The 115,343-nt window shown below is 35.5% G+C and carries 111 protein-coding genes and 2 tRNA genes (2 of these 113 running past the window's edge); 46 read left to right on the plus strand and 67 right to left on the minus strand.

Annotated elements, in window-relative coordinates:
• Positions 1-2,091: the 5' portion of a TonB-dependent receptor gene (locus BUA89_RS15215; RefSeq protein WP_072959860.1), read on the minus strand. Its footprint begins 828 nt before the window's first position; the window shows 2,091 of its 2,919 coding nt (coding positions 1-2,091); its start codon is at positions 2,089-2,091; its stop codon lies off the left edge, out of view.
• A gap of 259 nt (positions 2,092-2,350) precedes the next feature.
• On the opposite strand from BUA89_RS15215, the gene BUA89_RS15220 reads away from it, so the two are divergent.
• Complete coding sequence (locus BUA89_RS15220) at positions 2,351-3,508, plus strand: helix-turn-helix domain-containing protein (protein WP_072959864.1); 1,158 nt, start codon at positions 2,351-2,353, stop codon at positions 3,506-3,508.
• A gap of 134 nt (positions 3,509-3,642) precedes the next feature.
• A complete protein-coding gene (locus BUA89_RS15225) occupies positions 3,643-4,152 on the plus strand; it encodes a pyridoxamine 5'-phosphate oxidase family protein (protein WP_072959867.1) in 510 nt (169 codons plus the stop codon).
• A gap of 172 nt (positions 4,153-4,324) precedes the next feature.
• Here the strand turns inward: BUA89_RS15225 and BUA89_RS15230 are convergent, their stop codons facing one another.
• The 6 genes from BUA89_RS15230 to BUA89_RS15255 all read right to left on the minus strand — a co-directional run bounded on the left by BUA89_RS15230 (position 4,325) and on the right by BUA89_RS15255 (position 8,439).
• Complete coding sequence (locus BUA89_RS15230) at positions 4,325-5,077, minus strand: SDR family oxidoreductase (protein WP_072959870.1); 753 nt, start codon at positions 5,075-5,077, stop codon at positions 4,325-4,327.
• Positions 5,078-5,114: 37 nt separating this feature from the next.
• The gene (locus BUA89_RS15235; RefSeq protein ID WP_072959874.1) at positions 5,115-5,615 is read right to left on the minus strand and encodes a CinA family protein; all 501 of its coding nucleotides are present in this window, start codon (positions 5,613-5,615) and stop codon (positions 5,115-5,117) included.
• Between the two features lie 39 nt (positions 5,616-5,654).
• Positions 5,655-6,269: a Crp/Fnr family transcriptional regulator gene (locus BUA89_RS15240; RefSeq protein WP_228420573.1), complete on the minus strand. Its 615-nt coding sequence runs from the start codon at positions 6,267-6,269 to the stop codon at positions 5,655-5,657.
• A 64-nt stretch (positions 6,270-6,333) separates the two neighbouring features.
• Complete coding sequence (locus BUA89_RS15245; protein WP_072959877.1) at positions 6,334-6,930, minus strand: Crp/Fnr family transcriptional regulator; 597 nt, start codon at positions 6,928-6,930, stop codon at positions 6,334-6,336.
• Positions 6,931-7,234: 304 nt separating this feature from the next.
• Positions 7,235-7,462: a hypothetical protein gene (locus tag BUA89_RS15250; protein ID WP_072959880.1), complete on the minus strand. Its 228-nt coding sequence runs from the start codon at positions 7,460-7,462 to the stop codon at positions 7,235-7,237.
• Between the two features lie 92 nt (positions 7,463-7,554).
• Positions 7,555-8,439: a DMT family transporter gene (locus tag BUA89_RS15255; protein ID WP_072959883.1), complete on the minus strand. Its 885-nt coding sequence runs from the start codon at positions 8,437-8,439 to the stop codon at positions 7,555-7,557.
• Between the two features lie 94 nt (positions 8,440-8,533).
• Here BUA89_RS15255 and BUA89_RS15260 point away from each other — a divergent pair, with 94 nt between their 5' ends.
• Positions 8,534-9,949, plus strand: coding sequence for an aminotransferase-like domain-containing protein (locus BUA89_RS15260; protein ID WP_072959887.1), 1,416 nt, complete (start codon positions 8,534-8,536; stop codon positions 9,947-9,949).
• A 137-nt stretch (positions 9,950-10,086) separates the two neighbouring features.
• On the opposite strand, the gene BUA89_RS15265 is transcribed toward BUA89_RS15260, so the two are convergent.
• Genes BUA89_RS15265 through BUA89_RS15280 form a run of 4 tightly spaced genes read right to left on the minus strand, consistent with a single transcriptional unit; the run spans position 10,087 to position 12,047 of the window.
• Positions 10,087-10,683: a Crp/Fnr family transcriptional regulator gene (locus BUA89_RS15265; protein WP_072959892.1), complete on the minus strand. Its 597-nt coding sequence runs from the start codon at positions 10,681-10,683 to the stop codon at positions 10,087-10,089.
• A gap of 1 nt (position 10,684) precedes the next feature.
• Complete coding sequence (ytxJ, locus tag BUA89_RS15270) at positions 10,685-11,059, minus strand: bacillithiol system redox-active protein YtxJ (protein WP_072959896.1); 375 nt, start codon at positions 11,057-11,059, stop codon at positions 10,685-10,687.
• A complete protein-coding gene (locus BUA89_RS15275; protein ID WP_228420575.1) occupies positions 11,056-11,517 on the minus strand; it encodes a hypothetical protein in 462 nt (153 codons plus the stop codon). The genes ytxJ and BUA89_RS15275 overlap by 4 nt, the downstream gene beginning before the upstream one ends.
• A complete protein-coding gene (locus tag BUA89_RS15280) occupies positions 11,511-12,047 on the minus strand; it encodes a YfiT family bacillithiol transferase (RefSeq protein WP_072959901.1) in 537 nt (178 codons plus the stop codon). Before BUA89_RS15280 ends, BUA89_RS15275 begins: the two co-directional genes overlap by 7 nt.
• A gap of 562 nt (positions 12,048-12,609) precedes the next feature.
• Between BUA89_RS15280 and BUA89_RS15285 the strand changes: the two genes are divergently transcribed.
• The 4 genes from BUA89_RS15285 (at position 12,610) to BUA89_RS15300 (ending at position 14,501) form a co-directional block, all read left to right on the plus strand.
• Entirely contained in the window at positions 12,610-13,077 is a 468-nt protein-coding gene (locus BUA89_RS15285) for a pyrophosphohydrolase domain-containing protein (protein ID WP_039368447.1), read from the plus strand.
• Position 13,078: 1 nt separating this feature from the next.
• Complete coding sequence (locus BUA89_RS15290; RefSeq protein WP_072959904.1) at positions 13,079-13,645, plus strand: TlpA family protein disulfide reductase; 567 nt, start codon at positions 13,079-13,081, stop codon at positions 13,643-13,645.
• Positions 13,646-13,793: 148 nt separating this feature from the next.
• Positions 13,794-14,255, plus strand: a complete 462-nt coding sequence (locus tag BUA89_RS15295; protein ID WP_317043397.1) for a DUF4230 domain-containing protein — start codon at positions 13,794-13,796, stop codon at positions 14,253-14,255.
• Between the two features lie 57 nt (positions 14,256-14,312).
• On the plus strand, positions 14,313-14,501 hold the full coding sequence (locus BUA89_RS15300; RefSeq protein ID WP_072959909.1) for a hypothetical protein: 189 nt from the start codon (positions 14,313-14,315) through the stop codon (positions 14,499-14,501).
• A gap of 168 nt (positions 14,502-14,669) precedes the next feature.
• On the opposite strand, the gene leuB is transcribed toward BUA89_RS15300, so the two are convergent.
• The 4 genes from leuB to BUA89_RS15320 form a co-directional block, all read right to left on the minus strand.
• The gene (gene leuB, locus BUA89_RS15305; RefSeq protein ID WP_072959911.1) at positions 14,670-15,791 is read right to left on the minus strand and encodes a 3-isopropylmalate dehydrogenase; all 1,122 of its coding nucleotides are present in this window, start codon (positions 15,789-15,791) and stop codon (positions 14,670-14,672) included.
• Positions 15,781-16,380, minus strand: coding sequence for a 3-isopropylmalate dehydratase small subunit (gene leuD, locus BUA89_RS15310; RefSeq protein ID WP_072959915.1), 600 nt, complete (start codon positions 16,378-16,380; stop codon positions 15,781-15,783). Before leuD ends, leuB begins: the two co-directional genes overlap by 11 nt.
• 114 nt (positions 16,381-16,494) lie before the next feature.
• Entirely contained in the window at positions 16,495-17,877 is a 1,383-nt protein-coding gene (gene leuC / locus BUA89_RS15315) for a 3-isopropylmalate dehydratase large subunit (RefSeq protein ID WP_072959918.1), read from the minus strand.
• Positions 17,878-17,906: 29 nt separating this feature from the next.
• Complete coding sequence (locus BUA89_RS15320) at positions 17,907-19,070, minus strand: 2-isopropylmalate synthase (RefSeq protein ID WP_072959923.1); 1,164 nt, start codon at positions 19,068-19,070, stop codon at positions 17,907-17,909.
• A gap of 148 nt (positions 19,071-19,218) precedes the next feature.
• On the opposite strand from BUA89_RS15320, the gene BUA89_RS15325 reads away from it, so the two are divergent.
• The 8 genes from BUA89_RS15325 to BUA89_RS15365 all read left to right on the plus strand — a co-directional run bounded on the left by BUA89_RS15325 (position 19,219) and on the right by BUA89_RS15365 (position 28,019).
• A complete protein-coding gene (locus BUA89_RS15325) occupies positions 19,219-20,763 on the plus strand; it encodes a hypothetical protein (RefSeq protein WP_072959926.1) in 1,545 nt (514 codons plus the stop codon).
• Positions 20,764-20,923: 160 nt separating this feature from the next.
• Positions 20,924-22,861: a threonine--tRNA ligase gene (gene thrS, locus BUA89_RS15330; protein WP_072959931.1), complete on the plus strand. Its 1,938-nt coding sequence runs from the start codon at positions 20,924-20,926 to the stop codon at positions 22,859-22,861.
• Between the two features lie 154 nt (positions 22,862-23,015).
• Positions 23,016-23,516, plus strand: a complete 501-nt coding sequence (gene infC / locus BUA89_RS15335; RefSeq protein WP_178362465.1) for a translation initiation factor IF-3 — start codon at positions 23,016-23,018, stop codon at positions 23,514-23,516.
• A 274-nt stretch (positions 23,517-23,790) separates the two neighbouring features.
• Complete coding sequence (locus tag BUA89_RS15340) at positions 23,791-24,612, plus strand: alpha/beta fold hydrolase (RefSeq protein ID WP_072959939.1); 822 nt, start codon at positions 23,791-23,793, stop codon at positions 24,610-24,612.
• A 457-nt stretch (positions 24,613-25,069) separates the two neighbouring features.
• Entirely contained in the window at positions 25,070-25,267 is a 198-nt protein-coding gene (rpmI, locus tag BUA89_RS15350) for a 50S ribosomal protein L35 (protein WP_002979658.1), read from the plus strand.
• A gap of 120 nt (positions 25,268-25,387) precedes the next feature.
• The gene (rplT, locus tag BUA89_RS15355; protein WP_029293267.1) at positions 25,388-25,732 is read left to right on the plus strand and encodes a 50S ribosomal protein L20; all 345 of its coding nucleotides are present in this window, start codon (positions 25,388-25,390) and stop codon (positions 25,730-25,732) included.
• 104 nt (positions 25,733-25,836) lie between these two features.
• The gene (locus BUA89_RS15360) at positions 25,837-27,015 is read left to right on the plus strand and encodes a M28 family peptidase (protein ID WP_072960313.1); all 1,179 of its coding nucleotides are present in this window, start codon (positions 25,837-25,839) and stop codon (positions 27,013-27,015) included.
• 137 nt (positions 27,016-27,152) lie between these two features.
• Entirely contained in the window at positions 27,153-28,019 is an 867-nt protein-coding gene (locus BUA89_RS15365) for a M28 family metallopeptidase (RefSeq protein WP_228420577.1), read from the plus strand.
• 26 nt (positions 28,020-28,045) lie between these two features.
• Here the strand turns inward: BUA89_RS15365 and hisIE are convergent, their stop codons facing one another.
• From hisIE to hisG, 8 genes are all read right to left on the minus strand, one after another.
• Positions 28,046-28,636 carry a bifunctional phosphoribosyl-AMP cyclohydrolase/phosphoribosyl-ATP diphosphatase HisIE gene (gene hisIE / locus BUA89_RS15370; protein ID WP_072959948.1) on the minus strand — a complete coding sequence of 197 codons (591 nt, stop codon included), beginning with the start codon at positions 28,634-28,636 and terminating at the stop codon, positions 28,046-28,048.
• Positions 28,633-29,385, minus strand: a complete 753-nt coding sequence (gene hisF / locus BUA89_RS15375; protein ID WP_072959952.1) for an imidazole glycerol phosphate synthase subunit HisF — start codon at positions 29,383-29,385, stop codon at positions 28,633-28,635. Before hisF ends, hisIE begins: the two co-directional genes overlap by 4 nt.
• A 162-nt stretch (positions 29,386-29,547) precedes the next feature.
• Positions 29,548-30,261 (minus strand): 1-(5-phosphoribosyl)-5-[(5-phosphoribosylamino)methylideneamino]imidazole-4-carboxamide isomerase, encoded by a 714-nt coding sequence (gene hisA / locus BUA89_RS15380; RefSeq protein ID WP_072959956.1) that lies wholly within the window; start codon positions 30,259-30,261, stop codon positions 29,548-29,550.
• 2 nt (positions 30,262-30,263) lie between these two features.
• Entirely contained in the window at positions 30,264-30,842 is a 579-nt protein-coding gene (gene hisH / locus BUA89_RS15385) for an imidazole glycerol phosphate synthase subunit HisH (protein ID WP_072959959.1), read from the minus strand.
• A gap of 1 nt (position 30,843) precedes the next feature.
• Positions 30,844-31,938, minus strand: a complete 1,095-nt coding sequence (hisB, locus tag BUA89_RS15390) for a bifunctional histidinol-phosphatase/imidazoleglycerol-phosphate dehydratase HisB (protein ID WP_072959963.1) — start codon at positions 31,936-31,938, stop codon at positions 30,844-30,846.
• Positions 31,939-31,988: 50 nt separating this feature from the next.
• Positions 31,989-33,023 carry a histidinol-phosphate transaminase gene (gene hisC / locus BUA89_RS15395; protein WP_072959966.1) on the minus strand — a complete coding sequence of 345 codons (1,035 nt, stop codon included), beginning with the start codon at positions 33,021-33,023 and terminating at the stop codon, positions 31,989-31,991.
• On the minus strand, positions 33,010-34,302 hold the full coding sequence (hisD, locus tag BUA89_RS15400; protein ID WP_072959969.1) for a histidinol dehydrogenase: 1,293 nt from the start codon (positions 34,300-34,302) through the stop codon (positions 33,010-33,012). Before hisD ends, hisC begins: the two co-directional genes overlap by 14 nt.
• A gap of 1 nt (position 34,303) precedes the next feature.
• Complete coding sequence (gene hisG, locus BUA89_RS15405) at positions 34,304-35,161, minus strand: ATP phosphoribosyltransferase (RefSeq protein ID WP_072959973.1); 858 nt, start codon at positions 35,159-35,161, stop codon at positions 34,304-34,306.
• Between the two features lie 552 nt (positions 35,162-35,713).
• On the opposite strand from hisG, the gene BUA89_RS15410 reads away from it, so the two are divergent.
• Entirely contained in the window at positions 35,714-36,544 is an 831-nt protein-coding gene (locus BUA89_RS15410; RefSeq protein WP_072959975.1) for a hypothetical protein, read from the plus strand.
• 43 nt (positions 36,545-36,587) lie between these two features.
• Here the strand turns inward: BUA89_RS15410 and BUA89_RS15415 are convergent, their stop codons facing one another.
• The 16 genes from BUA89_RS15415 to amaB form a co-directional block, all read right to left on the minus strand.
• A complete protein-coding gene (locus BUA89_RS15415) occupies positions 36,588-37,697 on the minus strand; it encodes a glycosyltransferase family 4 protein (protein WP_072959978.1) in 1,110 nt (369 codons plus the stop codon).
• Entirely contained in the window at positions 37,681-38,355 is a 675-nt protein-coding gene (locus tag BUA89_RS15420; RefSeq protein WP_072959982.1) for a glycosyltransferase family 32 protein, read from the minus strand. Before BUA89_RS15420 ends, BUA89_RS15415 begins: the two co-directional genes overlap by 17 nt.
• An 11-nt stretch (positions 38,356-38,366) precedes the next feature.
• Positions 38,367-39,179: a 2,3,4,5-tetrahydropyridine-2,6-dicarboxylate N-succinyltransferase gene (locus BUA89_RS15425; protein WP_072959986.1), complete on the minus strand. Its 813-nt coding sequence runs from the start codon at positions 39,177-39,179 to the stop codon at positions 38,367-38,369.
• A 142-nt stretch (positions 39,180-39,321) separates the two neighbouring features.
• Positions 39,322-39,891: a C40 family peptidase gene (locus BUA89_RS15430; RefSeq protein ID WP_072959989.1), complete on the minus strand. Its 570-nt coding sequence runs from the start codon at positions 39,889-39,891 to the stop codon at positions 39,322-39,324.
• Positions 39,892-40,045: 154 nt separating this feature from the next.
• The gene (locus BUA89_RS15435; protein WP_072959992.1) at positions 40,046-40,423 is read right to left on the minus strand and encodes a hypothetical protein; all 378 of its coding nucleotides are present in this window, start codon (positions 40,421-40,423) and stop codon (positions 40,046-40,048) included.
• Between the two features lie 32 nt (positions 40,424-40,455).
• Positions 40,456-40,529 (minus strand) — tRNA-Ala (locus BUA89_RS15440).
• 180 nt (positions 40,530-40,709) lie between these two features.
• Positions 40,710-41,189 carry a MarR family winged helix-turn-helix transcriptional regulator gene (locus BUA89_RS15445; RefSeq protein ID WP_072959996.1) on the minus strand — a complete coding sequence of 160 codons (480 nt, stop codon included), beginning with the start codon at positions 41,187-41,189 and terminating at the stop codon, positions 40,710-40,712.
• Between the two features lie 2 nt (positions 41,190-41,191).
• On the minus strand, positions 41,192-41,680 hold the full coding sequence (locus BUA89_RS15450) for a GNAT family N-acetyltransferase (protein ID WP_072959999.1): 489 nt from the start codon (positions 41,678-41,680) through the stop codon (positions 41,192-41,194).
• Positions 41,681-41,842: 162 nt separating this feature from the next.
• On the minus strand, positions 41,843-43,258 hold the full coding sequence (locus BUA89_RS15455; RefSeq protein WP_072960002.1) for an efflux transporter outer membrane subunit: 1,416 nt from the start codon (positions 43,256-43,258) through the stop codon (positions 41,843-41,845).
• Positions 43,259-43,278: 20 nt separating this feature from the next.
• On the minus strand, positions 43,279-46,425 hold the full coding sequence (locus BUA89_RS15460) for an efflux RND transporter permease subunit (protein ID WP_072960005.1): 3,147 nt from the start codon (positions 46,423-46,425) through the stop codon (positions 43,279-43,281).
• A 1-nt stretch (position 46,426) separates the two neighbouring features.
• Positions 46,427-47,611 carry an efflux RND transporter periplasmic adaptor subunit gene (locus tag BUA89_RS15465; protein WP_072960010.1) on the minus strand — a complete coding sequence of 395 codons (1,185 nt, stop codon included), beginning with the start codon at positions 47,609-47,611 and terminating at the stop codon, positions 46,427-46,429.
• 1 nt (position 47,612) lies between these two features.
• Entirely contained in the window at positions 47,613-48,068 is a 456-nt protein-coding gene (locus BUA89_RS15470) for a transcriptional regulator (protein ID WP_072960014.1), read from the minus strand.
• A gap of 117 nt (positions 48,069-48,185) precedes the next feature.
• Positions 48,186-48,698, minus strand: coding sequence for a GNAT family N-acetyltransferase (locus BUA89_RS15475; RefSeq protein WP_072960017.1), 513 nt, complete (start codon positions 48,696-48,698; stop codon positions 48,186-48,188).
• 381 nt (positions 48,699-49,079) lie between these two features.
• On the minus strand, positions 49,080-49,307 hold the full coding sequence (locus BUA89_RS15480) for a DUF2007 domain-containing protein (RefSeq protein ID WP_072960020.1): 228 nt from the start codon (positions 49,305-49,307) through the stop codon (positions 49,080-49,082).
• A 63-nt stretch (positions 49,308-49,370) separates the two neighbouring features.
• Positions 49,371-50,699, minus strand: a complete 1,329-nt coding sequence (gene lat / locus BUA89_RS15485; RefSeq protein WP_072960024.1) for an L-lysine 6-transaminase — start codon at positions 50,697-50,699, stop codon at positions 49,371-49,373.
• Positions 50,700-50,796: 97 nt separating this feature from the next.
• Positions 50,797-52,347, minus strand: a complete 1,551-nt coding sequence (gene amaB / locus BUA89_RS15490) for an L-piperidine-6-carboxylate dehydrogenase (RefSeq protein ID WP_072960027.1) — start codon at positions 52,345-52,347, stop codon at positions 50,797-50,799.
• A gap of 137 nt (positions 52,348-52,484) precedes the next feature.
• On the opposite strand from amaB, the gene BUA89_RS15495 reads away from it, so the two are divergent.
• Positions 52,485-52,685 carry a hypothetical protein gene (locus tag BUA89_RS15495; protein WP_072960030.1) on the plus strand — a complete coding sequence of 67 codons (201 nt, stop codon included), beginning with the start codon at positions 52,485-52,487 and terminating at the stop codon, positions 52,683-52,685.
• Between the two features lie 65 nt (positions 52,686-52,750).
• On the opposite strand, the gene BUA89_RS15500 is transcribed toward BUA89_RS15495, so the two are convergent.
• The 3 genes from BUA89_RS15500 to ccsA form a co-directional block, all read right to left on the minus strand.
• Entirely contained in the window at positions 52,751-52,942 is a 192-nt protein-coding gene (locus tag BUA89_RS15500; RefSeq protein WP_072960034.1) for a type II toxin-antitoxin system antitoxin, read from the minus strand.
• A 300-nt stretch (positions 52,943-53,242) separates the two neighbouring features.
• Positions 53,243-54,112: an SPFH domain-containing protein gene (locus BUA89_RS15505; RefSeq protein ID WP_072960037.1), complete on the minus strand. Its 870-nt coding sequence runs from the start codon at positions 54,110-54,112 to the stop codon at positions 53,243-53,245.
• Between the two features lie 450 nt (positions 54,113-54,562).
• Entirely contained in the window at positions 54,563-57,808 is a 3,246-nt protein-coding gene (gene ccsA / locus BUA89_RS15515; RefSeq protein WP_072960043.1) for a cytochrome c biogenesis protein, read from the minus strand.
• Between the two features lie 424 nt (positions 57,809-58,232).
• Between ccsA and BUA89_RS15520 the strand changes: the two genes are divergently transcribed.
• The 5 genes from BUA89_RS15520 to BUA89_RS15540 all read left to right on the plus strand — a co-directional run bounded on the left by BUA89_RS15520 (position 58,233) and on the right by BUA89_RS15540 (position 64,741).
• A complete protein-coding gene (locus tag BUA89_RS15520) occupies positions 58,233-60,824 on the plus strand; it encodes an FtsK/SpoIIIE family DNA translocase (protein WP_072960046.1) in 2,592 nt (863 codons plus the stop codon).
• A 70-nt stretch (positions 60,825-60,894) separates the two neighbouring features.
• Complete coding sequence (locus BUA89_RS15525) at positions 60,895-61,542, plus strand: outer membrane lipoprotein periplasmic chaperone LolA1 (protein WP_072960049.1); 648 nt, start codon at positions 60,895-60,897, stop codon at positions 61,540-61,542.
• A gap of 89 nt (positions 61,543-61,631) precedes the next feature.
• Positions 61,632-63,092, plus strand: coding sequence for an LptF/LptG family permease (locus BUA89_RS15530; protein WP_072960053.1), 1,461 nt, complete (start codon positions 61,632-61,634; stop codon positions 63,090-63,092).
• 132 nt (positions 63,093-63,224) lie between these two features.
• Positions 63,225-64,013 (plus strand): hypothetical protein, encoded by a 789-nt coding sequence (locus BUA89_RS15535; protein ID WP_072960056.1) that lies wholly within the window; start codon positions 63,225-63,227, stop codon positions 64,011-64,013.
• A gap of 98 nt (positions 64,014-64,111) precedes the next feature.
• Positions 64,112-64,741 carry a hypothetical protein gene (locus tag BUA89_RS15540; protein WP_072960060.1) on the plus strand — a complete coding sequence of 210 codons (630 nt, stop codon included), beginning with the start codon at positions 64,112-64,114 and terminating at the stop codon, positions 64,739-64,741.
• 56 nt (positions 64,742-64,797) lie between these two features.
• Here BUA89_RS15540 and frr read toward each other — a convergent pair whose 3' ends face one another.
• Both frr and pyrH read right to left on the minus strand, forming a co-directional pair.
• Positions 64,798-65,352 carry a ribosome recycling factor gene (gene frr / locus BUA89_RS15545; protein ID WP_072960063.1) on the minus strand — a complete coding sequence of 185 codons (555 nt, stop codon included), beginning with the start codon at positions 65,350-65,352 and terminating at the stop codon, positions 64,798-64,800.
• A gap of 122 nt (positions 65,353-65,474) precedes the next feature.
• Complete coding sequence (gene pyrH, locus BUA89_RS15550) at positions 65,475-66,182, minus strand: UMP kinase (RefSeq protein ID WP_072960066.1); 708 nt, start codon at positions 66,180-66,182, stop codon at positions 65,475-65,477.
• Between the two features lie 500 nt (positions 66,183-66,682).
• Here pyrH and porQ point away from each other — a divergent pair, with 500 nt between their 5' ends.
• From porQ to BUA89_RS15575, 5 genes are all read left to right on the plus strand, one after another.
• Positions 66,683-67,675, plus strand: coding sequence for a type IX secretion system protein PorQ (gene porQ, locus BUA89_RS15555; protein ID WP_072960068.1), 993 nt, complete (start codon positions 66,683-66,685; stop codon positions 67,673-67,675).
• A 95-nt stretch (positions 67,676-67,770) separates the two neighbouring features.
• The gene (cmk, locus tag BUA89_RS15560; protein ID WP_072960070.1) at positions 67,771-68,445 is read left to right on the plus strand and encodes a (d)CMP kinase; all 675 of its coding nucleotides are present in this window, start codon (positions 67,771-67,773) and stop codon (positions 68,443-68,445) included.
• 96 nt (positions 68,446-68,541) lie between these two features.
• Positions 68,542-68,886 (plus strand): YtxH domain-containing protein, encoded by a 345-nt coding sequence (locus tag BUA89_RS15565; RefSeq protein WP_072960072.1) that lies wholly within the window; start codon positions 68,542-68,544, stop codon positions 68,884-68,886.
• An 84-nt stretch (positions 68,887-68,970) separates the two neighbouring features.
• Positions 68,971-69,279, plus strand: a complete 309-nt coding sequence (locus tag BUA89_RS15570; RefSeq protein ID WP_072960075.1) for a phage holin family protein — start codon at positions 68,971-68,973, stop codon at positions 69,277-69,279.
• A 3-nt stretch (positions 69,280-69,282) separates the two neighbouring features.
• Complete coding sequence (locus tag BUA89_RS15575; RefSeq protein WP_072960077.1) at positions 69,283-69,780, plus strand: phosphoribosyl-ATP pyrophosphatase; 498 nt, start codon at positions 69,283-69,285, stop codon at positions 69,778-69,780.
• A gap of 70 nt (positions 69,781-69,850) precedes the next feature.
• Here BUA89_RS15575 and BUA89_RS15580 read toward each other — a convergent pair whose 3' ends face one another.
• Positions 69,851-70,576, minus strand: a complete 726-nt coding sequence (locus BUA89_RS15580; protein WP_072960079.1) for a TrmH family RNA methyltransferase — start codon at positions 70,574-70,576, stop codon at positions 69,851-69,853.
• Between BUA89_RS15580 and tamL the strand changes: the two genes are divergently transcribed.
• Complete coding sequence (tamL, locus tag BUA89_RS15585) at positions 70,562-73,159, plus strand: translocation and assembly module lipoprotein TamL (RefSeq protein WP_072960083.1); 2,598 nt, start codon at positions 70,562-70,564, stop codon at positions 73,157-73,159. The genes BUA89_RS15580 and tamL overlap by 15 nt on opposite strands.
• Here tamL and BUA89_RS15590 read toward each other — a convergent pair.
• Together BUA89_RS15590 and BUA89_RS15595 are read right to left on the minus strand one after the other, a co-directional pair.
• Entirely contained in the window at positions 73,156-73,773 is a 618-nt protein-coding gene (locus BUA89_RS15590; protein WP_083531694.1) for a SanA/YdcF family protein, read from the minus strand. The two genes, tamL and BUA89_RS15590, sit on opposite strands and share 4 nt — an antisense overlap.
• Entirely contained in the window at positions 73,770-74,894 is a 1,125-nt protein-coding gene (locus BUA89_RS15595; RefSeq protein ID WP_072960086.1) for a ferredoxin--NADP reductase, read from the minus strand. The genes BUA89_RS15590 and BUA89_RS15595 overlap by 4 nt, the downstream gene beginning before the upstream one ends.
• A gap of 110 nt (positions 74,895-75,004) precedes the next feature.
• Between BUA89_RS15595 and BUA89_RS15600 the strand changes: the two genes are divergently transcribed.
• From BUA89_RS15600 to BUA89_RS15655, 12 genes are all read left to right on the plus strand, one after another.
• Positions 75,005-75,553 carry a TlpA family protein disulfide reductase gene (locus tag BUA89_RS15600; RefSeq protein WP_072960088.1) on the plus strand — a complete coding sequence of 183 codons (549 nt, stop codon included), beginning with the start codon at positions 75,005-75,007 and terminating at the stop codon, positions 75,551-75,553.
• Positions 75,554-75,569: 16 nt separating this feature from the next.
• Complete coding sequence (locus tag BUA89_RS15605; RefSeq protein WP_072960091.1) at positions 75,570-76,541, plus strand: FecCD family ABC transporter permease; 972 nt, start codon at positions 75,570-75,572, stop codon at positions 76,539-76,541.
• A gap of 90 nt (positions 76,542-76,631) precedes the next feature.
• On the plus strand, positions 76,632-76,919 hold the full coding sequence (locus BUA89_RS15610; protein WP_072960094.1) for a hypothetical protein: 288 nt from the start codon (positions 76,632-76,634) through the stop codon (positions 76,917-76,919).
• 1 nt (position 76,920) lies between these two features.
• Positions 76,921-77,844: an ABC transporter ATP-binding protein gene (locus BUA89_RS15615; protein WP_072960096.1), complete on the plus strand. Its 924-nt coding sequence runs from the start codon at positions 76,921-76,923 to the stop codon at positions 77,842-77,844.
• 167 nt (positions 77,845-78,011) lie between these two features.
• On the plus strand, positions 78,012-78,461 hold the full coding sequence (locus BUA89_RS15620) for a MarR family winged helix-turn-helix transcriptional regulator (RefSeq protein WP_072960322.1): 450 nt from the start codon (positions 78,012-78,014) through the stop codon (positions 78,459-78,461).
• Between the two features lie 124 nt (positions 78,462-78,585).
• Positions 78,586-80,979: a 3-hydroxyacyl-CoA dehydrogenase/enoyl-CoA hydratase family protein gene (locus BUA89_RS15625; RefSeq protein WP_072960116.1), complete on the plus strand. Its 2,394-nt coding sequence runs from the start codon at positions 78,586-78,588 to the stop codon at positions 80,977-80,979.
• Between the two features lie 84 nt (positions 80,980-81,063).
• On the plus strand, positions 81,064-81,528 hold the full coding sequence (gene tnpA, locus BUA89_RS15630; RefSeq protein WP_072960130.1) for an IS200/IS605 family transposase: 465 nt from the start codon (positions 81,064-81,066) through the stop codon (positions 81,526-81,528).
• A gap of 102 nt (positions 81,529-81,630) precedes the next feature.
• A complete protein-coding gene (locus tag BUA89_RS15635) occupies positions 81,631-82,809 on the plus strand; it encodes a thiolase family protein (RefSeq protein ID WP_072960134.1) in 1,179 nt (392 codons plus the stop codon).
• Between the two features lie 23 nt (positions 82,810-82,832).
• On the plus strand, positions 82,833-84,611 hold the full coding sequence (locus BUA89_RS15640; RefSeq protein WP_072960137.1) for an acyl-CoA dehydrogenase family protein: 1,779 nt from the start codon (positions 82,833-82,835) through the stop codon (positions 84,609-84,611).
• A gap of 195 nt (positions 84,612-84,806) precedes the next feature.
• On the plus strand, positions 84,807-85,274 hold the full coding sequence (locus tag BUA89_RS15645; RefSeq protein WP_143152360.1) for a hypothetical protein: 468 nt from the start codon (positions 84,807-84,809) through the stop codon (positions 85,272-85,274).
• 38 nt (positions 85,275-85,312) lie between these two features.
• Entirely contained in the window at positions 85,313-85,609 is a 297-nt protein-coding gene (locus BUA89_RS15650; protein WP_072960142.1) for a hypothetical protein, read from the plus strand.
• Positions 85,610-85,913: 304 nt separating this feature from the next.
• Positions 85,914-86,360: a phosphohydrolase gene (locus BUA89_RS15655; RefSeq protein ID WP_083531695.1), complete on the plus strand. Its 447-nt coding sequence runs from the start codon at positions 85,914-85,916 to the stop codon at positions 86,358-86,360.
• A gap of 69 nt (positions 86,361-86,429) precedes the next feature.
• Here BUA89_RS15655 and BUA89_RS15660 read toward each other — a convergent pair whose 3' ends face one another.
• Entirely contained in the window at positions 86,430-87,146 is a 717-nt protein-coding gene (locus BUA89_RS15660; RefSeq protein WP_072960145.1) for a DUF2490 domain-containing protein, read from the minus strand.
• Between the two features lie 74 nt (positions 87,147-87,220).
• A complete protein-coding gene (locus tag BUA89_RS15665) occupies positions 87,221-89,032 on the minus strand; it encodes a TonB-dependent receptor plug domain-containing protein (protein WP_072960149.1) in 1,812 nt (603 codons plus the stop codon).
• 650 nt (positions 89,033-89,682) lie between these two features.
• On the opposite strand from BUA89_RS15665, the gene uvrA reads away from it, so the two are divergent.
• Complete coding sequence (gene uvrA, locus BUA89_RS15670; RefSeq protein ID WP_072960153.1) at positions 89,683-92,475, plus strand: excinuclease ABC subunit UvrA; 2,793 nt, start codon at positions 89,683-89,685, stop codon at positions 92,473-92,475.
• 53 nt (positions 92,476-92,528) lie between these two features.
• On the opposite strand, the gene BUA89_RS15675 is transcribed toward uvrA, so the two are convergent.
• Positions 92,529-93,164: an NAD(P)-dependent oxidoreductase gene (locus BUA89_RS15675; protein WP_072960157.1), complete on the minus strand. Its 636-nt coding sequence runs from the start codon at positions 93,162-93,164 to the stop codon at positions 92,529-92,531.
• 525 nt (positions 93,165-93,689) lie between these two features.
• On the opposite strand from BUA89_RS15675, the gene BUA89_RS15680 reads away from it, so the two are divergent.
• Together BUA89_RS15680 and BUA89_RS15685 are read left to right on the plus strand one after the other, a co-directional pair.
• Positions 93,690-93,761: transfer RNA gene (locus tag BUA89_RS15680), tRNA-Arg, on the plus strand.
• 89 nt (positions 93,762-93,850) lie between these two features.
• The gene (locus BUA89_RS15685) at positions 93,851-95,428 is read left to right on the plus strand and encodes a helix-turn-helix domain-containing protein (RefSeq protein WP_072960161.1); all 1,578 of its coding nucleotides are present in this window, start codon (positions 93,851-93,853) and stop codon (positions 95,426-95,428) included.
• 43 nt (positions 95,429-95,471) lie between these two features.
• Here BUA89_RS15685 and BUA89_RS15690 read toward each other — a convergent pair whose 3' ends face one another.
• The 5 genes from BUA89_RS15690 to BUA89_RS15710 all read right to left on the minus strand — a co-directional run bounded on the left by BUA89_RS15690 (position 95,472) and on the right by BUA89_RS15710 (position 100,037).
• Positions 95,472-95,930: a hypothetical protein gene (locus BUA89_RS15690; protein ID WP_143152361.1), complete on the minus strand. Its 459-nt coding sequence runs from the start codon at positions 95,928-95,930 to the stop codon at positions 95,472-95,474.
• A gap of 31 nt (positions 95,931-95,961) precedes the next feature.
• Positions 95,962-96,780 (minus strand): GLPGLI family protein, encoded by an 819-nt coding sequence (locus BUA89_RS15695; protein ID WP_072960169.1) that lies wholly within the window; start codon positions 96,778-96,780, stop codon positions 95,962-95,964.
• Between the two features lies 1 nt (position 96,781).
• Positions 96,782-97,876 carry a hypothetical protein gene (locus BUA89_RS15700; protein ID WP_072960173.1) on the minus strand — a complete coding sequence of 365 codons (1,095 nt, stop codon included), beginning with the start codon at positions 97,874-97,876 and terminating at the stop codon, positions 96,782-96,784.
• A 319-nt stretch (positions 97,877-98,195) separates the two neighbouring features.
• Entirely contained in the window at positions 98,196-99,110 is a 915-nt protein-coding gene (locus BUA89_RS15705) for a helix-turn-helix domain-containing protein (protein WP_072960176.1), read from the minus strand.
• A 129-nt stretch (positions 99,111-99,239) separates the two neighbouring features.
• Positions 99,240-100,037 carry an SDR family oxidoreductase gene (locus tag BUA89_RS15710; protein ID WP_072960179.1) on the minus strand — a complete coding sequence of 266 codons (798 nt, stop codon included), beginning with the start codon at positions 100,035-100,037 and terminating at the stop codon, positions 99,240-99,242.
• Between the two features lie 159 nt (positions 100,038-100,196).
• Between BUA89_RS15710 and BUA89_RS15715 the strand changes: the two genes are divergently transcribed.
• Positions 100,197-100,595, plus strand: a complete 399-nt coding sequence (locus BUA89_RS15715) for a VOC family protein (RefSeq protein WP_072960329.1) — start codon at positions 100,197-100,199, stop codon at positions 100,593-100,595.
• Positions 100,596-100,661: 66 nt separating this feature from the next.
• Here BUA89_RS15715 and BUA89_RS15720 read toward each other — a convergent pair whose 3' ends face one another.
• The 3 genes from BUA89_RS15720 to BUA89_RS15730 all read right to left on the minus strand — a co-directional run bounded on the left by BUA89_RS15720 (position 100,662) and on the right by BUA89_RS15730 (position 103,599).
• The gene (locus BUA89_RS15720; RefSeq protein WP_072960183.1) at positions 100,662-101,867 is read right to left on the minus strand and encodes an MFS transporter; all 1,206 of its coding nucleotides are present in this window, start codon (positions 101,865-101,867) and stop codon (positions 100,662-100,664) included.
• A gap of 60 nt (positions 101,868-101,927) precedes the next feature.
• Positions 101,928-102,506, minus strand: a complete 579-nt coding sequence (locus tag BUA89_RS15725) for a TetR/AcrR family transcriptional regulator (protein WP_072960185.1) — start codon at positions 102,504-102,506, stop codon at positions 101,928-101,930.
• Between the two features lie 175 nt (positions 102,507-102,681).
• The gene (locus BUA89_RS15730) at positions 102,682-103,599 is read right to left on the minus strand and encodes a ClpXP adapter SpxH family protein (protein ID WP_072960188.1); all 918 of its coding nucleotides are present in this window, start codon (positions 103,597-103,599) and stop codon (positions 102,682-102,684) included.
• A gap of 250 nt (positions 103,600-103,849) precedes the next feature.
• On the opposite strand from BUA89_RS15730, the gene BUA89_RS15735 reads away from it, so the two are divergent.
• A complete protein-coding gene (locus BUA89_RS15735) occupies positions 103,850-104,209 on the plus strand; it encodes a winged helix-turn-helix transcriptional regulator (RefSeq protein WP_072960190.1) in 360 nt (119 codons plus the stop codon).
• 214 nt (positions 104,210-104,423) lie between these two features.
• Here the strand turns inward: BUA89_RS15735 and BUA89_RS15740 are convergent, their stop codons facing one another.
• The 3 genes from BUA89_RS15740 to BUA89_RS15750 form a co-directional block, all read right to left on the minus strand.
• Positions 104,424-104,930 carry an endonuclease V gene (locus tag BUA89_RS15740; protein WP_072960192.1) on the minus strand — a complete coding sequence of 169 codons (507 nt, stop codon included), beginning with the start codon at positions 104,928-104,930 and terminating at the stop codon, positions 104,424-104,426.
• Positions 104,931-105,182: 252 nt separating this feature from the next.
• A complete protein-coding gene (locus BUA89_RS15745) occupies positions 105,183-105,551 on the minus strand; it encodes a VOC family protein (RefSeq protein WP_072960195.1) in 369 nt (122 codons plus the stop codon).
• 281 nt (positions 105,552-105,832) lie between these two features.
• Positions 105,833-106,879 (minus strand): M28 family metallopeptidase, encoded by a 1,047-nt coding sequence (locus BUA89_RS15750; protein ID WP_072960198.1) that lies wholly within the window; start codon positions 106,877-106,879, stop codon positions 105,833-105,835.
• An 88-nt stretch (positions 106,880-106,967) separates the two neighbouring features.
• Here BUA89_RS15750 and BUA89_RS15755 point away from each other — a divergent pair, with 88 nt between their 5' ends.
• Complete coding sequence (locus BUA89_RS15755; RefSeq protein WP_072960202.1) at positions 106,968-108,107, plus strand: aminotransferase class I/II-fold pyridoxal phosphate-dependent enzyme; 1,140 nt, start codon at positions 106,968-106,970, stop codon at positions 108,105-108,107.
• 56 nt (positions 108,108-108,163) lie between these two features.
• Here the strand turns inward: BUA89_RS15755 and BUA89_RS15760 are convergent, their stop codons facing one another.
• The 6 genes from BUA89_RS15760 to radC form a co-directional block, all read right to left on the minus strand.
• Positions 108,164-110,899 carry a sodium-translocating pyrophosphatase gene (locus BUA89_RS15760; protein ID WP_072960205.1) on the minus strand — a complete coding sequence of 912 codons (2,736 nt, stop codon included), beginning with the start codon at positions 110,897-110,899 and terminating at the stop codon, positions 108,164-108,166.
• A 577-nt stretch (positions 110,900-111,476) separates the two neighbouring features.
• Entirely contained in the window at positions 111,477-112,088 is a 612-nt protein-coding gene (locus tag BUA89_RS15765; protein WP_072960208.1) for an inorganic pyrophosphatase, read from the minus strand.
• A gap of 21 nt (positions 112,089-112,109) precedes the next feature.
• Entirely contained in the window at positions 112,110-112,622 is a 513-nt protein-coding gene (locus tag BUA89_RS15770; protein WP_072960212.1) for a DUF7935 family protein, read from the minus strand.
• A gap of 38 nt (positions 112,623-112,660) precedes the next feature.
• Positions 112,661-113,815 (minus strand): glycosyltransferase family 39 protein, encoded by a 1,155-nt coding sequence (locus tag BUA89_RS15775; RefSeq protein ID WP_178362466.1) that lies wholly within the window; start codon positions 113,813-113,815, stop codon positions 112,661-112,663.
• Positions 113,816-113,862: 47 nt separating this feature from the next.
• Positions 113,863-114,765, minus strand: coding sequence for a hypothetical protein (locus BUA89_RS15780; RefSeq protein ID WP_083531697.1), 903 nt, complete (start codon positions 114,763-114,765; stop codon positions 113,863-113,865).
• On the minus strand, positions 114,762-115,343 hold the 3' portion of the coding sequence (gene radC / locus BUA89_RS15785) for a RadC family protein (RefSeq protein ID WP_072960222.1). The gene runs 96 nt beyond the window's last position; only the last 582 of its 678 coding nucleotides appear in the window; its start codon lies off the right edge, out of view; its stop codon occupies positions 114,762-114,764. The genes BUA89_RS15780 and radC overlap by 4 nt, the downstream gene beginning before the upstream one ends.

The following is a 115,343-nucleotide window of genomic DNA, read 5'->3' on the forward strand; positions in this document are numbered from 1 at the left end:
CATCGGCAGAAAAGCATTATAATTACTTTCCACCACTGATGGGCTGATGACAGTTGTTGCAGGCGTTCCTTCTTTTGTTGCTTTTGCTCCGTATAAACTTAATCTTGTTGTTTCATTTCTAAAACCTCCTACGATTTTAAATTTATCACTTGCCTTGATTTCTGCCATTGCATAGGCCGCAAAAACATTTTCTTCCCCCGTGTAAACGCTCGTCGCATTGGTTTCTGCACTTGAAACATCCCTGAAACCGTTTTGCTGTAAAAAAGCTGGAGAATACATCTGGAAAAGCTGATCTTTCGTCGGCGGATTCATAATGTACGTACTGTAATTGCCGTTCATGCCATTCAGGAAAGTTGTTCCTTGTGGCGCCTCAGTGGTCGATAATTGAGACAAAGCCAGCAAAGCCGGAGAATTCGGGACACCTAAAGCAGCATTGGGAATATAAACTGCATTGTAACCGTAGGTACTGTTTCGGTCTTTTTCACGGTATTTTGCTCCGATTTTTAGGGTAATATTAGAATTGATATCATATTTTAGATTCAATCTTGCGATTTTATCTCTTTCATTATTGTCTAATTTTGCAATAACTAATTGGGAAAGCAATAATTTATCCGCACTCATAATTTCATTCGGATTGGCTGTATCAGAGCTGTAATCTAAATATTCACCTCCGACTCCGTTTGGTGAATCAAATCCCCAATACCGTTTTCCATCATTTGAAAGATTGGTAAATCCGCCCGTGATTTTTTGTCTGAAAGTGGCAATCGGAAGTCCTTTAATTTCGCTTGTAGGCGGAGTATCCAGGTAATATTTTGCCTGATAATCGCTTAACATCCAATCCAAACTCAGTTTTTTAGAAAGAGAATGTTCACCACCCAGTTCCATTCCGTACAATTCCGTCTGATAATGAGAATACCTGAAATTATACTGATAACGGCTGTTGTTATAATCCACATACGATTCGTAAACTGGGCGGATATCATCAAACTTATTGAACATTCCACGGAAATAAATTTTGTTGTTGGCATTAAATTTATATTCCAAGCCGCCATTCAGACCAATCGTACGTCTTGTTCCCATATACCTTTTCATCATGATGGTACTGATGGATCTTTTTTCAACATCACTGGCTGCAGCTGTATTGTACGTAACATCAAAAGAATCTGCTCCCCACTGTCTGTCCCAGATTGCTCCGGAAAGAATTACCCCTAATTTATTTTTGAAAAAGCGGCCTCCGTAAACAATTGATCCATTATAGGTTGCATTCTGAGAAAAAGTATTATACCCTCCTGCTCCGCTTAGACTCAAAGTTTTCTTGGCAGGAGCGGTTCTTGTAATAAAATTGATGCTTCCTCCGATGGCATCACCGTCCATATCAGGAGTTACCGCTTTTGAAACCTGCACAAACTGAATCAATTCTGAAGGTACAACGTCCAAAACGAAAGACCTGTTCCCTAAAACATTCGCACTGGGAAGACGGTTTCCGTTGAATAAAGCGGAAGTCCACGCAAAAGGAGTTCCTCGTACGGTTGCCTGGTCTGCTTCACCATGATATCTTGCAACAGCAACTCCCTGCACTCTCTGCACTGCTTCAGCAGCGTTTCTGTCCGGAAGCTTTCCAATTGCGTCGGCTGCGATAACTTCCATGATGGCGTTGTTGTTTTTCTTGATTTCATAAGCTTTTGCTTGGGTTAAAGCATTCGGTCTTGAAATCACAACCTGTTCAATATCTTTTGTTTTATCCTTACTTTGCTTTTCTTCAGGGGCAATTGTAATATAACCGATATCGTTGGTTCCTTCTTTAATAATGATCGGAAAAATTTTTGTTTCGTACCCTAAGTATTCAACTTTAATATTGATTTCTCCTAACCTTGGTGCAAGAATATTGAAATCTCCGTCCAATGTCGAAACGGCTTTCGCATCAGCATCTACAATCGAAATATTGGCTCCTGGAAGCGCGCCGTTTGTTTTACCCACTACCGTTCCTTTAATCGTCTGTGCATGAATGGTTCCCAAAGAAGCCATTAAAAAAAACGCAGATATCTGAATTATTCTTGACTTGTTTTTTGGAAAACCAATGGAATTGTTCATAGATTTATTTTTTCTGCAAATTTGGGAAGCAGGCAATTTCTATTCGTCCGACACAAAAAATCATCGTACAAAACGTATCACTCGTTGTTTTGACACTTTTAAATAATTGTCTTTCAGCTCTTTAAATCAATTAAACTATTTATTATTTATTTATGAACTCAATATTAAATCGCTGATATAATTTTTAATAGATATATAACAGCCCTAAGAATGATAAAATGCGAATTTTGCATTTATTTTGTGAAAACCTAAAGGAAGAATGCAATATATTGTTATACTCGGCGCTTTTCAGGCATTGGTAGCGCTCTGGCTTTTACAGTTTAAAGAGCAGAAATCACCCTCCAGCTATCTTTTTATCTGTCTTCTTTCGGCAATCGCGGTTCACCTGACGATTAAGTTTGTTATTTTTAATTTTATACCGGACGAAAGTATCAGGCATCAGATGAATACCTTTATTGGTGCTTCTTACGGACCTTTGATCTATTTATATACTTTAAGCAAGACCAAAAAAGAGTTTTCCATTGCAGGAAAATGGTATACTTTTATTCCGCTTTTTATTTTGATGATTGGCTATCTTACGGTGTCGTCTGTATTTTTCGTCTTAAACCGTGTTGACCAAAAACTGCTTGATCTGTATAATGATTTCAGTCTGGTTGTTTTATTTACCGTTAATCTCTATTATCCTTTGCGAAGTCTTTTCATTATTAGTAAAGCTCAATTCAAAATTTTTGAAAAGGTTGAATACGATATCATTACAAGAATTTCTTACTGCATTCTATTAATGGAATTAGGAGTTATTGCTTCTAAAGCTTTACTTTATCTGTATCCCGAAGAAAATTATCTGATTAATGTTTCCATAAGAACAGTCGCTTACTTTTTACTGTTGGTGATCTGCCTTTTAATTGTCCGAAAAAGTTTAAATACAGAGAATATTAAAATAACTGAAAATGAAACAGATGGCAACTTTAAAATATCGGTAAATCAAAATTTTAACGAAAAAGAATTGGCATTAAATACAATTGATTACGAAGTAAAATTCAGCGAGCTTTGGCAAAAAATGGATCAGTCGGTAAAGCAGAAACAACTTTTTCGGGACTGCGAACTGAATCTTGATCAGCTGGCTTTAAAAACAGAGATTAATAAATACCAGATCAGCGAAATGCTGAACGGCTACAAACACAAACCATTCTACCGCTACATCAATGAATACCGCATCGAATATTTCAAAAATATGGTAGAAAAAGCTATCGAAAAAAATGAAAACATTAATTTTTTATCGTTCGCTTATGAGGCAGGTTTTAAATCAAAATCCTCATTCAATCGTTATTTCAAGGAAATAATCGGTAAAACGCCTTCGGAATATTATAAAAGTCTGGTGAACGAACACAAACAAGAAAGACTGGAAATCAGTGCATAAAAATTTATCTTCTGAAAAACTATCCTTATTGAGGAGAAATTCGTCATCATATTTTAATTGTGGTCGGGTTTTTGAATGGTAAACAGTAATTAAATTCTATTTTAATTCAAAACCAATCACTAAAATATAATATTATGTCAACAGAAAATCTTACGCATTTAGAAGCGATCAAAAAAATCAAAGAACTGTCAGAAAGTGCAAAAATATGTATGTTTTGTACAGAATTGAATAAACTCCCGATCAATTCCCGACCAATGACATTGCAGGAAACGGATAATGAAGGAAATCTTTGGTTTATCAGCAGCGACACCAGCAACAAAAACTTTGAAATTAAAGAAGACCGTAAAGTTCAGTTGTTCTTTATGAATAATTCGGATTATCAATATCTTTCCATTTATGGAGAAGCTACCATTTACAAAGACAAAACTACAATTGAAGATAAATGGTCGCCGATGGCAAAAGCCTGGTTTGAGGACGGTAAAGATGACCCAACGGTATCAATTATCCGCGTAGAACCGAAGGAAACCTATTATTGGGATACAAAAGCAGGAAAGCTAGTAAGTCTCTTTAATTTTGTTGCAGCAGCAGTTACCGGAAATACTACAGACAATTCCGACGGTGTTGAAGGAACCGCAACCGTTTGATCTAAATGAATAACGAAAAAAGCAGTGAAAATTTTCACTGCTTTTTTTCGTTATCGGAGATTTTTTTAAACTAATATACTTTTATTGTATGAAATTTATAATTAAATAACCCATACAAAAACGTATGGGTTCGATAGTTTATAAATGAAGGAACTAAGGTGTCTGTTATTTATTAACCGTTGACGATCAAGCCACCGTTCGGATGAATGACCTGACCTGTAATTTGTGAGGCATCGTCACTGGCAAGGAATAGAAAGCTTGTGGCTATTTCTTCAGGAGATGCATTCCTTTCGAAAGGCGGTTTGCTTGTATCTTCTTCTTCCTCTCCGAATGTTTTCTCCGTTAGCGGTGTGGCTACAGGCCCCGGCGCCACTGCATTGATTCGGATTCCTTTGGGTTTTGCCTGTAATGCCAACGATCGTGTAAAAGATACAATTGCCCCTTTTGTTGCGGAATAATCCAACAATTCAGGATGTCCCTGATAGGCTGCTGCCGATGTAGTATTGATTACAGAATTACCTTCTTTTAGATAAGGAAAAACCACTTTCGTTAATAAGATCATTCCTACAATATTGGAGTCGAACGTCTTCCGGATATTCTCCTCTTTCAGATCTTCAATACTTTTGGCAGGAAACTGTACGCCGGCATTGTTGATGAGAACATCAATACCTCCGAATTCTGCAACTACCTTTTCAGTCACTTCTTCGCAAAATTCATAATCATTAATATCTCCCCTGAAAATAACAGATTTTCTGCCTAAGCTTTCGATCTCGGACTGTGTTTGTTCTGCATCTTCTTTATTTGAATGATAAATGATCGCAATATTGGCTCCGTGCTTTGCAAAAAGTAAGGCCACGGCTTTTCCAATACCGCTGTCGGCTCCTGTAATGAGTACAGATTTACCATTTAACTTTAATTCTCCCATATATCCCGTGATGTTGATATTTTCTTAAATATACGATTTATTTTAAGATCAGCATTTGATTAATTTCACTTTTAAAGCAGCCCAAAATAAATTCTGTATAATACAGCTGAGCATTCAGAGCCTGGGTTTTGGGATGAAGTTCTAATTTTTTGGTTAATACAATTTCCCCTTTATAAGAAAAAGAAAAATAGGCATAGATTTTATAAGACGAATTACGGATAGGCGTACAGTAACCTGTGGTAGCAATAGACCAGTCTGTTTCAAACAGTTTGGCAACATTCAGTGCCATGGTTTCGGCGATATTTTCAGAAACACAGTCGCAGTCTTCTGCTTCATGTCTTTTTACATTCAGTAATCTTACTTTTTCGGGCAGTGTATACGCTGTCATTCCGCCTTTATAAAAAAGTGATGCATTGGGCATCTGAGAAAAAGCAAGCTGCAAGCAACCGGAAGTTACACTCTCGACTACTGAAATCGTCTCATCAGTCGTTAAAAGAGACTGACTGATATATTCTAAAAGATTTTTTTGAAATTCCATAATTTTAATATTTTGTGATGTGGTGTGATAATTTATAATCTAATAAAGTATTTTTCTCTCTTTAATCATTAGATTTCCTTCCTTCTCCATTTTTTTCAACGTTCTGATGACGGTTTCTACGCGGAGGCCTGTAAGATTAGCAATCTGCTGTCTGGTAAGTTCTACATGAAAACACTGTTCACAATCTCCTTCATGATAACTTTTCAAGTAATCCAGCAAACCTTTTAATCTTAATACCGGATTGGGTGAAGACATATTTTGTAACATAATCGCCTTAAAATAAAGACGTTGTGACAGGCAGGCATTCATCGCCAAAGAAACCTTCGGATTTTTCTCCAGAAGATCCAGAAAATTATTTTTCGGAAGGCGGATAATTTCTACATCCGTTAAACAAATCGCGTTCATAATATAAAATTTTTCCAAAAAAAGCATCGGATCTCCAAAGCTTTGATTTTTACTTAAAATATTATGAATAAACTCTTTGCCTTCCTCGTTATAATTGTTCTGTTTCACCTTACCTTTTACAATCTGGTAATAGTAAAGTGCATGATCCCCTTCTTTGTATACGATTTCTTTGGCCTTATAAAATCTATCTTCTGCACCAAACGAATACAGGAGTTCGGGATCGATATTCATGCAGCTTATAGTTTTCATATGTAAGATTTTTAAAAAAAATCTTTACAAAAAGAAGACCATAAATCCTGTTTTCCAAAAAAAATTAATACAAAATTTTTCTGTCCTTAATTCTTACCAATTGATCCCTCTCCATCCCCTTTATTGTTCTGATGGTGGTTTCTACGCAAAGCCCAGTGAGGCTGGCCATTTGTTGTCTCGTTAAAGGCACTCTGAAGGAGTAAGGTGACTGTTCTTCCTGAAAACTTTTTAAATAATCCATAAGCGTTTTAAGCTTTGCCGCGGGATTTTGATTACCTAAATTCTGGGACATAATCAAACCATAATAAACTCTCTGTGAAAGGAATACATTAATATCTTGAGAAATCTCAGGACATTCTTTCAGCAGATTAAAGAAAACATGTTTTGGAAGCTTGAATATTTCGCAGTTTGTGATGGCTGTTGCATTCATCGGATAATGTTTATCCATAAAAAGCATCGACTCGCCTATACTTTCTCCGCTTTCCAACAGTGTTTGTATACTTTCTTTACCATCTTCATTATAATTATTAAGTTTTACTTCTCCGGTAATGATCTGATAGTAATAATTGGGGTAATCCCCTTCGTTGAATATATTTTCCGAAGCTTTATATTCTTTAATGTTTGCTCCTACTGAATGCAAAATATCTTCGTTAATAACCATTTTAGCTGTTTTTGATGTTTAGTACATAGCATCCTTAAGTAGAAATAAATTGGTACTGTTAATATTATATGCAAATACCAAACCCTTATTTTGATTTATTTCAAATAAGTAATTAATATTTTCAATGAAAATTTAATATTTACACTTTATTGTTTTTATTTTCGCAATAAATCAACTTTAAATTTTTAACTTTATCTTTCGTGAACCAATAGCTTTATCATTTTGGATCTAGCTCTATTTATACATGAAATCAACCCGCTTTTTCATGAGTAAAATGGGTTTATAAATTTAATGATGTGTAAATTTATTTCGTAATCTGTGTACTGTCACTATTCATTGTGTTAGTACGCGTTGCATTGTCGGCAGTAGTAGTGTCTGCAATTTGGGTGGTATCGTTAGGCATTGGAGCTGCAGTTGTTATACTGTCATCCGTAATAACTGTTGAATCTGATGTCGGAGTTGTAGAGTTTTCCGTTTTTTTACAGCTCAGGACCAGAAATCCTAAAATTGTGAGTGATAAGACAAATTTCATAATATTATATTTTAGTGGTGTGATAGTTCAAATCTAAATAAATATTATGTTAAGTTCTTATGATTTTGATCATAAATCTTATTTACCGGTAATTATTTAGCAAATTTCTTCGTTCCGGCTACACAAAGAATGACTCCGATTGTGACCCCCAACATTCCCATACTTACCTGCTCGTGAAGGAAATAAGCCGCCAAAGCCAATCCGAAAAAAGGCTGCAAAAGCTGGAGCTGCCCGACAGTTGTAATTCCACCCTGCGCCAAACCTTTATACCAGAAAATAAAACCAATAAACATACTGAACAGGGAAATATACCCCAATCCGAACCATCCCTGAAAACTTATTGCTTCAACATTTTCTGGAAAATAAATAAAAAATAAAGGCAACATTAAGGGTAATGCCAATACCAAAGCCCATGAAATAACCTGCCAGCCTCCTAAAGTCTTTGACAGTTTTGCTCCTTCGGCATATCCCAAACCGCATAAAATAACAGCCAACAGCATTAAAATATCGCCCATAGGAGATGCAGAAATCCCTTGTGAAAAAGCATAACCGACAACCAATAAGCTACCCACAATTGAGAACACCCAAAATATAGGATGAGGCTTCTCCCCACCACGAAATACACCGAATAAAGCAGTCATTAATGGCAACATGCCCAAAAACACAATAGAATGTGCCGAAGTTAAATATTGTAAAGCCATAGCAGACAGCAGTGGAAAGCCAATCACACAACCAAAAGAAACCAAGATCAAAGAGAATAGCTGATCTTTCGCAGGATGCTTTTCTTTAAATATCAGTAAAACAGAAAGTGCCAACACTCCGGCAATTCCGGCTCTTGCGATCGTTACAAAAAGCGGACTCATTTCCACTACAGCCAGTTTTGTTGCAGGCATCCCGCCACTGAACAGCAAAACTCCTATGAAACCGTTGATCCATCCCTGTAATGCCTGATTTTTAGATATTGAATGTGTTGTCATTGTTTTAAATCTTATTGGATGGTTCAAAATTATTAAGCTTAAATAAATAAACACAGTCTCAGTTTTATATATTTGCATGAGCACAGTTTAAAAAATGGACAAAAAATATCTATATACAGAAATAGCTAATGGGATCGCAGCCCAAATCAGAAACGGAATTCTGAAATCAGGAGACAAGCTCCCTTCTGTTCGGAAATTATGCAAAGATCACCAAATCAGTATGAATACCGCAAAACGTGTTTTTCTGGAATTAGAATCTCAGTCTCTTGTCGACTCCAAGCCGCAATCCGGGTATTTTGTCAGCAATATTCTTTCGGTAAAACTACCGCTTCCTGAGGTAAGTAAGCCTTCATTAATTGCCAATAATGATGAACCTGATGAACTGATTAATAAAGTCTACGAAAACATCGGCAAAAAAGATATCACTATTTTTTCGATCGGGATTCCGTCAGGAGATCTTTTACCACAGGCAAAACTGAAAAAAGAGATCATCAATGCTACCCGAACTTTGAAAGAAGGGGGAACAGAATATGAAGAAATTCAGGGAAATCTGAAATTGCGCCGTATGATTGCCATGAGATCTCTACAATGGGGTGGAAATTTTCATGAACATGATCTGGTTACCACAAACGGCGGAATGAATGCTCTGTCATTCTGTTTGATGGCTTTAGGAAAACCTGGTGACACAATTGCCATCGAAAGTCCGTGTTATCCGGGAATTTTACAATTGGCTAACGGTTTAGGCTTAAAAGTGCTGGAACTTCCTACCCACCCGACGACGGGAATTGAAATTGATGCTCTGAAAAAAGTAATTCCTAAGATCGATCTCTGCCTTTTGATTCCAAATTATAATGCGCCACTAGGAAGTTTAATGTCTGATGAACATAAAAAAGAAGTCGTAAAAATTTTATCTGAAAATAATATTCCTTTGATTGAAGATGACGTATATGGAGATCTTTATTTTGGCTCGATCCGTCCAAAATGCTGTAAATCTTTTGATAAAGAAGGAAATGTTTTGTATTGTAGTTCGATTTCGAAAACATTGGCTCCGGGTTACCGTGTCGGATGGATTGCTCCCGGAAAATACAAGGATAAAATTTTAAAATTAAAGCTTCTGCATTCCACTTCATCAATCTCAATTGTCAACGAAGCTGTTGCCAATTTCATGAAAAACGGCTACGAAAAACATCTTCAACAAATGAGAAAATCTTTACAGAATAATTACCAGAACTTCACCCAAACCATTGCTGAATCTTTTCCGGAAGGTACAAAAACCAGTCGTCCGCAAGGCGGATTATCACTTTGGGTAGAATTTGACAGGAAAATTAAAACAACAGAATTATATGATCTCGCAATCAAAGAAAATATCAGCATTGCCCCAGGAAGAATGTTTACACTTCAGGATCAATTTGAAAACTGCATGAGACTTTGTATCGGTTTGCCCTGGACGGAGGAAATCCAATTGAAATTGAGGCAGGTCGGGACTTTGGCAAAAAAGATTTACGGATAATCTTTTTGATTTATTTTTTCTATATTCTCACAGATTTAGCAAATTACGCAGATTTTTTTTAAATTCTTTGTAATTAATTTAACTCGGACATTTACGTAATCTGCCAAATCTGCGAGAATTATTTAACTATATTCATCCTATTTACTATCCGGAACGAAGTTTTTTCTGGCTAATTCTTTTCTTACACGGCTCAAACTTTCAGGAGTAATGCCTAAGTAAGACGCAATCATCCATTGAGGAACTCTCAACAGCAGATCCGGATACATTTTAATAAATTTCATATATCTTTCTTCTGCAGTTTCGCCTAATAAAGAATTAATCCTGTCCTGTAAACTTTTGATATGTTTTTGCAGCAAGATATCGCTTTTTTCCAGGCTGTCCGGGAACTCTCCTATCAATTTATTGATAAAGTCCGGATGCAGCAAAAGTACTTCAGAATCTTCCACGGCTTCAATATAATACACCGATTTTTCATTGAAATAGAGACTGCTGCGGTCTGAAGTCAGCCAGCTCTCCGGAGCAAACTGAATAATATGTTCCTTACCGTTTTTATCGATGGAATACATTTTTAAAAGACCTTTCTCAACAAAATAAATATACCTGCAGACTTCACCATATTGCAAAAGAAACTGATTTTTCTGCACTTTCTTCACTTCATAATGAACACTGCACATGTTTACCTTCTCCAAAGGAACATTTAAAACTTTTGCTAAATAATTATTAATATTTTTCATCCTATAATTGGTCTACCGATATATCCTGATGCGAAGCGTTATTAATAGCTTTTCCGTTCTCTATTACAATTAATTGCGGGCTTTGGTGGGTAACCTTTAGATCACTTGCAATTTTATTCGAAATGGGTCTGTGTGCCAGCAAATCCAGATAATACAACTCTACTTTTTGCTCTAAATTTTCTATTTCTTTTTCGAAATTCCTTAATACTGTCTTACTGATAAAGCAGCTTGTAGAATGCTTAAATATTGCTATTTTGTGGTGGAAAGATTGGTCGATAGCCTTTTTCAGGTCATTTTCAGATTCTATCTTCTTCCAGAAAGATTTTTGCTCCGAAGCCTCTTCTTTTCCACCAAATATTTTATCAAAAAAACTCATACATTAAACTGTTTTAGATGGTGATCAAGATGCTTGTACTCCAAAAATCCCCAGTCTTTTTCCTCCATTTTGCCGAAAAGCACATGCAGGTTGGATAAATTTTTATTATTAAAATTAATCCGATACTCTTCCAGTGTTTTCAGGAGGCTTTGTTTTTCTTCATCAAAATCACATTCAAAATTAACGATAAGTTTTTGAAAAGTCGGCATATTTTTGGGAATTCCGTTATTAAAAATTTGTATTTCTATTTTGGTGAGAATTCCGATCATCTGAAAAATTATATTGATATCCGGCAGCATGATCTTTTTCTGCGGAACCTGAAGCACATAATTACAGTGTCTCATCATTTGACAGACATTCATTTTACCCCATTTTCCGGGAGAATTTTCTGTTAAATTGGAAATTCTGTTGACAATTTCCTCAAAATAAATGCGATCGTGAAGACTCTTTTTTACCAACCTTTTTCTTTCTTCAGATTTTCGATGTGAGCGAAATGGTGATTGCAATGCCATGCATAGTGAGCAAGATAAGTACGGAGATCATAATTTCTGTTTTGCTCCGGATGATGAAAAGTTCTTTCAAACTGTTTATTGGTCATACTTTTTAACAAGGCAGTCCATCGTTGATGAGTTCCTTTAATCATACGCATCGCAGGCTTTATCGGCATATTTAAACTATCCTGAAGCTCTGCCCATTTTGACTCATCGTAAGGTCTTATCGTTGGATTTTCTTCCGTAAGTGCCAATTTAAGACGCATAAAACTATTAATATGGCTGTCCGCCAAATGATTCACAACCTGTCTTACCGTCCAGCCGCCTTCTCTGTATTGTGTGTCGAGCTGATCATCGCTGAAATTTTCAACTAAATTTTTCAGTCTTCCCGGAAAATCTTTAATCACTTTTATTAATTCATCTAATTTGATATCACAGATATTTTCCGGCTCTTCAAACGGACCTATCGGAAACTTCTTGTGTTCTAAGTTGCTCATTTTTAATTATATTTTTTTAATACTCTAAACGGAATATTTCCTTTTTATCGAATCTAATTCTATTCTCAGCAATATTTTCTTTATCAATAATAGTAAAAAGATCTTTGCTTTGATCTTTGTTTTCAAATTTTATAAAATTCTCGTCGATGATTAATGACTATCTTGTAAATCCAATGATCTGAAAAGATTGTAAATTCCTACATAAAATATTGATTTATATGATATTTTTTCCAGATAGCTTTGAACTATTAGTTTTGGTAAATTTATCAAAATTTCAAGAATTTTTAAAGATGGAAAAAAGTAATAATTGAAAAAAGTAAACTGCTACTGATAAATGTATCTCAAAGTGGGATAAGGTTTCTAATCAATTTGTTTTCACAAATCACACAATCATCTGTGAAAATCTGAAAAACCATTGTGAGAAAAAATAAAATACAATCAACAGTTAAGATTCTTCCTTCCTCATAATGACAAATTGCATGTACAATTTAACAAAAACCCAAGCCCCAATTCCTAAAATCTAAAACCCAATCATTATATTTGCCTTAAATAAAAAATATTCATGGATAAAATTGACAGCCTGAACCAAGTAGCAGAATTCCACACAACTTTTAAAGCCCCTATTTTAGATACACCACAAATTCCTTCTCCGGAAAGATGCAACCTGAGAGTTGAACTTTTGCAGGAAGAATTAAACGAATTGAAACAAGCCATTGCAGATAACAATATTGTAGAAATTGCTGACGCTCTTTGCGATCTTCAGTATGTATTGAGCGGTGCAGTACTAGAATTCGGACTTGGCAACAAATTTGTAGAGTTGTTCAACGAAGTTCAGCGTTCCAATATGTCGAAAGCTTGCGATAATGAAGAACAGGCACAGGAAACGGTTGAGTTTTATAAAGCAAAAGATGTAGAATCATTTTATGAAAAATCTGGTGAGAAATTTAACGTTTACAGACAGGCAGATCACAAAGTCCTGAAAAATAAATATTATTCTCCGGCAGATTTAAAGACCATTATCGAAAAATAGTATGAAAAAATTTATTACAAATTGTATTGCTGTTTCAGCTTTATTTCTGGCAAGCCAACAACTTAGCGCACAAAAAGTTGTTGTCGGCCGTGAGGTTGAAACAACAAACGATGGCAAAATGCTTTTGGGAAACCAGCTGAAAAGTAAATTTACTGAAGCTCCGTATGCAGACTGGTACGTGAAAGAACACAACGAATATGCGATGGATCAGAAAGCTATCAGCGAGCTTAAAAAAGATAAAATCGGCACTTACAACCTTATTGTTTTCATGGGAACGTGGTGCGAAGATTCCCATAGAGACTTTCCAAGATTAATGAAGATTTTGGAAGAAGTAAAGTATCCTGAAAGCAAATTAACGATTATTGCTGTAAACCGTAAAAAAGAATCTCCGACAGGCGATGAAGCACGTTACAATGTTCAGAAAGTCCCGACTATCATTGTTGAAAAATATGGTAAGGAAATAGGAAGAATTGTAGAAATGCCGACCACCGGATATATCGAAAGAGATTTGGTTGAAATTCTGAAGAAAGATGACAGCTCAGTAATTAAAGAAATTTTTGGCAAATAAAGATTTGAGAAATATCAAAATTTTAATTCCGTTTTTAGCGGGAGTTGTTTTAATGCTGATTCTGTTTTTTAGCTTTAAGTCTTGTTTTAGTCTTAGTAAAAAAACAGAAAATTCGGACTATTATATTCTGACCAACCAAATTTCCAAGATGAATAAAATGGTGGTGATTGAACAAAACACTTCCTCGATGCAGAAAACAAAGATGGGCTATGAGTTTTTAGGAAAAGAAATGACAAGCAACAGCATCATTACGTACACAAAAACAAATGCCCAGGTTTCTTACGACCTTAATAAAATGAAAATGGAAGTAGATTCCATCAATAAAAAGCTGATTATTACAGAACTTCCTGACGCAGACATCAGAATTACCCCAAGTGTTGAAATTCAGTCGATGGATGATTCTTTTTTCAATAGAATTTCTGAGAGTGATATTAAAAATGTAACTCAAAAGGCAAAAAATACAGCCATTAAATCTATTGATCAAAACAAGCTGAGAACGGAAGGGCGTGAGCAATTAATGGAGAACCTTAACAATATTTTTGTTTTGGCAAAAGCTCTAAATTATACGATAGAAGATAAAACAGGAAAAATTGGTGTATTAGGCCTTTAAACAAATCTGAATCCTTTTTGGCAAACACTTTGAAGGTTAATTATTAAATTTAAAGTTATGGACACCAAAGGAAAAGGCAAAAAAGAAGAATCTGCGAATTCTGCAGAAACAAAAAAGCAAAATCAGGATTTCCCGAATATCCCGGCTTCATCGAAGAAAACCAATCCGCCCGATGTGGATAAAGAAGATGTACAAAAATCTTCAAAGAATAACAAATCTGGTAAAACGGATAACACTAAAGAATAAAAAAAGGTTCTGTCTCAAACGAGGCGGAACCTTTTTAGAAAAAAATATACAAATAAAATCAAACAATCAAATTGATCGTAAATTGTAAATTTTGCCTCACGAACTAATTTCTATGGAATTTCAAAAAAGCTGACTATTGACTTTGTGAGACAAAATTTACCTTCTACTTTAAACAATCGTTGACTTTCCGATCTTTACATTCTCAAAATTGTAATATGATTTCTCGGAATATTTAATATAATCTGCGATAAAACTTCCCACTTCACTAGTAGAGTAAGGTTGTTGAGAATTTAAATCCACTGTAACATATTTATTTTCAATTGCATGCTCTACAGATTCTCTTAATTTTTCTGCAGCATGGTCTAATTTTAAATAATCAAGCATCATTGCCGTGCTTAAAATAGATGCAATAGGATTGGCAATCCCCCTTCCTTTTGCCTGAGGATAAGAACCATGAATAGGCTCAAACATCGCATTTTCATTTCCAATCGAAGCGGAAGGGAGCAACCCAATCGAACCTCCAATCACACTCGCTTCGTCGGAAATAATGTCTCCAAACATATTCTCTGTGACAATTACATCAAACTGTTTTGGATTAAGGATCAATTGCATCGCAGCGTTATCAACAAACATAAAATCAAGCTCTACGTCAGGATATTCTGCTGCAATTTCCTTGAAAATTTTTCGCCATAATCTGGAAGTATCCAAAACGTTGGCTTTATCTATTAAAGTTAATTTTTTCCTTCTTTTTTGCGCTTCCTGAAAAGCCATGTGAACAATTGGGGCAATATCATCTTTGCTGTATTTACAAATGTCGTAAGCATATCCCGCTTCTTCATCCGTAAATTTTTCACCAAAATAAATTCCGCTCACCAATTCTCTGAAGATCTGAATATCTGTGCCTTCAATAATTTCCTGCTTCAACGGACTTTTTTCAATTAAAGAAGAATACGTTTTCAAAGGTCGGATATTGGCGAAAAGCCCAAGTTCTTTACGAAGTTTCAATAATCCTTGTTCAGGACGAACTTTCGCATCAGGATTGTTATCAAACGCAGGATCTCCGATCGCACCGAAAAGTACGGCATCAGATTCTTTGCAGATCGCCAAAGTTTCATCCGGCAAAGGATTTCCTGTTTTGTAAATCGCTTCAGCTCCCGTTAATCCGAATTTAAAATCGAATTTATAGTGAAAAGCTTCCGCAATAGCATCCAAAATTTTAATGCTTTCTCCAACAACCTCCGGACCAATTCCGTCTCCGGCCAATACTGCAATTTTAAAATCAGTTTTCATATACTTTCTGTGTTTTTAGTTCAAATTCCTGGATCGCCTGTTTTTTGCTGATTAAAAAATCAATATCATCGTAACCGTTAATTAAACAAATCTTTTTATAAGAATCCAGTTCAAAGTTTTCGGTTTTATCTTTAAATGTGATCGTTTGTTTTTCTACATCAACAGTAATTTCATGTTCAGGATTTTCAGTAATATCATTTAAAATTTCCTTTAAAAATTCTTCAGAAACTTTTACAGGAAGCAATCCGTTATTCAGTGCGTTTCCTTTAAAAATGTCTGCAAAGAAACTTGAAACAACCACTTTAAAACCATAATCGGTAAGTGCCCAAGCCGCATGTTCGCGACTGCTTCCGCAACCGAAATTGTTTCCAGCCACTAAAATTTCACCTGAATATTTTTTGTTATTTAACACAAAATCAGGATTTTCTTCGTTCGTATGAACATTATATTTCCAATCACGGAACAGGTTATTTCCAAAACCGCTTTTATCAATACTCTTTAAAAAACGGGCCGGAATAATCTGGTCGGTGTCTATATTTTCAACCGGCAAAGGAATTGCACAGGATTTTAGGATAACTAATTTTTGCATTTTTATAAAATGTTAATGTGATTTGTCAATTTTATTTTCGTAACTCAATTGTGAATTTTCATACAGTTGAAAAATTGACGATTGATCATTTATTTACGAAGTAAAATTCACTTTTTAATTTTCAAGAACGGCAATTCTTCCTTCAATAGCCACTTTTGCAGCCGTTAACGGACTTGCGAGAATGGTTCTTGCGCCCTGTCCTTGTCTGCCCTCAAAATTCCTGTTGGAAGTTGAAACACAGTACTCTCCTTCCGGAATTTTATCGTCATTCATTGCTAAACACGCCGAACATCCCGGCTGACGAATCTGAAAACCGGCTTCATTGAAAATTTTGTCTAATCCTTCTTCAAATATCTGTTTTACCACCTGCTGAGAACCCGGAACAATCAAAGCCTGAACGTGTTCCGACTTACTTTTTCCTTTAATATAATTAGCCGCCGAACGGAAATCTTCAATTCTCGCATTGGTACAACTTCCTATAAAAACATAATTTACTTTAATATCTGAAACAGACTGTCCGGCCTTTAAACCCATGTATTTCAAGGCTTTTTCTTCAGATTCATTTTGTGGCGCCGGAATATTTTGTTTGATTGAAATTCCCATTCCCGGATTTGTTCCATAGGTAATCATCGGGTAAATATCGGAAGCATCGAAAGAAAATTCTGCATCAAAGACAGCTTCATCATCCGTCTTTAAAGTTTTCCAATATTCTAATTTTTCTTGCCATTCCTCACCTTTTGGAGCGAAAGTTCTGCCTTTTACATATTCAAAAGTTGTCTCATCAGGAGCGATCATTCCGCCACGGGCACCCATTTCGATGCTCATATTACAAACTGTCATTCTGCCTTCCATCGACATTTCTTCGAAAACATTTCCGGCATATTCGCAGAAATATCCTGTTCCGCCATCGGTTCCCACTTTGGAAATGATATACAAAATCACATCTTTGGGCTGAACATTTTTATTTAACTTACCATTTACGGTAATTCTCATCGATTTAGGCTTGTTCAACAATAAACACTGACTCGCAAAAACCTGAGCCACCTGACTTGTCCCGATTCCGAAAGCAATCGAGCCGAAAGCTCCATGTGTCGAAGTATGACTGTCTCCGCAAACGATGCTCATTCCCGGCTGGGTAATACCCAATTCGGGAGCTATGATGTGAACAATCCCCTGATATTGATGACCAAGGCCATATAATTCAATATTATTTTTACGGCAATTTTCCGTTAACTGTTCCACCTGATTTCTTGAAGATTCATCGCGAATCGGCTGATCCTGATCCAATGTAGGAACGTTGTGATCAGCAGTTGCAACGATTTGATCCGGTCTGAAAATCTCTAAATTCCTTGATTCCAATTCTGCAAAAGCCTGTGGACTTGTTACTTCATGAATCAAATGTTTGTCAATGTATATAATTTGAGGTCCGTCGGGAATCGCTTCTACAACGTGAGCATCCCAGACTTTATCAAAAAGTGTTTTTTTATCGTTATTCATTTTCGTTTAATCTTGATTGCAAGGAAATCCTACCCTATTTTTCTCGTCACATTTTCGATAATCCTGCTTAAATCATCATTGTTCACTTCTTTCTTACTGTCGGCAACCTTCAAAAATTCCTGATATAAGAAATCAAGTTCATTTTTAGTTACATCAAACCCGATATGTTTGAATCGGTAAGCCAACGCAGAACGTCCGCTTCTTGCTGTAAGAACGATTGAGGAAGCATTCACACCTACTTCGGCGGGATCAATAATTTCGTAAGTCTCCCTGTTTTTAATCACACCGTCCTGATGAATTCCTGAACTATGCGCAAAGGCATTCGCTCCTACAATTGCTTTGTTAGGCTGGACCGCCATCCCCATCAGATCAGAAACCAAAACGCTCATGGGGTTGAGCATTTTGGAGTTGATATCAGTATGTAATTTCAAGTCTGTATGCTGTTTAAGAATCATTACAACTTCTTCCAAAGCTGTATTTCCGGCTCTTTCTCCCAATCCGTTGATGGTACACTCGATCTGTCTCGCCCCGTTGATTGCTCCTGCAATAGAATTGGCTGTAGCCATCCCTAAATCGTTGTGACAGTGACAAGATAAAATTGCCTTGTCGATACCCTTCACATTTTCTCTCAAATATTTTATTTTTTCACCGTATTCTTCGGGCAGACAATAACCTGTGGTATCAGGAATATTCAGAACGGTTGCTCCTGCTTTGATGACAGCTTCACAAACTTTTGCCAGATAATCATTATCCGTTCTTCCAGCATCTTCTGCGTAAAACTCTACATCTTCTACATAAGTTTTAGCATATTTTACCGCCTGAACGGCTCTTTCAATAATATCTTCCCTGTTTGAATTGAACTTGTACTTAATATGAGAATCTGAAGTACCTATTCCCGTATGAATTCTTGGTCTTTTGGCAAACTTTAAAGCTTCGGCCGCAGTATCAATATCTTTCTGATTCGCCCTCGTCAGTCCGCAAACCTTTGCATTTCTGACTAATTTTGAAATTTCCGAAACAGAATGAAAATCTCCCGGACTTGAAATCGGAAAACCCGCTTCAATTACATCAACCCCAAGCTCATCCAGTTTTTCGGCAATAATTAATTTTTGTTCGGTATTTAATTTACAACCCGGGACTTGCTCTCCATCACGCAGCGTGGTATCAAAAATTTCAACTTTTTCGGAATTCATAATGAAGTTTTTTACTTAATTTTGATTCAAAACTAAAAAGTTGAAACGTTTATTCATTTTTAGTTTTTATAAAAATTACAATACTCAAAATATTGAATTTTAATTTTATTCAATTGATAATCAAAATTTTAAATCTCTAAAATTTACAATGGCAGAATTGCAGAAAGATTTTTTATTTGTACTCATAAAATCGTTAACGACATCCGAAAAACGCCAGTTTAAACTTTATGTGAATCGTCTAGGAATTAATGTTGATGCCAAATTTCTTCTTCTTTTTTCTGAAATAGATAAAATGACTGAGTATGATGAAAATGTGATTATCAATAAAAAAATTTCAACCAAACAGCAATTATCTAATCTGAAAGCCCATTTGTATAAACAGATTTTGGTGAGCTTACGAATGAATCCAAGTCATCAGAATTACAGAATACAATTACGCGAACAGCTTGATTTTGCGAATATTTTGTACCAAAAAGGGCTTTATAAACAGGCTTTAAAAATTTTAGACAAAACAAAACAGACGGCTTTAGAACTTGATGAAAAAAGTATTGCTTTAGAAATTATTGATTTAGAAAAAGTCATTGAATCACAATTCATTACACGAAGTGTCGAAGGCCGTGCTGATGAATTAATTAAACAGTCCAAGGAAATCAGCAAACAAAATCACTATGCCACAGAATTGTCAAATCTTTCGCTGAAATTATATAGTGAAATGCTGACGCACGGATATGTAAAAAATGATGAAGACCGGGCTGAAGTCATGGAAATTTTTAATGCTCAGATTCGAAAAATTGCTTTTGAGAAATTGAATTTTACAGAGAAATTATGGTATTTTAAGGCACATGTCTGGAAAAACCAACTGCTCCAGGAGTATAAATATACCTTAAAATATGCTTTTCAATGGGTGGATCTTTTTCATAAAAATCCGGATATGATCGTAAGCCATCCCGTTTGGTATATTAAGGGAAATACATACCTCTTAAAAATACTTTTCCTGTACGGAAATATTGACATTCTAGAAGAAAGTTTCAAACAGTTTAACACAATAGTTACTTCTTCAAGTTTCACTCAAAATGAAAATGTACAACTCCTTGTTTTTATGACTTATTACAACACTTTAATGAATATTCACTTCGTGAAAGGAGAATTCTTTTCGGGTTCAAAATTAATTCCTGAAATCGAGTTGAAAATGGAAAAATTCAGAGATAAAATTGATGAGCACCATTACATGATTTTGTATCTGAAAATGGCAGCGATGTTTTTCGGAAGTAAGAAGTTTGAAACTTCAATAAAGTATTCATTAAAAGTTATTGAATCTAAAGGAAATGTTCAGGAGGATCTTTTGTTTCATACACGAATTTTGATTTTGATGGCAAAACATGAATCCGGAAATGATGAAGATTATGATGAATTTATTAAAGCCACTTCGAAGTTTGCCAAAAAAATGAAAAAGCCGGATGAGTTTCATTTTGAGAGTATTCAGTTCTTTAAAAATCTAAATAATTTACTTCCGGACAAACAATTGGAAGCCTTTAAAACATTTGATAAAAAGCTGGAGATTTTCTCAGAAAATGAGTACTACAGAAGATCATTATTTTATATTGACATTCACGGATGGATAAAATCTAAAGTGAGGAATGTAGATGTAATTGAAATTATCAAGGAAAAAGTGAGATATAAAAGAAAGAATTAAAGGCATTTAACTCATTAACAATTAAAATATTAAAAATTGATTAATTATTAAAAACGATTTTTCTTAACTTTTCGTATTAAATCTTATCTATAAGTCGCATAGATATCGTTTTTTTAGTAAAAAATCCGTATTTTTGCATCTTAAAATTTCTTAGTAAACAATGATAAAAATTACACTTCCAGACAATAGTGTCAGAGAATTCGAGGCGGGAGTTACTCCGCTAGATGTGGCAAAATCTATAAGCGAGGGATTGGCTAGAAATACCATTTCCGCAGTTGTAAACGACAAACAAGTAGAGACGACCACACCTATAACCACGGATGCTACGGTACAATTGTTGACCTGGAATGACGATCTTGGAAAGAAAGCTTTCTGGCATTCTTCTGCCCACCTTTTGGCGCAGGCAATCCTTGAGTTTTATCCTAATGCTAAGTTGACGATTGGCCCTGCCATCGAAAAAGGATTCTATTATGATGTAGATTTTGGTGACGAAAGTTTATCTGATAAAGATTTTGAAAAGATCGAAAAGAAAGTTTTAGAAAATGCTAAAAAAGGTTCTACATTCTCTTTATATCCGGTTTCTAAAGAAGAAGCTTTAAAAGTGTATGCAGACAATCCATATAAAGTAGAATTAATTTCTAATCTTAATGATGGAGAAATCACTTTCGTTACACACGACAATTTCACAGATCTTTGTCGTGGAGGACACATTCCGAATACGAGTATTGTAAAGGCAATGAAGATTTTAAATGCTGCCGGAGCATACTGGAGAGGAAATGAAAAAAATCCTCAGTTAACAAGAGTTTATGGTATTTCTTTCCCAAAACAGAAAGATTTAACTGAATATCTTGAACTTTTAGAAGAAGCTAAAAAAAGAGATCACAGAAAACTAGGTAAAGAACTTGGTATTTTCGCATTCTCTGAAAAAGTTGGCCAGGGATTACCTTTATGGTTGCCAAAAGGAGCGGCTTTAAGAAAAAAATTAGAAAATTTCCTTTCTGAAGCTCAGAAAAAAGCAGGTTATGAATTTGTAATTTCTCCGCACATCGGAGCGAAGGAACTTTACGTAACTTCCGGTCACTGGGATAAATATGGAGCAGACAGCTTCCAGCCGATTAAAACTCCGAATGAAGGAGAAGAATTTATGCTGAAGCCAATGAACTGTCCGCATCACTGTGAGATTTACAAAACTTCACAATGGAGCTACAGAGATTTGCCGAAAAGATATGCAGAATTCGGAACTGTTTACAGATACGAGCAAAGTGGTGAGCTTCACGGCTTAACAAGAGTTCGCGGGTTTACTCAGGATGATGCGCATCTATTCTGTACTCCGGATCAGTTGATGGATGAATTTAAGAAAACGATTGATTTGGTTCTTTATGTTTTTGGTTCATTAGGTTTTGCTGATTTTACCGCTCAGATTTCTTTAAGAGATCCTGAAAATAAAGAAAAATACATCGGAACTGATGAAAACTGGGAAAAAGCAGAAAATGCAATTGTAACTGCTGCAACTGAAAAAGGTTTAAATACAGTTACTGAATATGGCGAAGCTGCATTCTACGGTCCTAAACTGGACTTCATGGTGAAAGATGCTTTGGGCAGAAAATGGCAGCTTGGAACGATTCAGGTTGATTATAACTTGCCGGAAAGATTTGATCTTTGGTACACAGGAAGTGACGGCGAAAAACACAGACCAGTAATGATTCACAGAGCACCGTTTGGTTCTATGGAAAGATTTATCGCAATTCTTATCGAGAATACTGCCGGAGATTTCCCATTGTGGCTGGCTCCGGATCAGTTTATCATCCTTCCGATCAGTGAGAAATATGTAGATTATGCTAAAAAAGTTTCTCAATTATTGGAAAATCACGATATTAGCGGTTTAATTGACGACAGAAACGAAAAAACGGGTAAAAAAATCCGTGATGCAGAATTGAAGAAGATTCCATTTATGATTGTAGTGGGAGAAAATGAAGAAAACGATGGCACAATTTCTGTAAGAAGACGTGGTGAAGGAGATTTAGGAGCAATGAGCATCGAAAATTTCGTTACATATTTTAAAGAGCAGTCAAAAACAGGATTTGAGTTTAATGCTTAAATCTGAAAAAAATATCATTCTGAATATTTTAAAAAATTATTTTATTCAGAGTGGTTTAATAAAAATAGAAGTTAACCAATAAAATTATAATACAATAGCACAAAGATTTAACAACAGGGGCCCACAAAGACGTCCGGTACAGGAGGACGCTCACTTGATCAACGAAAAAATTCGTGTGAGAGAGGTTCGTTTGGTGGGCGATAACGTAGAGCCGGGGATTTATCCAATCGACAAAGCAAGACAGATTGCTGCGGAACAGGAATTGGATCTAGTAGTAATTTCCGATAAGGCAGAACCGTTTATTGCAAGAGTATTAGAATACAAAAAATTCTTATACGAGCAAAAGAAAAAGCAAAAGGAACTGAAAGCAAAGCAGGTAAAAGTAGTTGTAAAAGAAATCCGTTTCGGTCCTCAGACCGATGAGCACGATTACGAATTCAAGAAGAAGCATGCTGAAAAATTCCTTGAAGAAGGTTCAAAATTAAAAACCTACGTATTTTTTAAAGGACGTTCGATTATCTTTAAAGACCAGGGAGAAATCCTGCTTCTTAAGCTTGCTCAGGAACTGGAGCACGTTGGGAAAGTAGACCAACTTCCTAAACTTGAAGGAAAAAGAATGATTATGATGATGAGTCCTAAAAAACCAGCTAAATAATCGCTGCCGGATCTCAGGATCCGACTTTACAATATTAAAACCTCAAATTATTTTGAGGTTTTTTTTATTTATAAATATCACGGTAAACAGTGAAATTTATATTTTTTATTAAGATAGTTTAAGTAACTATTAAAATTCATTCTATATTTTTTATAATTTTATACTACTTATTAATTATTTATTAAAAATTAACCTATACCAAAATTCCAATGATTATTTTACAATAAATTTGTTTTATAAATAAAAAATAGTAACACCAAAAAATCTAAAAACTATGAGTACATTACAATTAAAGGACGGAACAGAGATTTTCTACAAAGACCAAGGCGAAGGACCGGTATTGATGTTTCATCACGGATGGCCTTTATCTTCAGATGATTGGGATGCGCAGGTAATTTTCTTTCTGCAAAAAGGCTACAGAGTTATTGCACATGACAGAAGAGGTCATGGAAGATCCAGCCAGAATATTTATAATCATACGATTGAGCAGTATGCCTCTGATGCTGCAGAACTGGTTGAATTTCTGGATTTAAAAGACGTCATTCACATCGGCCACTCTACAGGAGGTGGAGAAGTGATCCGTTACGTCAACAAATATGCCAACGGAAGAGCTAAGAAAGCGGTTTTAATCAGTGCAGTTCCGCCAATTATGGTACAGAGTGAAAGCAATCCGGATGGTGTTCCCATTGAAGTTTTCGATGGTATAAGAGAGCAAACTTTGAACAACAGAAGCCAATTTTATATTGATCTTACGTTTCCTTTTTACGGATACAACCGAGAAGGCGCAACTGTGAAAGAAGGTGTTCAGAGAAATTGGTGGAGACAAGGAATGATGGGTGGAATTGTCGCTCATTATGATGGTGTTAAAGCTTTTTCAGAAACAGATTTTAGAGAAGATCTGCAATCGGTTGATATCCCCGTTCTTCTTCTTCATGGTGAAGATGACCAAATTGTTCCAATTGCCAATGCAGCATTAAAATCAATTAAATTATTGAAAAACGGAAAACTGATCACGTATCCTGGTTTCCCTCACGGAATGCCGACTACGGAGCATGAAACTATCAATAAAGATCTTTTGGAATTTATTGAATCATAAATTTTATCTATAATTGAAAGAAAAACTGCAATCAGAATTTTTTGATTGTAGTTTTTTGTTTTTAATCCATCGCAGGTTTTGTGGATAATACAGATATTTGTCTTATTTTGGCTTCTGATTTAAGACATACTTTAAAAATATTTTCCAAATATTTATACTGATAACTTTCATCCTAGCCCTGATTGCAATGGCATCCTTTTTGGGTGCGGCGAAGCGAAGCGGAGCCGTACCCAAAAAGATATAATGGAAAGCAGGAAATAGCTCAAAAAATAAAAGTTTGAGGCTAATCCAAAATTTTATGGCAAGATTTAATCTTCTGTCTCCAAACTTCCTGCTTCCAGCCAAAAAATCTCTTTCAAGTCTCAGTTTTTTTTCTTAATTTTGCAAACTATTATTCTCAGAATATCTGGGAGTAGCCAATACAGATATTGATAACAAAACAATAAAAAGCAAAACAATGCCAAAATTAAAAACGAAATCAGGTGCTAAGAAACGTTTTGCTCTTACTGGTTCTGGTAAGATCAAAAGAAAAAATGCTTACAAAAGCCACATCTTAACTAAGAAAGAAACTAAGCAGAAGAGAAATCTTACTACTACTTCTTACGTAGCTAAAGTGGACGAGAAAAGCGTTCAACGTCAATTAGCAATTAAGTAGTTTTTATAAATCTATATTCGGTTTATAAGAATTCAAACAAATTCAACATTTTAACCCTGAAATGGAGCCCCTAAGAGTAATGAAACAAGTGCCGCACATTTCAAAAAAACAATTTAAATTATGCCAAGATCAGTAAATTCGGTAGCTTCAAGAGCTAGAAGAAAGAAAATTTTTAAGCACGCTAAAGGTTATTTCGGAAGAAGAAAGAACGTTTGGACAGTTGCTAAAAACGCGGTAGAAAAAGCAATGCAATATGCTTACCGTGGTAGAAAAGAGAAGAAAAGAAACTTCAGAGCACTTTGGATCACTCGTATCAATGCGGGAACCAGAGAGCACGGAATGTCTTACTCTCAGTTTATGGGAGCTCTTAAAAAGAACAACATTGAGCTTAACAGAAAAGTTTTAGCAGATTTAGCAATGAATCACCCTGAAGCTTTCAAAGCAGTTGTAGATCAAGTAAAATAATGTAAAATTTTTGTTATCAATATAAGTCCCAAGTTTTTTGCTTGGGATTTTTTTATTATTTACATTTGCGTAATATTATAGAAAACGTAAAATTGTACCCAGAAGTGAAAAAATTAACCACTCTTCTATTGCTTTCATTAGCAACTTATAATCTACAGGCACAAAACTTTATACAGGCATATAAAACCAGAGCAGATCAGGTTTCCCAAACCAATATCACAACAATGCTGCAGGAATTTGAAGGCCTTGGTGTAAAAACTACTGGTTCTACGGCGAATAACAATGCCCTGAACTGGCTAAAAGCAAAATATCAATCTTACGGGTATACAGCCAGCCAGATCACGGAAGATCCGTTTACTTACGGAAGCACAACTTCTAAGAATTTAATTATTACTAAAACAGGAACTGTTTATCCCAATATTTACGTTATTATTTGCGGACATTATGATACTATTACCGGTCCTGGAGTAAGTGATAACGGTAGCGGAACGTCAATTATTTTGGAAGCTGCGAGAATCCTGAAGGATGTTCCTACGGAATATTCTGTGAAATTCATTCATTTTTCAGGTGAAGAACAAGGTTTGATTGGAAGTAATCATTATGTGAATAATGTTGTTTTCAATAATAATGTTAGACAATTGAATTTAAAAGTTGTTTTTAATATTGATCAGGTTGGTGGGAAACTGTCAAATCCAAGTAATACGATTGTTTGTGAAAGTGATCAAAGTTCAGCAGGCGGAACAGCCAATAATGCACCATCTTTAGCAATGACTCAGGAATTGGCTACTTGTACAACTTTATATTCTTCTTTGCAAACGACAATGTCAAATGCTTATTCATCAGATTATGTGCCTTTCGAAGCTAAGGGAGATATTATTACAGGATTTTACGAAACTCCAGTGAGCGGAAATCAGCATACTTCCAACGATACTTTTGCTAATGTAGATCCGACTTATGTATTCAATGTAGGAAAAGCTGCGGTAGGTGCATTACAACATTTCGCAACGGCTACAACGGCTTTATTAGCAACCGATGAAGTTGCTGCAAATTCTTTAGAATCAATAAAAGTCTATCCAAATCCTGCGAAAGATTATTTGAATATTGAACTTCCAAAAGATATCAAAAAATTCAACATTGAAATTACAGATCTGAATGGAAGATTGATCTTAAATAAAGAAAATGAAACGAAAATCAACGTTTCCAGTTTAATAAACGGGGCTTATCTTTGTACCATTAAAGCCAACGATAAAACAGCTGTAAGAAAAATAATTATCGGAAAATAAACCTTCTTTTATAAAATATTGAATCCTGAGTTTTTGCTTGGGATTTTTTTATTATTACATTTGCGGATCATTAAAACTATTAACCTCATCATACCGTGAAAAAAATCTCGACAATTCTACTTTTTTCTTTTTCAACTTTGAATTTGACTGCACAATCCTTTATCCAGGCCTATCAGGACAGAGTAAACTTATTAAAAAAGGAAGATATTATCTCAAACTTAAAAGAATTTGAAAAACTGGGAGTCAAAACAACAGGTTCTGTAGAAAATGATAATGCTTTAAAGTGGATTAAAGATAAATATCTGTCTTTCGGCTATTCTGAAGATCAAATCGAGGAAGATCCTTTTTCCATAGGGAGATTAAAATCAAAAAATCTGATTATCACCAAAAAAGGAACCGTTTATCCGGATAAATATGTAATTATCTGCGGACATTTTGACAGTATCAACGGCCCGGGAGTAAACGATAACGGCAGCGGAACTTCTATTATTCTTGAAACAGCAAAAATTTTAAAGGATATTCCTACGGAGTATTCCATTAAATTTATTCATTTTTCCGGTGAAGAACAGGGACTTTTGGGAAGCAGACATTATGTAAATGATGTGGTTTATAAAGATAAAACCCGCCAGTTTGATATAAAAATGGTCTTTAATCTCGACCAGGTAGGAGGAAAAAAAGGAATGTTCCACGATACCGTTTTTTGTGATGAAGACCAGGGCGGAACTTCGAAAAATAATGCCGCTTCAACACAAGTTACCAAGGAATTAATGACATGTACAACCCTTTATTCACCTTTACAGGCAAAAATTGATCCGGCTGAACACAGCGATTATATATCTTTTGAAAAGAAAGGCGAAGTTATTACCGGCTTTTTTGAATATTTGAGAAGTGATCTTCCGCATACAGAAGATGATACTTTTGCCAATACCGATACACAGTATATTTTCAATATTGGAAAGGCTACGATTGGTGCGCTTCAACATTTTGCGGTTGCGAATAAATAATTTAAAAAGCCTTGTAATTCAAGGCTTTATTTGTTTCTTTCCAAAAGTATTTTCTCAATTTCTTCCAATGAAAAGTTTTTGGCTTTTAGTAGAATTAAATAATGATAAAGCAAATCCGCTGCTTCATTTTTAAATAAATCATCATTATTATCTTTTGCCTCAATCACCAATTCTACGGCTTCCTCTCCTACTTTTTGAGCCATTTTATTGATTCCCTTCTGATATAAAGAATAGGTATAAGAATCTTCCACTTTTTCATCAATCCGTTGGTTGATTTTTTTCTCTAATTCATATAAAAATCCTTTAGAATCTTTATCTCCAAAACAGCTGAAACTTCCCGTGTGACAAACTACATTCTTTGGTATAACTTTAATTAAAATCGTATCCTGATCACAATCGATATCAATGCTTTTTACCGTTAAAAAATTACCGGATTCTTCACCTTTTGTCCAAAGCCTGTTTTTGGAACGACTGAAAAAGGTTACAATTCCTTCCTTTTTTGTTTTTTCAAAGGCTTCTTCATTCATATATCCCAGCATAAGAACCTGTAACGTCCTGTCATTCTGAATAATTACAGGAACTAAACCATCATTATTTTTATTAAAATTAATATTCATCGTATGGCTATATTTTTAGATTTTAATTCACTTTTCAAATCCTGAATTTTTACTTCTCCAAAATGAAAAATACTTGCCGCTAAAGCTCCGGTAGCCTTGGTTTCATTAAAAACACTTTCAAAATCTTTAATTTTTCCAGCTCCTCCAGAAGCAATAACCGGAATATTTACATTTTCGGCAATTAATTTCGTTATTCTTACATCAAATCCATTTTTTGTTCCGTCCCCGTCCATTGAGGTTAAAAGTATTTCTCCGGCTCCTGATTCTGCAGCTTTTTTTGCCCATTCTAGAGTTTTCAGACCAGTAATTTCCCGACCTCCTTTAATGTGAACCCAGTCATCATTATTGGTATATTTCGTATCAATTGCCACAACAATACACTGACTTCCAAATTCTTTTGCCAACTCAGAAATCAACTGAGGATTTTGTACCGCAGAAGAATTAATGCTTATTTTATCCGCTCCCACCTCCAATAATTTTCTGACATCTTCAACCGTAGAAATTCCGCCTCCGACAGTAAATGGAATACTCAGTTCTTTAGCAATCTTTTTCACGAGATCAGCGAAAGTTTTTCGCTCTTCAATGGTTGCGGTAATATCGAGAAAAACCAGTTCATCGGCTCCTTCCTCTTCGTATCTTTTTGCCAATTCTATCGGATCTCCGGCGTTTATCAAACCTTCAAAATTGATTCCTTTTACCGTTGTTCCATTCTTAATATCCAGACATGAGATGATCCTTTTTTTTAACATTTTTACTTTAATTAATGTGTTTTGATAGGATTTTATCCTATCCTTTGATAAATCGTCCCTTCGGGACTCAACAGAAAATCTTTGATTTTCTAAACTGATGTGCTCTTTTATAAAGAGAATTATTAAAACTCTTCTGTGACTTATGTGTTAAAACTTTTGTGGTTAAACAAAAGTCTGCAATTGTTTCAATGAAATCCGGCCTTCATAAATGGCTTTCCCAATAATTGTTCCCGCACATCCGATTTCCTTCATTTTATATACATCTTCAATCCCGGAAATTCCACCGCTTGCAACCAACTGAATGGAAGCTTGACTTAAAATATCCTGATATAAATCTGTGGAGGGCCCTTCCAACATTCCGTCTTTGGAAATGTCTGTGCAGATAACATGTTGTACGCCATTTTCCTGATATCGGAGAATAAAATCAATCACATCCTGATCACTTTCTTCCAGCCATCCTGAGGTTTTTATTTTTCTGTTGTCACAATCGGCTCCTAAAATGATGTTCTCTGCTCCAAATTTTTTAATTAATTCAAAACAAAACTCAGGATCCTGAACAGCAATACTTCCAATAGTAATCTGTTTAGCACCGGAATCAAAAGCGATCTGAATATCTTCCAGAGTTTTCAAACCACCGCCGAAATCAATCTGTAAAGAAGTTTCTTTTGCAATTTTCGCCAACACTTTGTGATTAACAATATGCTTTGATTTTGCACCATCAAGATCAACCAAATGAAGATGCTGTATTCCAAAACTTTCGAATTCTTTGGCAACTTCTACCGGGTTTTCGTTATAAATTTTTTTCGTGTTGTAATCTCCTTTCGATAGACGTACACATTTTCCGTCAATAATATCTATGGCAGGAATAATTCGCATCATTAAAGTTTTAAAAAATTTTCTAATAACCGGCTTCCAACTCTTCCTGATTTTTCTGGGTGAAACTGCATGGCATAAAAATTATCCTTCTGCAAAGACGCACTGAAAGGCAAAATATAATTACACACCGAAGTCGTATTTTTTGACAATTCACAATAAAAGCTATGTACAAAATAGACATCATTCTCCTCTTCAATTCCGGAAAAAATTGGCGATTGAAGCTCTGAAATCGTATTCCAGCCCATGTGCGGAACAATGTTTTGCGAAGGAAATTTATTTACATTAATATCGAAAATTCCCATTCCAATAGTATTTCCTTCTTCATTATTTTTACACATCAGCTGCATTCCCAAACAAATTCCCAAAACCGGTTGCTTTAAAGTCGGAATTAAACGATCCAGACCTTTTTCCTTTAAAATTTTCATCGTTGAAGAAGCTTCGCCAACACCCGGAAAAATTACTTTATCAGCTTTTTGGATCAGATCAAAATTATCCGTAACCATAGAGCTTACATTCAATCTGTCCAGTGCATTTTGTACGGAATTTACATTTCCTGCGTTGTATTTTATAATTGCAATCATCCTATAAACTTCCTTTGGTTGATGGTAGATTATAATTTGAATCTGATTGATTTACAGCCATTTTTATCGCTTTTGCGAAAGCTTTGAATATAGATTCAATTTTGTGGTGCTCATTTTCTCCTTTAGCTTTGATGTTGAGATTACTTTTTGAAGAATCTGTAAACGATTTAAAAAAGTGATAAAACATTTCCGTCGGAACATCACCAATTTTTTCTCTTTGAAAATCAGCTTTCCAAACCAGCCACGGTCTGCCGCCAAAATCTATGGCAGCCCACGCCAGACAATCATCCATAGGAAGCAAAAAACCATATCTTTCGATTCCTTTTTTCTTTCCTAAAGCTTTTACAACAGCTTCGCCCAAAACAATTCCCGTATCTTCGATCGTGTGATGCTCATCAACCTTTAAATCACCTTTTACTGCAATTTTTAAATCTAAATTTCCGTGCTTTGAAATCTGTTCAAGCATATGGTCAAAAAAATGAAGTCCAGTCGAGATTTCAGACTTACCGCTGCCATCGAGATTAACTTCAATTTCAATATCTGTTTCATTCGTTTTTCTTGAAACTTTGGCTTTTCGCGGGATTTGCTTTAAATAAGAATAAATTTCACTCCAGCTTTCTGTCGTTAAATCAGCTTCATTATTTTGAATTTTATTAATAAAAATAGATTTTGAACCTAAATTTTTTGCTAATTGAATATCCGTTAGTCTATCGCCGATAACAAAAGAATTTCCAAGATCATAATCTCCATAAATATATTTTCCAAACATTCCGGTTCCCGGTTTTCTTGTCGGTAGATTTTCGTGTTCAAAACTTTTATCAATTAAAATATCGTTGAAAACAACACCTTCATTCTCAAATGCTTTCAACATCTTTTCGTGAGGCTTTATAAAACTTTCAAACGGAAAACTTTCAGTTCCCAAACCATCCTGATTGGTCACCATGACTAATTCAAAATCAAGCTCTTTGGTAATTTTTGAAAGATTCTGAAAAACGCCGGGATAAAATTCCAATTCCTCTAAAGAATCAACCTGAAAATCAATCGGAGGTTCTATAATCAGGGTTCCGTCGCGGTCTATAAATAATGCTTTTTTCATTTTAAATTACTTTTAATTTTACTTTACTAAACCCTATAGGTTTTGAAAACCTATAGGGTTTCACACTGTTTTAAAACCTTAATTAGTTGAATATTTTCCTCTCTATTTCCAATATTAATTCGGATACAATTTTGAATTTGCGGACTTCTTTTGCTGGTCAGAATTTTGTTTTCGAGCAATTTTTTATAAACAGCTTCTACGTTTTCAAATTCAATCAGAAAAAAATTGGCATCGCTTGGATGTATTTTTTTAATACAATTAATCCTTTGAAATTCATCTTTTAGCCATGATTTTTCAATTAAAGTATTTTTTACATTATCATTCAATTGTTTTTGACTGTCAATTGATTTCAATATTAAATCTAAACTTAAAGAGTTTACATTATATGGCGCTTTCACCGTATTAATCCATTTAATGATTTCCTTAGACGAATAAGCAATTCCGACTCTCGCTCCGGCCATTCCCCAGGCTTTAGAAAATGTCTGGAGTACGATAAGATTCGGATAACGTCCCAGCAATTCTAAGCTCGATTTTTTTTCTGAAAATTCTATATAAGCTTCATCAACTACAACAATTCCGTTGAAATTTTTAACATAGAATTCAATGTCTTCAATACTGTTCCCTGTCGGATTATTGGGAGAACACAGGAAAAATATTTTTAATTGATCTTCTTTTGCCATGTTTAAAAATTGATCTTTTACAATTTCGAAATTCTCGTTCAGATCAAGCTTTAACACTTTATTCTCATTGACAGATGCATAAAAACTGTACATCGCAAACGACGGATTCATCATTAGAATAGAATCTTTCTTAGGTTCGCAAAAAACTTTAATGATCAGATCGATTAACTCATCGCTTCCGTTTCCAACAGCAATCTGATCCGCTGAAATATTTTTTATTTCAGATAGTTTTTGCTTAACAATTTTCTGTGTGGAATCGGGATAACGGTTGAATTCTCCAAACGGACTTTCATTGGCATCCAACAAAACCGGATTTTCAAATTCATTCTGATCTCTGAAACTTACGTAAGGCTGTAATTCCAGGATGTTTTTTCGCATTAATTTATTGATGTTAAATTCTTTCATTGTCTTGATTTAATCGGATGGATACGGCATTTTTATGAGCGAATAAACCTTCCGCTTCTGCCATGATTTCTATTGTTTTTGCTAAATTCTGAAGTCCTTCCTTCGACAGATGCTGAAATGTAATTTTCTTTACAAAACTGTCTAAAGAAACTCCGCTGTAATTCTTCGCAAAGCCGTTTGTAGGAAGTGTATGATTGGTTCCGCTCGCATAATCTCCCGCACTTTCACAAGAATAATTTCCTAAAAAAACGGAGCCAGCATTTTGAATTTTCGAAATAGAATTTTCAAAATCTTCAATGGCCAAAATTAAGTGTTCCGGAGCATACAAATTGCTGAATTCGACGGCTTCTTCAATGGTTTCTAATAAAATAAAATGACTGTTTTTCAATGATTCCTGAACATATTCATTTCTTGGAAGCTCTTTAATTTGTTTTTCTATTTCTTTGATCGTTTCATTAAAAATTTTCACATCGATAGAAATAAAAATAACCTGACTGTCACTTCCGTGTTCTGCCTGAGAAAGCAAATCTGCTGAACAGAATGCAGGAACTGCTTTTTCATCAGCAATCACCAACACTTCACTTGGTCCTGCAGGCATATCAATCGAGACTCCAAAATTTTGAGCATATTCTTTTGCTGCCACCACAAACTGATTTCCCGGTCCGAAAACTTTGTAAACGTTAGGAATGCTTTCAGTACCAAAAGTCATTGCCGCAACTGCTTGAGCACCACCGGTTTTAAATATTTTTGTCACTCCACAAAGTTTTGCCGTATAAAAAATTGCCGGGTTTATATTTCCATTTTTATCAGGCGGCGTACATAAGATAATTTCTTTGCAACCGGCTAATTTTGCAGGAATGGCAAGCATTAAAACTGTTGAAAATAAAGGAGCGGTTCCTCCCGGAATGTAGATCCCTACTTTGTCGATCGCTCGATTTTCTCTCCAGCAAATAACTCCTTTTGTAGTTTCAATCTTCTCAATTTCAACATTTTGAGAGACATGAAATTTTGTAATATTCTCTTTTGCTTTTTGAATCGCACTTTTTAATTCGTCACTGATTAGACTTTCCGCATTTTCTATTTCTTCCAGAGAAATATTAATATTTTTAACTTCAGCTCCATCAAACTTTTTGTTAAAATCAATTAATGCCTGATCTCCGTTTTCTTTAACCTTATTGAAGATTTCTTCAACTATTTCAGCAATCTCTTCTCTTTTTATAACAGGCCGTTTTATTAATTCTGACCACGTATTTTTTTCCGGATATTTACTAATCTGCATATTAAATTACCATTTTATCGATTGGAATTATTAAAATATCCTGAGCTCCTTTTTCTTTAAGTTCATCAATGACTTCCCAGAATCGCTCTTCATCAATTACCGAATGAATACTGCTCCAATTCTTTTCCGCTAAAGGAATTACAGTCGGGCTTTTTAGGACAGGAAGAACATTTGATATCTCGGAAATCTTTTCGTTCGGAACATTCATTAAAATGTATTTGGAGTTTTTTGCCCGTAAAACAGCCTGAATTCTGAACAGAAATTTTTCTAAAACAACCTTTTTTTCATTCGTCAATTCTGAGGTTTTTGCTAAAACAGCTTCCGATTTTAAAAGAGTCAAGGTTTCTCTCAAACCATTTTTAAATAATGTGCTCCCGGAGCTTACAATGTCACAGATTCCATCGGCAAGACCGATGTTTGGAGCAATTTCGACTGAGCCTGAGATAATGTGAATATCCGCAGAAACATTATTTTTTTGAAGGAAACTTTTAAGGGTATTTGGGTAAGAGGTAGCAATTTTTTTACCCTGAAAGTAATTGATATCATCTGTTTCAATTTCTTTCGGGATGGCTAAAGAAACGCGGCATTTCGAGAAGCCTAGCTTCTGAATAATTTCAATATTTTTCTGCTTTTCGACCAAAAGATTTTCGCCGACAATGGCAACATCTACCACTCCATCTTCCAGATATTGAGGAATGTCGGAATTTCGCAGATACATAATTTCCATAGGAAAATTTTCCACAGAAACTTTAAGCTGATCTTTCCCGTTGTTTACGAAAATACCGCAGTCTTTAAGGAGTTGAAGAGAATCTTCATAAAGCCGTCCGCTTTTTTGGATCGCAATTTTTAATTTACTCATTTCACTTTTTGTTATGTCTGAGCAAATAAAATGGTTGAATTGAAAAATTTCTCGGGATAAATTTAGAAACAAAAAAACCGTCTATTTACTCAGACGGTTTTTAATTATTTTGATTTTTAACATACTATATCTCAATCAATTCCGTCTAACAGATATGATGGTGATAATGATGTACTGTTAAAAAATTCGGTTTCATTGTTGAAATTTTATGTTGCAAAGGTATGATATAATTTTTTTAATGTGCAAATTTTAATTCAATATTTTTAATAATTTTAATTTTAAGCGTAAAATATCAACATTAAATACATTATAAATTAATTTTATTCAATATTTATTACAATTTAATTTATATTTTTCTAAAATCGATTTTGATTTAATATATTTGCAGCCGAAATGTTTTTTCAATTATAATCAAATGCCTTTGAATAGAGGTTTTTCTTAAACTTGACTGATTATAATTAATCCAAATTTATAATTTAAAAAACAACACTTGTCATTAATCTTATGATTTTCGACAGGATAATTTTTGCCTGAAATTTTAAAATAATATCAATGAAAAAACATTTAATCACTTTAGGATGTCTGTTTTCTGCATCTTTACTATTCGGACAAATCGGTGTAAATACTTCCAATCCGCAAGCAGTCTTTCATGTAGACGGAGCGAAGGATAATCCGTCTACAGGAACTCCTACAACAGCTCAACAGCTGAATGATGTTTCTATAAACGCCGACGGAAATATAGGAATTGGAACCACTGCTCCCACTGCAAAACTTGAAATTAATTCTACTAATGGTAATGCTTTAAAAATTTCCGATAACACACAAGGATTAGGAAAAGTTTTAACTTCAGATTCCAACGGAAATGCAAGATGGTCAGCTCCGGGAACAAGCTTTGCAAAACTGGCAGTTATACCAACAACGGAACAAACTTTCACAACGATTGATGACCCACAAATATCAGGAGATCAAAGAATTGGGTATTCAGGTGCTTACATAACCCTGACTCCCGGCAAATATCAGGTCAACTTTACCATGTGGTGTACTCCATCAGGAACCAATGCCTCTGTTACAAGCTCAAACGATGGTTTTGCATCAGTTTTTCTCTCGACTTCATCAACAGCGAATGTTTCTCCAAATTATCTTTCTCCTATAAAATCAATAATCATTCCACGTTTATATAACAGTGCTGCTGCCAGTCCGGATTACTACGGATCGGGGAATATCGCTGTAAACATAACAGAAAATACGACGTTATATCTTTGGGTCTATATGTCGAACGGAAACTGGACAAATACTGCAGCCCGAACAATGAGATTCCGATTTGATGCGGGGAGCTATGGACCGTACGTTCAGATGTATGCCGTTCCTTTTGAGGTCGAATAAAATTAAAAAAGTCTTCTGATCATTTCAATTCAGAAGACTTTTTTTAATTAATTATTTTTAAAACGGATTGATAAAGATTTATTAATTGATTAGCAATCGGTTCATCATTAAACTTCTGCACAAACTCCAAACCTTTTTCAGCTCGGCGTTTTCTTTCCGATTCGTTATCCCATAAAAATTTAATTTTGGCTTGAATATCCAAATAATTTTCAGGATCAATATAAACAGAATCGGGACCTCCAGCTTCAGGAAGACAGCTTGTGTTGCTTGTAATTGTGACTGTTTTTGAGAAAAGTGCTTCTATCACGGGAATTCCGAATCCTTCGAAAAAACTTGGGTAAACAAAAATATCAGCCAATTTGTAAATAACAGCCAACTCATCCATTGAAACTCCTTCCAAGAAATGAATCTGTTTTTCCATCTTATTTTTTTGAACAAAATTCGCTATTCTTTGAAAATACTTTGTTTTTTTTCCGACTACGACTAATGGGATTTCAGTATCTTGTATTGCCTTGACAACATTAAAAAGATTTTTACGATCTTCAATCGTTCCAACGTTTAGAATAAACCTTTCAGGAAGATTGAATTTTAATTTTGTTTGTTGAAAAAAAACATCAGATTGCTGTTCTTTAAAAGCTTTATGACAACCTTGATAAATCACTTCAATTTTGCTTTCAGGAACTTTTAAAAATTCAATAATATCCTTTTTCGTCTGCTCCGAAATAGCAATTATTTTATCCGCTGAATTAGCTGCTTTTTTAAATTTCCAAAGATGAATTTTCCGGTCAAAAAATGAGTAATATTGAGGGTAACGAACAAAAATCAAATCATGAATCGTAACAATTTTTTTGATGGTTTCTTTGCCCCATTTCAAAGGCAATTCACCTGATAATCCATGGAAAATGTCTGCGTTTTGTTTCTGAGCATCCTTCCCCATTTTGAACTGTCGGGATATTCTTCCTTTGGACGTTTCAACAAAATGAACGTTTGAATTTTTTAAAATGTCGGATCCTCGTTCGGATTTGTTTTTATTTAATAAAATATATTCGTTTTCAGGAAAATATTTCGCTAAAATTCGCACAAGATCTCTTGAATAGTTGCCCAAACCTGATGTATTGTGAAAAAAGCGTTTTGCGTCATAAGCTATCTTCATTCTCAGGTTTTATAATGTTTTGAGTGAGTTGTTTTTTCTTCCAGTGTTCTGATTTTTTGCCATATAAGAAAAGTCGCCCCAATTTATATTTAACTTTTAAGTGCCCCTCATAATCAATTTTTACAAAACGATGTGCCACTTCAGGATTTTCCCTTAGAACTTCATTAACAGCTTCAGTATAAGCTGTTGGTCCGGTTGTTTTATGAACATCATTTGGATATCGATGCGTTTGAATATTATCCAAAACTTTCTTTAAAGTTCTTTCAAGAAAAGGATGGCCTTTATCAAAAATTAAAGCCCATTGGCAATATAATCCTGGATTTCCTTCAGGGCTAATTATTGCAGAATCTGTATCTTTTATAAACCGATCTAAAGGTGTACTATCACATGAATCAATATCCAAATATACACCCCCAAATTTATATAATACAGCGTATCTAAAAAAATCTGCTTTTGCTGCACCAATAGTAAGACTCTTATATGCTTTAATATATTCAGAAGGAAATTCTTTCGTGAAAAACTCTAAAATCCTTTCATCATCATAAAATTGATAATTCCACCCCGGATTTTTCTTTTTCATTCTGTTAACATAAAACCTCGTAATCCAAGGAAGATTCGAGGTTTTAAATGTTTGAAAAATATTTTTAGGAATTGCCATGTACAAAAGCTTTAAACAGCAACATTATTATCTCTCAACGCATCATTTAAAGACGTTTTTTTGTCTGTAGATTCCTTTCTCTGACCGATGATCAAAGCGCACGGAACCTGATATTCTCCTGCAGGATATTGTTTTGTATAACTTCCGGGAATTACTACTGAACGGGCAGGAACTCTTCCTTTGATTTCGATTGGTTCAGAACCTGTAACATCGATAATTTTCGTAGATGCCGTCAAAACAACATTTGCTCCCAAAACAGCTTCTTTTTCTACATGAACACCTTCTACAACAATACATCTTGATCCGATGAAACAGTCGTCTTCGATGATTACCGGAGCAGCCTGAAGCGGTTCCAAAACACCACCGATACCAACACCACCACTCAAGTGAACGTTTTTACCAATCTGTGCACAGCTTCCCACTGTTGCCCAAGTATCAACCATAGTACCTGAGTCTACGTAAGCACCAATGTTTACATAAGAAGGCATCATGATAACTCCCGGAGCAATGTAAGCTCCTTCTCTAGCTACTGCATGTGGCACAACTCTTACCCCTTTTTCGGCATAATTTCTCTTCAAAGGCATTTTATCATGAAATTCAAATGGGCCAACCTCGATAGTTTCCATTTTCTGGATCGGGAAATACATTACGACAGCTTTTTTCACCCACTCATTTACCTGCCACCCGTTTTCTGTAGGCTCTGCTGTACGAAGTTCACCCTTATCTACCAAAGAAATAACCTCTCTGATCGCTTTTTGGCTGTCTTCATTCTGCAATAGATCTCTGTTGTCCCAGATATTTTCAATAGTTTGTTGTAACGACATTTTTGTAGTTTAAAATTATTCGCGCCAAAGATACAAAAGTTTAAGTTAAGGCTAATGTTTAGATTAATTTTAAGTAAGAAAATATTATGAAATTCTTTCATTTAAAATGCAAAAGAATCTATTATAGTGGTGAGATTTTTATTTACAGAACTCTCTGGGCATGCAAATAGGCTTTGTTCCAGTATTTTTCGTTTAAAGAAGAAATAATGACTCCTTTCGAAGTCGATGCGTGGATAAATTTCACTTCACCATCATTTCCGATGTCGTGAACAATTCCTACATGGGAAACCCTGCTTCCTCCTGCTGTTGCAAAGAATAAAAGATCTCCGGGCTTTACTTCCCTGATGTCAATTTTATTTCCTGTTCCGGCCTGATCTTCAGATCTTCTGGGAAGTTTGAAATCATTTTCTTCGAAAACTTTTACGGTAAATCCTGAACAGTCGAAACCTGATGATGTATTTCCGCCGAATTTGTAAGGAGTTCCGATATATTTTTCAGCATCTTTTAAAATATTATTGATAGATTTTGAAACTTTACCATCGAATTTTGAATCTAATTTGCGGAGATTTTCAGACTTGGCGATTGTTTTAGTCGTATTTTTCTTCGTAGAAACGTTTTTTGAGCTTCCGCAGGAAATAATAAACAGGGATGCAATCGACAACATAAATACACTGCTTCCTACTTGTTTTCTGCAAAACAATCTGTCCTTCATACCGTTTTAGATTTTACTATATTCACAAATATAAGTAAAATAATATCTTCCAGTTGCCCGAATATTGAAGATTTTGGGTATTTTCATCATCAATTCATTATAAAACAACAAAAGCCATCCAACGGACAGCTTTTGTTTATGATGTAAAAATCTTTTATTTTGAAGTTTTTTCGCCTATCCAGGTTCCAGATCTATCCGGAGTAGGCAGCGCATTTACCCAAGTTCCGTTTGCTTTTTTATCTTCTCTAGACAGTGTACCTTTGAACTCTCCGTCATCCGGTGTACCAATGGTAGCCGTAAGTTCACCCGATTCTGTAAGATGTCCTGAAATATAGTAATTTTCAGTGGTCTGGTCAGAATGCAGTGTACCGGTTACTTTTCCGTCTGTTGCCACCACGATATTCCAGTCCCCTTTTTCAGTTCCGTCATACCTTCCGGCCCAGGTTCCGATGAAGTCATAAATCGTATCGTCGTCTTTGCTACAGCCGATGAACAAAAAAGCCGTGAATAAAAGTAAAAATATTTTCTTCATAGTTTATAAGTCGTTTTATCACTTAAATTATGTGGAGAATACGGGGATCGAACCCGTCACCTCAACACTGCCAGTGTTGCGCTCTAGCCAGATGAGCTAATTCCCCTTTCTGCTGCTTCATTTCTGAAACCGTACAAAAGTAAGTATTTAAACTACATATACAAACATTTTATTAAATTTTCTTTAATAAGTGCCTTTATTATCTATATAATCATCACTTTTTGAAAACTTATTTGTGCGAAACAGCAAAAAGAAAATCATTTATCTATCGATTTATCAGCATTATTTATTGAGCGTTTTTCAATTGTAACGTTCTTTGCAAAAAAGATTGATTCGCAATTTTTTCTTCGGCTTCATTTATCGCTTTTAATAAATGATTTTCATTATCCGATATTTCTTCCAACACTTTTGATACGATTTCCCAAACGGGTTTCATTTTCTCGATTAACTCGATTCCTTTTGGAGCAAGCTCTATCAAACGTTTTCTTTCATCCGTTTTATCTTTTTTAGATACAATCATTTGTTCTTTTTCAAGTTCTTTCAAAAGACTGATAGTTGATGGATGGGTATACCCTATTTCATTGGCGATTTCTACAACGCTGAGTGTGGTTTTATGATGTAATGTAAAAATTACAGGAAACCATTTCGGCTCAAAATCGATTCCGAATTCTTTGTAAATTAAAGCTCCGTCTTTACGCAATTGCTCACTGAGACGCTGTAATCGCGTGGATAAAGCAAGGGTTCCGGATTCATTAATGACATTCATAGTTAAGATTTTAGATCAAGGAAACAAAATATGTTATCGGCACTCATCACAGGAAATTTTGCGGGTAAAGACTGCTTTTCAATGATTTTAAAATGATTTCTCTCATAAAAACGCAATGCAGCCTTGAGTATCGATACCGTTCCCAAATATACTTCATCTATTCCGTTTTCTTTACAGAAAGCAATTAAGATATCCAATAATTTCTGAGCAATATTGTGCTCCTTCCCCCTGAATTCTTTTTTTACAAACATTTTTCGGATGGCGGCAGCATTTTCATCAAATTTTACAAGGGCAATCGTTCCTAAAAGTTCACCATTAATAAAAGCTCCCCAAAAATTTCCGCCACTGGAAACATAAAATTCTTCGATTTGCATAAGATCTGGCTGATCTTCAATCGTAATAGGAACATTGAATTCTTTTTGCTGAATATTCAAAATCAAATCTATTGCTGATTTTGAATATGTGTTATTTATTGCTTTAATTTCTAACATTTTAATTTATTTATGTACAAAACTACGTAGTTGACTACATAAAAACAAATAAAATTTCAATAATCATATTTAAATCACTGAAAATTAAATATTTAAAATTATAAATAAAAAAGTGCATTGAAATAAATCAATACACTTTTCTTCGTTACTTTATATTAGAAATTACTTCCAACCGCCTCCAAGAGCCTGATAAAGCTCTACTCCTGCTTTCATTTTACTATATTCTGCATTTGCAATATTCAATTCTGCGTTTAAAGAATTTACACTTGCATTCAATACTTCAAGATAATTAGCCATCCCGTAGTTGACTAATTCTTGAGAATAATCTACCGAATTTTTATAGTTTAATAATTCTTTTTTCTTTAAATCTATATACTGATCCTGAACCGAATAAACTCTTATTGCATCTGAGACTTCTTTTCCGGCCGTAAGAACCGCCTTTCTGAAATTCAGATAAGCCGTCTCCTGATTAGCAAGACTTACTTCATAATTTGTTCTGATTGTTCTTTTATTCAGAATCGGCTGTGCCAAACCTCCTACAACGCTTGCAAATAAAGAATTTACACTGAACAAATGATCAATATCTAATGATTGTATACCTCCGCTTCCAGTAATTTTCAATGTTGGGTAAAACTGAGCTTTTGCAGAATTTGTTAATTCAAAAGCATTCATCAAATTATATTCTGCTCTCATTACATCCGGTCTGTTTGCCAGCAACTGAGCAGGATATCCAAGTTTAAGATCAATTGGAACATTCTGCGTTTCCAAAGTTGATCTTTCGATAGTATGGGAAGGCACTCCCATCAGTAAACTCATTGTATTTTCCAGTAACTGAATCTGTGTGTCGATATCAATTAACATCGATTTTGCATTATAAACCAACGCTTCACTTTGCTGAACCGCAACTTCTGTTAAAGTTCCTGCCGTTTTCAGTGCTTTTGTTGTTTCTAAATTCTGCTCACGAACTTTGATGGTTTCATTAATAATTCTCTTCTGTTCATCAAAGGTCAATAATTGATAATAGGCAGAAGCGACTGAAGCTACCAAATCACTTTTAACCGCCTTATGAGCCGCAACCGTTCCTAAATATGAGGCTAACTGAGCTTTTTCCTGAGCTTTTAATTTCCCCCAAAGATCTGCTTCAAAACCGATACTTGCCGTGATGTCAAGCTGATTAATATATCTTCTGTCACCAAATAAACGCCCCGTCTGCGTATTCAGCGACTGGGTCTGGAAAGTGTAACCAGGGCCAACCGTCACCGTTGGTTCATACGCCGCCTTACTCTGTTTTAAATAAGCTTCTGCAGAATTAATGCTCTGTAAAGCAATTCTTATATCCAGGTTGTTTTCCAAAGCCTTCGAAATATGGTTTTGAAGGATAGGATCCGTGAAAATCTCCTTCCATGAAACGTTGGCAATATTTGTAGTATCCGAAGGAAGCATATCTGTACGGAACAACTTCTCGTCTACCACGTTATCCGGCCTATGGTATTCTTTTCTTGCCATACATGATGCCAATACTGCAACCGTAAATACTGATAAAGCTGTTCCTTTTATTATTATTGATAAATTTTTCATTATTTAATCTTAAAGATTTCTTATTCAGCTAAGTTCATTTCTTCGTGCGTAATCGGCTTGATTTTTTCCTGAATCGTCTGGAAAATCACATATAAAACCGGAATGACAAACACCCCTAAAATAGTACCGATCAATAATCCAATTGCTGCTCCCGTTGCAATAGAACGGTTACCTACGGCACCAATTCCGTTTGCCAAAACCAGTGGTAACAAACCAAAGATAAATGCCAGTGACGTCATCAGAATCGGTCTTAATCTGGCTTTAGCCGCATTAACCGCAGATTCAACAATCGTTTCTCCGTGATGTCTACGCTGAACGGCAAATTCAATAATCAAAATCGCATTCTTCGCCAATAATCCCACCAACATAATCAATGCAATCTGGAAATAGATGTTGTTTTCCAAGCCCATGATTTTCTGTCCGAAATAAGCTCCCATTACCCCTAAAGGAAGTGAAATTACCACTGCTAAAGGAAGAATATAACTTTCATACTGTGCTGACAAAATGAAATACACAAACACTAAACTCAACGCAAAAATCAGGAAGGTCTGTGAACCTGAAGCAAGCTCTTCTCTTGATAATCCCGTGAATTCTACTGAATAATTCTGATCTAAAGTTTCACTTGCAACCTGCTGTACGGCAGCAATGGCATCACCTGTACTGTAACCTCCAGAGTTGGCTCCTGTAATTTTAACAGATGTAAACAGGTTGTATCGTCCTACAGACTGTGGTCCGTATGTTTTATTCAATGTTACAAACTGTGAAATGGGTGCCATTTCTCCACCGCCCGTTTTTACATATAATTTATTCAAACTTTCTGCATTTACACGGTCTTCCGGTAAAGCCTGAACCATTACTCTGAACTGCTTTCCGTATTTTGTAAAGTCAGCACTGTAAATACCACCGATGTATCCCTGCATGGTTTCAAGAATTAAATTTACAGAAACTCCTTTTTGTTTGGCTAAAGGAACATTGATCTGCATTTCATACTGTGGATATTTTGTATTGAATGAAGTCTGCGCAAATTCAATTTCAGGACGCTTCATCAGATTTCCGATAAATTCATTTGTTTTATCATCCAAAGCTGAAAATTCGCCACCTGCTTTATCTAATAGCACCATCTCAAAACCTGCAGAGTTACCAAATCCTGGTACACTAGGTGGCTGGAAGAATACTACTTTTGCATCAGGAACTGACCCTGAAAGTCCGAAAAGCTTTTTAGTAATCGTTTCGGATGATAAATCATCTCCTTTTCTTTCGTCAAAAGGCTTAAGCTTGATAAACGCAAGACCGTTATTACTACCGTTTCCGGAAAGTAGACCTCTACCCGTAGAAATCGTTACGTTTTGAATTCCGGGAATTTTCAATGCATTTGCCTGCAACGTTTTCAGAACATTATAGGTTCTTTCCATAGAAGCTCCGGGAGGCAACTGTACATCGGTAAAGATAATTCCACGGTCTTCTGTCGGTACGAAACCTTTTTTCATCGTTGAGCTCGTCCAGTAAATAATTCCACCCGTAATTGCAAAAATCAATAAGGTAACCCATTTATGTCTAATAAGGAATGTAAATCCTCTACCATAACGGTCTGTTGCTGTTTTGAAAGCAATATTAAATTTATAGAAGAACTTCTGAATGAAGTTTTTGTTTTTATATTCTTCATGATGTTCTTCGTGTGGTTTTAAGAATAAAGAACATAAAACCGGACTTAAAGTCAATGCATTAATCGCCGAAATAATAATCGCAATAATCAGGGTAATCCCAAACTGCTGATAAAATACTCCGGTTGGCCCAGTAATAAATGTTACCGGAATAAATACCGCTGCCATTACCAAAGTAATTGAAATAATCGCTCCTGTAATCTCATCCATAGCTTCAACGGTCGCCTTTTTAGCATTGGAAATTCCGTGCTCCATTTTGGCGTGAACGGCTTCTACGACGACAATCGCGTCATCCACCACAATACCAATTGCTAATACCAAAGCGAAAAGCGTCAGTAAGTTTAATGAATATCCGAATAAATTCAGGAAGAAAAATGCTCCCACAATCGAAACCGGAACTGCAATCGCCGGAATCAACGTCGATCTGAAATCCTGTAAGAAAATATAAACTACAATAAATACAAGGATGAAAGCTTCAATCAAAGTATGAATTACTTTTTCAATCGACGCATCCAGGAATTCGTTGGTATCAAAGTTAAAGGTATATTTTACACCTTCAGGGTAAGTGCTTTCGTTGGCTTTAAGCTGAGCTTTGATATTCTCAATAATCTCCTGCGCATTCGATCCCGGAGTCTGGAAAATCCCCATACTGATTGACGGGTTATCTCCGTTTTCTCCGACACCTGTGTAGGAAAGACCGCCTAATTCTACTTTAGCAACGTCTTTCAACATTAGGTTTTGTCCGTCCGGCAAAGATTTAATGATGATATTGTCATACTGTTCTTTATCGCTGAACTTCCCTACATATTTAATGATATATTCGAAAGAGCTTCCGCTGTTTTGTCCTAAAGAACCAGCCGCAGCTTCTCTACTCTGCTCATTGATCGCTGTTGTAACATCTGTCGGAGTAATTCCGTACGCTGCCAATTTTGCAGGATCCAGCCAAACTCTCATTGAGTAATTCTTTCCACCGAAAACGTTGGCTTCCCCAACTCCATTAATCCTCTGAAGGTTTGGAATAACGTTGATATTCAAAAAGTTCTGAAGATAAACGTCATCAATATTTTTGTTTTCTGAATAGAAAGAAAGATACATCAACGCACTCGTCTGCTGTTTCTGGGTCACAACCCCTGAACGCGTTACCTCACTTGGAAGTAAAGGGCTTGCTCTGGATACACGGTTCTGAACGTTTACGGCTGCAATATCAGGATCAATTCCTTGCTTAAAGAAGACCTGAATCTGTGCCGAACCGTCGTTCCCTGCAGTGGATGTGATATAATCCATCCCTTCCACACCATTGATCTGTTCCTCCAAAGGAACCACCACACTCTTCATCACCGTTTCTGCATTCGCTCCGGTATAATTTGCTCTTACACTCACGGTTGGCGGAGCAATATCAGGATACTGAGTAACAGGAAGGGCTATCAATCCCAGAACCCCGAGTATGACAATCAATATCGAGATTACAGTAGATAAAACCGGTCTGTTAATAAAGTTTTTTATCATGTTAGAATTTCGGTTTTACAGATTGAACTAAACTATCCATTTTTACTTTTTTAGGCTGAACGGCAGTTCCCGGTTTTACACTTCCCGTTCCTGCTGCAATTACCGTTTCTCCTGCTTTTACACCTGATTTAAGCAAAGCATAATTGTCGATACGGTCGATAACTTCAACCACAACGTTTCTTGCAGTATCTTTATCTAATTTGTAAACATAAACAATACCTTGCTGTTCGTAGGTTGCACTTTCCGGAACCACTAAGACATTATCAAAATGTTTAGGGAATCTGATGGTACCACTGTTCCCGTTGCTTAATAATTTCTGGGCATTTTTAAAAACCACTCTGAACTGAATAGTTCCTGTTGTAGGATCTAAAGAACCTGTAACCGCCTCAATTCTTCCCTTCTCAGGATAAATACTTCCGTTTGCAAGCTGAAGTTCAACCATCGGAAGGTTTTTTATTTTTTCAGGAACACTTGCTCCTACAGATTTTTCAAGGAAATCAAAATAGGCTTTTTCATTCATCGAAAAATAAGCGAAGATTTCTGAAGTATCTGAAATTGTTGTTAAAGCGGTTTGATCTGTCGGGCCAACTAAACTTCCCACTTTTAATGGAAGTTTACCAATAACTCCTGAGATAGGTGCACGAATAACCGAGTAATCGATATTGGCTTCAACCCCTTTGTAATTGGCAACCGCCTGTCTTTTAGCAGCATTTGCCTGCTGTAATCCCGCCTGAGCCTGCGCTAAATTTGCCTGAGCCGTCTGTAACTGAACATTGCTGATGATATTTTTCTGAACAAGTGGTTTTAATTTGTTCACTTCCACCTGCGCAGCATTTACCTGCGCCTGTGCAGCAGCAATATTGGATTCGGCGGCACCTATGCCTGCTTTGGACGCAGCGGCATTTTCAGTAAGAATATTGGTTTCAAGGCGGAATAGAGGCTGCCCTTTCGTAACATACTGCCCTTCATCCACCAAAACCTGAGTAATATACCCCTGAATTTTTGCTCTTACATCATTATTAACCCGCCCCTCAATACTCGCGGGGAAAGTATCGTACCCCACAATATTTTTGTTCTCTACCGAAACTACAGGAAACGGCTTTGCGCCATCCTGCTTCGGGGCTTCTTTTTTGCAGGCCACTAAAGAAAGTGCTGCAACAGAAAGTATAACTAGCTTATTATTCATTTTATAGTTTATTTAGAGATTCCTGAATATTAATTATGTTTTTGTTTAAAAGCGCTTTATAAGCTTCAATTTTTTCGTTGTATCCGTCATCATGATTTTTTTTAAACTGGTCTAAGTCATCCAGTAGTTTTAATTCGTCTTGCATCTTTTGAACTATTTTTTCAAATCTTATCTTTTTATAACCGTCATTGATGAAAAAATATCTTTTCCGCTCATCCATCTTGTTGTGGTCTACAATGAGTTCGGAATTCAGCAGTAATGAAATACTGGTAGAAACGGAGCTTTTACTTGCAGAAAAGATGTCCACAAACTCATCAAAAGTAATACCTACCTTATCATAATCGAATAATAGGTAGGCATATATTTTAGAGGCTAATGGTGGAAGGTTGAAAATGGCGCCGTAAAACTTTACAGCATCCTGAAAAATTTTCTCATCAATTTCTATACTCTTATGCATTGTATATAAATTTAGAGCAAATGTAAAAATTAGTTCAGAACTAAACGAACAAAGCTGATAGAGATTATAAATGTATAGTTTCTTAAAGAATCAATGATAACCCATTTAACTTTTGCCTTAAATTATAATCTTCTCATAAGCCTTTCTCATTCCTCCTGCCAAAAACACTTCTCCGCAATAGGTGTATCCCTTGCCTTCGAGGATCTTCAGCATTGCCACATTATCATAGTTAGTATCTACTTTAACACTTTGTATATCATGTGATTTTGTAAATTCTTCGATATGGTCAAAAAGAATTTTCACCATTCCTCTGCCGGCAAATTTTTCATCGACTGCCACCCTGTGAACAACAACAAATTCTCCATTACTCAGCCATGCTCCTTCAATTGTGCTGTAAGCAGGTTCGTCATTCAGAATCAAAGCAGTATACACTGCAATTTCCCCATCAACTGTCATTACATATCCGAACCCCTTGGCAATATCACTTTCTACCGTTTCCAGATTAGGATAACCCTGCTGCCATTGTGTGCTCCCGTCTTGTCTTCTCCTTTCGATTGCCTGCTGTAGAATACCCCAGATAATATCTCTGTCTTCCGTTTCTGCTTTTCTTAGTTTAATTTCTGAATTCATTGCTGTGAAAAAATTTTAATTAAAAGATTGAAAATTTAGAATTAAAAATTAATGTTGAGTTTGTACTATTAATTTAAATTTTTAAGTTTTGACTGAAGTCAATTTAAGTGGTTTTATTTTTGAAGACGGGCTAAAACCTGCCGTAATTAAGTAAATGCTTGAGATATTTCGAAAAGTTCAACATGAAATCTCTAATACTTACTGTTTTTATTAGCGATTCAATGTTAGCTTTGTCATATTAAGCCTGTCAAAGTATATTGATTTTCAATTCTTTAATTATTTAACAATAAAGTTTAAAATATTTGAACTAAAAAAAACCGAAAACTAATTGACATTAATTTTCGGTTCGAAGTAGTAAAATTTAAAATTATGAAATTGTTTTTAATTTTCATTTTGCTGAAGATAAGCATCAATAACCTCAAATGCTTTTTTCTCATCTTCAAGTTTTACCATTACTTTCAGAGACGTCGCTGTAGGCGTTGTAGTAAAAGTAAGGTAATTATTTTCTATTGCATTGGTGATTTGCGCATCATCCAATTTAGACTTAATCAATTGAATTTCTGCTTGTTTGTCACTTTCAAAAACTGATACTCTTGTACTTCTTTCCATATTTCTATACCGTTTGAGTATCTAAATATATGACGTTTTTTTGAAAATTACAAATTTTGAGTTTTAAATTTTATTAATATTATTTTCAATTTTGTCTAAAGCCAACTGAATTTCTTCCTTTGTAACATTCAGGTGAGGCCTGAAACGAAGCGACTGATCTCCACATGCCAGAATGATCATTCCGTCATTCCAAAGTTCGTCTCTTAAGTGATTTCTCTGTTCATTAGTTGGCAGATCAATGGCACACATTAATCCTCTTCCTCTTGCATTTGATAGTTTTTCAGGGTATTTTTCGGCTAACTTTATTAAACCTTCTAATAAGTAATCCCCAACCACTCTTGCATTTTCCACAAGATTTTCTTTCTCAATAATTTCCATTACCAATTGAAAACGAAGCATATCAATAAAGTTTCCTCCAAAGGTAGAATTGATTCTTGAACTCTCTCTGAAAACGTTATTCGGAACTTCGTCGAACTTTTCTTTATTTGCCAAAACCCCGCAGACCTGCGCTTTTTTACCAAAAGAAATAATATCCGGCCTAGCTGTAAAATGTTCAAAAGCCCACATTTTTCCGGTAATTCCGATACCTGTCTGTACTTCGTCGAAAATTAAAAGAATTTCATTTTGATCACAGATTTTTCTTAATCCTAATAGAAACTCATCCCTGAAATGATTGTCACCTCCTTCTGCCTGAATAGGCTCGATGATGATGCAAGCCACCTTATCGGGATTCATCAGGATAGCTTCTTCTATATTTAATAAAGCTAATCTTTCGTTTTTAATAGTCTCTTCCAAATTCTCTTCCGTAATCGGGAAAGTCAATTTCGGATTTAGAATTCTGGGCCAGTTAAACATTGGAAAATACTGATATTTTCTTGGATCCGACGTATTGGTTAAACTTAAAGTATAGCCGCTTCTTCCGTGAAAAGCCTGTCTGAAATGAATACATATCCCCGCTTCAATATCAAGACCTTTGTCGAAATTTTTACGTGTTTTCCAGTCGAAGCATGCTTTCATTGCATTTTCAACGCCTAATGTTCCGCCTTCAATAAAAAAAGCATACTGCAGTTCTTCAGGAATGACTACTCTTTCGAAAACTTCTAAAAAGTGGGCATATTCCTCAGAGTAAACGTCTGCCAAAGTAGGTTTATTAACGGCCATTTTCCCCAGCCAAGCCGATTTCTCGACGATATAGGGGTGGTTATAGCCAACTGACGCCGAAGCGAACATCGAAAACATATCCAGATATTCTCTGTTTGTAAGTTTATCATAAAGCCAAGAGCCGTGGGATTTTTCAATATCCATCACGAAGTCGAAACCATCTGCCAGAACGTGTCTGCCTACTGTTTCTTTAACTTTATTTGCTTGTATATCAATTGTTGTTTGTTCCATTTTTAATAAAATCTTAGAGGTGTTTTTTGAATTTAAAACTCAACAAAATCTGAAAATTACTTAGGGATATTTTCAAATACTGAATTTTTATCTGTTTTTAAAGATCAAACTTAATTCCCTGTGCTAAAGGAAGGTTTGCCGTATAATTAATGGTATTAGTCTGCCTTCTCATGTAATATTTCCAGACATCTGAACCGGATTCTCTTCCTCCGCCTGTTTCTTTTTCGCCACCGAAAGCGCCACCGATTTCCGCGCCGGAAGTTCCGATGTTTACGTTGGCTATACCACAGTCTGAGCCTGCATGAGAAAGGAATAATTCTGCTTCTCTTAGGTTCTGCGTCATAATTGCAGACGACAATCCCTGAGGAACATCATTCTGAATTTCAATAGCTTCTTCTAAAGCTGAATATTTAATTAAATATAAAATAGGTGCAAAAGTCTCATGCTGAACAATTTCGTAAGAGTTTTTCACTTCTGCGATAGCCGGTTTTACATAACATCCGGATTCATATCCTTTACCTTTTAACACTTCACCGTCAACAATGAATTTTGCGCCTTCTTTTTTACCTTTTTTAATAGCTTCCTCGTACATATTTACTGCATCGGTATCGATAAGCGGCCCAACATGGTTCGTTTCATCCAAAGGATTTCCGATCTTTAATTGCCCGTACGCTTTTACCAGTCTGTTTTTAACTTCATCATAAACACTTTCGTGAATGATTAACCTTCTTGTAGAAGTACACCTTTGCCCCGCCGTTCCGACAGCCCCGAAAACAGCCCCGATGATAGACATATCAATGTCTGCATCTTTAGAAATAATAATAGCATTGTTTCCACCTAACTCAAGGATAGACTTTCCGAATCTCTGAGCCACATTGGCAGAAACCATTCTTCCCACTCTTGTAGAACCTGTGAATGAAACCAGAGAAACTCTCTTATCATCTACTAATTTCTGTCCGATTTCGTGGTCTGCTACCAATACACTTGAAATTCCCTCAGGAAGATTGTTTTCCTTTAAAACTTCATTCATAATATTTTGGCAGGCAATCGCACAAAGCGGTGTTTTTTCTGATGGCTTCCAGATCGTAACATTACCACAGATCCACGCCAAAGCCGTATTCCAAGACCAAACCGCTACCGGAAAGTTAAATGCTGTAATGATTCCCACAATTCCAAGCGGGTGATACTGCTCGTACATTCTGTGACCAGGTCTTTCCGAATGCATGGTGTACCCGTGAAGCTGTCGCGAAACTCCTACTGCAAAATCGCAGATATCGATCATTTCCTGTACTTCTCCTAAACCTTCCTGCAGAGATTTTCCCATTTCATAAGAAACCAGTTTTCCCAGATCGTCTTTGTACTGTCTTAGTTTCTGACCCAACTGCCTTACGATTTCTCCTCTTTTTGGAGCCGGAATCTGCCTAAATTCCTTAAAAGCCTTTTCAGCAGTCTCAATTACCTTGTAATAATCAGATTCTCCGGAAGTTTTTATTTTAGCAATCATGTTACCGTCCACAGGAGAATAGCTTTCTATGGTCTTTCCTGATGCAAAATATTTTCCGCCTACTGAAGTTCCTTTGTTTTCATCTTTAATTCCTAGATTTTTGAGCGTCTTTTCGATTCCAAAATCCTTTACTTTTTTAGACATAAAAATTTTACTTTTCGTTCCCTCTAAAGATAGAAATATTACGCGAACTGCAAAATTTTAATTTTTTTAACGTGTTTTTTATTTGGACTAATTATAAACATGTTTATCTTTGCATAGTAATCATTTGAATTTCAGAAATGGAAAATAATAAAATGTTAAACGAACCGGCGGTGGAAGAAAAGAAAACATCCAGATGGAAAAAGCTGGTGAAGAAATTCGGGATTGGCGGGATTATCTTCTTTACGGTGAAAGGCATTATTTCATCCACTCTTATTTATTTTCTGGGAAAAAATGCGTGGACAGTGGTTGCTAATTATTTCTCTACAATATTTGATTAATTTAATTGATATATGGAACTAAAAAAAGCAGAGAAATTTTCTCTGCTTTTTCTTTTAATTAAAATTTATTGTTCTTTCTTTTTCCTTCCAGAATTCATTAAACTTTGATGAAGCAAATATTCAATCTGCCCATTTACACTTCGGAATTCATCATTCGCCCATTTTTCCAGAAGCTTATATGTAGACTCATCTATCCTCAGGACAAAAGATTTTTTGCCTTTGTTTTCGGAAGAGTTTTGAGCTTTTTCTGATTTCATTTTTTCTATTTTTCTTCTGCTTAATTTGTTTTTTTAACGCAAAGGACGCAAAGATTTTATTTAAATTATTGTGAATATTTTTCGTTCGCAAAGGCGTTTCACTCAGCAAAGATATCACGTCATACTTGTCATTCAGAACGAAACGCAGTGGAGTGAAGAATCTCTTTAAATATTTAAGAAAATCTTCGGATCCGCTCAAACTGACAACTTTAATACCATTTGATTCTCTCTCTAAAACTATTTAAAGGTTAATAAGAAACAGCAAACTTTGCGAAAAATATTAATCATTAAATCTTCATTTTAATTATAAAGCGTTCCTGCATTCAAAATCGGGGTTGCTGCTTTTTCACCGCAAAGAACTACCATTAGATTACTCACCATTGCTGCTTTTCTTTCATCATCCAGTTCGACAATATTATCTTCTGAAAGCTTTTTCAAGGCTAGATCTACCATTCCTACTGCCCCTTCCACAATCTTTGTTCGTGCCGCTACAATAGCTGTTGCCTGCTGTCTCTGAAGCATTGCACCAGCAATTTCAGATGCATACGCCAAATGTGAGATTCTCGCTTCCTGAATAATAATTCCTGCTTTTGAAAGCCGGTCCGTAAGCTCCTGCTCCAGAATAGAATTAATTTTATCCCCTCCTTCTCTTAAAGTAATCGGCGCGTGGTCGTCTTCCAGATTGTCGTAAGGGAAACTCATCGCCAAATGGCGAACTGCAGCCTCACTCTGCATCTTTACAAAATCTGCATATCTTTCAACATCAAAAGCTGCTTTATAAGTATCTCCTACTTTCCAGACCATTACGACTGCAATTTCTATGGGGTTCCCCATTTTATCATTTACTTTCAAAGTCTGCCCCTGAAGGTTTTCTGAACGCAGCGACATTTTCTGGGAAGAATATAAAGGATTAATAAAAAATAATCCATTGTCTTTTACAGTTCCCACATATTTCCCGAAGAAATTAAGCACTCTGGAATGATTCGGCTGAATGATCATCAACCCTTTAATAAAGAAGAAAAATGCAATAAAGCAGACTACACCCAGAACAATATTTGTAACATTTTCACTGTCTGCTCCTGTAATAAAAAGATAGACGGATCCCACAAACAAGACTAAACAAATAACTAAAGCCAGATAGCCGGACATTGGTTTTAAAACTTTTTCCATGATATTATTTTAATTTGATATTATTTTAATATCATAAAGATATAGATAAGTTTTGAATGATGAGTTATAATTTTTGAGTTTTTATTAATTGAGATACTTCGATGAGCTCAGCACGACATCTCTAATACTAACTGTTTATTAGTAATTCATTTGTAGCGTTGTTACCCACAGCATTCTTTTTGACTAATTTTTCTTTTGTCTTGAAACAAAAGAAGCAAAAATTCAAGACTTGGAAACTTACACTAAAAAAAGAAACCTGTTCTCTAAAAATTCTAAAACTCGCGCGAAAACTAAATTTGTCTTTTAATTTAACATTTGTCTCCCGCTCAAACAGTAGAATTTTCTTAACGTTCACAGATTTCTTTTTCTTAACGCTTCAGTTTCCTAAGTCAAATAAAAAATCCCTGAAATTAATGTTTCAGGGATTCTGTTTATGTATAAAACTTAAATTTATTTTTTGTTTAAAGCTTTAAATTTAACATAAGAAACTGCCGATAAAAGCACCATCGAAGCCAAGCCAATATACACCCAAGCCGGAACCGGAACCGGATCTCCTGCCGCGTACGAGTGAAGTCCGCTTAGGTAATAGTTTACTCCAAAATACGTCATTACCATCGAACAAAATGCAAACATGGTTGCAACATGGAACGCCCACTTGCTTCTTAACCCAGGAACCAATCTCATGTGTAATACGAATGCGTAAACCATGATCGAGATAAAGGCCCAAGTTTCTTTTGGATCCCAGCTCCAGTATCTTCCCCAAGATTCGTTTGCCCAGATTCCTCCTAAGAAGTTTCCTACTGTTAATGCAAATAAGCCTATTGTTAAAGACATTTCAGAAACAATGACCAATTCTTTTAAGGTTGTATCGTGGTGAATCTTATAGGTTTCTTTATTTGAAATAATGTAAAATACCATTGAAATTACCGCAATAATCATCGACAGGGCAAAGAAGCCATAACTTGAGGTAATAATCGCAACGTGAACAATTAACCAATATGATTTCAATACAGGCACAAGCGGTGTAATCTGCGGATCAAGCGCTGAGCCTCCGTGCGCAAATCCCATCATAATTACGGCAACCATAAATCCTGCTGCCGGAATCAATGCATTCGAATTTCTGTATAAGATTAAACCTGCTGTAATACCTACCCATGAAATGAAGATAATTGCTTCGTAACCGTTACTCCAAGGTGCGTGTCCTGAAATATACCATCTTGCAACCAATCCTAAGAAGTGGAAAAAATATCCTACAATTCCTAATACAATGATTCCTTTAATGATTTTATTTAAACTATTTTTAGACCTGAATAATTCAACAAAGCCTAAAATCAACAATAATCCCCCTACAATTGTATAAAAAATCAATAATTTGAAATTGATATTTACCTTGTTCATGAAGACCTCAAGATCAACTTTAGATTTTGAAGGAACAACAGCTTTTCCCCATTTTTGCTGATAATCTGATAGTTTTGATAATTCAACATCTGCTTTTGCCCAGTTTCCTGATTGCTGAGCCTGCAAAACTTCTGCGAAATAAGGTCCCATCACCTGCTGAGATTCCATGTCTGGTTCGAATTTTTGGTCTAACCAAGAATGCCAAGTATGATTCGCATCATTTTTCACAGGAACAATTCTCATAAACTGCCCACTGAAAAATTCATTGAATATCTGTACTCTTTCGTTTACGGCAATAACTTCTTTATCATAATTTGTCTGTTCAGACGGTTTTTTACGGAAAGCCGTGTTGTAATCAGATTCCAGAATATACGTTAAATTTCCGTTTTTATCTGCAGGAAAAAGGTTCATTAATGAGGTATAATCATCATCATTTGCCTTGGTTTTCTTCTTCAGTTCATCGCCTCCTTTAGACCCGATTTTGATCATCGGAACCATTGTCCAGCTTGGTGTATCCGTATTCACTGATAAAAACCACTGATCTGCAGTAAGCGATTTTCCGTCAGTTCCCTTGAACTCGTCTTTTTTATACAGTTTTCTTAAAACGTCCAAAGCCTCGGTGTTGATAGGAACAATTCTTCCTTCAAAATTCTGAACCAATAGATGTCCGAATTTTTCCGCATGCTCTGCACTGATTTTGTTTCTTGCAATAATTTCATCCGCCGAAACCACTTTCATATTACCAAAAGGCCGCGCCCCTTGAGGACGAATTGTTTCAGAATTTGTGGTATGAGCATGCCCGTCACCTTCCACATGAATATGCTCTCTGCTTCCGTCTGTAGTTCCGTGCGTTTCAATTTTCTGTGCATTTAAACCAAGGCTTAAAAGCAATAAAACTACCGCTGCCGCTCTTTTTTTGTTAACATCTTTCAGCATCTTATTCAGTTTCCAGAAGTGCGTTCCTTTCCAGAAGAACATAAAGAACATTCCTCCGAATAGCAATGCATACCCGATATAAGAAATTAAAGTTCCCCAATAATCGTGGTTTACAGAAAGTACGGTTCCCATTCTGTCCGGATCAAAGCTGGATTGGAAAAAACGGTACCCTTTGTGGTTCAAAACGTGGTTCATATAAATTTTAAAAGGAGTCTGTTTTCCTTCGTCAATAATTTTAATATGACTCTCATACGCACTTGGAGATGAACTTCCCGGATATGTTTCCATTACGAAATCATCCAACTTCAGTGAGAAAGGAGTGTTATAAATTTTAGGACCAAATCCTACCATCATGTTCAGACCGTCCATAGTTACCTGCTTATAAGCATTTGGATTACCTTTTTCAACAGAAAGATCAACCAATTGCTTTGTTTTTGGCCCCTGAATTTCAACAGTAAGCACATCGGGAACATTCTGATCTTTCTTTCTGTCTCCCTCAATTGCAAGCAGTTTACCTTTCTTAAGACCTTCGGGAACAACCAATTTCAGTTCATTAATGGTATATAAACTTCTTAATACCAAAGGCTGAAACTGATCTTTCACTGTATTACCGGTAGCCTGTGTTGCCATCGTCATATACGCTGCATCCACAGGTGTTTTGATGAATAACTGCCCGCCTTCTTTTTTGAATTCAACTGCACCTTCTATCGCTCTGTTGAATGTTACCAAAGTTCCGTTGATCGATTTTGTTTCCCCGGGTTTAATGAAAATATTCTGTCTTCCTGTATTTCCTGTAGACACCAAATGCAAATATTCAGCACCGCTAGGATCAGCTATAAGACTGTCTTTTTTTCTCTGAACATAATCTTTGGCTATTACTTTCACCTGCTTTCCGTGGAAATCATAGGTAGCCTCCAAATCTTTGTGTAATGGTGACATCAGGTAAGGAATATCCTGATAATTAAGAACATCACCCTTCTCCTCGATCTGGATTTTAAGGAAATTTTTATCGGTTACGATTTCGTTAGACGTTTCCCCTTCTCTGATGTGCATTGTACCTTCAAAACTGATGTATCGTGTGATGGCACCTCCGATAAAAATCAATATAAAGGCAAGGTGAAACACCAAAACCGGCCATTTTTCTCTTTTCCAAAGTCTGTATCTTCCGATATTTCCGATGAAATTAAGAATGAGCAGCAACATAATTAATTCAAACCATTTTGCTTCATAAATTAACGCTTTGGCTGTTGGAGTTCCGTAGTCGTTTTCTAAGAACGTTGCATAAGCCATTGCAAATGCGTACACCAGTAACAATACAGCCATTGTCCTGGTCGAGATTAAAATATCCTGGAGCTTCTTCATGATTTATATACTTGACATGCAAAAATAAGGATGATAAACTACAAAGAAGCCAAAAAAAACTGTTATTTATCACTTTCAAGCCTTACGGCGCTATTTTTAACCATTCTTAATAACACCAAATTCATTGAGGAAAATTCAATATTTAACAACCAATACACATAGATACAAATAAGCTATAATAGTGATCGAATTTGTCTATGTCTCAATATTTTAATCTATGGCTTAAAAGAACTCACCCATAATATTTGATAAAACTTTATGATATTTTTTAATGAAACTTTGTTTTATTTTGAATATTTTTAGTGTTTAAAAACCTTTCAAAAGCCAATAATTCCGATTAACAAACGATAATAAATAAAAGTTCTTTTAAGCAAAAAAGCATTTGTTTAATCTTTAAAAACACTAAATTTGCCTTCACTATATTATGGACAAAAAGACACAAAACAAACCAGCGGAAACGCCTGATAAGGGCAAAATATTATCAAAGCCACGTATATTTTTCGGGCTTACCTTCATTCTTTTTTCTGTTGTTCTCAGCTTTTCATTCATTTCCTATTTAATGAACTGGAAGGCAGATCAGAGCCAGGCAGGAACCATGCTTGATAAAAGTGTTAAATCTTCAAACCTTTTTGGTAAACTCGGAGACTGGCTTGGCAATATTTTTATTTTCGAAAGTGTAGGCGTTGCTTCCTTCATCATTGCATTCCTTTTCCTTGTTTTTGGGACGGTGATTCTTAAAAAAAGAACTTTTAAACCCTGGAAAACAGTTGGCCATTCCCTGTTTTTCATCTGCTGGCTGCCTATTTTCTTTGCGGCGGCAGTTACCAATACGCAAGGCGGTGTCTTAAGTGGTGTATACGGCTACCAGATTATGGATTCGCTAAACTCAATGATAGGAAGCTTTGGTCTTTGGCTGGTTTTGGCGGCAAGCATCCTTTTATATTTCATTTTAGAGTTCAATCTTCGTCCAAGCTCCATAAAATCTAAGCTTCAGGACATCAATGAAAATACCATCGGAAAAGTAAAATCGATGATGCCAAGTTCTGATGAAAATTTTGAGGCAGATGAAGAATTGCTGGAAGAAATTGAAACGCCAGAAGAACACAATGAGGTCCCTGTAAAAGTAACCGTGACAGAAGTGGTAGAAAAACCCCAGGTAAAGGTTACAGAGCCGGAGCCAATTTCAGTACCGAAAGGATTTCCCGAAGTTCAGGTTTCTTCAAATATAAATACGATTACCACACCTAATCAGACTTCATTTAACGATGATAAAGAAGATGATTTCTCACCATCGGTTAATCTCACACTAAATACAAAACCTTCCATTCCTGTTTCAACACCGGAACAGGCTTTTGATATGACTCCTACCCCTTCTATTCCAACACCTGTTGTGAGCCCTGCAACTTCGGCACAGGAAAATATCAAATTCAATGTAGAAGTAGCTCCGGTGATTGATATTTTGGACGATACAGAGAAACAATCTCAGGAACTGGTAGACAAACATGGTCTTTACGATCATAAATTGGATCTGGCTAAATTCCAGATGCCCCCCGTTGAGCTTTTAAAAGATTATGGAAACGAGGAAATCTCAATCAACAAGGAAGAATTAGAAGAAAATAAAAATAAAATTGTCGGATTGCTGAAAAACTTTAATGTCGGAATTTCTGAAATTAAAGCGACCATTGGCCCGACGGTAACTTTGTACGAAATCGTTCCGGAAGCAGGAATCAGGGTGGCAGCCATCAAGAAACTTCAGGATGATATTGCGCTGAATTTGTCGGCCTTAGGAATCAGAATTATAGCCCCAATGCCTGGAAAAGGAACGATCGGGATTGAAGTTCCGAGAAAAAATCCCACGATGGTTTCTATGCGTTCGGTAATTGCTTCCCAAAAATTCCAGAATACGGATATGGATCTTCCGGTTGTTTTCGGAAAGACAATTTCGAATGAAATCTTCATGGCAGATTTATCCAAAATGCCTCACTTGCTAATGGCCGGTGCAACAGGTCAGGGTAAATCCGTTGGTATTAATGCAATTTTAACATCTCTACTTTACAAAAAGCATCCGAGTGAATTGAAATTTGTGATGGTGGATCCTAAAAAAGTGGAACTTTCTTTATATTCAAAAATTGAAAGACATTATCTTGCGAAACTTCCGGATGCGGAAGAAGCAATCATTACAGATACAAATAAAGTAATCAATACGCTGAATTCGCTTTGTATCGAAATGGATACCAGATATGATCTACTTAAAAATGCTTTCTGTAAAAACTTAAAGGAATACAACAAAAAATTCGCAGAAAGAAAATTAAACCCTGAAAACGGTCACCGTTATTTGCCATACATCGTTTTGGTAGTGGATGAGTTTGCAGATTTGATTATGACAGCCGGAAAAGAAGTTGAATTGCCAATTGCCAGATTAGCACAGCTTGCCAGAGCAGTCGGAATCCACTTGATTGTTGCAACGCAAAGACCTTCTGTAAACGTAATCACGGGTATGATTAAGGCTAACTTCCCGGCGAGAGCTGCATTCAGAGTAATTTCAAGTGTGGATTCACGAACGATTCTGGATTCTCCGGGTGCAGATCAACTGATTGGTAAAGGAGACATGCTTTATTTTAACGGAAATGAAATTTTAAGACTTCAGTGTGCGTTTGTTGATACTCCGGAAGTGGAAAGACTGGCAGAATTTATTGGTGAGCAAAAAGGATACGCTTCTGCATTTATTCTTCCCGAATACGTTTCTGAAGATTCCACAAGCACAGTCGGAGCTTTTGACCCTAACGAAAAAGATGCTTTGTTTGAAGATGCAGCGAGAATTATTGTTTCCACACAGCAAGGTTCAACATCAATGCTTCAGAGACAATTAAAGCTGGGGTATAACAGAGCCGGAAGAATTATGGATCAGTTGGAAGCCAGCGGAATTGTGGGAGGATTTAACGGAGCTAAAGCCCGAGAGGTTCTCATCAGTGATCTTCATTCTTTGGAACAGTTTTTGGAAGATCTGCGCAGTTAAGGATTAAAGGAACAATAAAGTTTAACCTTTACCATTAAAGAAAGTCTAAAGATTAAAGATTTAAATAAAAATGAAAAATATTATTTCAAAGATTGTAATCAGCAGTTTGGTAGTTGGGGCAGTAGGATTTACAAATGCTCAGAAAATTGATGCAAAAGCAAAAAAAATATTAGACGAGATCACGGCAAACTATAACTCGAAAAAGAATTCTTATTTCAAGTTCTCTTTTGGAAGCGGCCCCAACGGACAGGTTGACAAAACAGAACCGGGAATTTATTATGCAGCCGGAGATAAATATAAACTGAAGATCATGGAAACAGAACAGATCTTCGACGGAAACAAAATCTACAATATCAATACGGAAGATATGGAGGTTACAGTGGCAAAACCCAATGGAAGCAGCTCTATGTTCTCCCCTATCAACTACCTTTCTACCTACAGAAATGATTATAATGTAACATATGCCGGTAAGAAAAGTGTGAACGGTGTCAATGCAGATTTCATTAAACTGACTCCTGTAAAATCCAACGGAATAAAATACGTTTATCTTTTCGTAGATAGTGCAAAAAAACAGATGGTAAAACTAGAACAGCATGGAAACAATAAAGATGTTGCCGTAATTGCCATTAAAGAATACAAAGAGAATCAGGATCTGGATCCGGGAATGTTTGTATTTGATAAGAATAAATTTAAAAACTACCTGATTACGGAACTGTAAGAATCCCTCTCAGTAACAATAATTATAAAATTTCATAAAATATAAGAGCTGCAAAGAAAACTTTGTGGCTTTTTGATTAATTTTGGCGAATGTTAAAAATACTAGACCGATATATCATAAAAACCTTCTTTGGACCGTTTTTCTTTATATTCAGCGTATTGTTTTTCATCTTTATCGTAAACATTATCTGGGTTCAGCTGGGGCAGTTTATGGGAAAGGGATTAAGCACGTGGCAAATCGTAAAATTACTTTTCTATCTGGGAGTTAGCGTTATCAGCATGGTTTTACCGCTTACGATTCTTTTGGCGAGCATCATGTCTTTTGGAGAATTTGGAGAACGGTACGAGCTTGCCGCCATGAAAGCTGCAGGAATTTCTTTAACCAGAGTGATGGTTCCGCTGTTGGGAGTTAGCACTATTATGGCTATTCTACTCTACTTCTTTTCCAATAATATTATCCCGGATTTTCAGAGGAAGGCCAAGAATATGCTTTTCAATATTGCCCAGACAAAACCGGCTCTGAATTTTACACCGGGGCAATTTATCGATCAGATTCCTGGAAATATGGTGAAGTTTGATAAAATTTACGGAGAAAATGCAGAAAATATTGAAGGGGTTTTCGTGCATAAAAAAGCAACAAGCTACGACAATCAGCAAACTATTATTGCTAAAAAAGGTAAATTTGAACCAGCTGCCAATAAAAATTATCTAAAGCTTGTTCTTTATGATGGATATGTTTATGAAGATAATTTCGCAGGGAAAGGAGAAAATGTCCGTTTAAAACAGCCGGATCAGGCTATTAAATTCGATTCCCTGACTTCACATTTCGACATCAGCGAAATCATTGATAAAGCTATTGAAGAGGAAAAAATTACAGATGATTATCGTTTTCAAACCTTCTCTGAGCTTAATAAAACAATCGATAAAACTAAAAGTGATAACGAAAGACTCTTTGGTACTATCGGTGCAGATGTATTAAGCCAGACCAATTCTGTGGTGGGATACATGGACACTACCCAAAATAAAGCCAAAGCAAAACCTAAACAACAGATAAAACTTGATACGGTAAAAGGGACTAAAAAATTAGACATCATTAATAATGCCTATGAAAGACTGAACAACCTGAAAAACACTTTGGAATCTAAAAAAACGGAGATTGATCCGGGGGTAAAATATTATAGCAAGGTGGTAATTTATCAGCAGAGAATCCTTACCTATTCTTTCACCTGTATTATTTTCTTTTTGATTGGAGCTAGTTTGGGATCAATTATCAGAAAAGGAGGAATGGGGCTTCCGGTAATTATTGCGATTGTCATTTTTATCATCTTTTACGTAATTAATGTAAGTGTTGAAAATATGTCATGGGCAGGAAAACTAAATCCTTATCTGGCTGCCTGGATTCCGAATATCATTTTGTTCCCGTTTGGAGTATGGATGACTTCCAAAGCGCTTACAGATTCACAGTTGTTTGATGCAGAAAAATACAAAGCATTTTTTAAACCTGTTATCCAACTGTTCGTTAAGAATAAGGAACATCAAAGATATCAATAGTTTAAACTCAATACAATTATATAAAGATTCGGAAAATATCCGGATCTTTTTTGTAGTGATATGTTAAAGTTTTGATTTCCGATTTAGTTTAACGATAAAAAATTATCTTTGCCAACATATAAATAAATTGATATGAAAAAATTATTACTTATTGGCTTTTTAAGCTTTGTTTCGTTGAATGTCCATGCTCAGGACGACAATACTGAATACGAGATGAGAGTTGGCGAAAAAACTGGCTATATCATAGACAAAAGCGGAAAGAAGATCGAAGGCATTGTAAGATTGGCGGGTGACGAAATGAATCCGTGGACCAATCAGAAAAAAGTAAAATTCATTGCGTCTTCGGATATCGACAGCTCTAAGAAAAAACAGAAATTCAAAACTTTTGATGCAGATGATCTGAAGGGTTATATGGCGAATGACAATGGTGCAGAAAGACATTTCGAATCCATAAAATACACCAATACCAAAGAAGCATACAACACTCAAAACGGAGGAATTAGCGGTGGATTAAAAGCATTTAACAACCTTACAAAAAGCAATCAGTTTGCTGAATTGGTTGCGGACGGCAAAATTAAAGTATACAAAGTATACGGTTATCCTACTACTTTCTCGGCAGGAAGCCAGATTGCTGTTGCAGATGCAGAAAATAAAAGAATGAGAGAAAATCCTTCTTATGTGTATTCTAAAAAAGGAGGAAAACCTGAAGAACTGACTTCTGCAAAAGCTAAAGTTATCGTAGCAGATTGCCCCGTTGTAAAAAGCAAAGTAACAAAAGGGGAATACGGTTCTTTAAAAAATGATACAAAACAAAGATCAGGCTTAGGAAAATTCATCAGAAATGAAATCGATAATGCGATGTCTGATAATCTTTCTATCGTCAATGAGGTGATCTACGATTATAACGAAAATTGTAAGTAATTAACTATCACATATAAAGGAAGCAGTTTCAAATTGAGACTGCTTTTTTATTTCAATACCAACAGTTTTTTGTATTATTGGACTACCAAATTTTAATTATGAAAATTTTACTTACAACACTTTGTCTTGCATTGGTTGTTTCTTGTAAAAAAGAAGACAATAAAACCCAAAGTGAACTACCTACAGACAGTTTAACATCTAAAAACGCTTCCGTTTCATCGGAGAAAATTCCGCAAAACGTCGACGAAATTAAAAAAGAATTTGCTATTCTTAATGATAAATTATTGTCAAAAAAATTAGATTCAACAGGGTATGATTACAGCTGTGAAGAGATAGAAGGCAATGTACATTTCTACTATGAAAGTCAACAATTGAAAATGGTAAAACATTTCTTTGCAGACAGTCACTTTTCTTCGGTAACAAAATATTATGTAAAAAACGATAAAGTATTTTTTATTTTTAAGGATGATACGCTATGGCAATTTGACGGCGGAACTCCGGAAAAGCCGATTACGAAAGACAGCATCAATCAGCAGAGAATTTACCTTCAAAACGGAAATCCTATCCAATGTCTGGAGAAAAACTTTACGATAAGATCTGTCGGTAAAAATACGGATCCTGAAACCATTCCGAACAAACAGGGAAAATGCGATGTGAAAGAATTAATGACAGCTTATCAGACAATTCTCAAGAATAAAGATAAGAAAGACAAAGTATTATGTCTGTAAAAAACAAAAAGCGGCTTCGAAGGGAAACCGCTTTTTTTATTTTCAAAAACTGAAAATTATACCTTCATAATTTCAGCATCTTTTACTTTAAGATGATCATCACAAGCTTTTACATATTTATCTGTAAGCTCCTGAATATCGGCCTCTATTCCTTTTACAAGGTCTTCAGAAACACCGTCAAGCTTTTTAAGCTCTTTCAAGCCGTTCTGTCTTGCATTTCTTACAACGATTTTCGTATCCTCAGTTTCTGCCTTAGCCTGTTTTGCCAGTTCTCTTCTTCTTTCCTCCGTTAAAGGCGGTACATTAAGGATAATATTTTCCCCATTGTTTGAAGGTGCAAAACCTAAATTAGAATTAATAATAGCCTTTTCAATAGCGTTGATCGCTGTTCTGTCCCAAGGTTGAATAGAGATTGTCATCGCATCCGGTATAGAAACGTTAGCAACCTGATTAAGAGGAGTCAGAGCCCCGTAATACTCTACCATTACATCCTGAACCATACTTGTAGACGCACGTCCCGCTCTGATTCTTTGAAATGCATGATCCAAGTGCTTAATAGCTGCGTCCATGTCTTGTTTTACAGATTCTACTATAAGATCTAATTCTTCCATTATATAATAAAAATTTGATAAATTACACATTAATTATACGAGTAATAAGTAATTGGTAATGATTAATTTTTGAATATTTTAACTAAAAACTAATTCCCACTATCTTTTACCTGCTACCTAAATTACAAATTTACTAAAGTACCCACATTCTCGCCATCCACAATTTTCTCCAGGTTTCCGTCTTTATTCATATCAAAAACGATGATCGGCAGTTTGTTTTCATGGCTTAAAGTAAATGCCGTCATATCCATTACCTTTAGATTCTTAGCATAAACTTCGTCGAAAGATAGTGAATTATATTTTACTGCATCAGCATTTTTTTCAGGGTCGCTGTCGTAGATACCATCTACTCTTGTTCCTTTTAAAATAACGTCTGCATCGATTTCTATTGCTCTTAATGTTGCCGCAGTATCGGTTGTGAAATAAGGATTTCCTGTTCCCGCTCCGAAAATTACTACGCGCCCTTTTTCAAGGTGTCTTACTGCTCTTCTTTTGATGAAAGGTTCTGCTACTTTGTCCATTTCGATGGCAGACTGAAGTCTTGTTTTCACTCCAGCATCTTCCAAAGCACCTTGCAGAGCCATTCCGTTGATTACCGTTGCCAGCATTCCCATATAATCTCCCTGCACTCTGTCCATTCCTTTTGCAGCCCCAGCAACACCACGGAAAATATTTCCTCCTCCGATTACGATGGCAACTTCACAGCCTTTATCTACAACTTTCTTGATTTCAGCTGCGTATTCCTCCAGCCTTTCCGTATCAATACCATATTGTCTGTTTCCCATTAAGGCTTCACCACTCAGTTTCAGAAGGATTCTTTTATATTTCATCTTTATTTTTAAATAACTTTTTAGTTGATCATTTGTCAAAAATTTGACTTTGCAAATATAATCATTAATAAGGTTGATTTTTCATTATACATTATAAATTTTAAAAGTCCTGTTTTATACCATTAATAAAGGTTTTTGAATTCGATTCAATTTTATTATTCTTGAATCATTTCCATTGTGTTTGTCATCCCGCAGAGATCTTGGCTAGAATCTTTTCATTATTATTTTCTAATATTAAACTTAGTTCCCTGCTAGATGATAAGCATAGCCCAGAAAAGTAAAAATAAATTTAGTCTAAATTTTATAACAGATAAATCCCTGCACCTTAAAACAATATCCGTTAACGAGAAGTTTCGCCTTTGCGAAAAACCAGCAAAACCCTAGATCCACTTAAAATAAACCACAATTTTCACAAAACTTAAATATTTAAATATAAATAATGTGAGAAATATTTTGAAAAGTACGAAAAAGGATTATTTTTGCATTAATAATAAACTGAGTTGAAGAAAATTGTCATTTTTTCATTATTTCTATCAGGAATTGTTTCTTATGCACAAACAGGAACAAACGTTTTTCCGTTTTTAAACCTTCCTGTTTCTGCAAGACAGGCTGCTTTGGGCGGTGATGCAATTTCCATTAGAGATCGTGATGTTTCCTTTGCCATTGCAAACCCGTCTTTATTGAATAAAGATTCTGATAACCAACTTTCTGTAAACGCAACAGCTTACCTTGCGGATTCTAAGTACGGAACCATTGCTTATGCGAAAGACTTTGATAACGGCCACATGGCCACGATCAATGCGCGGTATATGAGCTACGGAGACATTCCTAGGACAGATGACAGCGGTTTCGAGAACGGTACATTTAATGCTTCTGATGTTGCAGTAGGAGCAGGATATGCTTATCAGTTTGAAGAAGATTGGACAATTGGCGGAGGTTTGAATTTTATCACTTCAAAAATCGACACTTATACGTCTTCTGCAATTTCAGGAAACGCAGGAATTACCTATCACAATAAAAAAAACAAAGAAACAGCATCTTTGGTCTTGAGAAATTTCGGTTATCAGTTCAAATCATTCAACGGAACCAGAGAAAACCTTCCCTTTAGAATAGATTTAGGCTACACAAGAATTTTGAAGGTCATTCCTTTGGCAATCACAATTACCGCTCACGATCTTCAGGAATTTGATATTTCATCTCAATATAATGTCAATGGCCAGGAAGTAAATGTAGGAAGAAAAATTGCTGACCATTTTTCTGTGGGTGCAGAATTGTTCCCGGAAAAAGGGTTCAATATCAGATTGGGATATAATGTGAAAAGAGGAAATGAATTGGCAGTTGCGGATCAACGAAATTTTTCCGGTATTTCCGGAGGTTTCGGGATCAAGCTTTCAAGATTCAGAATCGATTATGCTCATGTGAGATACCACAATGCTTCGAATGTCAACCAGATAGGTATTTCCGTAGATCTTACCAGCCACGCAGGATATTAATTTACATTAAAATATTTAGTACAAAATAAAAAGAAACCTTAAGAAAATCCCTTAAGGTTTCTTGATTTTTAAGAAAATTTCTTGAAATTTGCGGTATGAAAAAACCTGTAATAGCGATCGACGGGTACTCGTCTACCGGAAAAAGTTCAATATCTAAAGTCATTGCGGAAAAGCTGGGTCTTATTCATCTGGATACGGGCGCACTTTACAGAGGAGTAACCTGGTTTGCACTTCAGAATTGCCTTGAGGAAAAGGGGACTATTAATTTAGAAGTATTATTCTCCTCTTTCGATCAGATCGAGCTTGAATTTAAAAATGACAATGGAGAACTGATTCTTTTCCTTAACCATATTGATATCTCAAAAGCGATCAGAAGCAATGAGGTTTCGGATAATGTAAGTTTTGTCGCAAAACAAAAGGAAGTGAGAGATTTTCTACTACAGTCGCAGCGTTCCCTGGCAGAAAAAGGTGGCATTATCATGGACGGACGTGACATTGGGACAGTAGTTCTGCCAGATGCGGACTATAAGTTTTTTCTGACAGCAAGCATTGATGAGCGTACCAAAAGACGCTATCACGAACTGCTTTCATTAGGCATAGAAGCAGATGAGCAGCAAGTAAAAGAAAACCTTATAGAACGCGACAGAATAGACAGTGAGCGGGAAATTGCCCCATTGAAACAGGCTGAAGACGCTATAGTAATTGATAATACGAATCTCACAAAGAAGGAAACCATTGAAGAAATTTTATCTCACGTAAAAAAGATTTAACATTTTTTAATAGATGCTGTCCCCCTTTGGTATGTTAATTGTACATTTCAACACAAGTAAAAAGCTAATATTTATTAACTATTAAAAAAAACGAAAATGTCTAAAAAAAACAATACAGCGGGTATTTTGGCAGGACTTCTTGCAGGTGCTGCAGCGGGAGTTATCTTAGGAATGCTTTATGCTCCTGAGGAAGGTAAAGAAACCAGAAAAAAAATAAGAACAAAAGCTAATGATCTGAAGGATCAGGCTAAAAATAAATACGGTGAAGTATCTGAAAAAGTAAAAGACCAATATGACAATATTTCTTCTACTTTTAAAGAAACTGCTAGTAGCGTAGCACACACGGTAAAAGACGGATACGATAAATACAAAGATCAAATCGTTTCTAAAACTGCAGATGTAGTAAAAAATGTAGAATCGGAACTAAATGATCTAAAATAATAAAATAGTTTATTTTTTAGATAAATTATGAAAAGGAACTTTAATAAACGAAAGTTCCTTTTTTTGTAACTTTAAACAAAAACGATGATTGAAACTATTAAAGAATATGCGACGAAGAGGATTGATCTCCTGAAAATTGAAGCGACGGAAAAATCTTCTCTTTCTGCCGGAGTTATAGCCTATCTGGTTGTCTTGTTGGTTGCCTTTGGTTTTTTCATTATTCTGTTCAATTTTGGAATCGCCTTTCTCATCGGAAGAGCATTAGGTGATCATTCCTACGGATTTCTGATTGTTGCGGCATTTTATCTTTTAGTCATGATTATTATTATGACATTTAAGAAGAAAATCGTAAATTATGTGGCAGATCAGGTAATAAAATTTTTAAATCATTAAACTATGGGCAGAAAGTATGAAAACTTAGAGGAACTGAGAAGAAAGAAAAAGCTTTTGAAAGATGAAATCGACGGCTTGGAAGATCTTCTTACGTTTAAAAATACTAAAGAAAGCCTGAGTGCATTTACTAACGGTTTAACAGACCAGTACCTGCAGGAAAAGGTAGATGAAGACGGTGATGAAAAAGTTGTCCTGAGAAAAGATGTAATCGCAAAGCAGATTACCTCAGAAATTAAAGATGCTTTTATCAATAAAAATGCAGCAATAGGCATTGCAAGTTCAGCTTTTAAAGGTGATGCAGTTGATACCCTTATCAAATTGGGAGTAACAGCAATTGTAGGAAATTATGCCAGAAAAAATATTAAAAGTTCCAATTGGAAGAAAAAACTGATTGGCGCCGCTATGATTTATCTCGCTCCTATCGCTTTGAAATATGTAAGAAAGAAACTTGAAACCTATCAGAAAAACAAAAGCGTTTCGAGTCTGGAACAGCTTATCTGATGGTTTGAGAGTTTTAGAGTGGATATGTTTTAGGGATCTTAACTCCAAAACTCTCCCACTCTAAAACTCTTTATACTCTGAAAAACTGCCCTAAAATAATCCCCGCTGCCATGGAAACATTCAAGCTTTCCGTAGACTGGGATTTCCCGAATCTTGGGATCATTACACTTTTCTGAAGAAGCTTTTCCGTTTCAGGACGCATTCCGTTTCCTTCATTTCCTAAAATTAAATTCAGTTTTTCGGGTTTTTCGAAACTGTAAATATTTTCACCATCCATATCGGTCCCGATATTTACATTCTCAGATTTCGAAAGATATTCTACCAAATTGGTATACACAATATTCACCCTTGTAAAAGATCCCATACTCGCCATAATCACCTTTGGATTATAGAAGTCTACAGTATCTTCACTGCAAATAATCTGCTCTATCCCGAACCAGTCGGCGAGTCTTATGATGGTTCCTAGATTACCCGGATCCTGAATACCATCCAATACTAACTGTAGATTTTTATCTGCTAATCTTTCTTCCTCATTGATATAGCAAACCGCCACAGAATCTTTAGGATGTTGCAGGAAACTAATTTTTTTCAGCTCATTCTCAGAGATATGAGTCACAGGGGCTTCCGTACGGCCCAGTTTTTGCGGATCGGTAGAAAATATTTCTTTAATTTTAAACTTAGAATCGGGAAGTTCATTGATGATTTTATTACCTTCAACCAAAAACAAATTGTATTTTTGTCTGAACTTCTTTTTATCTAAAGACTGTAAAACTTTTATTGTATGAGCTGTAAGCATTATAAGAATTCTCCTCAAAAGTATTATAAAATTATATCATTTGCAACATTTGTGGGTCTCCTTTATGCTTGTAGTACCACTAAAAAAGTTCCGGACGGCGAATATCTGCTCGTAAAAAACAATTTTGAGTTTGAAGATAAAAAAGCTCCTTTCGACAGCGAACTGAAAGGTTATGTACAGCAAAAGCCCAACAAGAGACAGTTTCTGTTTATGCCTTTAAGTTTGTGGCTCTACAATGCTGCCAATCCGAAATACGATACCCTTCTTAATGAATACATGACATATCCTAATGAATTGAGAGATCAGAAACTGAGAGATTCTTTATTCATTAAGTATAATATGAAGAACAGCGTCGGGAAAAGTTTGTTTTTTGACAGGCTTTATCATAACTGGGGATCTGCACCGGTAATTCTGGATCAGACAAAAACTGAAAAAGGCGCCGAATCTGTTGAAAAAAGATTGACGTATCGTGGGTATTGGGATGCCAAAGTAAAATTCAAACATGAACTGGATTCTGCGGCTAAGAAAGCTGCAGTCACTTACTTTATTACCCATAATGATCCCACTTATATTAAAGATTATTATTACAATATTACAGATCCCAATATAAAAAGTATTTATCAGCAAAAACTGCAGGAAAGTCTAGTAAGAAAAGGGCAAATCCTTGATCAGACCGTGCTTGAAAAGGAGGTAAGCAGAATCAATGATTTAATGAGGGATTATGGGTATTACAGATTCAACAGTCTCGGGGACGAGGTTGGTTTTATTGCCGATTCTCTTAAGAGCACTAAAAACGTTCCTTTAACCCTTGAAATACACAGAGATTCTTTGGATAATCCTTATAAAAGATCAACCATTGGAAACATTGATGTTGCCATTGTTGATGAAATAGGTGATTATCCTAAAAATACCAGAAAAGATAGTCTGAGAGGAATCAGGTTTCATAAAACCGACAACAAGTATGATTCCCGTGCAATATGGAGAGCGATTATTGTAGGTCATAAGCAGGTATATGATCAGAAAAAGCTTGATCTTACCAAAAGAAATATTTTGGCTATGAATAATTTCAGCATTCTCAAGTCAAGAGATTCTTTGCGCCATGGTGGTGGAACAAGTCCTAATGACAGTATTGTGGATGTATCTTATGTTTTGAAACCTCTTCCGAAATATGAGTTAAAAGTAGGAACAGACCTTAATTATTCCGAGCTTTTAAATTTCGGGGTTTCGCCTTCCGTAGATCTTACTACAAGAAATGTATTTGGGGGAGCAGAAAACCTTTCCACCAGTTTATCCGGAACTTTCGGACGTATTGTAGATCCTAAAAATATCGACAGCAGAATCTGGGCCTATGAAATCTCTGCCCAGGCATCGTTGAACTTCCCTCGATTATTGCTGCCGTTTAATTATTATAAATTATTACCCAAAAGATACAGCCCGACCTCCTCGATTGTTTTGGGAGCTTCGGTACAGAATAATATTGGATTGGGAAGAGTTAACTTTAATACAGGTTTAAATTATCTGGCAACCGTGAACGATAAGGTTTCTCACAGACTGACATTGTTCAATACACAGCTGAGTTTAACCAAAAATAAAGATGCTTACTACGATTATTTTGTGAATGATGACGCCGTAAGACGTGAAATATTTGATGATTATTTTATTACTCATCCTGATATTTCACAGAAATTTACTTCTGGGCTGCTTTCAATTGATGAGGTATCCCGTCTTATTACTGTAGATTTAGCCTATGCCCAAGATTTAGACCAGCAGGGAGCAGACCGCCTTATTGCATTTGTGGGTACTTTGGTAAATAAAGACAGACAGACACAGGATGTATTGATCTCCTCTATGATTTATAATTTTGTCTATAATGAGATCGGAAAAAAAGATTATCCAAACGCATTTTACTTTAACGGGAAAGTAGAATTGGCAGGAAATATCTTTAGCATCTTTAATCAGAAAAGAAATGATGGAGGAATTATCACCAGTCCGGAAAGAACCATTTTTGGAATTCCTTATGCTCAATTCGTGAAATTCGATTTTGATGTGAGAAAATATTTTAAGTTCGGAAACAATACCTTAGCACTCCGCCAGTTTATCGGACTGGGAATTCCTTACGGAAACTCATCCAACATGCCTGTTATCAGATCTTACTTTAATGGTGGACCCAACGATATCCGTGCATGGGTCGCATTCGGAGGTCTTGGTCCTTCAGATTCTCAGGTCGACGAAAGAGTGCGTGCTTATATGACAAATAATTTAAAATTAACAACAAACGTAGAATTCAGAGTACCTTTTAATGAAATGTATGAAGGAGCTATTTTCACCGATATCGGGAATACCTGGAGTGTGAAAAGTACTAACGATGGTACCGGCGACGAGTTTAAATTCAATAAATTTTTGGGCCAGGTGGGTGTCGGAAGCGGCGTAGGACTTAGGGTAAATGTAGCATATATTACATTAAGACTTGATTTAGCCTATAAAATGTATGATCCTAATAAACCCGAAGGAGACCGTTGGAGAATTAAAGATTTCCAGCCATTCAAACCTACCCTGAATATTGCATTCGGATATCCTTTCTAATCCGGTGAAATACCCAAAGCAAAATATACTACAGCAACGGTTCTGGCTAAAATTTCCCTGAATTGGTTTCTGTAGTAGCTTTCTGGCTTGGTAACATCCTGAGCATCAAACCCAAGAGCATTCATATTATTATTTCTAGCGAAAAGTAGAGCCCTGAGATTATGAAATCCCTGTGAGACAATAATTACATTGTCTTTTTTATACACATCTTTACACCTTAAAATACTTTTATAAGTATTAAAACCTTTTGGATCTTCAATAATGATTTCTTCCGGAACACCTTCCTGATAGATTAAATAATTTCTCATAGCCGCAGGCTCGTCATACCCTTTGCTTTTTTCACCGCTTACAAGGATTTTTCTAATTTTTCCGTGGTGATAAAGCAAAGCCGCTGCATCCATTCTTTTTGTAAAATATGGATTGGATAAACCTGATCTCATTTTAGGAGATGTTCCCAATACCAATGCTACTTCCCGGGGAGGAATTTTTGAAATCTTATTATAGGTTCGGCCGTCTGTTAAGGCAAAAACCCATGCATTGGCAAGACATATCAATAGAACTCCCATTTCTATTGATATGAATATCAGGTTAAATATGTTTTTTATTATTCTCAACTAAGATCAAAGTTAAGCTTTATTTTTTTGCTTTTCGCAATAGACATACAAGCCAAAATATGTCCTTTTTCTTCCTCACTTTCCGTTAAATATTCATTTTCAAGCAATTCCACTTCTCCTTCTTCCAAAATACATTCACAGCTCCCGCAAATTCCGGATTTGCAGGAATACGGAACCTGAAATTTTTGGATAAGCAACTGCTGCAGAATCCGCTCTTCATTGGTCGGAAGTTCCGTTTTGTATTCTTTTCCAAGCATTTTAAATGCCAATTCAACATTTTCAATTAACGGAAATTCTTTTTCTACAGGATAAATATCGTCATTAAATTCTTCAAAAAGCTCAAAATGAATATTTTTCTTAGGAATTCCGTGATGATAACATGCATTGGCAAGGCTTTTAATCATCTCGCCTTTTCCGCAGATCAACACATCATCCACCGCGTCCCATATGGTAGATTCTTCGTCGGTATCGTCCAGATGAAGGATCTGATTGATGATTAAACTCAATTTCTTTTCATCCAGCCTTCCGTAAAAAAAACTGTTGGCTGTTTTTTCCTGTGAATAAAAATAAAATATCTGCAGTCTGTCACCATACGCTCTTGCAAGATTATCCAAAGCATCTCTATAAATCAAATCCTCCGAACTTTTATTTCCGAAAAATAAAAATAGTCTTGTTCGCGGTTCATTGTGAAGAATATTCTTGAAATGACTTAAAATCGGTGTAATTCCAATTCCGGCAGCAAATCCTACGATCGTCCTGAATTCATGGGGTTTTGATATTAAAGTAAATCTTCCGCCAGGTTCGCTTACCAACAATTCGTCACCTACATGATAATTTTTAAATAATTCTGAAGTTGCTCCGTCAGGAGAATTAATTTTTATTCCCAATGCTATTTTTTTCTCATAAGGAGCTGAAGTCATAGAATAATCATTAATAACTTCTTTATCATGAGACTGAAATTTAAGACTGACAAACTGCCCTGCTTCAAACCTGAATTCCTCTTTAAGATTTTCGGGAATTTCAAATTCCAGAGAAAAAGTATTTTTGGTCAGTTCTTCCTTTTTCGCTATTTTTAGCCAGTGAAACTGTGTTAGTTTCCCTTTGTAGATTTGTTGTTCCATACTTCAATTCAAAAATAAATAAAAAATAATTATGAATCGGTATAGGTTCCGTTTTCTTGTGAACAAAACCTTTAAAAAATTCGGTTCAGCTTTGTACAATAATATCTTTTATGAAAAATATAATCCTTTCTGCTATTCTACTGTTTGCTGTTATTGGCTGTCAAAAAAAAGATTCAGAAAAAACTGCTGAAACAGCCGATTCTTTATCCCATACAGAAATGCTTCCTGCCATGAAAAAACTTCCTTTGGTAAGTCCATCAGCTGCTACAGCATTTTTAGGAAAAAAAAATGATACTTTATATGTAACCAATTTCTTTGCAACATGGTGCGGACCTTGCGTAAAGGAAATTCCTCATTTTAAAAATAAAATTGAAGAACTGAAAGGAAAACCTGTAAAAATTACTTTTGTAAGTCTAGATCAGAAAGATATATGGACTACTGAAGTTCCCCGCTTCACTCAGGAACACGGAATTCAGGATTATACCGTTCTTTTGGACGGACAGCTTTTGGATCATAATTTTTTCGCTTCCAATTTTAAAGAATGGGATGGCGGGGCTATTCCGTTTACTTTCATGAGAAAAGGTGATAAAACTGACGAAACCTTAGGGATGATCAGCGAAGAACAGCTTAACGAAAAAATTAATTCTTTTTTAAAATAAACTTCAGACTTCTATAATGTCGAATAAGTTTAAAATCCTGTGTCTCCTATTATTCATCGCAATTATTTTAACAGCGGTTACCAATCTGAACACAGGATTTTTAAGTTTACATTTTCAGGATTTCTTTACAGAATCTTCTAACAGTCAGATTGCAGAAATTCGTGTAAATCGAGTTTTAGTCATGCTGTTGGCTGGAATTTCAATTCCCACATCAGGTTTTTTGATGCAGGAATATTTTCAGAATCCTTTGGCGGGACCCGATATCTTGGGAATTACTTCTGTTGCGAGTTTATCGGTCGCTTTTTACATCTTCTTTTCACATGATTTTCTCATTCCAGAATTTCTTCAAAACAGCTTTTTAAGTTTAGCTGCAATCGGCGGAAGTTTATTATTGATGTTGGTTTTGCTATCCATGTCCAATAAATTTCAGGATAAATCTTATCTGATCATTTTTGGCTTTCTTGTCTCTGCTTTTGCAGGAGCGATAGTCTCACTGCTTCAGTTTTATGCAGAAAATCAAAGCCTGAAAAACTATATTTTGTGGTCTTTCGGAGCGAATAATATGGTTTCACGAAATCAGATTTATGTTTTGTCAATTTTAGTTTTCATTGGATTATTTGCTTGTTTTAAAACAATAAAACCCTTGATCGGAAATTCGCTGGGAACATCTTACGCGCAAAGCTTGGGAGTTAATTTGAATCAGTTAAAAATATTTGTTATTGCAGCTTCTTCCTTGCTTTCAGCTTCTATTACGTCATTTTTAGGACCAATTTTATTTATCGGAATTATTGTCCCGCATTTTTGCAGACTGATTTATAATCCCGCAAAACTTTGGCAGCAATGGATTTTGAATATGTTTTTAGGAATGTTGATCATGCTTTTCTTTTCAGTCATTGCAGAAAAAACACAGATTCCTTTGAATGTAATAAGTTCAGTGTTCGGAATTCCTGTAATTTTAATGATGCTTTTGAGACAGAATAAAGCATAAAATGAATTGTGAATGATTAATTGTTAATTTTAAATATAAAACATCCAATTTTTTATTCCGTAATCTAAGCCGATTTTTAATAGATAAGTAATGGAAATTAGAATAACACAAAAACAATTAATTGTTGCAAATATCATTTTATTTGTGGTAAGTTTTGCGATTCTGGAATATTCAAAACTATTTAGAACGAGCTTAGATAAACATTGGATTTATTTTTACGGTCACAATTGGTGGTTTATGATTGGAATACCTTCAGCATTTTGGGGATCATTAATTTTGGGGATTTACAGCTTATGGAAGGTTAAAAACTACAAATTTTTATATTTTATTTTTAGTCTTGTTCCTCTTATTTTATTTATCACTCTTATTTCTATTTAATATGCACCTACAAATCAACCAAGCAAACATAGGCTACAATAAAACCTTAATTTCAAATACAAATGCCCGTTTGAATTTAGGGGAGGTTTGCTTGTTAATTGGTAACAATGGTGTCGGAAAAACGACTTTAATTAAGTCTATTTTACATCAGATTCCACTTTTAAACGGGGAAATTTCTATTAATAATAAAAACGTTAAACATCTTTCCGTTAAAGAAATTGCTGAACATATTGCTGTCGTTTTTTCAAAGTCTGTTATTCCGCAAAACTATACGGTCGAAGATCTTATTTCACTGGGAAAATATATCTATTATCCTTTTTATTTTGAGCTTAAAAAAGAGGACCGAGACGAAGTTTCACATATTATAGAAGAGTTGGATTTGCTTCAATATAAAAATACCTTGCTTAAAAATCTTTCAGACGGAAATCTTCAAAAAGCCTTTATTGGGCGAGCTTTAACGCAGAACTCCCCTATCATTATTCTTGATGAACCAACGACACATTTAGATGAAAAAAATAAAATTATCATTTTAAAAACGCTTCGGAAATTAGCTCAGGAACAAAATAAATTAATTCTATTTTCTTCTCACGATTGGCGTTTAGCAAAGGAATTTGCAGATAAAATTTGGTATATAAAAGACAATCATTTGTACTCCGGAATTGTGGAGGATGTTTTGCTTCAACATGATGAACTGACGAATGCTTCTTTATTTCAAATCAATGATCAATTTGTAGCGCCAAAGATCATTGCCCCTGATTTTTATAAAGAAATGCTGTATTCTTTGCTTCAAAAAAACTTCCCAAAAGATCTCTCTACCCTAAATTTTGAGTTTCAAAACAACTTTTGGTTAATTTCTAATGATTCTTCAAAACAACAATGTGAATCTTTCGAAGAAATTATTAATTTCGTGAAAACCATTTACTAATAAGCCTTTTTTATTATTAACTCCACATACTATGCATGCATAGTATTATGCTAATCATACAATTTAATTCATTTACTATCAGATTATTAACAAATTTTAACGTTAATAAATATTATGCATGCATAATATTTATTAAATTTGGATAAACCCATTTCAACAAATAAATGATGGATAGTAATAAGGATAAAATAGAAAATGTAGATTTAATTTTAAAACAGACCTGGTTAGCTGTTTCAAAAATGTACACGGAACTGGCTCAGGAACATGATTCTACGGCTGTTCAGGCGCTTACTCTTCTTAAAATTGATCCGAAAGAAGGAACAAGAAGTACGAATCTGGGACCGAAAATGGCTATCGAACCGACTTCTCTTACAAGAATCATCAAACTTCTCGAAGACAATGGATATATCTACAAAGAAAAAACGACGACCGATAAACGCGAGGTGATTATTAAACTCACAGATAAAGGCTTGAATTCAAGAAATATGTCTAAAGAAGTTGTGGTAAATTTTAATAAAAAAGTGATGGAAAAGATTGCACCTGAAAAATTGGAAACTTTTAAGGAAGTCATGACAGAAATCATGAAGATTGCAACGGATTTAAATAACAGAAAATAAAATCTACAATATGTCATTCTGACAAAGGAAGAATCTATTTAAATGTAAAAATTGAAATTCTTCATTACACTTTATTTCATCCAGAATGCCAAGAAAATTAATACAATTACAAATAATAAATCAAATGAAAAGAAGAATCAAACACGTTACAGTTCTTGGTTCAGGAATTATGGGAAGCGGTATTGCGGCGCACTTTGCCAATATTGGTGTAGAAGTTTCGCTCCTGGATATCGTTCCTTTTGAACTCACTGAAGCAGAACAGAAAAAAGGTTTGACCAAAGATGATAAAGCGGTAAGAAACAGAATCGCTTCGGAAAACTTTGAAAAACTGAAAAAAGCAAGTCCGGCTCTACTCTATTCTCCAAAATTCGCAGATAGAATTAAAGTTGGGAACTTCGACGATGATTTACCGAAAATAAAAAATACAGACTGGATTATTGAAGTTGTGGTTGAAAGACTTGACATCAAAAAATCCGTTTACGAAAAAATTGAACAGTTCAGAAAACCGGGAACATTGATTTCTTCAAACACATCAGGAATTCCTATTCACTTATTAACGGAAGGAAGAAGCGATGATTTCAAACATTATTTTGCAGGAACTCACTTTTTCAATCCTGTGAGATATCTTCCTCTTTTAGAGATTATTCCAACAAACGACACAAATCCGGAAATCATTGATTTCTATATGAATTACGGAGCGAAATTCTTAGGAAAAACAACGGTTTTAGCAAAAGATACTCCTGCATTTATTGCCAACAGAATCGGAGTTTTTTCAATGATGGATTTGCTTCACAATGTTCAGAAATTAGGATTAACGGTTTCTGAAGTTGATAAATTAACAGGTCCTGTAATTGGCCGTCCAAAATCTGCAACATTCAGAACTGCGGATGTTGTTGGTCTGGATACATTGGTGATGGTGGCAAACGGCGTTCGTCAAAGCGGTGCCGAAGCTAATGATTTCAATGATGTTTTTGCACTTCCTGATTATATCCAAAAAATGGTTGATAATAAATGGCTAGGTTCAAAAACAGAACAAGGTTTCTACAAAAAAGTGAAAAATGCAGAAGGAAAATCTGAAATTCACGGTTTAAATCTTGATACTTTAGAATATGAACTTCAAGGAAAATCTTCTTTCCCGACTTTAGAATTAACAAAAAATATTGACAAGCCAATTGATAGATTTAAAGTTTTAATTGGCGGAAAAGATAAAGCCGGAGAGCTTTACAGAAAATCTTTAGGAGCATTATTCGCTTACGTTTCACACAAAGTTCCTGAAATTTCTGACGAAGTTTATAAAATCGACGATGCCATGAGAGCAGGCTTCGGTTGGGAAAACGGTCCGTTTGAAATCTGGGATGCTGTTGGTGTTCAAAAAGGAATTGAATTGGCAACAGAAGCAGGTTATCAGGTTTCAGACTGGGTAAAAAATGTAGAGACTTTCTATAAAGTTAATAATGAAGGACAAAGCATTTATGTTGATAAAAATTCTGGTGAATACAAAAAAATTCCCGGTCAGGATGCTTTCATTATTTTAGATAATATCAGAAAAAACAAAACGCTTTGGAGTAATTCAGGAGCTGCAATTGAAGATTTAGGTGACGGAATCATCAACTTTGAAATCCGTTCTAAGATGAACTCTTTAGGAGGAGAAGTTTTGGACGGATTGAACAGAGCTATTGATTTAGCTGAAAAAGAATACGACGGTTTAGTAATAGGAAATCAAGGTGCTAATTTCTCTGTGGGAGCGAATTTAGCGATGATTTTAATGATGGCGATCGAACAGGATTGGGATGATTTGAATATGGCAATTGCCTATTTCCAAAAATCGATGATGAGAGTTCGCTATTCTTCAATTCCTGTCGTAGTTGCTCCTCACGGAATGACACTTGGTGGCGGTTGCGAAATGACGATGCACGCCGACAGAGTTGTCGCAGCAGCAGAAACTTACATCGGATTGGTTGAAACCGGAGTTGGTGTAATTCCTGGTGGTGGTGGAACGAAAGAGTTGACTTTGAGAACGTCAAGAGAATTCCACAACGATGATGTGAAAAACAACAGACTTCGCGAAGCTTTCATGAATATCGCAATGGGTAAAGTGGCAACTTCTGCTTATGAAGCCTACGACATGGGAATCCTTGAAAAAGGAAAAGACATCGTTTCTGTAAGCAAAAACAGACAGATTGCAGAAGCTAAAAAAGTTGCAAAACTATTAGCTGAGCAAGGCTACACGCAACCAATCGAACAGAAAGTAAAAGTTTTGGGTAAAGATGCATTGGGAATGTTCTATGTAGGAACCGACCAAATGTTAACCGGAAATTACATCTCTGAACACGACAAAAAAATTGCAGATAAATTGGCCAACGTGATGGTCGGCGGAAATCTTTCCGAACCTACAGTCGTTACGGAACAATATTTATTGAATCTTGAAAGAGAGACATTCTTGCAACTTTGTGGTGAAAGAAAAACATTGGAGAGAATTCAGTACATGTTACAAAATGGAAAGCCTTTGAGAAATTAATGGCGAGCTCCGTAGGAGCGAACTGTTAATAGCAGAATAATTTTAGAAAACATCGAGCCTCGTAGAGGCGACCTGTTAATTTTTATGGCAAATACATACACACAAATTTATATTCAAATTGTTTTCACTGTCAAAGGAAGACAAAATCTGATTTCAAAAGAAAACAGAGAAGAATTACATAGATTTATTACAGGTATTATTTCTCATAGAAATCAAAAATTATTCGCAGTTTTTGCAATGCCGGATCATATACATATTCTTGTAAGTATGAGTCCAACAGTTTCAATTTCAGATTTAGTAAGAGATATTAAAGCAGGTTCATCAAAATTCATTAATGAAAAAGGATGGATGAATGGAAAATTTAATTGGCAGGAAGGATACGGAGCTTTTTCCTATTCTAAAAGCAGTTTAGATTCTGTTGTTAAATATATTTTAAATCAAGAAGAACATCATAAAAAGAAAACATTTCAAGAAGAATATTTGGATTTCATGGAAAAATTTGAAATTGAGTATGATCCAAAATATTTATTTGAATGGATTGAAGATTAACAGGTCGCTCCTACGGGGCTCCACGCAACATTGCAAAACAAGCTATGAACAGTATACCTCTACGAGGCAAAACTCTCAAAACAATTTAATTAAACAAAAAATATGAAAACAGCATATATAGTAAAGGGTTTCAGAACTGCCGTTGGAAAAGCTCCAAAAGGAAGTTTAAGATTTACAAGACCCGATGTAATGGCGGCAACCGTGATTGAAAAATTAATGGCTGAACTTCCGCAATTAGACAAAAACAGAATCGATGACCTTATCGTAGGAAATGCGATGCCCGAAGCTGAACAAGGCTTGAACGTGGCACGTTTGATTTCTTTGATGGGTCTAAATACAGACAAAGTTCCCGGAGTTACCGTAAACAGATACTGTGCCTCAGGAAGTGAGGCGATTGCGATTGCATCCGCAAAAATCCAGGCCGGAATGGCGGATTGTATTATTGCAGGAGGAACAGAATCAATGTCTTACATTCCGATGGGTGGTTACAAACCGGTTCCTGAAACGGATATTGCCAAAACAAACCCTGATTATTATTGGGGAATGGGCTATACAGCGGAAGAAGTTGCAAAACAATACAATATCACAAGAGAAGAACAGGATCAGTTTGCGTTTGAGTCTCACATGAAGGCTTTAAAAGCCAATCAGGAAGGAAAATTTGCCAACCAGATTGTTCCGATTCCTGTTGAATATAATTTCCTGGATGAAAACCAGAAAATGCAGACTAAAAAGTTTGACTTTTCAGTAGATGAAGGCCCAAGAGCAGATACCTCTTTTGAAGGTTTGGCTAAATTAAGACCCGTTTTTGCAAATGGAGGAAGCGTAACTGCCGGAAACTCTTCTCAAATGAGTGATGGAGCGGCTTTCGTGATGGTGATGAGCGAAGAGATGGTAAAGGAATTAGGATTAGAGCCTGAAGCAAGATTGGTTGCTTATGCAGCAGCAGGTCTTGAGCCAAGAATCATGGGAATGGGACCAATTTATGCAATTCCAAAAGCTTTAAAACAGGCAGGTTTAGAATTAAAAGATATTGAATTAATCGAGTTAAACGAAGCGTTCGCATCGCAATCCGTTGCTATTAAAAAAGAACTAGATTTAAATCCTGATATTTTAAATGTAAATGGTGGTGCCATCGCTTTAGGTCACCCGCTTGGATGCACAGGAACAAAATTAACGGTTCAGCTTCTTGACGAAATGAGAAAACGCGGAAACCAATACGGAATGGTTTCTATGTGTGTGGGAACAGGACAGGGAGCAGCTTCAATTTTTGAATTACTTTAAAATATAAAAAAATCAAATATTAAATGGGAAATATTGTAAAAGGTGGAGAATTCTTAATTAAAGAAATTCCTGCAAATGAAATTTTCAGTTTGGAAGAACTGAGTGAAGAACAAAAAATGCTTCGCGATTCTGCGAAAGAATTTATAGATAGAGAAGTAATTCCGCATCATGATCGTTTTGAGAAGAAAGATTATGCATTAACAGAGCAAACAATGCGTCAACTTGGCGAAATGGGGCTTTTAGGAATTACAGTTCCTGAAGAATACGGAGGTCTAGGAATGGGATTCGTGAGCACAATGTTGGCTTGTGATTATGTTTCTGGAGGAAACGGTTCATTAGCAACGGCTTATGGAGCGCATACAGGAATCGGTACGCTTCCGACTCTACTTTACGGAAGTGAAGAATTAAAAAAGAAATACCTTCCGGATTTAGCGACAGGAACAAAATTCGGAGCATATTGTTTGACTGAGCCGGATGCAGGTTCTGATGCGAATTCAGGAAAAACAAGAGCAAGATTGTCAGAGGATGGAAAACATTATATCATCAACGGACAAAAAATGTGGATTTCCAATGCAGGTTTTGCAGATACTTTCACTTTGTTTGCGAAAATTGATGATGATAAAAACATCACAGGTTTTGTAATCAACCGTTCTGAATTAGAAAATCCTGAAAGTCTGACTTTCGGTGAGGAAGAGCACAAATTAGGTATCCGTTCATCTTCTACGCGTCAGGTTTTCTTTAATGATATGAAAGTTCCTGTTGAGAATATGCTGGGTGAAAGAAACAACGGTTTCAAAATCGCTTTGAATGCATTAAATGTTGGTAGAATTAAATTAGCTGCTGCAAACCTTGACGGACAAAGAAGAATTTTAAATCACTCAATTCAATATTCAAACGAAAGAAAGCAGTTTGGAGTTTCTATTTCAACTTTCGGAGCAATCAGAAAGAAAATTGCTGAAATGTCAACTGGGGTTTTCGTGAGTGAAGCAGGATCTTACCGTTTAGCAAAAAATGTTGAGGATAAAATTGCAGAATTAGTTGCAGGTGGAATGGATCATCAACAAGCTGAATTAAAAGGTGTTGAAGAGTTTGCTGTAGAAGCTTCAATTTTAAAAGTTTTCGTTTCAGATTTAACGCAGGTTACAGCCGATGAAGGAATCCAGATCTATGGTGGAATGGGATTCTCAGAAGATACTCCGATGGAGTCTGCATGGAGAGATGCAAGAATCGGTAGAATTTATGAAGGAACCAACGAAATCAACAGACTTCTTGCGGTTGGAATGTTGATTAAGAGAGCAATGAAGGGAGAATTAGATTTACTTTCTCCTGCAATGGCGATTAGTAAAGAATTGATGGGAATTCCGTCATTTGAAGTTCCGGACTATTCTGCATTTATGAGTGAAGAAAAAGCAATCATTGCAAATCTTAAGAAAGTTTTCTTAATGGTTTCAGGGGCTGCGCTTCAAAAATATATGATGGATATTGAAAAACAGCAACATTTATTGTTGAATGCTTCTGAAATTCTGAACCAAATCTATATGGCAGAATCTGCCGTACTGAGAGCAGAAAAACACTTCTCTGCGGATTCTGTGGAAGCTGCAATGGCGCAATTAAATCTTTATAAAGCTGTTGAGAAAATCATCGTAGCGGCAAAAGAAGGAATTGTCTCTTTTGCTGAAGGTGACGAACAGAGAATGATGCTTTCAGGATTGAGACGATTTACAAAATATACTAATCATCCGAATGTAGTAGCGTTGACAGAAAAAATCGCGGCACATTTTATCGGAAAAGGAGCTTATTAGTCTTTTATATATAAATTTTGATTTCAACAAAACGTCTCATTTTGAGGCGTTTTTTATTATCTTTAAAATTATAAACAAATCCATTTAATGAGATCAAAATTTTATATCCTTATAGCAATTCTTACATTTTGCATATCTTATTCTCAGATCAAAGATACTCTTGATGATTGTAATGGCAGATTCAAAGACATTACAATGAGCAATCTAAAATCAGTATATGATTATAGAAATTTAGAACATTATAAAAGGAAATTTATAAGAACCGGAAGAGTTTTAGAGTGTGCCTATGATGAGTTTAAACGAGCAAGAGAAATGTCATGTCAAAATGCCAAATTAATAGAGAAAAAATACCCATTTATCTTAGATGAAATAAAAAAAACAGCAAAAGATCATCCTAATTATTTAGATTTAAATATGTTCTGGATTGAAAAGAAAAATGATACTAAAGATGATGAAAACTTTAATCTTAGTGCAGAAGATGAAAAAGTATTCGAAAAATGGAAGTCCCAAAAAAATCATTCTTACTTTTCAGCAGTAATTATTTCAAGCGTGATTGATGATCATAATGAATATGTTCAGCTTACCATTACTTTTCCGAAAGAAGTAATAAAAAAGACCTTTAAATTGTCTTATAAATATGACTGGAGTTTTAAACAGCTTTAGATTAAATATTTTTACAATTTTTAAGAAAACATAGCAAAATGAAAATATTACTATTTCCAATTCTATTAATTTCGGTTTCACTTTCCGCACAGGAAAAGCCTAAAAAGCAGTTAATTCCAAAAACAGATACCATTCTATATCCTAAGTTGAATCCTGTAAAAATACAGCAGCCCCAACAGGAAAACCAGACGAAAAATCTTTACAAAATGCCTGTGGCAAAGCCAAAGGAAGGTACAAAATATTCCGGTCTTAATAAAAAGATCGAAGCGAAAGATTATAAAATGCTTAAGCCGGCTTCTCCTGAAAAGCCTAAAGATACTGTTAAAGCCAAGTAGCTCAAGACAAGATTGCTTTTTAAAAAGACCAAAAATAATCGGCTGATAGGGTTGAAAAATAATTTGAATATCCGTTATTTATCATACTTGGATTTTAACCAAGAATAGCATTAAAGATTTCACAAAGAACACAAGAGTTGTGAACTTTGTAGATAACCCTAGTGTACGTTGTGGTAAAAATAATCATGATTACAGCACACAACATTCATTATAGCATATTGCGGACAATCAGAAAAAATAAAATTCCATTAAATGCTTCAAAATTTTGGAGCATTTTTTATTTTTGTACTCTACTTTACATAAAATGACAAAAGACGAAATGCTCCACCGAGCAATAAAGATAGCTGATAAGGCGCATAAAGGACAAACTGATAAATACCACGCTCCATACATTGCTCACGTTATGCGCGTTATGGAATACGGAAAAACAATGGACGAGAAAATCGTTGGTGTTTTACATGATGTGGTGGAAGATCACCCCCAGGATTTCAGTTTGGATTATTTAAGGGATCAGGGTTTTCCGGAATATATTATTTTCGCAGTAAGCTGCCTTACCAAGTTTGATCCGGATGAAGACTATGACGATTTCGTAAAAAGAACCGAGCGCTCTCCGCTTGCTGTTGCCGTAAAGCTTAATGATCTTCGTGATAATATGGATCTGAGAAGAGTAAACCGTGAGCTTACTCCAAAAGATATTAAGAGATTCAACAAGTATTTAAAGGCCTATCATTATTTGATTGATAAATATTAAAAATAAAACCTTCCTTGAATTCAGTTGAATTTGAGGAAGGTTTTATTTTTAATTAGTGAAGACAAAATCTTAATCGGCTCCCGGATAATCAAATGTTTTCACAGGATGATTGGTCCCGTCGATATTGATATTTAAAGCAACATACAGAAAATGAAAATTCTGGTTATTGGTTGCATTAAATTCTCTCTGCCAAAGATATCCTGCTGCAACTCCGATGCTGTTATCGATCTGATAACCGCCTCCCGCATATACTCTGTTTCTTGCGAAAGTAGGTTTCATAGGGGTTACAAGGAAAATTTCGTCATATACGTTTGCGAAAACTGTTCCTTTTTTCACTTCTTTTGAATTCAATGGCACACTTACATTCAAACGGTAACGGTAGCGCATTCTTTCCGAACTTTTATCTGTCTGAGGTTCATAAAACCAGCTTTTTTCGGCACGTAAACGGTTTTCAAATTTTACGATTCCTTTTTTAATATCAATTACATCCTGCAGCCAGACTCTGAATTCTTCTTTGTTTATGGCATGTTCTTTATAGGTTGCATATCGTCCCAAACCGATAAAAGGCTTATGATTTTTGGTAAGATAATAACCCAATCCTCCTTTTATCTCATAATAATCGGGATAAGTAAATTCATTAATACTTCTCATCTGACCTTCTGCGTAAAGAAAAAATTTCGGGTGAAACTTATACGTTACTGTCAATGCACTAAATCCGGAAATATGTTCCTGAGCTTTAATAAATGTAAGACTTAAAAATAAGCTAAGACTTAAGAAAAGTTTCATCTGAAAAAATTTTTGCAAATGTAAACGAATTAACAATTTCGTAATATTAACTTTACTTCATTCTCTGTTAACATTTATTTAATATTGATATTATAAGAAAACCCAATGTGGAACCATCTTTGAGGCATTGGTACACCGAAATTTTCTGTATATGAAGTATTTGTAATATTATTGATTAAAACATACACCGAATAATCCTTTTTAGTAAAACTCAGCTTTTCATCCAGGATCTGATAATCTCCAAGGTTCGCTCTGTAATTATATCGGTAAACCAGTTCATTGGTAAAGCTTTTCAGGAAGGTAATATCCAGTTTCGAGATAAACTGATGCTTCAGATTATCCATAATATATCTTGAAACATTGCTGTTCGTAATGCTTGATTTGTTGTCTAAATAGGTATAGCTCACCGAATATCGCAGCCAGTTCAAAGGCTTATGATCCCATTCCATCTCGATTCCTTTGGTTTCGGTATCCCCTACATTGAAGGCATACCATGTTGGATCCTCCAATGTTTTTTTGGTCCAGTCGATAGAATTCTTCGAGTCTCTTACAAAACCACTTATTTTGGCTAACATTCCCTTTTTCTGATACTGATAACCGACTTCTGCCGACACTGCATTTTCCGGCTCTAAAGCAGGATTTCCCACCTCTGTTTTGCTTACATAATAAAGATCTGTAAAGCTCGGAACCCTCGACACTCTCGAAATATTTCCGTAGACTTTATGGCTTGGGTTAAAGTTGTACCCCACATCCAGCCCCGGATAAAAAAAGTTTCCGACTTTGGAATAGCTTGCCCATGAAATTCCCGGACTGATATTCAATTTCTTGTCTAATAAAGAGAAATGGTGCTCGAAAAAGAACTGTGATACAAAACGGTTTCTTTCCCCAAGATTATTGCTTGATAAAAACTCTTTTCTCAGCTCTACACCTACACCCGTTGTTCCCAATCCCCATTGGTAGCTGGAGTTTACCTCTCCTCCTACATTATTCCCGATATGCATATTTCTGTAGATCTCAGGTTTTTGTCTGTTGAAAACATACATGTCCTGCCCTCTTCTCCAATATACATTAGAATGGATTTTAAGTTTATTAAAAGTCTGTTGATGCGCAATACTTACAATAGAAGCCTGAGTTTCCTCGTACTGTTCGGTAGCCGCTTTTGAGGAATAAAAACCATTGGCGCCAAACTTCTTTTCAGAAAAACCGGCCTGAAGTCTGATGTCACCGTCTTTTATATTCAGTTTACTCTGATAAAAAACATTTCGGATCTCATAATCTGTATTGTACATATATCCCTGAGAGGAATTTGAATTGGCCTGAAGAGCATTCGAAAACTTTTCATTTCCCATCTGGGCATTCAGTCCGAACCCGAAGGTTTCGTAATCTCCCGCTTCAGCACTTATTTTTACTCTTTTCCCAATATGCGTTTTGGTAATGACATTGATAACACCTGCATAGGCATTCTGCCCGAATCTTCTTGCTCCCGGTCCTTTTATTACCTCTATTCTTTCCACATCATCAAGGTCAATCGGAAGATTCATAGAATTGTGCCCCGTTTGCGAATCGTTCATTCTGATGCCGTTCAGCAACAAAAGTACCTGCTCAAAAGAGCTCCCGCGGAAGCTGATATCACTTTGCACCCCATTGGCCCCTCTCCTTCTGATATCCATCCCCGAAACCTGCTGAAGAACCTCATCAATACTTTTGGCCGGAGAATTTTCAAGATCTTCTCTGGTGATCACGGTAATATTCTGGTTGGCAATTTTATAGGGAACCGAGATCAGTTTTCCCTGGATTTCAATGGATTCTATATCAGTTGATTTTTCCTGTGCCTGGGCAAAAAATAAGGCTCCGAGGAAAAAGATACTTCCGGCTTTTTTAATCATATTTTATCAGAATTATTCTCAGTTAGTTTCGTAGGCCCAAAAGTAGTAGAGTTCATGAAGAACCGCAAATGATAGTTGTCATAAAAAAAGATGCAGTTTGTTGCTGCATCTTCTTGGGACTAATCACGTATTTTTATCTTTTTCTCATTAAATGTGTAACAAGATCTCTGAATAACTTTCTCATTTCTATATTACAAATTTATGAATGCAATTTTAAATAATTTTAGCATATAAAACAATACCATAAACTTAAAATTCTTAAAAATTAACATTGAGAATCAATGATATGCACTGAACAGCATCTCTTTTTTGAAGATTTGATAAATTTTAACATATTAACAATCCAATACTTGCGAATCTTCTAATTGTGAGTCCTTTTCCTAAAGTATCCAGGCATGCTGAAATTTCTCTTTTTTATCAGACCGACCCACTCGCCCATATCGGTTACCCTGATACGCCCGTATCAGCCATCCTGATACGCTCGATACTGACCGACCCACTCGCCCGAGTGTGTCACCCCCATTCGGGCGAGTGTGGATGACACACTAACCCGTTACTGAAAATACATGCTTTTTTATTCTTCTGATCCCTTTAATTTTAAGCCAATAAATCCGTCAGAAATTCGTAATTTTGTTAGTCTTAATTTTACTATGGCTAATACAACAGATATAGATATTAAAAAGCAGATTTTTGTTAAGAATGCACATCTTAATAATCTGAAACACATCGATGTTCTTATCCCGAAAAATAAACTGATCGTCATTACAGGAGTTTCCGGAAGCGGAAAGTCTTCCCTAGCTTTTGATACTATTTATGCGGAAGGACAGAGAAGATATGTAGAGAGCTTAAGCTCTTATGCACGACAGTTTTTGGGTAAGCTGGAAAAACCGAAAGTGGATGATATTAAAGGTTTAGCACCTTCTATCGCCATTCAGCAAAAGGTAATTTCTTCGAATCCAAGATCGACAGTAGGAACCTCAACGGAGATTTATGATTATATGAAGCTTCTTTTTGCCAGAATCGGGAAAACCTATTCTCCGGTTTCAGGGGAAGAAGTGAAAAAAGATTCGGTGACGGATGTAGTAGATTTTATTAAAGCTTCCAAAAAAGATACTTCTTTTTTACTGACCGCTCCTTACGAATATGATGCTGCGAATTTTGGTGAAAACTTAAATGTTTTAAAGCTTGCCGGATTCACAAGGTTAGAAATCAATGGAAATGTGGCGGGAATTGAAGATCTTGAAAGTTTTGGTTTCACTCCTGAAAAAGGAATGGTCATCAACTTAGTTATCGACCGTTTTGCGTATGAAGAAGATGAAAGTTTCCTACAACGTCTGGCAGACTCTATTCAGATGGCATTTTATGAAGGTCGAGGATATTGTTCGTTAAAAAATACGGATACAGGCAAAATCAAAGAATTCTCCAACAAATTTGAACTTGACGGCATTGAATTCCTTGAACCAAATGTTCATTTTTTCAGCTTTAATAATCCTTACGGAGCGTGCCCGACTTGTGAAGGCTACGGAAAAGTAATTGGAATTGATGAAGATTTAGTGATTCCAAACAAAACATTATCCATTTTCGAGGATGCCGTTGCTTCATGGAAAGGAGAAAGCATGAGCGAATGGAAAAAAGATTTCATTAAAAAAGCAAAAGACTTCCCTATTCATAAGCCTTATCATCAATTAACCAAAGAGCAGAAAAAATATCTCTGGAAAGGTGACGGGAAAAGTACCTTCCCTTCGATTGATAATTTCTTCAGAATGCTGGAGGAGAATTTATACAAAATCCAGTACCGTGTGATGCTTTCCCGTTATCGCGGAAAAACGCTTTGCCCCACCTGTGAAGGACTGAGACTTCGTGAAGAAACGAGTTGGGTAAAAATTGACGGACACAATATCCAGTCGATGATCGAGCTTCCTTTGGACGAGCTTTTCCCTTTGATTGACAATCTGAAATTATCCGATCACGATCAGGAAGTTGCCAAAAGATTACTGTACGAAATCACCACCCGACTTGAATTTTTATTGAAAGTAGGTTTAGGATATTTAACTTTAAACAGAACTTCCAACACGCTTTCCGGTGGGGAAAGTCAGAGAATTAACTTAGCAACAAGCCTGGGAAGTTCTTTGGTGGGTTCTATTTATATTCTGGATGAGCCGTCGATCGGTCTTCACTCGAGAGATACGGAAAACCTGATTGAAGTACTGCAGAATCTTCGTGACCTTGGAAACACGGTAATTGTTGTGGAACACGATGAAGATGTGATGAAAGCTGCGGATTATATCATTGATATTGGTCCGGAAGCCGGTTATCTGGGAGGTGAATTGGTTTTTGCAGGCGATTACAAAGAGCTGAAAGATGCAGATACCTTAACCTCAAAATATTTAACCGGAAGATTAGAAATTGAAGTTCCGAAAAAGCGCAGAAAAGCGAAAGAATGGATTCATATAAAAGGAGCACGACAGAATAATTTAAAGAATATTGATGTTGACGTTCCTTTGGAAAGTCTTACCGTAATTTCCGGAGTTTCAGGAAGCGGAAAATCTACTCTGATGAAGGAAATTCTGACGAACGATATCCAGATCCAGCTGGGAATGGGTGGTAAAAAAGGAGATTACGACTCTGTGGATTTCCCAACCAAGCTGATTAAACACATTGAGTTAATCGACCAAAACCCGATCGGAAAATCTTCCCGTTCTAATCCTGTTACTTATCTGAAGGCTTACGACGATATTAGAGATCTGTTTGCGAAACAGAAAGTAGCTAAAATGATGGGGTACAAGCCTAAACATTTCTCTTTCAACGTAGACGGCGGAAGATGCGACGAATGTAAGGGTGAAGGCGTTATCAATGTTTCCATGCAGTTCATGGCAGATATCGAACTGGAATGCGAGGTTTGTAAAGGAACCCGTTTCAAAAACGAAATTCTGGAAGTGAAATATGATGAAAAGAATATTTCGGATATCCTCCACATGACGGTTGATGAAGCACTGGAGTTTTTCAAAGATAATCATGAAGAGAAGATTGCGACCAAGTTAAAACCTTTACAGGACGTTGGTCTGGGATATCTGCAGTTGGGACAAAGCTCTTCTACCCTTTCCGGTGGGGAGGCGCAGCGTGTAAAACTGGCTTCGTTCCTGGTAAAAGGGGTAACGACAGATAAGACATTGTTTATATTTGATGAACCTTCTACAGGTCTTCATTTCCATGATATCCAGAAATTGCTGAAATCATTACAGGCTTTGATTGATCTGGGACATTCTGTGATTGTTATCGAACATCAGCCAGATATTATTAAATCGGCAGATTATATTATCGACATTGGCCCAGAAGCCGGAAAACATGGCGGTGAAGTTGTCTTTACAGGAACACCGGAAGATTTGGCAAAAAATAAAAAATCTCACACAGCGAAGTATATTAAAGAAAAGCTGGAGAACTAAAATAGAACAGAGAGTATTTTTTACTCTCTGTTTTTTATTTGAACCATTAAGATTTACAAATTATACAAAAACGGACTCTGATTAATAAAAGCCTCATCATTGATCTGTGAAACTAAAAATTTGGCCAAATCCGTTGCTGAAATGTTTTCTCCGTTGCAGTCTTTCAGGTTTGTTTCCGTCTTAAAGCTTTCAGAAGTCTGAACGATTAAAGGAAGCCTTACCAACGTCCAATACAGATTGCTATCAGTCAACAGTTCGTATTCTTTTTGTTTATCAATCGTGGTTTTCGGGTAATTCTGATACATCCAGGCTGTTGCCATTTTTACTTTTTCGTTCTTATGATCGAAGGGAGTGTTGACATTTAATCCTGTCGTGACGATGTATCTTTTAATTCCGTGAGCGTTCATTGCTTTAATAATGTTTTTAGTTGCATCACTGAAAATAGGCTCCTCACCTGCCGGCTGCCCTAAAGTGCTTATGACCGCATCACAGTTTTTGATTAAATTATTAATGGAATCATAGTTTCTTGCATCCCCTTTTACGATTTCGATCAAAGGGTTTCCAAGAGTAAAATTTTCGGGATTTCTGAGTAATAATTTTATTAAATAGTTTTGATTTAAAAGCTGTTGAACAAGATACTTTCCTGATTTTCCTGTTCCGCCGATTACGGCAATTGTATTTGTTTTCATAATGTTCTCTTTATAGTTTGAAAACCAAATTGCAAAAATCTGGATTGCAATTCTGATTTCTAATTAAAATAATAGATAAATTAAAGCTCAAAGACTTTGAACCTTCAGATTTTCAGGGATTAAGAATTTACCTGAAATATTTGGATACTATTTATAAAGAGATTTTAATGAATTAAAGATAAGGAATTAAATTATAAACACGTTATTTAAAGTTACTAACAAATTATTGTGGATAACTTGTGAATTTTAACAATAAATTCATGGTAAATAGAAAATTAATTCCTACATTTACTATGTAATAAATCTGAAAATGAATTCAAATTTTGCTTTTTTCAGTTTTGAAATTGCAATTAAATTTATAAAAATTTAAGCACAGCATTGTCGGCTGTGCTTTTTTATTGTTGTCTAATTAAAAAAATGAGATGTATTTATCTACTGAGTCCGCTCCTAAAGAGCGGATTCTTTTATTTATTTTATTTTTGATTTACTATCCAATCATTTAATTTGATAACTTTGAATAAATACGGTCTCATAGTTCAATGGATAGAACAAAAGTTTCCTAAACTTTAGATCCAAGTTCGATTCTTGGTGAGATCATTTCTCAAATCAATTTAAAATGATACCATATTTTTGTTTAAAAATTCTATTTTTGCTAAAATTTTCATAAGAAAATATTACAGCAAACTATGATTAAAAACTTTTATTTATTATTCTTGTTCATTTTTGCAATTTCATGTTCAGATCCGGCAAAAAAACAAAAACTTGCTGAAGAAAACTTTCAAAAAAAAAAAATTGCTAAGCTTGATTATTTAGAGTTTTCGGGCAATCCTGAACTGATCATTACAACAGCACAAGAATCTAAACAGCTGGCAAAAAAAATAAATTATAGCTATGGCATATTTAAATGTAATATGTCTTTAATATTTGCTTATAATGCCATTGGAAAATATAAAGAAGCAACTTTGGTTGGCAAAGAAAATGATGCATTAGTTAATAAAATAGAAGCCAATTATATTGTCTGCTTAAATTATACAAATGTTGCTTCTGCCTATTCTTATTTAGGTTTGTTGGATGAAGCAGAAAACTATCTGAACAAGGCATTGATTTACAATCAAAAATTGAAAGACAGTAATGATAAATACTATTCTTTAGGTACAATCTATAGTGGTTTTGCCTTCGTGGAAACAATGAAGGGAGAATCTTCGCCAAATCTCAATAATGTACAAAAAAGTTATCTGAAGCAATTATGGGCTCTTCAGCAAGTTAAAGCTAATGATAGGAAAACAGAACAAAAAAAATCTGCTCAATTAGCATTTGTTTACCTCAATTTAGGAATTACCAGTGATGAATTGAAAAATCCTCTGGATGCAGCAAACTATTTTTATAAAGCTTTAGATATTTGTAAAAGATATCAATTCACAAACAATACACCCCTCTTAGTTCATACTTCAATGGCAAATCTTCTTCTTGATCAGAAAAAATATGATAGCTGTAGACTATACGCCCAAAAAGCAATTATTTTAGAGAAAACCAGCCCATTTCCTGAAGTAAGAAGAGATCTTTTCCAGATATTATACAAATCGAGTTTGGCTAAAAATAATCAGCAAGATGCTGAAAAATATACTAATCTTTACATGAAGCTTAATGACAGTTTGACGAATGCTGAAAAAAGAGCGATCAATACACCGGTAAAATTAATTGTTGAGAAGAAAGAAAAAGAAAAAAACAACACTGTAAAAAATGTTATTATCATTTCAGCCATTATATCGTTTGTTCTTTTACTATGCGGCTGGCTGTTTTGGAGAAGGAAAAACAGAAAACTTCAGGAGAGCTACGAAAAGCTAATTGAAAAATCAAAATCAGACAATCAGAATACAGAAACAGTTATTATTAATGGTGTTCAAAATGATTCCGTTAATCTTTTACTGGAAAAACTGAGTAAATTTGAAAAGTCTAAAAATTATATTCAACATCAAATAAAGCTGACTGATCTGGCTTCGGAACTGGGAATTCAGCCTGAATATCTTGCCGAGACCATTCAAAAATATAAGAAAAAAACATTCAGCGATTATATCAGCTCACTGAAGATTAATCACGTTGTACATCTTTTGTACTCAGCCCCTAATTCCAGAGTGTACAGGGAAGATTATCTCGCTAAAAGCAATGGATTTTCTTCAAAAGCAGAATTCATCCATGCATTTAAAAAGACTACAGGAATCCCTTTTTCTTATTTCATTAAAAAGCTTGAAAGAGATTCCCAATAATATTCAAACAAAAGCAGACATTTACGAATGTCTGCTTTTTTAATTATTTCTTTCTCTTTTTCTTGTAGATCGGCTTATCTTTGGAAAAATAAATACTTCCAATCACATTTTTATCTTCATAAACCCAAACACTTGCATATTTTAATTCAGGCAGGTTTTCCAGTTTAAAATCGTAGATATAAACATCAACAGGATCATCATACTTAAGATTATCATATTCATAAGCTGAATTAAAATCTAACAGTTCCATTTTACCGTTTTCTTCACAGGTTTTTGGAAGTTTTTTATAAAGTTCGGCTTCAATTCTTTTATCAATCAAAAAACCTTTAAATTCACTATAATCTTTATTCCGGCACTTTTTAATGTATTCATCAATAAAGCTTTTTCCGACTTCCAGTCTTGCCTGATTAATTTTAGAATCGTCGATTTTCGTATATTTTTTTTGTCCGAAACCGAAAACAGACAGGCTGATACAACTTATCAGAAGTAATTTTTTCATCATTTATTTTTTAGTACCACAAAAATAATAATTTCTAAGGATAAATAACGGCCTTCTCCAGATTGATAGGATTATTATATTTTTTAATATTCTGCCTTAATCGCTCGTTGATTTCACGGTAATTTGCGGGATTTACTTTCGTTCCGTCGTTCAGGAAAAACTGATCGCTGCTTCTCCCATTTTTAATATAATTCACTGGAGATTCATAGAAAGCGAGTTTTGCTTTTTTATACTTTTCCCAGTCCACAGGAGCCGCCATTTGTCTTGACATTTCAATAAACTGGTTTTTAGGTGACTTCTCGATAACTGAAGATGTTACCAGCTCAAATCTGTAGTTTTCTTTATCATCATAGAGTTCCACAATTAATCCCGGAAGCCCGTGAAACTTGTAAGGTCCTTCCTGAAAAGGAATTTCTTTGGTAAACCAGGCCGTCCAAGTTCTTCCTCCGAAAGTTGCTGTTGCTTTTTGAAGAGTCAGATCTTTTATTTTTTTGCTTTCATTCGTCAGATTCCATTTTTGTGAGTCTGTAGATTGCAACTTTAAAATGGTACTGCCTTCCAACAGATCAAATTCATCATACTGATCCGATCCTTTTCTATGGAAAACAATATTTGAGGTATTCAGTTTCTGGCCTTTCGGGAATTCCAAATTATTATTAATCAGTGAATCTGCTACAAAGAAATCCCTTGTATAATAGGTTACATTATCTTGATTGATATCAAGATGGTAATTTTCTTTTGTCTGAACCGTTGAGGTTGAATCTTTCTTGTAAATCACATCATAAATAAAACGGTGGGTCTGCGATTTTGCCAATGCACTCACCATCAAAAAGGTAAAAAGTAGTTTTTTCATGTTATTTTTCGTTTATAAATTCCTGCTCTTCTTTAGACAATGCTATTTTAGAATCTTTCTGTTCGTGGTTTGGAACGTTTTCCCACATATTTTTATGAACATCGATCCTGTTAGCAAGTCCTTTTTCTTTTGTTTCACTGAATGTCTGGAAAGTGATATCACGATCAAAAGTCCTTCTGTGCTTTTCTCCTTTATAAATGATATAATTATCACTTCGCATCATGGTTTTAGACGGGATATATTTCTTATCTTTCTTATAATAATCGAGGCTCATCATACCGTTTCCGGGCTGAAACTGAAATTCTTCACCCGCAGAATTTTTAAGTTTAATGGGAGCAAACTCGCTTTGATCGTATTCAATTTCCAAATGGGTGATTACTTTGTCGGCTTTATGGTAAAGAAGCTTACCGATCAGTTTTACCCCGGATTTAGTTCTTACCGAAAAATGGATTGTCTGCTCTTCACCATCGTCATTTACAATTCTTCCGGAAGATTTTGAACCATTAAAATTAATATGATCCACCAGTCTTTTTAAGGTATAATTCATAAAAATAAAACCTATATAATCGTCCGATTTCCCGACCTTTGTTGTGCTTGTAATCAGAGAATCGTTTACAGGTGCAGATTTAAAAAACCGGATATTGTTAAGTTCAATTTGGATAAATTTTTCGTATTCGTTTCTTAATTTATACTTATAATTGTAGAAATTGGATTCCGTCCAAAACTTGGCATCGGCTACCATCAGCAGCTTCAATTCGTTGTCGTACGTATTTTTTTCTTTATAAATAATATTATACAGTGAAGGCTTGGAATAATATGTTTTGGTATAGCTTCGATTCACATCTTCAAGCAGTTTCCTGATGTCGATGGTCACAATTTTCACTTCCTGAATATCTCTGTATAAAGGTTTTAATTTTAGCACAGGAACTATCGTTTCCAGCTTTTCAGACTGATATCCGGTTTTAGAAACTTCGAGATTTTTAGCCTGCTCAGGCACCAGTGCAATCCCATCATCATTTGTGTAGATGACTTCGTTGGGTAAAATTATCCTGGTGTTGGCAATCGGTTTTCCATCTTCCGCATCCAATATTTTCATGTTTTTCAGACTTTGGGAAAACAGTATTCCATAAAAGAATGTAAAGCCTGCCAAAAGGAGCCTCATTGAGAAATGTTGAATCATAAGTAATAATGGTCTTAAATTTTTTCTCAAAATAAGTCCAATTCCTCAACACAAAAAGAATTAAAAATGATAAAATTTTGATAATTTTTAAATCAAATCTGTTAAGGTTTCACTTCAATTCTTTAACAACTGAAATGTAAAAGGTATTTTTAGTTAAATATCTCTTAAATTCCACGTACTTTCCATTAAAAATGCCTGTAAATTTTACAGGCATCCGGTGATTATTTATATAGTTTTAATTAAAGGACAGTTTATAGCCCAACGGCGTTGTATTTGTTTTCTTCTTAAATAATTTGCTGAACGATTGCGAGTGCTCGAAACCCAATTGATACGCAACTTCCGATACTGAAAAATTGGTGGTTGTAAGATATTCTTTTGCCTTTTCGATCAGTTTCTCATGAATATGCTGCTGGGCATTCTGTCCCGTAAGATTCCGGAGCATATCACTCAGATAATGGGTAGACAAATGAAGCTCAGATGCTAAAAATTCTACCGTCGGAAGCCCCTTCATCAATGTATCCTGATTGCTGAAATAATTTTCCAGTACCTCGTCCATTTTAGACAGAAGATCGTGATTAACCGCTTTTCTGGTAATGAACTGTCTTTTATAGAAACGGTTGCTGTAATTAAGTAAAACTTCAATGTATGAAATAATGACATCCTGGCTTACTTCATCAATCGCTGTATTCAGCTCGTCATTAATGTTGTTCATCAATCCTACGACTGTATCCTTTTCTTTTTCAGACAGATGCAATGCCTCATTCGTATCGTAGGAAAAGAAACCGTATTTTTTCATGTTTTTGGCTAAAGGATAATTCCTTAAAAACTCAGGATGAATAAATAACGTATACCCATGATACTCGGCATCTGTATCGGTAAACAAAATCTGGTTAGGAGCTGTAAACATCATTCCGCCTTCATTGAAATCATAATATCCCTGGCCATAGCCCATTTTTCCATTTTCAGAAAACTTGTAGGAAATTTTGTAAAAACCCAGCATAAAACTTCGGACAAGAAAGTTTTTATCCACCATCATTTTTGTATTATCCACCAGACTGATCAACGGGTGTAGCGGCTTCTGAATATTCAAAATCTGATGGAGCTCAGAAATAGACAAAATTTTTACCGGAGAATGATCCTTCTTTTCCATAATTTAAAGTTACGATTTAAGTTTTAAAATTGATGTATTATTGAATAGGTGAGGTCAGAATATTTGTAAAACTACGCTGCAAATTTTGATTCAAAACCTATAACTCTACACGCTCTAACCCATTTTCGATTAAATAAACTGTTTCCCGAATTCTGCTCTGAATGCTTCTGCTCCCATTTCAAGACGCTGCTTATACAATGCCTGCGCATCCTGTCCTGCAACATATCTCAATTGTTTTTTACCATCAGTTGCAGCTTCATACACCACTTCTGCAATAACTTCCGGTTCGGAAGCTCCTTCCATCATCGCATCGGTACTAGACATCATTTTATCGATCATTGCCTGATATTCAGGCTGTGTTCCCAAATCTAGTGACCGGCTGATAAAGTCTGTTTTAATTCCGCCGGGAGATACTGTTTTCACCTCTACCCCAAATGTGTTTAATTCGTACGCCAGACTTTCGCTCCAACCTTCCAGCGCCCATTTTGTTGCATGATAAGTAGATCCTAGAGGAAACGCCAATAAACCTCCAATTGAAGTAGTCGTGATAAACATTCCGCTTTTTCTTTCTCTGAAATAAGGAATAAATTCTTTGGTGACACGGATTACTCCTAATAAATTGGTATCCAGCTGTCTAATGACCTGATCGTCGCTCAACGCTTCCAACGGCCCTATTAATCCATAGCCCGCATTATTAAAAACCAAATCAATACTGCTGATTTCCAACGCTTTTTGTACTGTAGATTTTATTTGTTCCAGATTGGTAACATCTAATGGAAGCAGTGTAACGTTTTCCAGTTGTGCCAGTTCTGTTTCTGCTTCCGGATTTCTCATGGTTACGATAACATTCCATCCTCTGCTTTGAAATAGTTTTGCGGTTGTTTTTCCTAATCCTGTAGAAGCTCCTGTAATGAAGATTGTTTTCATTTTTTTGTTGTTTAAAAATTACATGACAAAGGTCTTCACTTAGCAAAAGATTAAAGTTGCCAAAACGGATATTGCTGTAGCCAAAATGGAAAATGCCTAACTTTATATAAGATAATGAAAATTTTCGCCTTTAATATTACACCCATTAAATCTAACAATATGAAAACAAAACAAATCTGGGCAAACCTTGCGGTAGCCAACATTCAAAGAACGAACAGGTTTTATTCTCAATTAGGTTTCCAGCCCAACAGTGAGATAAATTCTGAGGAGATGACAAGTTTTTCCTTTGGTGAAAATCATTTTATCATTAATTTTTTTCTGAAAGAAATTATTCAAAAAAATACCAAAACAGAATTTATTGATCTTACTACAGGTATTGAGACAGTATTCAGCCTTTCCGCCGACAGCAGAAATGAAGTTGATGAATGGAGAGAAGCCATACAGAATGCAGGTGGAAAAATTTCTGCTGAACCCTATGAAATTGGTCAAGGATACACTTTTGTATTTTCCGACCCCGATGGACATACATTTAATGTCTTGTACTGGCCGGGAATGTAAAATCATTATTTTTCAGCTAAAAAGTCAGAAAAGGAATCCTCCCATTTCTGACTTATAAGATGATATTTATCGGTCTAATTGCACAGCTAATTTTCGATATCTATTGAACAATACAAAGGTTAAAAATAAAATAACAATTAATGAAATATTGGCTATCCCCAGCAATGTCTGGCTTTTAACGGCGTACAGATTGGCAAAACCATAGCTTACCAAAGAACTGATAATGTATAAAAGTCCGCCCGTTAATCCGCTTGCAATCCCTGCATTTTTAGTAAAACGGCTTAAACAATAAGCATACACTACATTAAAAATAAATCCTCCAGCCATGTGAATTCCAATCGTAAAGCCAACCAAAGTAAAAATATTGGCTCCGAAGGGAACAGTCGTAATCATGAGTACAACCAAAACCGTCTGAATAATAATTGCGGAAATTACTTTTTGGGCCAATGGTTTGCTGATCATGGATTTGGCAATAATTCCACCTGTCATTAATGATAACCCAGACAATAAAGAACTATAACCTGTGGCGACAGAAGAATATCCCAACACTCTTTCAATAATAAACGGACTTGATAAACTGTACACCACAACCAATCCGAAACTGATGCCCAAAATACCGATTCCTAATGTGAAATCAGCAGTTTTTAGCTTTTTGATATAAGTTTCTGTAATGGTTTGAACCTTAAATGGATGATAATATTTCAAAGTTTCGCCGCTGTAGATTAATTCTAACAGTAAAAACACCAGTGATAATATTCCCAAAAAGTAGAAGTTGGAACGCCATCCGAAAAGATCCTGCAAATAGCCACCTAAAAACGGAGCAAGAATGGGTGCAGAAGCCCAGATGATAGAAAACATGCTGATATAGTTTTTCAGTTTTTCTCCTGAATAAAGATCAACGAAATACGCTCTTTTACCCACCACAATAAATGCAATAGCTATCCCCTGAATAATCCTCATTGCATAAATGACATAAATATCCGGAACCCAAGCAATGATAAAACTTGTGATGAAAAATATGGCCAAAGAGGCAACAGCCACCTTATAACGGCCGAAACTGTCGATAATACTTCCGATAAAGATCTGGCTGATACCATTGCTAAACATAAACAGCACCAACGAAAGCTGAATGGCTGCCGAAGAAACATGTAAATCCTTCGCCATCGCAGGCAGAGAAGGTAAATAAATATCTGTAGCAAACCCTGATAACGGAATCAGCCCAAGGGCAAGAAATGTACTAAACCCTTTATGATTAATGTCTAAATTTCTCATTCTATTAAAATTAAATTTTTAAATTAAAAGACCGATCGGTCTGTATTTTGGTAAAAAATTTTAAATCGAATGCGATTCAAAATCTTTTTTTATTGTTTCTATAACTGTCTGCATGACTTCATCAGAATCCATAATTCTCCGGCACATAATCGCTCCTTCAATCATGGCAAAAACTTTGGTGCTGAAGATATGTACATTGAGATCCTTGGATATTTCACGATGCTCAATACCAAAAACTGCAATTTCGGCAATCCTGTTTCGGGCAGAAGAAATGGATTTGTTCACCCTTGCCTTAATTTCGGGATGTGTGTCATCTGCTTCGATTCCAAAATTTAAAATTGGGCAACCACCATCAAGACTCCTGTTTTTATAAACATCCAAAAGATTATCTAATTTTTCCTTTGCTGTTTTTCCAGCTTTTACCGCTTCATTTAACCTTCCTGCCAATTGAGATGACAGGTAAGAATAAGCTTCTTTGCAGATTTCGTCCTTACTTTCAAAATTGCCGTAAATTCCACCTTTGGCAAGCTTGGTCGCCTCCATGATATCGGACATTGAAGTTCCTGCCATCCCTTTTTTATTGATAATTGGAGCTGCTGTCTCGATAATGAATTGCTTTGTTCTTTCTGCCTTACTCACGATGATTTATTTTTAACAATGCAAATTTAGACCGTTCGGTTTAAATTTACAACTATTTTGATCATTTTTATATCAAATTAAAACTTAAAATACTATTAATCAAATCTATATAAATTAAAAACCGAAGATCCACAGATCTCCGGTAAAAAATTTGCTAAATATTAATGAAATTAATTTACGATTTCAGGGTCCAGATAGAACCGTTTTTTGTGGTTAATTTCTCAAGATTTCCTTTAGAAGCAAGTTCGTTTAACAACTGCTCGCTTTCTTTTCTCGGAGTTCCTGATAATTCTGAAAACTCTTTCGCCGTAAGCGAATTATACTTTGCAAAAAGACTTTCCCAGTTTTTAGAATATTCAGATTTTTTGGTGTCCGAATTTACTCTTAAAATAGCCGTTTCATAGAATGCATAAGGCTTTGAACCATACACAATCTCTTTGCTTCCTGCTTCATTGGTAAAGAACATGGTAGGGAAACCACGAACCCCCATTTCTCTTGCCAATTTCAGATCTTCCTGGAAAAGTTCTTTTCCTCTTCCTTCAAAATCTGCTTTTAATTTGTCGGTATCCAAACCAACTTTCTTAGCTGCCGCTAAGATATGCTCCCATTTTGCGATATTTTTTTTCTTTAAAAACACCATTTCACGAAGCTCTCTCATAAATTCGATCGCTTTTTTATTATCCTGAATCTGTGCTGCTTTAAAAGCAATAGAAGGCGGATAAGAAGAATCCAAAGGATCCTGCAGCCATACATCTCCGTCGATCGGCATATCGTAATATACACTTACTTCATCCCAGTGGTGTGCCACGTCTGAAGGTTTGCTGATCCCGCCGCTGTTATAGCTCCAATCCGGAAGAAGACCTCCCATTCGGTACTCTATATCAACATTGTTCCCGTATTCTAATTTCAGCTTTCTCAACTGAGGCTCGATTCCCCAGCATGAAGAACAGATAGGATCTGTAAAATAAATAACTTTTACAGGTTTTTCATTAGCCTTTACATCGATATTCCCGAATTCATTTTTTTCTCCGGGAACTTCACAAATTCCTGTAGCAGGATCGCATAATAGCGGGTTTGTTGCTTTATTTTCCATTTTCTTACTTTTATCACTTTGTCCGTTGCAACTGCCCAGCGTTGCGGTGAGGAACAAAAATGTTAGTATTTTGTAATTTATCATTTTTTGTGATGATAAGGTTTATACATCTTTATGTTTAGTTACAAAACTAATAATTAATGACCATACTTTGGTAATGAATTACCTTTTGGAAACCGGTTTCCTTGAGGAAACTACTCCAACTAATTTTCTTATCTTTACAAAATAACAATTTCACAGTCTGAAAATCATGAAAAAGGAAGCCAATCTTAATACTTCAGTTATTTGCAGAAACAGAATGAATGCCATCAAAGATTCTATGGAAATCTTATCCGGAAAATGGAAATTCCACATTTTAGGGACACTGATGCAGAGTGAGAAAATGCGTTTTATGGATCTTTTGAGAGAAATTGATGGTATTGCCGCCAAAATGCTTTCAAAAGAACTTCAGGATATGGAAATCAATCATCTGATCAAGCGTACGGTTCTGGATACTAAACCCGTGACCGTAGAATATGAAGTAACTGAGTACGGAAAAACCATTGAACCGATTATTGATGAAATTGCAAAATGGGGAATTGAATACAGGAAATCCTTATATCAAAAATAAAAACCGACAAGTCCGTTGTCGGTTGAAAAAACAAAAATTGATATGGATATGATTAGATATGTGTTTTTCTGCTGTATTAATTGATTTTTGTTAGTGCAAATTTATATTTATTTAGAATTAATAAAAATAATAAACCAATGATATTTGTCAGTTTCATCAAAAAATTGACAAGTTAGGATTTTATAATCGTCGATTTACCGAGAAAAAGTGAAAATTAGATTCGAACTCTGGTGAGTTGATCCAATTTCTTCAGAAGTGTCGGAATTCTGAAATTGCCATGCATTTGTTCCACTTTCGGCTTTATTTTGTCAACATCAGCACCTTTTGCAGTAAGGAAAAGTGGGGTTTTACTTTCACCGCGATACACTGTTCTTCTTTGGGAATCAGGACTGCTGAATCCGTTTTTTGCAATTCCAATAACCGGAAATTTCTGACCGAGTTTTTCATAAAGATAGCCTCCCAAACCTATTTTTCCGGTATCATCTAATGTCACGTAGCCGTCAACGATAATGATATCTTCTGATTGAAGGGTAATCTTATTTAAAAGACTTATAATACAAGGCAATTCCCTCTTATAAAAAGCACCGCTTTCGTAGTCCGAGGTAACCTCGGTTTTTTCGGTGAAAATTTCCGTTTCATTTTCGGAAGCCCAGTCCTCAAAAGCAATACAGACGGTATTGGCATAATCGTCAAAATAAAAGGTATCGAAAGCGTAAATCATTGTTGATTTTAGTTGTTGATTGATGGTTTATATTAAAAAACTGTTTAAAATTTTTATTAATCCAAAAAGGAACAAAAGATTTAGATAATGTATTTAAAAGTTTATCATTAAACAGCAGAAAAGAGCACATAAATTTTTAAAATCTTTGATTTTTTCTAAGAACTTTTATTATATGATAATAGCTCTGCAAATATATTTTGTGTTTTTTTATTGGTTAAATTTAAAATTAGTTTAAACAAACTTTAACCTATATTATTTTTTGAAGAATTCGCCGAAATGCCACAAAATGCCGCAAGGATCGTGTACAAAGCATTCTTTCCCCCAATCCATTGTTCTTACCGGTGTCAGCCGTACATTTTTATATTTTTCCATAAGGTTTAAACTCAGAAGCTCCTGAAAAAAATCATCCGTATTTTCAACTTCAATAAAAATCATCGTATTGTCGATCCAGTCTTTTACATAAGCATCCTGAAGGTAAAAACCTGCTTCATCCCATCTGAATAACGATAATTTCGGATCCAGAACAGTTTCTTCAAAGCCAAGATCACGATAAAAATTTCGGCTGATCTCAAAATTCTCCGAACCGATAAAAGGTCGGATTGATTTTACTTTATGTTTCATAGAGTTTTATTTTTCCAAATGTAATAAGTCATTTCAAATTTTATTTTCCCTTTTCGTGAGTTCAGGTTTCCTGCCAGCCCGATTTTCGGTAAAAGATTTCGGCTCTGGTTTTGGGAGAAGTCCCAAAACATACCGTTTCATGAGTCTGCTCAACACTGTCTGTACTTAAGAAATATCCTTTACCTGAACTTCACGAATAATTATTTTCAAGGTATTAAAAAAAGAAAAAAGGCAATCCTGCATTTCTGCAATCCTGCCTTTTACTAACAATTCGCTGCAAATTATTTTTTATCTACAACTATTCTTTCTGTTCTGTTGGCAAGATCCCAGGCTGTCGCAAAGACAAGCTGTGTTCTTTTTGTCAGTAACGGATAATCGATCTTTTCTACATCGTCCGTAGGCTTATGATAATCTTCGTGAATCCCGTCGAAGAAAAATGCAACAGGCACATTATTTTTAGCAAAATTATAATGATCTGATCTGTAATACAATCTTTGCGGATCGCTAGGATCATCATATTTATAGTTTAATTCCAGATTATTGGTATTCTTATTAGCTGCTTCATTGATTACTTTCAACTGAGAACTTAACATTTCAGAACCAATAACATACACATACTGTTTCCCCCTGTTTTCAGGATCGTCGCGCCCGATCATATCAATATTAAGGTCTACGACAGTATTCGCCAATGGGAAAACAGGATTGTTTGTGTAAAATTCTGAACCAAACAAACCATGCTCCTCACCTGTTACGTGAAGGAAAAGAATTGATCTTTTTGGACCCTTTCCGGCTTTCTTCGCACTTTGAAAAGCTTTTGCAATTTCCATAACGGCAACTGTTCCACTGCCATCATCATCAGCACCATTATAAACCACTCCGTTTCTGGTTCCTACGTGATCGTAATGCCCCGAAATCACAACAATTTCTTCTGGTTTTTCCGAACCTTCGATGAAAGCTAAAATGTTTTCCGAATCGGGAAGATTTTCGCCACCTCTTAGCTTCATAAAAGCAGAAGGTACCGTCTGATAATAAGATCCTAATGCTTTTGGGAAGCCTATCCCCAAGCTTTTATAATAATTGACCATGTATTCTCCTGCCTTTTTCTGCCCAGGGCTTCCGGTATCTCTTCCTTCCATTTCGTCGGAAGCAATTACGTATAAGTTTTTCTTTAGATCTTCTGTCTTAATTTCCTTATATGCAGCAAGAAAAGCCTTATCACCTTTTACCGAAGATGAAGCCGTTGCAGAAGCAGAATCACTCGAAGTTTTTGCTGTTCCACAGCTTACCAGTAACGCCACCGACAACAGCGGAATAAATAGTTTTTTCATTATAAAATAATTTGCTTAAAAATAATAAAATTTATTTAATCTTTAACGAATAAGTAAATTTCTTATATTTGATATCAATGCAAAATTTATGGAGAAAATTTACGAATTCAATCATTATACTTTTTTTACGGAAATGTCGGAACTGGCTGTCAGAAATCAAAGTTATGACCTTTCTTTAGGACTTCCTGATTTTGAGATTGATCCCAAGTTAAGGTATTATTTAAAAGAATCTGCAGACGTTATCACCCATAGCTATGAATCGCTTGCCGGGAGTTCTCTGCTGTTGGATAATATCATCAAATTCAATGCTAACAGGAAGAACAGCCTTCATGTAAAAAAGGAAGAAATCAATATTGTTCCATGCTCGACTTTTGCTTTATATACTTCGCTTAAATCTATTTTAAATCAAGGAGATGAAGTGATTGTTATTCAACCTTCTTATTACACGTACGCACCGTCTATTGTTTTGAACGGAGGAATTCCTGTTTATTACAATCTGGATGATGACTTTACGATTAATATGGAAAAGCTTGCATCACATATTTCATCAAAAACAAAGGCAATTATCATCAATTCTCCGCAGAATCCAACGGGAAAAATTTTACTGAAAGAAGCATGGGATCAGATATATAATTTGATTAAAAACCGTGAAATTTACATTATTTCCGAAGAAATCTACGACATCTACTGTTATGACGGGATTGAGCATTACAGTCCGTTTCATCATCCTGAACTGAAAAAAAGGACTTTTTGTATCTTTTCATTCGGTAAAATGTTTCATGCAACAGGCTGGAAAGTCAGTTATTTACTGGCTTCGGAAGACCTTTTAAAAAAATTCAGATGTTATCAGCAATATATTTCCTTTAGCACCAATTCTCCTGCACAATATGCTGTGGCAAAATATTTAGAGATTTTCGATCCTGAAGAAAACAGAAACATGATGGAAAGAAAAAGGGATATTTTTAATGAAATGATTCAGTATACCCCGTTGCAGGTAGAAGAAAAATCGGCGGGGAGCTTTTTTCAGGTTGTTAATTTTAGAAATATTTCAAAAACCATGACGGATGTTGAGTTTTCGAAATGGCTTACGGTAGAAAAGAAAGTATCCTGTCTGCCTCTGTCTGCGTTCTATAATTCTAAAAAGAATTCTGATTATATCCGTTTCAGTTTTGCCAAAAAGGATGAACTGATCATTCAGGCTTTGGAGCATTTAAAGAAGAATTTATAACAAAAAGCCACTGCAAAAATGCAATGGCTTTAGGATCATATCGATTTGATTAATTTTTATAAAGAAAGAACCCTTACATCAATTCTTCTGTTTTTGGCTTTACATTCATCGGTATCATTGGCTTCACAAACAGGATGTTGGGAACCGTAGCCTTCCGCTTCCACTCTGTCACCTGCAACTCCCAGCTCCAATAATTTTAATTTTGCAGTCTGAGCTCTCAAATTCGAAAGTTTCTGGTTGCTTTCTTCATTTCCGGTATTGTCTGTATAACCTCCAAGTTTTATTTTAACATCAGGATAAGCATTTAAAATTTCAACCAAATTTAACAGTTGAACTTCAGAACCCTGTCGTAAATCACTAGAACCCGTTTCAAAATAAAGATTTTCAATTGTATACCATGTGTTTGGATCCAATACAGCCTGATCTTTATTTTTTACTGACTGATACATCTGATACAACTGGCTGCCTTCCCCAATCTTTATTTTCTTTCCGCCTTTCAGCTCAACTTCCTGGATATTTCCGGTATCATACACAAAATCTCCGTTTTCATTTAGATAACCTTTAATTTCCTGTGGAACGACTGCAATTCCTGTTGATTGTGCATTCGCTTCAGTAGAATGAACTCCTGTAGTTCCTGTTAATGCTTCCAATTTTGCTTTTCTGTTGGCTTCAATTTTATCTTTATGTAAAACAGCCAATGTCGGCGCAATGACCAAAGAGACAATCGACATTAATTTAATTAAAATATTCATCGAAGGCCCTGAAGTATCTTTAAAAGGATCTCCTACCGTATCGCCCGTTACCGAAGCCTTGTGCGGTTCCGAACCTTTATAGTAAGTCTGGCCGTTAATATCTACTCCTTTTTCGAATGATTTCTTGGCGTTATCCCAAGCTCCGCCTGCGTTGTTCTGGAACATTCCCATTAAAACACCGCAAACTGTTGCTCCAGCTAAAAATCCACCCAAAACTTCCGGACCGAAAATAAAACCTATTAATAAAGGAGAAATAATAGCAATGGCTCCCGGAAGCATCATTTTTCTGATGGAAGCATCTGTTGAAATAGCTACACATTTTTCATATTCGGGTTGAGCTTTTCCTTCCAGAATCCCTGGAATTTCCCGGAACTGTCTACGAACTTCCTCCACCATTGCCATTGCTGCCTGTCCAACAGCAGTAATTGCCAATGATGAGAAGATAAACGGAATCATTCCTCCGACAAATAATCCTGCTAAGACATCTGCTCTGTAGATATCAATTCCGTCGATTCCTGCAATTCCCACGAAGGCTGCAAATAATGCTAAAGCCGTTAAAGCCGCAGAAGCGATAGCAAAACCTTTTCCAGTGGCGGCCGTTGTATTTCCGACTGCATCCAAAATATCTGTTTTTTCACGAACTTCTTTTGGCAATTCGCTCATTTCGGCAATTCCTCCTGCATTGTCTGCAATAGGCCCGAAAGCATCGATTGCTAATTGCATTGCTGTTGTTGCCATCATTCCGGCTGCTGCAATGGCAACTCCGTATAATCCTGCACAAAGGTAAGAACCGTAAATTCCGCCCGCTAAAACGATGATCGGAAGTAAAGTCGATTCCATCCCGACTGAAAGTCCGCCGATAATATTCGTTGCGTGACCTGTTGAAGACTGTCTCACAATACTTTTAACAGGTCTTTTACCCATTGCCGTATAATATTCCGTAATGACACTCATTAAAGTACCTACCACCAATCCTACCATTATTGCCCCGAAAACGCCCATTTTGGAGAATTCCTGACCTCTGAGAACCATTTTATCAGGTAAAATATAGGTAACTAAAAAATATGAAACGAGAGCGGTAATCACGATACTGCCCCAATTACCAAGATTCAAGGCATTCTGAACACTTGAAGTGGACGAGTCTTCATTATCATTGATTCTGACAAATAAAGTTCCGATAATGGAAAAGATAATTCCTGTTCCAGCAATTAACATCGGTAAAAGTATCGGTGCAAAACCTCCGAAAGCATCTTCAGAAATGGTTTCTCTTCCTAAAACCATTGTTGCTAAAACTGTCGCCACATAAGAACCGAATAAATCTGCCCCCATTCCGGCAACATCTCCCACATTATCTCCGACATTATCCGCAATTGTTGCGGGATTTCGAGGATCGTCTTCCGGAATTCCGGCTTCCACTTTTCCTACTAAATCGGCTCCTACGTCGGCTGCTTTGGTATAAATTCCACCGCCTACTCTTGCGAAAAGAGCGATGGATTCTGCACCTAAAGAAAATCCGGTTAAGATTTCAATCGTTTTTTCCATTTCGTGGGAATCAACTGTGGCATCGGGTGCAAAAATTTGTTTGATAATTAAAAATAGAGCCCCTAATCCCAAAACTGCCAATCCCGCAACTCCCATTCCCATTACGGAACCTCCCGTAAAGGAAACTTTCAATGCTTTTGATAGTGATGTTTTTGCAGCCTGTGCTGTTCTTACATTTGCTTTTGTCGCGATTTTCATCCCGATAAAACCGGCAGTCGCTGAGAATACAGCTCCCACAGCAAATGCAATCCCGATGCTCCAATGCGAGTTGGCATTGCTCATTCCCATCACCGCTAAAAGAATTGCTACAATAATTACGAAATACATCAGAACTTTGTACTCGGCCTTTAGAAAAGCCATCGCACCGTCAGCGATATGTCCGCTGATCAATTTCATTTTTTCATTTCCGGCATCCTGCTTATTCACCCAATTGCTCTGAAGAAAAGTATATAACAAAGCAATGACACCAAAAATTGGTACTAACATAAATAGATCCATAGTTTAATATTTTTTTGGTAATAGAGACTTAAATATAATGAATAATTCTCAGGATTTTGATGAAAAATATTTATGAGTATTCAGAAATATGGAGTTAAACGATTAAATGGCCTTGCTTTTTGCGACGAATTTTATGGATTTTCACGAATGACTTTGGAGATTAATTTGGTTTATGCACTAAGTTTTGGTGAAAGCAGTTTGAATTGCAGATTTATTTTAAAATGGGCTAAAGTCTATTTCTATTGATAAAAATGATTTTGGCAAGCTTTTTTTCCAAATGGTAATTATTGTAAGTAAAACCTCATAGGTTTTGAAAACCTATGAGGTTTGTGTGTTGATTGAATGACGAAATTTTTAATCGGTCGCCAATTCCTAGCCCTGATTGCAACGGCATCCTTTTGGGTTGCGGGCGGAGCGAAGCGGAGCCCGTAACCCAAAAGATATAGTGGAAAGCAGGAAATAGCTTCAAGTAAAAAAATAAATAGTGATTTTCCGTATCACCAAATAGTTGCTCTTAAACAAAAAAGGATAAACGAAAACCCGTCTATCCTTTAATTCATTTTCAATAAAGAGAATTTTATCCTCCGTATTTGTTTGAGTAATCATTTTGAGATGCCTGGATCACTTTTTTTGCGTGTTCAGCACCGTAAACTTCCTGGATTCTGCATTTTGCTGGCTCGTCCGGTAGGTTCTTATACGTCAGGAAATAGTGCATTAATCGTTTCACTTCAGCTTCAGGCAATTCTGCGATATCTCTGAAATGTCCGAAAGCGTGGTCACCAATCATTACGGCAACAATCTTATCATCTGCTTCGCCATCATCGATCATTTTGAAACCACCAATTGGAATAGCTTTCATCAAAAGACCCCCTGAGTGGATATTATGAGAGCTTAAAACACAAATATCCAAAGGATCGTGATCTCCCATTGTAACGTCTGTAGCACCTCTTTCGATTGCTAAATTCATTACTTCCGTATCACAATAAGTTCTTGGAACAAAACCATATAATGCAGGGATAATATTTGAAAACTTCTGAGGTCTGTCTACCATTAAAAATCCTGTTTCTTTATCTACTTCGTATTTAATAGTATCTGAAGGAACGATCTCCACGAAAACATTTACAACATTTGGCGCATCTTCTCCCGCAGAAATCCCGTGCCATGGATGTGCTTTAAAATTTGGAATCATTATTTAAATTTTTATTTTTAGTTAAGCTATTATTAAAATTTCTCTTCGCAAGTCATCAATTGTTTTTGCAATATAGTCTTCACCTTCCATATAATTCATGATGAAAATGGTTTTAAACTCATCAAGTGTAATATTGGTATTCATGGCCTCATACGTTTTGTGAAGTAAATCTATAATGGCATTTTTAGCATCAACAATATTTTCCCAAGAGTTTTTTGTGATGAAAAGCTGCTGTGAAGAATTATAGTCGAACTCCTCGTTAATGGACTTTTCTGTAAGAAAAATAAATTCATGAACAGCTAATTCTTTATCGAATCTCTGGATAAGATTGGATGGTTTTATCCTGTCCATGAAAAGCGTCATTCTTTCATAAGACTGTGTTTTGTTTCCTGAGTTGGATTTTACAGTTAAAAGCTTAATTTCCTGTTCTTTAAGCCTTATATAAGTAAATACAAATTGTCTCAGCAAGACCAAAAAGGGAATTGCAATGATGAGTGCAAATGCGTACGGCAAATATTCTGATAAATTTGTCATAATTTGAGGTAGCAAAATTACTGATAATTTTATAATTTTTATACTGTCTGAGCTAATATTTGCTTTTTCGAATTCTGATACGCAATTAATGATAAAATTATAATTAAATAGAATCCAACCATCATTCTGTTTACCAAAATCGGAAACATGATAAATCGTAATGAAACACTTAGATAAACAGCAATATACAGACTCAGAAAGAGTAAACTTTTTCTATTCTTATTCATTATTAATCTGTAATCCAAGAGAAGGATAATAAAGATCAATAACAACGGAAAATATGAGGTGTTAAATTCAAACATCAATTTTCCTTTTACACAAGCCAGATATTCTTGGAAATTAAAAGTATCCGGATTGGAAATGGGATAAAGCTGAACTTTGGTAAACTGATTCATGAATAAAACAGACCACGGAATCTGATTAAAATACTGAATAATTCCAAAAGTCAGGGCAAAGTAGGTAAATGAAAAAATAATTTCGTTTGTTTTAAACTTAAAATCCGATCTAAAAATATAGAGTAATATTGTAAGAAAGGTGTAGAAAATGAAATATTCCGGTCTTGTAAGGATACATAAAATCCCAAAAAATGCCGAAATAAAAAGGTTTCTTTTCATTACCACATAATAAAAACTTAGCAACAGAAGCAAAGTTGACAAACCATCCGGAGTAGCATGACGGGAAGTATCTAAAAGTGGCTTGAATAAAGAAATCAAAACCGTTAAAATAAAAGCCAAATAATTGTTTTTGAGGATCTGTAATAAAAAATTAAAGATCAATATCACAATCAAAACATAGGAAATAATAGTAATAAGAAAGGTAGATGTAGAAGCCGTGAACCCGAGTTTGAAAAAAACGGAATTGATGAAATTGTATAGTGGTTTTACTGTAAACAACTGAAGCTCTTCTTCATACATTTTCGGGTTTTCTGATAAATTTTTGTAGTAACTGTTATCTCCTATTGCTTCTTCCTTTCTTTCCGTGCTTACTTTTCCAATATCGGGATCTTTTTCTTTAAGCTCATCATACACTTTCTTGTGTATTTCTTCAATTTTCATGTCCGGAAAATTGGCTTTGTACACCAGTCCCATATAGGCTTCAATATCTGCATTGTAATATTGATGTGTATAAAAGTAATACGACATTATGCACAAATAAAGCGACAATAATAAGGCAACAATTTTATTGCTTTTCATTACCATTTATAATGATTTTAAATTATAATTTTTAATTAAAGAAATATTTAAAGGTATTTTCTTATATTTAAAAGGCCAGCTGCAATTTCTTTTTTAGAATTCCAAACAACACTGTATGGCCTCAATTCCGGGCGGAAACCTCTGAAAAACTCTTCAATAGAAGGAATTTCGCTTCCTTCAAAATCAAATATTCTGTCTTCAATATTTTCCTTAATTACGCGATCAATAATAACTGAAGAACCCGAAAGTTTTACAAAATCTTTCTCATTGAAGGTTCCCAGCAGCGCCAACGATTTTTCATCATAATACACAGCAATAGCATTTATGATTTCATTTTTATATACAAAAGCAGTTATTTTCAATTTTCCGGAATTGCTAAAATCATTAAAAATATCTAAATAAACCTGCTTGTCTCCTTCATGTTTTGCTCCTATCAGATTTTTAGAAATAAACGGATATGCTTCTTCCATCGTTATATTCTTAACTTCCGATGTCATTAATACATCTTCATCCAATCGCAGTTTTCTCTTTCTTTTAGGAGAATATTTTTGTCTTACAATCTCGTAAGCCTGAGGAAGAATAAGAAAATTATTTCTCTTTTTTAAAGGCTTGCTAAAGGTATTTGTATCATTAAAAGCATAATACCATACATTATATTTTTTCTCAAAAAAATCAAGAAAACTATCATTCAGTTCTATATCATCTTTTTCCGAAAAAACCCCTAATTGCTGACAAAGTTTTGGATTAACAACCAGTTTTACCCCCAACTTTCTGATAAATGGGATGGGCATAACAGCTTCGTAATCATTAAAAACTAAAATTTCCCAATTTTTCCGGGCCGTAACATCAAGAAAAATCCTGGTTGCAGAATATTTTCTCTGCTCGGAATTTTCCAGGCAAAGTCTATATTTTTCAAAATCAATTTCATGATATTTTAATCTTCTGATCATAATAATCCTTCGTCCGCAAAACTTATATAAGCTCTCTGTGTAATGATTAGATGGTCTAAAAGCTGGATGCTCAATGCATTTCCAGCCTCCTTTACCTTTTTCGTAATATCAATATCTTCCTTGCTTGGTTTCAAATTTCCTGAGGGATGGTTATGAGCGATAATCATTCCCGTTGAAAAATGATCCAGAGCCGTTTTAAACAAAACCCTAACATCCACGAGCGACTGATTAATCCCGCCTTGGGTCATTTGCGCCATATGAATTACCCGATTGCTTTGGTTAAGGAAAAGTGCCCAAAATTCTTCGGTTCTGAGATCCGACAGATGATTTCTCAAAATATGATAAGCGTCTTTACTACTCGTAATTACAGGCTTTTCCGGAATTTCCTGACTCATTCTCCTTCTTCCTATTTCCAGCGCCGTAGCAATCGAAATCGCTTTTACTTCGCCAACTCCTTTGAACTTCATTAAATCTTTAACAGACAGTAAACTCAGGTGATTCCAATTATTATCCACCGACGCCAAAATTTTTCTCGCCAATTCCACAGCAGTTTCATCTCTGCTACCACTTCCCATGAT

This window comes from Chryseobacterium arachidis, assembly GCF_900129245.1.
Taxonomy (GTDB): Bacteria; Bacteroidota; Bacteroidia; order Flavobacteriales; family Weeksellaceae; genus Chryseobacterium; species Chryseobacterium arachidis.

Excerpts from the sequence above, each read along its gene's own strand:
- BUA89_RS15220 (WP_072959864.1), top strand. The coding sequence starts at position 2,351 with ATGCAATATATTGTTATACTCGGCGCTTTTCAGGCATTGGTAGCGCTC.
- BUA89_RS15225 (WP_072959867.1), top strand. The coding sequence starts at position 3,643 with ATGTCAACAGAAAATCTTACGCATTTAGAAGCGATCAAAAAAATCAAA.
- BUA89_RS15230 (WP_072959870.1), bottom strand. The coding sequence starts at position 5,077 with ATGGGAGAATTAAAGTTAAATGGTAAATCTGTACTCATTACAGGAGCC.
- BUA89_RS15235 (WP_072959874.1), bottom strand. The coding sequence starts at position 5,615 with ATGGAATTTCAAAAAAATCTTTTAGAATATATCAGTCAGTCTCTTTTA.
- BUA89_RS15240 (WP_228420573.1), bottom strand. The coding sequence starts at position 6,269 with ATGAAAACTATAAGCTGCATGAATATCGATCCCGAACTCCTGTATTCG.
- BUA89_RS15245 (WP_072959877.1), bottom strand. The coding sequence starts at position 6,930 with ATGGTTATTAACGAAGATATTTTGCATTCAGTAGGAGCAAACATTAAA.
- BUA89_RS15250 (WP_072959880.1), bottom strand. The coding sequence starts at position 7,462 with ATGAAATTTGTCTTATCACTCACAATTTTAGGATTTCTGGTCCTGAGC.
- BUA89_RS15255 (WP_072959883.1), bottom strand. The coding sequence starts at position 8,439 with ATGACAACACATTCAATATCTAAAAATCAGGCATTACAGGGATGGATC.
- BUA89_RS15260 (WP_072959887.1), top strand. The coding sequence starts at position 8,534 with ATGGACAAAAAATATCTATATACAGAAATAGCTAATGGGATCGCAGCC.
- BUA89_RS15265 (WP_072959892.1), bottom strand. The coding sequence starts at position 10,683 with ATGAAAAATATTAATAATTATTTAGCAAAAGTTTTAAATGTTCCTTTG.
- ytxJ (WP_072959896.1), bottom strand. The coding sequence starts at position 11,059 with ATGAGTTTTTTTGATAAAATATTTGGTGGAAAAGAAGAGGCTTCGGAG.
- BUA89_RS15280 (WP_072959901.1), bottom strand. The coding sequence starts at position 12,047 with ATGAGCAACTTAGAACACAAGAAGTTTCCGATAGGTCCGTTTGAAGAG.
- BUA89_RS15285 (WP_039368447.1), top strand. The coding sequence starts at position 12,610 with ATGGATAAAATTGACAGCCTGAACCAAGTAGCAGAATTCCACACAACT.
- BUA89_RS15290 (WP_072959904.1), top strand. The coding sequence starts at position 13,079 with ATGAAAAAATTTATTACAAATTGTATTGCTGTTTCAGCTTTATTTCTG.
- BUA89_RS15295 (WP_317043397.1), top strand. The coding sequence starts at position 13,794 with ATGAATAAAATGGTGGTGATTGAACAAAACACTTCCTCGATGCAGAAA.
- BUA89_RS15300 (WP_072959909.1), top strand. The coding sequence starts at position 14,313 with ATGGACACCAAAGGAAAAGGCAAAAAAGAAGAATCTGCGAATTCTGCA.
- leuB (WP_072959911.1), bottom strand. The coding sequence starts at position 15,791 with ATGAAAACTGATTTTAAAATTGCAGTATTGGCCGGAGACGGAATTGGT.
- leuD (WP_072959915.1), bottom strand. The coding sequence starts at position 16,380 with ATGCAAAAATTAGTTATCCTAAAATCCTGTGCAATTCCTTTGCCGGTT.
- leuC (WP_072959918.1), bottom strand. The coding sequence starts at position 17,877 with ATGAATAACGATAAAAAAACACTTTTTGATAAAGTCTGGGATGCTCAC.
- BUA89_RS15320 (WP_072959923.1), bottom strand. The coding sequence starts at position 19,070 with ATGAATTCCGAAAAAGTTGAAATTTTTGATACCACGCTGCGTGATGGA.
- BUA89_RS15325 (WP_072959926.1), top strand. The coding sequence starts at position 19,219 with ATGGCAGAATTGCAGAAAGATTTTTTATTTGTACTCATAAAATCGTTA.
- thrS (WP_072959931.1), top strand. The coding sequence starts at position 20,924 with ATGATAAAAATTACACTTCCAGACAATAGTGTCAGAGAATTCGAGGCG.
- BUA89_RS15340 (WP_072959939.1), top strand. The coding sequence starts at position 23,791 with ATGAGTACATTACAATTAAAGGACGGAACAGAGATTTTCTACAAAGAC.
- rpmI (WP_002979658.1), top strand. The coding sequence starts at position 25,070 with ATGCCAAAATTAAAAACGAAATCAGGTGCTAAGAAACGTTTTGCTCTT.
- rplT (WP_029293267.1), top strand. The coding sequence starts at position 25,388 with ATGCCAAGATCAGTAAATTCGGTAGCTTCAAGAGCTAGAAGAAAGAAA.
- hisIE (WP_072959948.1), bottom strand. The coding sequence starts at position 28,636 with ATGAATATTAATTTTAATAAAAATAATGATGGTTTAGTTCCTGTAATT.
- hisF (WP_072959952.1), bottom strand. The coding sequence starts at position 29,385 with ATGTTAAAAAAAAGGATCATCTCATGTCTGGATATTAAGAATGGAACA.
- hisA (WP_072959956.1), bottom strand. The coding sequence starts at position 30,261 with ATGCGAATTATTCCTGCCATAGATATTATTGACGGAAAATGTGTACGT.
- hisH (WP_072959959.1), bottom strand. The coding sequence starts at position 30,842 with ATGATTGCAATTATAAAATACAACGCAGGAAATGTAAATTCCGTACAA.
- hisB (WP_072959963.1), bottom strand. The coding sequence starts at position 31,938 with ATGAAAAAAGCATTATTTATAGACCGCGACGGAACCCTGATTATAGAA.
- hisC (WP_072959966.1), bottom strand. The coding sequence starts at position 33,023 with ATGAAAGAATTTAACATCAATAAATTAATGCGAAAAAACATCCTGGAA.
- hisD (WP_072959969.1), bottom strand. The coding sequence starts at position 34,302 with ATGCAGATTAGTAAATATCCGGAAAAAAATACGTGGTCAGAATTAATA.
- hisG (WP_072959973.1), bottom strand. The coding sequence starts at position 35,161 with ATGAGTAAATTAAAAATTGCGATCCAAAAAAGCGGACGGCTTTATGAA.
- BUA89_RS15410 (WP_072959975.1), top strand. The coding sequence starts at position 35,714 with ATGAAAAAACATTTAATCACTTTAGGATGTCTGTTTTCTGCATCTTTA.
- BUA89_RS15415 (WP_072959978.1), bottom strand. The coding sequence starts at position 37,697 with ATGAAGATAGCTTATGACGCAAAACGCTTTTTTCACAATACATCAGGT.
- BUA89_RS15420 (WP_072959982.1), bottom strand. The coding sequence starts at position 38,355 with ATGGCAATTCCTAAAAATATTTTTCAAACATTTAAAACCTCGAATCTT.
- BUA89_RS15425 (WP_072959986.1), bottom strand. The coding sequence starts at position 39,179 with ATGTCGTTACAACAAACTATTGAAAATATCTGGGACAACAGAGATCTA.
- BUA89_RS15430 (WP_072959989.1), bottom strand. The coding sequence starts at position 39,891 with ATGAAGGACAGATTGTTTTGCAGAAAACAAGTAGGAAGCAGTGTATTT.
- BUA89_RS15435 (WP_072959992.1), bottom strand. The coding sequence starts at position 40,423 with ATGAAGAAAATATTTTTACTTTTATTCACGGCTTTTTTGTTCATCGGC.
- BUA89_RS15445 (WP_072959996.1), bottom strand. The coding sequence starts at position 41,189 with ATGAATGTCATTAATGAATCCGGAACCCTTGCTTTATCCACGCGATTA.
- BUA89_RS15450 (WP_072959999.1), bottom strand. The coding sequence starts at position 41,680 with ATGTTAGAAATTAAAGCAATAAATAACACATATTCAAAATCAGCAATA.
- BUA89_RS15455 (WP_072960002.1), bottom strand. The coding sequence starts at position 43,258 with ATGAAAAATTTATCAATAATAATAAAAGGAACAGCTTTATCAGTATTT.
- BUA89_RS15460 (WP_072960005.1), bottom strand. The coding sequence starts at position 46,425 with ATGATAAAAAACTTTATTAACAGACCGGTTTTATCTACTGTAATCTCG.
- BUA89_RS15465 (WP_072960010.1), bottom strand. The coding sequence starts at position 47,611 with ATGAATAATAAGCTAGTTATACTTTCTGTTGCAGCACTTTCTTTAGTG.
- BUA89_RS15470 (WP_072960014.1), bottom strand. The coding sequence starts at position 48,068 with ATGCATAAGAGTATAGAAATTGATGAGAAAATTTTTCAGGATGCTGTA.
- BUA89_RS15475 (WP_072960017.1), bottom strand. The coding sequence starts at position 48,698 with ATGAATTCAGAAATTAAACTAAGAAAAGCAGAAACGGAAGACAGAGAT.
- BUA89_RS15480 (WP_072960020.1), bottom strand. The coding sequence starts at position 49,307 with ATGGAAAGAAGTACAAGAGTATCAGTTTTTGAAAGTGACAAACAAGCA.
- lat (WP_072960024.1), bottom strand. The coding sequence starts at position 50,699 with ATGGAACAAACAACAATTGATATACAAGCAAATAAAGTTAAAGAAACA.
- amaB (WP_072960027.1), bottom strand. The coding sequence starts at position 52,347 with ATGTCTAAAAAAGTAAAGGATTTTGGAATCGAAAAGACGCTCAAAAAT.
- BUA89_RS15495 (WP_072960030.1), top strand. The coding sequence starts at position 52,485 with ATGGAAAATAATAAAATGTTAAACGAACCGGCGGTGGAAGAAAAGAAA.
- BUA89_RS15500 (WP_072960034.1), bottom strand. The coding sequence starts at position 52,942 with ATGAAATCAGAAAAAGCTCAAAACTCTTCCGAAAACAAAGGCAAAAAA.
- BUA89_RS15505 (WP_072960037.1), bottom strand. The coding sequence starts at position 54,112 with ATGGAAAAAGTTTTAAAACCAATGTCCGGCTATCTGGCTTTAGTTATT.
- ccsA (WP_072960043.1), bottom strand. The coding sequence starts at position 57,808 with ATGAAGAAGCTCCAGGATATTTTAATCTCGACCAGGACAATGGCTGTA.
- BUA89_RS15520 (WP_072960046.1), top strand. The coding sequence starts at position 58,233 with ATGGACAAAAAGACACAAAACAAACCAGCGGAAACGCCTGATAAGGGC.
- BUA89_RS15525 (WP_072960049.1), top strand. The coding sequence starts at position 60,895 with ATGAAAAATATTATTTCAAAGATTGTAATCAGCAGTTTGGTAGTTGGG.
- BUA89_RS15530 (WP_072960053.1), top strand. The coding sequence starts at position 61,632 with ATGTTAAAAATACTAGACCGATATATCATAAAAACCTTCTTTGGACCG.
- BUA89_RS15535 (WP_072960056.1), top strand. The coding sequence starts at position 63,225 with ATGAAAAAATTATTACTTATTGGCTTTTTAAGCTTTGTTTCGTTGAAT.
- BUA89_RS15540 (WP_072960060.1), top strand. The coding sequence starts at position 64,112 with ATGAAAATTTTACTTACAACACTTTGTCTTGCATTGGTTGTTTCTTGT.
- frr (WP_072960063.1), bottom strand. The coding sequence starts at position 65,352 with ATGGAAGAATTAGATCTTATAGTAGAATCTGTAAAACAAGACATGGAC.
- pyrH (WP_072960066.1), bottom strand. The coding sequence starts at position 66,182 with ATGAAATATAAAAGAATCCTTCTGAAACTGAGTGGTGAAGCCTTAATG.
- cmk (WP_072960070.1), top strand. The coding sequence starts at position 67,771 with ATGAAAAAACCTGTAATAGCGATCGACGGGTACTCGTCTACCGGAAAA.
- BUA89_RS15565 (WP_072960072.1), top strand. The coding sequence starts at position 68,542 with ATGTCTAAAAAAAACAATACAGCGGGTATTTTGGCAGGACTTCTTGCA.
- BUA89_RS15570 (WP_072960075.1), top strand. The coding sequence starts at position 68,971 with ATGATTGAAACTATTAAAGAATATGCGACGAAGAGGATTGATCTCCTG.
- BUA89_RS15575 (WP_072960077.1), top strand. The coding sequence starts at position 69,283 with ATGGGCAGAAAGTATGAAAACTTAGAGGAACTGAGAAGAAAGAAAAAG.
- tamL (WP_072960083.1), top strand. The coding sequence starts at position 70,562 with ATGAGCTGTAAGCATTATAAGAATTCTCCTCAAAAGTATTATAAAATT.
- BUA89_RS15580 (WP_072960079.1), bottom strand. The coding sequence starts at position 70,576 with ATGCTTACAGCTCATACAATAAAAGTTTTACAGTCTTTAGATAAAAAG.
- BUA89_RS15595 (WP_072960086.1), bottom strand. The coding sequence starts at position 74,894 with ATGGAACAACAAATCTACAAAGGGAAACTAACACAGTTTCACTGGCTA.
- BUA89_RS15600 (WP_072960088.1), top strand. The coding sequence starts at position 75,005 with ATGAAAAATATAATCCTTTCTGCTATTCTACTGTTTGCTGTTATTGGC.
- BUA89_RS15605 (WP_072960091.1), top strand. The coding sequence starts at position 75,570 with ATGTCGAATAAGTTTAAAATCCTGTGTCTCCTATTATTCATCGCAATT.
- BUA89_RS15610 (WP_072960094.1), top strand. The coding sequence starts at position 76,632 with ATGGAAATTAGAATAACACAAAAACAATTAATTGTTGCAAATATCATT.
- BUA89_RS15615 (WP_072960096.1), top strand. The coding sequence starts at position 76,921 with ATGCACCTACAAATCAACCAAGCAAACATAGGCTACAATAAAACCTTA.
- BUA89_RS15620 (WP_072960322.1), top strand. The coding sequence starts at position 78,012 with ATGGATAGTAATAAGGATAAAATAGAAAATGTAGATTTAATTTTAAAA.
- BUA89_RS15625 (WP_072960116.1), top strand. The coding sequence starts at position 78,586 with ATGAAAAGAAGAATCAAACACGTTACAGTTCTTGGTTCAGGAATTATG.
- tnpA (WP_072960130.1), top strand. The coding sequence starts at position 81,064 with ATGGCAAATACATACACACAAATTTATATTCAAATTGTTTTCACTGTC.
- BUA89_RS15635 (WP_072960134.1), top strand. The coding sequence starts at position 81,631 with ATGAAAACAGCATATATAGTAAAGGGTTTCAGAACTGCCGTTGGAAAA.
- BUA89_RS15640 (WP_072960137.1), top strand. The coding sequence starts at position 82,833 with ATGGGAAATATTGTAAAAGGTGGAGAATTCTTAATTAAAGAAATTCCT.
- BUA89_RS15645 (WP_143152360.1), top strand. The coding sequence starts at position 84,807 with ATGAGCAATCTAAAATCAGTATATGATTATAGAAATTTAGAACATTAT.
- BUA89_RS15650 (WP_072960142.1), top strand. The coding sequence starts at position 85,313 with ATGAAAATATTACTATTTCCAATTCTATTAATTTCGGTTTCACTTTCC.
- BUA89_RS15655 (WP_083531695.1), top strand. The coding sequence starts at position 85,914 with ATGACAAAAGACGAAATGCTCCACCGAGCAATAAAGATAGCTGATAAG.
- BUA89_RS15660 (WP_072960145.1), bottom strand. The coding sequence starts at position 87,146 with ATGAAACTTTTCTTAAGTCTTAGCTTATTTTTAAGTCTTACATTTATT.
- BUA89_RS15665 (WP_072960149.1), bottom strand. The coding sequence starts at position 89,032 with ATGATTAAAAAAGCCGGAAGTATCTTTTTCCTCGGAGCCTTATTTTTT.
- uvrA (WP_072960153.1), top strand. The coding sequence starts at position 89,683 with ATGGCTAATACAACAGATATAGATATTAAAAAGCAGATTTTTGTTAAG.
- BUA89_RS15675 (WP_072960157.1), bottom strand. The coding sequence starts at position 93,164 with ATGAAAACAAATACAATTGCCGTAATCGGCGGAACAGGAAAATCAGGA.
- BUA89_RS15685 (WP_072960161.1), top strand. The coding sequence starts at position 93,851 with ATGATTAAAAACTTTTATTTATTATTCTTGTTCATTTTTGCAATTTCA.
- BUA89_RS15690 (WP_143152361.1), bottom strand. The coding sequence starts at position 95,930 with ATGATGAAAAAATTACTTCTGATAAGTTGTATCAGCCTGTCTGTTTTC.
- BUA89_RS15695 (WP_072960169.1), bottom strand. The coding sequence starts at position 96,780 with ATGAAAAAACTACTTTTTACCTTTTTGATGGTGAGTGCATTGGCAAAA.
- BUA89_RS15700 (WP_072960173.1), bottom strand. The coding sequence starts at position 97,876 with ATGAAAATATTGGATGCGGAAGATGGAAAACCGATTGCCAACACCAGG.
- BUA89_RS15705 (WP_072960176.1), bottom strand. The coding sequence starts at position 99,110 with ATGGAAAAGAAGGATCATTCTCCGGTAAAAATTTTGTCTATTTCTGAG.
- BUA89_RS15710 (WP_072960179.1), bottom strand. The coding sequence starts at position 100,037 with ATGAAAACAATCTTCATTACAGGAGCTTCTACAGGATTAGGAAAAACA.
- BUA89_RS15715 (WP_072960329.1), top strand. The coding sequence starts at position 100,197 with ATGAAAACAAAACAAATCTGGGCAAACCTTGCGGTAGCCAACATTCAA.
- BUA89_RS15720 (WP_072960183.1), bottom strand. The coding sequence starts at position 101,867 with ATGAGAAATTTAGACATTAATCATAAAGGGTTTAGTACATTTCTTGCC.
- BUA89_RS15730 (WP_072960188.1), bottom strand. The coding sequence starts at position 103,599 with ATGGAAAATAAAGCAACAAACCCGCTATTATGCGATCCTGCTACAGGA.
- BUA89_RS15735 (WP_072960190.1), top strand. The coding sequence starts at position 103,850 with ATGAAAAAGGAAGCCAATCTTAATACTTCAGTTATTTGCAGAAACAGA.
- BUA89_RS15740 (WP_072960192.1), bottom strand. The coding sequence starts at position 104,930 with ATGATTTACGCTTTCGATACCTTTTATTTTGACGATTATGCCAATACC.
- BUA89_RS15745 (WP_072960195.1), bottom strand. The coding sequence starts at position 105,551 with ATGAAACATAAAGTAAAATCAATCCGACCTTTTATCGGTTCGGAGAAT.
- BUA89_RS15750 (WP_072960198.1), bottom strand. The coding sequence starts at position 106,879 with ATGAAAAAACTATTTATTCCGCTGTTGTCGGTGGCGTTACTGGTAAGC.
- BUA89_RS15755 (WP_072960202.1), top strand. The coding sequence starts at position 106,968 with ATGGAGAAAATTTACGAATTCAATCATTATACTTTTTTTACGGAAATG.
- BUA89_RS15760 (WP_072960205.1), bottom strand. The coding sequence starts at position 110,899 with ATGGATCTATTTATGTTAGTACCAATTTTTGGTGTCATTGCTTTGTTA.
- BUA89_RS15765 (WP_072960208.1), bottom strand. The coding sequence starts at position 112,088 with ATGATTCCAAATTTTAAAGCACATCCATGGCACGGGATTTCTGCGGGA.
- BUA89_RS15770 (WP_072960212.1), bottom strand. The coding sequence starts at position 112,622 with ATGACAAATTTATCAGAATATTTGCCGTACGCATTTGCACTCATCATT.
- BUA89_RS15775 (WP_178362466.1), bottom strand. The coding sequence starts at position 113,815 with ATGAAAAGCAATAAAATTGTTGCCTTATTATTGTCGCTTTATTTGTGC.
- BUA89_RS15780 (WP_083531697.1), bottom strand. The coding sequence starts at position 114,765 with ATGATCAGAAGATTAAAATATCATGAAATTGATTTTGAAAAATATAGA.